Origin of the sequence: Burkholderia lata (genome assembly GCF_902499025.1) — a bacterium.
Taxonomy (GTDB): Bacteria; Pseudomonadota; Gammaproteobacteria; order Burkholderiales; family Burkholderiaceae; genus Burkholderia; species Burkholderia lata_C.
The window spans coordinates 1-111,737 of the sequence record NZ_CABVPW010000022.1 but is presented as its reverse complement, the minus strand read 5'-3'; the positions used below and the strand labels follow the sequence as shown (position 1 = coordinate 111,737).

Genomic DNA, 111,737 nt, shown 5'->3' with positions numbered 1-111,737 from the left:
GACGCCGCGCTCGATGCGGCGCACCTGCGTGAGGCCGCAGTGCTGCGCGATGTCGGTCGCCTTGCTCGCCCACGGCGAGACCGTGCCGAAACGCGGCAGCACGACGAAGGTCTCGGCCGTGCCCTTCTCGGCCGCCGGCTCGAACGGCGCGCCGTAGTGCATCAGCGCGTCGATGCGCGCGCTGTCGTCGGCCGACAGCGGCTCGACCGCATTGACGAAGTGCAGGAACTGCCCGCGCACCGCGACGATGTTGGCGTCGATTTGCTTGAGCGTGTCGAGCAGACGGGTTTGACGGAAATCGGAGAGGGCCGAAGCGCCGGGAAAACACGAGAAGTGAGCCATGGGCTGGACTGACGTCGATGAGTCGCGCGAGGTGGCGACGTGGGGCGAAAGGAAGGCCGTAATTATACCCGGAAGTCGGTCGCCCCAGACCGGCCAATCGGCAGCCTGCATGCACCGCAACGGTGCCGCGGCGTGCGCCGTGCCCGGCCCGCCCGCCGGGCCGCCCCGCGCGGGTACGGCAGCCGGCCGCCGTGGCACGGCCGCACGGTCCGTGCTCGCCCGGCGCCGGTTCCCGCGATTTTGGCGCTATCATTCCGGGTTCACCGGGCCGGGGCCCTCAGCGAATTCTCACCGGGTGGCGCACGCGCGCCGCCCGTCATCGAAGCAATCCATGGATGTCATCGTCATCGGCGGCGGAATCAGCGGCGTCGCCACCGCCTACCAGTTGCGCGCGGCCGGCCATCGCGTATGCGTGGTCGAACGCCACGCGACCGTCGCGCAAGGTGCGACCTACGGCGACGGCGGCGCGCTGCTGCCGAGCCCGCTCGACGTCTGGTTCGGCCCGACCTTCATGCGCCAGCGCCAGCCGCGCGACAGCGGCATCGTCTACAAGCCGGGCTTCAACGGCGGCGTGCGCCGCTTCGTCAAGCAACTCGGCACGCTGCGCGAACCCGACGCGTTCGCCGCGCAGTACGCGCGGCTGCGCCCGCTGATCGACGCGTCGCGCGACACGCTCGCCGATATCGAGACGCGCCTCGAACTCGAATTCGAGCAGAAGCCCGGCATCCTGCACGTGGTGCGCGATCCGCGCGACTGGGACGCGATGCAGCCCGCGCTCGACCTGCTGCGTACGCTCGACCAGCCGTACCGCCTGCTCTCCGCCGACGAATGCGCGGCGCTCGAGCCGTCGGTGCCGGCCGAGCCCGGCTTCGCCGGCGGCGTGCTGCTCGAAACCGAACGCACCGGCAATTGCCCGCTGTTCGCGAAACTGGTCAAGCAGACGCTCGACGAGCATGGCGTGCAGTTCCGCTTCGGCGCGGAAGTCGCCGCGATCCGCGTCGACACCGGCCGCGCCGCGGTCGAGCTCGTCCCGCCGGGCGACCGGCGCGCGTCGAACGCACGCGAGGTCGACGTCATTTCCGCCGATGCGATCGTGGTCGCTGCCGGCGCCGGCAGCCTGCCGCTGCTCGACCGGCTCGGCTGGCGCCTGCCGCTGCACCCGGTGCGCGTCCATACGCTCACCGCGCCGGTCGCCTACGAAGAACACGCACCGCACCTGAACGTCATCGATTCGATCAAGCGGATCTCGATCACGCGCACGCACCAGCGACTGCGCGTCGGCGGCGGCGCCGTGCTGCAGAGCCTGCCCGACACCGCGAAGCCGCTCGCCGAGCCGCTGTCCGAGGCCGCGCTCGCGCTGCTCGGCCAGGCCGTCCACGACTGGGTGCCCGGCGCCGCCAGGATCTCGGCCGCGTTGTCATGGCAAGGCACGCAGCTGCTGTCGCCGGACGGCCTGCCGGTCGTCGGTCCGACCCCGCATCCGCGCGTGTTCGTCAATTTCGGGCACGGCCCGGCCGGGTGGGGGCTCGCATGCGGGTCTGCTAAAGTGGTGACCGACTACCTGGGCGGCGACGTGCAGCACTGGCCCGCCGACACGCTCGCCGCGCTGCGCGCCGGGCGCTTCACGACCTGACCGCCGCGGGCTCGCCCCGGCGGCCTCCTTGCCAGCCGCCACGACCCCGCGATGACCATTCATACCCGCCCGCTCCCCGATTCCGATCCGATCGCGCTGCTGCGCGTCGCCGACCTGCGCACGGCCGAAGCCGACGCCGCGGCGGCGCTGCCGCCGCACACGCTGATGGGCCGCGCCGGCACCGCCGCCGCGCACTGGTTGTCCGAGCGCATGGCCGGCGACGACCGCCCCGTCTGGTTCGCGGTCGGCCCCGGCAACAACGGTGGCGACGCGCTGGTTGCCGCCGCGCACCTCCAGCAGCTCGGCGTCGCGACCCAGGCGTGGATGCCGGTGCCCGTCAAGCCGGACGACGCGCAATGGGCGCTCGGCCTCGCGCGCGCAGCCGGCGTGCCGCTGTCGGCCACGTCGCCCGCTTCGCTGGACGACTACGCGTGGGTCGTCGACGGGCTGTTCGGCATCGGTCTCGGCCGCGCACTCGACGGTGCGTTCGCCGAGCAGGCCGCGCGCATCGCCGCACATGCGCGCAGCGGCGGCCACGTACTCGCGCTCGACGTGCCGAGCGGGCTCGACAGCGATACGGGCCAGATCGTCGGCGCGGGCGTCGCTGTCGCCGCCACCCATACGCTCACCTTCATCAGTGCGAAGCCGGGCCTCTACACCGGCGAGGGCCGCGATCTCGCCGGTGAAATCGACATCGCCTCGCTCGACGTCGCGCCGCCCGCGGCGCCTGCCATCGTGCTGAACGCGCCCGCGCGATTCGCCGCCGCCCTGCCCGCGCGCGCATTCGCGTCCCACAAGGGTACGTTCGGCAGCCTGGCGGTGCTCGGCGGCGACACGGGCATGTGCGGCGCGCCGATCCTGGCCGCACGCGCCGCGCTGTTCGCGGGCGCCGGCAAGGTGCATGTCGGCTTCCTTGGCGCCGGCGCGCCGCCGTACGACCCGCCGTTCCCCGAACTGATGCTGCATCCGGCTGACGGCCTCGATCTCGGCGCAATGACCGCGATCGCGGCCGGCTGCGGGCTCGGCACGCGCGAGGCGGCGGCGACGCTCGTGCGCGACGTGCTCGCGCACGATGCCGCGACGCTGCTCGATGCCGACGCGCTGAACCTCGTCGCGACACATGCGGATCTCGCAGGCGCCGTTGCCCAGCGTGGTTCGCGCGGCAACCCCTGCGTGCTGACGCCGCATCCGCTCGAAGCCGCGCGGCTGCTCGGCGGCGACACGGCGACAATCCAGCGCGACCGCGTCGCGGCCGCGCAGGCGCTTGCGACTCGTTATGCGGCGCACGTCGTGCTGAAAGGCTCCGGCACGGTGATTGCGGCACCCGACGGCCGCGTGACGATCAATCCGAGCGGCAACGCGGCGCTCGCCACGGGCGGCACCGGCGACGTGCTCGGCGGCCTGATCGGTGCGTTGCTCGCGCAGCGCGTCGCCCCGTACGAAGCGGCGCTCGCCGGCGTCTACCTGCACGGCCTCGCGGCCGACACGCTGACCGCACACGGCACGGGCCCGGCCGGACTCACGGCCGGCGAACTCGCGCCGATGGTGCGCACGCTGATCAATCGCCTTTTTTATGCGTCGCCGCGCGCCGGCACATAAGGCCGCTATACTGACTGCCCCGCCGCACGGCGGGCCTTCTCGTCCGCCGGCCTTCCGATCCCGATGAGCCGGCGCGGCATTCCTCCCGATTCACGCCTCACTCGAACCGCCATGACGCTGAATTCGCTCCCCGCCTGGACTGCCCTTCAATCCCACTTCGAACAGATCCGCCACGCCCGGCTGCGCGACTGGTTCGCACCGGAAAACGATCGCACGCCGACCCGTGCCGAACGCTTCACGATCGCTGGCGGCGGCCTCGCGGCCGATTTCTCGAAGAACCGCATCAACGACGACACGCTGCGCCTGCTCGTGGAGCTCGCACGCGACGCGGGTGTCGAAGCACGCCGCGACGCAATGTTCGCGGGCGAGATCGTCAACCCGACCGAAGGCCGTGCCGCGCTGCACACCGCACTGCGCGCGACCGACCCGCAAGCACCGTTCCACGCACAGATCAGCGCAGAGCGCGCGAAGATGGCGACCTTCGCGCGCGCCGTGCGCAGCGGCACGTGGACGGGCTACACCGGCAAGCGCATCCGCCATGTGATCAACATCGGCATCGGCGGCTCCGATCTCGGGCCGAAGATGGTCGTGCATGCGCTGCATCACGTCGCGACGCCCGACATTTCCACGCACTTCGTGTCGAACGTCGACGGCGCCGATCTCGCGCGCGTGCTCGAACAGGTCGACCCGGAGGAAACGCTCGCGATCATCGTGTCGAAGACCTTCACGACGCTCGAGACGATGACGAACGCACGCTCGCTGCGCGACTGGTTCGTCGCGCGCGGCTGCCCCGAGGACGCGCTCGCGAAGCACTTCGTCGGCGTGTCGGCGAACCCGGCCGAAGTCGTGAAGTTCGGCATCGCCGCGGACAACGTGTTCGAAATGTGGGACTGGGTTGGCGGCCGCTATTCGCTGTGGTCGGCAGTCGGCCTGTCGATCATGATCGCGATCGGCCCCGAGCAATTCGACGAACTGCTGGCCGGCGCAAACGACATGGACCGCCATTTCCGCGAAGCGCCACTCGAGCGTAACCTGCCCGTGCTGCTCGGCCTGATCGGCATCTGGTACCGGAATTTCTTCGGTTCGCAGAGCTATCTCGTCGCGCCGTATTCGGAAGCGCTGCACTATCTGCCGTCGTACCTGCAGCAGCTCGAAATGGAGAGCAACGGCAAATCCGCGCGCCTGGACGGCACCTTCGTCGACTACCCGACCTCCGCCGTCACGTGGGGCGAGCCGGGCACCAACGGCCAGCACGCGTTCTTCCAGATGCTGCACCAGGGGCCGACGATCGTGCCGATCGACTTCATCGCGGTGCTGACGCCCGAGCATCCGCTCGCGAGCCATCATCCGAAGCTGCTGGCGAACTGCTTCGCGCAGAGCGAGGCACTGATGCTCGGCCGCACGCTCGAGGAAGCGCGCAAGGTTGCGGGGCCGGGCAAGGAAGCACTCGCGCCGCACCTGACGTTCCCGGGCAACCGCCCGACGACGACGCTGCTGGTCGATGCGCTGACGCCGCGCACGCTCGGCGCGCTGATCGCGCTGTACGAACACAAGGTGCTCGTGCAGGCAACGGTGTGGGACATCAATCCGTTCGACCAGTGGGGCGTCGAGCTCGGCAAGATTCTCGGCAAGGTGGTGGAAGCCGACCTGTCGGCCGAATCGGTCGATCCGGCGAAACACGACTCGTCGACCACTGCACTGATCGAGCGCGCCCGCGCCGCGCTGAAACGCTGAAGCGCTGACGCAACGGCGTCATGCCGATGCCGGCTGCGCAGCCCTGCCTGCGCGGCCGGCCGCTCGATTCAGGTGCCGCGTTGCTCCGCGTGCGGCTCGACGATGCGGCCGGCGTCGAGCGTCACCGTCGTCGCGCAGCGACGTGCGAGTTCGACATCGTGGGTGACGAGCACGAGCGTGGCACCGTGCGTGCGGTTCAGTTCGAACATCAGGTCGATGACCGCGTGCCCCGTGGCCGCATCGAGGCTGCCGGTCGGCTCGTCGGCGAACAGGACCGCCGGGCGCGTGACGAATGCGCGCGCAAGCGCGACGCGCTGCTGCTCGCCCCCGGACAACAGCTTCGGATAATGCGCGGTGCGTTCGCCGAGACCGACCTGCACGAGCAGCGACCGGGCACGATCGGCTGCTTCGCGCGCACTGATGCCACCTTGCAATTCGAGCGGCAGCATCACGTTCTCGAGCGCCGTCAGGTGCGGCATCAACTGGAACGACTGGAACACGAACCCGACTGCGCCGTTGCGCAGCGCCGCGCGCGCATCCTCGTCGAGCTGGTCGAGCGCGCGACCGAGCAGGCGAACCGTGCCGCTCGTCGCACTGTCCAACCCTGCAAGCAGGCCGAGCAGCGTTGACTTGCCCGACCCCGACGCGCCAACGATCGCGAGGCTGCTGCCCGGCGTCACGGCGAGCGTGATGCCGTCGAGGATCGTCAGCTCGCCCGTTGCGTCGGCGACCCGCTTGCACACGTCATGGACTTCGATGATCGGATCGGTAATCTTGAACATGGACACGACATTCCGCTGGAAAAGACGCGCGGCGTTCGCCGCGCTGCTGGGCACACTGCTGGCCGCCACCGTGCCGGCACGCGCTGCGACGACGCCGGCCGCGACATCGGGCCAGCCCGTGATCGTCGTGCTCGGCGACAGTCTGTCGGCCGAATACGGGCTGCCGCGCGACACCGGCTGGGTGGCCTTGCTGCGGCAACGGCTCACGACCGAGCGAATCGATTATAGCGTCGCGAACGCCAGCGTCAGCGGCGACACCACGAGCGGCGGCCGCGCGCGGCTGCCCGCGGTGCTGCAGCGGTTCAAGCCGTCGGTCGTCGTCGTCGAGCTCGGTTCGAACGATGCGCTGCGCGGCGTGCCGCTCGCAACGACCGAGCAGAACCTGCGCGACATCATCGCCGGCGCACGACAGGCGCGGGCGAAGGTCGTGCTGGTCGGCATGTATGTGCCACCCAATTACGGCCCCGACTACACGCAGAAGTTCCACGCCGTCTATACGCGGCTGTCGAAGGATCTCGGCGTGCCGCTCGTGCCGTTCCTCCTGGCCGGCATCGAGAACAAGCCGGAGTTGTTCCAGGCCGACCAGATGCATCCCGCGCAGCAGGCGCAAGGCATTCTGCTCGACAACGTCTGGCCGACACTGAAACCGCTGCTCGGCAAGCCGCACGGCTGACGATATCGCCCCGTCGGAAAACAAAAAGCCCCGCATGAAGCGGGGCTTTTTGTTGCGTGCGAAACGACGCTCAGTTGTCGCCGTCCTGCGACTGGCCGGCCGTCGAGCCGTACAGCTTGACCTTCGAGCGATCGCGCAGCGCGGCGAGATACGCTTCGCCTTCGCTCTGCGCGTCGACCTGCGCCATCTGCTGCTGCGCAGCCGCCAGTTGCTGCGGATCGACCGCCGAACCCGGGATCACCGCGTTCACGCGGTAGATCGCATAGCCGTCCGCGCCGAGATCGACACCGACATACGACGGCAGCGTCTTCGCGTCGACCTTGTAGACGGCGCTCAGCGCAGCGGGCGTCAGGCCCTGCGACTGCGTGCGCGATACCTTCTGCGCGACCGCGAACCCGTCGGTCGACTTCGACTTCTGCAGTTCGGCGAGCTTCGCCGCGCCGTCCTTCTTCGCGAGTTCAGCCGCCTGCTCGGCGACGACCTTCTGGCGCACGACGTCCTTGATCGCGTCGAGCGCGGGTACGGCAGCCGGCTTGTAGTCGGTCACGCGCGCCGAGATCAGCGTGTTGTTGCCGATGTCGATCGCCTGCGTGTTGTTCTGGTTCTTCACCGAGTCGTTCGCGAATACGGCGGCCAGGAACTTCGGATTGTTCAGCGGGCTCGTCGGCGGCAGTTGCGGATTCGGCGTCGGCGTGACGGTGGCCGTCTGGATCGTCAGCTTGTACTTGTCCGCGGCCGGCTGCAGCGTCTTGGCCTTCTCGTAGACGGTGGACGTGAAGCCTTCCGCGTTGTCCGTGAACGCCTTCGATGCGTACTGTTGCTTCAGCTCCGCTGCGATCTGGTCCTTCACGTCGGCGAACGGCTTGACGGCCGCCGGCTTCACTTCCGTTGCCTTCAGGATGTGGAAGCCCAGGTCCGACTGCACGACACCGCTCACGTCGCCCTGCTTGAGCGCGAACGCGGCATCGTCGAACGCCTTGCCGCCCGCCGTCGAGCCGCGCGTGATGAAGCCGAGGTCACCGCCCTTCGCGGCCGACGGTGCGTCCTGCGAGCTCTTCTGCGCGATCTGCGCAAACTGGTCCGGATGCGCCTTCACGTCGGCGAGCAGTTGCTCGGCCTTCGTCTTCGCCGCAGCCTTGTCGGCCGCGCTTGCGCTGCCCGGCGCAGCAATGAAGATGTGGCTCACGCGAACCTGCGCTTCGGTGCGGAAGTGCGTCGGGTTGTCGTCGTAGAACTTCTTGACGTCCGCATCGGTCGGCTGCGCGCTCGCGGCCGCTGCGGCCGGCGAATAGACGAGGTACTGGATCGTCGCGGTCTCCGGCGTCGCGAAGGTCTGCTTGTGCGCGTCATAGTACGCGGCGAGCTGCGCGTCGGTCGGCTGGACCTTCGCTGCGAAGTCGCTCGTCTTCAGCACGAGCGCCTGCACTTCGCGCTGCTGCGCGGCGAGTTCGGACAGGCGTTGCGCGAGGCTCTTCGGCGTGAATGCGCTCGACACGATGCTGGCCGGAATCTGCTGCAGCGAGAGGCTGTAGCGCACGCGCTCCTGATACTGCTCGGGCGTCATCCCCTGGAACGACAACAGCTGCGCATAGCGCTCGACGTCGATCGAACCGTCGGGCTTCTTCAGCGACGCGATCATCGGGTCGCTCATCAGCGCGTCGCGCACGGCGTTGTCGGAGGCGGTCAGGTGCAGACGTTGGGTCTCGTCGGCCAGCACGCGTTGCTGGATCAGGCCGTCGAGCACCTGCTTGCGGTGCTCGGGCGTATCGAACATCTTGATGTCGAACTGCCCGCCGAGCGCCTGACGCGCCTGGTCGATCTGCTGGCGGAACGCGCCGTCGAATTCGACCCGCGTGATCTTGTGCCCGTTGACTGCCGCGACGTTCGCACTGTCGTCGAAGAAGCCGCGGAAGCCTTGGATCCCGACGAAACCCAGCCCCGGCAACACGATCAGGAGCAGGAGCGCCATCATCAGGCGCTGGTGATTACGGAAGAAATCGAGCATGCGTGACGGGAAAATTGGACAAAACGACCGATATTACAACATACGGGGTGGGACGGGAGAAAAGCAGACGTGCTGCGGGCGAGTACGACGCGACAAGCAGGCGCACAAAATGAAAAAGCCCGCACAAGGCGGGCATCTTCATTTTTTGGCGGAGCGGACGGGACTCGAACCCGCGACCCCCGGCGTGACAGGCCGGTATTCTAACCGACTGAACTACCGCTCCTTGGTCTGGCTGAATCAGGAAACTGGTGGGTGCTGAGGGGTTCGAACCCCCGACCTACGCCTTGTAAGGGCGCCGCTCTACCAGCTGAGCTAAGCACCCGTTTCCGATTCGTTCTGGCTGCGATCTGCGTTTCGGCATCAACAACCAGCGAGCCCGCAAGTTTAATTCATCCCCGATCATTTTGCAAAGCCCTGACGCGAATTTTTTAAACGTTCGCGCACACGATTCGGCTACGCATAAAAAAACCCGCGGCCACGCCGCGGGTTTCGTGAACAACCGTCAGGAACGACGGCGTCGCAATGCTTAGTGCTTGACGAATTCCGTCGAGCCGGCATCCTTCGCCGCATCAGCGACCGGTGCCGCCGCCTTCGCCTCTTCTTCCGGCGGCAGCGGGGTCGGCGAACGCTCGAGCGCGAGTTCCAGCACCTTGTCGATCCAGCGGACCGGCACGATCTCGATCGCGTTCTTCACGTTGTCCGGAATCTCGGCGAGATCCTTCACGTTCTCTTCCGGGATCAGCACGAGCTTGATGCCACCGCGATGCGCCGCGAGCAGCTTCTCCTTCAGGCCACCGATCGGCAGGACTTCACCACGCAGCGTGATTTCGCCCGTCATCGCGACATCGGCACGCACGGGAATACCCGTCAGCACCGACACCAGCGCGGTCGTCATCGCACCGCCGGCGGACGGACCGTCCTTCGGCGTCGCACCTTCCGGCACGTGGATGTGGATATCCTGCTTCTCGAACGCTTCGTCCTTGATGCCGAGACGACGCGAACGCGAGCGCACGACCGAACGTGCCGCCTCGACCGACTCCTTCATCACGTCGCCGAGCGAACCCGTGCGGATCACGTTGCCCTTGCCCGGCATCACCGCGGCTTCGATCGTCAGCAGATCGCCACCGACCTCCGTCCACGCGAGGCCCGTCACCTGACCGACCTGGTTTTCCTTCGCCGCGAGGCCGAAGTCGTACTTGCGCACGCCAAGGAACGTATCGAGGTTTTCGCCGTCGACCTTGATCGCGCCCGATGCCTTCTTCAGCAGCAGCATCTTCACGACCTTGCGGCAGATCTTCGACACTTCCCGCTCGAGCGAACGCACACCGGCTTCGCGCGTGTAGTAGCGGATGATGTCGCGGATCGCCTGCTCGGTGACCTCGATCTCGCCTTCCTTCAGCCCGTTGTTCTTCTTCTGCTTCGGCAGCAGGTAACGCTGGGCGATGCTGACCTTCTCGTCTTCCGTGTAACCCGACAGACGGATCACTTCCATCCGGTCGAGCAGCGGCGGCGGGATGTTCAGCGAGTTCGACGTCGCGACGAACATCACGTCCGACAGGTCGAAGTCGACTTCGATGTAGTGATCGGCGAACGTGTGGTTCTGTTCCGGATCGAGCACTTCGAGCAGCGCCGACGACGGATCGCCGCGGAAATCCATGCCCATCTTGTCGACTTCGTCGAGCAGGAAAAGCGGATTGCGCACGCCGACCTTCGTGAGGCTCTGCAGGATCTTGCCCGGCATCGAACCGATGTACGTACGACGGTGGCCACGGATCTCGGCTTCGTCACGCACGCCGCCGAGCGCCATCCGGACGAACTTGCGGTTCGTCGCACGGGCGATCGACTGGCCGAGCGAGGTCTTGCCGACGCCCGGAGGCCCGACGAGGCACAGGATCGGAGCCTTCACCTTGTCGACGCGCTGTTGGACCGCGAGATACTCGAGGATACGTTCCTTCACCTTCTCGAGGCCGAAGTGATCCTCGTCGAGCACCTGCTCGGCGTTCGACAGGTCGTTGTTGACCTTGCTCTTCTTGCGCCACGGCAGGCCGATCAGCGTGTCGATGTAGTTGCGCACGACGGTCGCTTCCGCCGACATCGGCGACATCAGCTTCAGCTTCTTCAGCTCGGCGTCGGCCTTCTTCTTCGCTTCCTTCGGCATGCGCGCGGCGTTGATGCGCTTCTCGAGTTCTTCGAGATCGGCACCCTCTTCGCCTTCGCCCAGTTCCTTCTGGATCGCCTTGACCTGTTCGTTCAGGTAGTACTCGCGCTGGCTCTTTTCCATCTGGCGCTTCACGCGCCCGCGGATGCGCTTTTCGACCTGCAGGATGTCGATCTCGGCTTCGAGTTGCGCGAGCAGGTGCTCGAGACGCTCGATGACCGGGAACATCTCGAGGATGTGCTGCTTCTGGTCGAGCTTCAGCGGCAGGCGCTCGGCGATCATGTCGGCGAGACGGCCCGCTTCGTCGATACCCGACAGCGACGTGAGGATCTCCGGCGGGATCTTCTTGTTCAGCTTCACGTACTGGTCGAACTGCGACACGATCGCGCGGCGCAGCGCTTCGGTTTCAGCGCTGTCGGCGTGATCGGGCTCGAGCGGCATCACTTCGCAGGAGAATTGCGTTTCCTGCTCTTCGATCGACAACGCCTTCGCGCGCTGCAGGCCCTCGACGAGCACCTTCACGGTGCCGTCCGGCAGCTTCAGCATCTGCAGGATGTTGGCGATACAACCGACCTCGTACATGTCCTTTTCGGTCGGTTCGTCCTTGGCCGCGGTTTTCTGGGCGACGAGCATGATGTGCTTGCCGCCTTCCATCGCTGCTTCGAGGGCCTTGATCGATTTCGGCCGGCCCACGAAGAGCGGAATCACCATGTGCGGGAAAACGACGACATCCCGCAGCGGCAGCAGCGGGAGCGTGATGCGTTCCGGCGGGAGAAGTTGGGTGCCTGACATTTCATTTCCCCATGAGTGGAATCAATTGTTCGGTAATTGAGGCCGCCACAACGAATTGCAAGCCTTCAAGTGCGGGAAATATTCGGTAAGAAAGTAACCACCGCGAGTCGAGTCAGAGTTACCCACAAGATAAACGAAAAAAAGCCGCCCACGGTCTCATGAACGGCCTTTTTCGCAGAACATCGTCGGCAAGCCGGTCAGTTCGAACCCGCCACCTTCGGCGTGTCCTCGTAGATCAGCAAAGGCTTGCCGTCGCCATCGATGACGTTCTCGTCGATGATGACTTTGCTGACCCCTTTCATCGTCGGCAGCTCGTACATCACGTCGAGCAATGCCTGTTCGATGATCGAACGCAAACCGCGCGCGCCGGTCTTGCGGCGGATCGCCTTGCGGGCGACTGCCTGCAGTGCGCCCGGCCGGATCTCCAGCTCGACGCGCTCCATCGCGAACAGCTTGTGATACTGCTTGACGAGCGCGTTCTTCGGCTCGACCAGGATCTTCATCAGTGCCGCTTCATCGAGCTTGCCGAGCGTCGCGACCACCGGCAGGCGGCCGATCAATTCGGGGATCAGACCGAATTTGATCAGGTCTTCCGGTTCCGTTTCGCGCAGCACTTCGCCCGCGTCGCGTTCCTGCTTGCTCTTGACCGTCGCACCGAAGCCGATACCGGTTTTCTCGGTACGATCGGTGATCACCTTTTCGAGGCCGTCGAATGCACCACCGCAGATGAACAGGATGTTGGTCGTATCGACCTGGATGAAATCCTGGTTCGGGTGCTTGCGGCCACCCTGCGGCGGCACCGACGCCATCGTGCCCTCGACGAGCTTCAGCAGTGCCTGCTGGACGCCCTCGCCCGACACGTCGCGCGTGATCGACGGGTTGTCCGACTTGCGGCTGATCTTGTCGATTTCGTCGATGTAGACGATCCCGCGCTGGGCCTTGTCGACCTCGTAGTTGCAGTTCTGCAACAGCTTCTGGATGATGTTCTCGACGTCCTCGCCGACGTAGCCGGCTTCGGTCAGCGTCGTCGCATCCGCGATCACGAACGGCACGTTGAGCAACCGCGCGAGCGTCTGTGCGAGCAGCGTCTTGCCGGAGCCCGTCGGGCCGATCAGCAGGATGTTGCTCTTCGACAGCTCGACGTCGTCCTTCTTGTCGAGATGCTTCAGGCGCTTGTAGTGGTTGTACACGGCCACCGCGAGGATCTTCTTCGCGCGCTCCTGGCCGATCACGTACTGATCGAGGATGTCGCGAATTTCCTGCGGGCTCGGCAGATCCGACCGGGACAGGCTGGCCTCGACGCCGGCGGCAGCCGCCTCGTCGCGAATGATTTCGTTGCAGAGGTCGATGCATTCATCGCAGATGAACACCGACGGGCCCGCGATGAGTTTTTTCACCTCATGCTGGCTCTTCCCGCAAAACGAGCAATACAACAGCTTCTCGCTGTTCGAACCTTTTTTGTCCGCCATGAATGTAGAGCCTCCGGACAGGTAAATGACATGATACGCCGAATGCTCCGAGCGCCGCGCCTAGGGCGCGACCGGAGCCGGCTGGATGCGCTTGCCGCAGATGCTCAGGGCGATCGGGACGTCGCAGGGGCGCCGCACGAATCGGGGCGGCACCCCACTTAAGCTCACGGGCGCTTCAGCAGCACCTGATCGATCAACCCGTATGCCTTCGCATCCTCGCTCGACATGAAGTTATCACGGTCGGTGTCGCGCGCGATGCGCTCGACGTCCTGGCCCGTGTGCTGCGCGAGCAACTGGTTCAGCCGCTCCTTCAGGTAGAGGATTTCGCGTGCCTGGATCTCGATGTCGGATGCCTGGCCGCGCGCGCCGCCGAGCGGCTGGTGAATCATCACGCGCGAGTTCGGCAGCGCGAAACGCTTGCCCTTCGCACCCGACGCGAGCAGGAACGCGCCCATGCTGGCCGCGAGGCCCATGCACAGCGTCGACACGTCCGGCTTGATGAACTGCATCGTGTCGTAGATCGCCATGCCGGCCGATACCGACCCGCCCGGGCTGTTGATGTACAGGCTGATGTCCTTGTCGGGATTCTCGCTCTCGAGGAACAGCAGCTGCGCAACCACGAGGTTGGCGGTCTGGTCGTTCACTTCGCCGACCATGAACACCAGGCGCTCTTTCAGGAGACGCGAGTAGATATCGTACGAACGCTCGCCGCGGCCGCTCGTTTCGACGACGATCGGCACCAGCCCCAGCGCTTGCGCCTCGAAACCCTGCGGCGCGTTCGAAGCAAGCATGTCCAGCAATTCAGCGCGAGTGATCATTCAATGAACCTTGTTCGAATGGAAAATTGAACGGAAGGAAGCCGCCCGCTCAATCGCCATATTAATGGCAACCGTGCGCTTGACGTAAAAACGGCGTGCGGGCCGTCGCTCCGACAGCCGGCACGCCGCTAGAGCAACACTTACGCTTGCGCCGATGCGCTCGCGAGTGCTTCGAAGCTCACTTCCTTGTCCGTCACCTTCGCCTTGCCCAGCACGAAATCGACGACGTTGCTTTCAACGACGAACGCTTCCATCTCGGCGAGGCGCTGCTGGTTCGAATAATACCAGCGGACCACTTCCTTCGGGTCTTCGTAGCTCTTCGCGAACTCGTCGACTTCCGCGCGGATCTGTTCCGGCTTCGCTTCGAGGCCGTTCGACTTCACGAGCTCGGCCAGCACGAGGCCCAGCTTCACGCGACGTTCCGCCTGCTCGGTGAACATTTCTGCCGGGATCGGTGCGTCCTTCGCGTTCGGCACGCCGCGCTGCGCCAGATCCTGGCGAGCCATTTCGACGAGGCGTTGCTGGTCCTGCTCGATCAGCGCCTTCGGCACGTCGAGTTCGGAAATCTTCAGCAGCGCGTCCATCACCTGGTTCTTGACGATCGACTGCGTGCGGCGCTTCGCTTCACGCTCGAGGTTTTCCTTGATCTCGCCGCGCATCTTCGTGAGATCGCCGTCTTCGATGCCGAGCGACTTCGCGAATTCACCGTCGATTTCCGGCAGGTGCGGCCACTCGATCTTCTTCATCGTGACCGTGAATTGCGCCGTCTTACCCGCGACGTCCTTGCCGTGGTAATCCTCCGGGAACGCCAGGTCGAACGTGCGCGACTCGCCGTCCTTCAGGCCCAGCGCTGCCGTTTCGAATTCCGGCAGCATGCGGCCTTCGCCGAGCACGAACGGGAAATCTTCAGCCGTGCCGCCCTGGAACGCGACGTCGTCGATCTTGCCGACGAAGTCGACCGTCACGCGGTCGCCGTTCTTGGCTGCGGTGTCCGCGCCGCCGTCGCCGTGCTCGCCGGCTTCGCCACGTGCGTGGAAGTGCACGCGCTGCTTGCGCAGGATGTCCAGCGTGCGGTCGATTTCAGCGTCGCCGATCGACGTCGTCGAGCGCTCGACTTCAGCCGTCGCCAGATCGCCGATCTTCACTTCCGGGTAGATCTCGAACGTCGCGTCGAACGCGTACGCACCTTCAGCCTGCTCCTGCTTCGGCTCGAAGCTCGGCTGGCCGGCGACGCGCAGGTTTTCCGCGCGGCTGATCGTGAAGAATTCCTGGCCGATCTTGTCGCTCAGCACTTCTGCTTCGACCTGACCCGCATACTGCTGCGCGACCATCTTCACCGGCACCTTGCCCGGGCGGAAACCCGGCATGCGCACGGTCTTCGCGAGTTTCTGGATACGGGCGTCGATTTCCTTCTGCACGGTGTCTTTCGGCAGGGAAATCGTCACGCGGCGTTCAAGCTTGCCGAGGTTCTCAACAACGTTAGCCATGGCTTCAATCGTCCTAAAATTATTCGAGCGAATCGGGTTTTCCTTGCCGTGCCTGCCTGCGGCGTGATGTGTGTCACATCCACTCGCCGCGCCGGAGCGCCACGCCATCCCTGCACGCGCCGGATGGCTAGCGCAAGCGGCTCGGAGCACGGCTTTGGCCGGAAGAATCGACTATTCTAGCAAACAATTTTCCTCACACCGCCAGATCGGCGCGACGCGCATGCGTCTGCGCCGCCTCGACAGCCCTTTGCACGGCAATGCACGCGGATCGCCGCTATGCCGAACGCCGTATCCACCACGGGCCCGCCATCCTGTAAGCTCCGATTGAGGGTATGCCGCCGTCGCGACCCCAATATTCTTCACACCAATCACGCCTTCTGGAGACACCATGCCGCAACACCCGTCCGCGCCTGTCGTCGTCATCGCGCCCGATTCGTTCAAAGGCTCGCTTTCCGCCGAGCAGGTCGCGGACGCGATCGCCACCGGCATTCGCCGCGCCCGGCCCGACGCCGTCGTGCGCTGCTGCCCGATGGCCGACGGCGGTGAAGGCACGCTCGACGCGATGCTGGCTGGCGGCGGCACGCGGCGCGCGCTGCGGGTGGCCGGCGCGTCGCTCGCGGCACGCGACGCGGCAGTCGGCGTGATCGACGCGCGCACCGCGATCGTCGAGACGGCCGAGATCGTCGGCATCACGGATCCGGTCGGCATGAGCGTGCCCGTCGATGCACGCAGCACGCGCGGGATGGGCGAAGCGATCCGCACGCTGCTCGACGAAGGCGTGCGCCGCTTCTTCGTCGCGCTCGGCGGCAGCAGCACCAACGACGCGGGCGCCGGGCTGCTCGCGGGCCTCGGCCTGCAGTGCTTCGACGCCGCCGGCCAGCCGGTCGAGCCCGTGCCGTCGCGGCTCGCCGACGTCGCGCGCATCGACGCGTCGGGGCTCGACCCACGCCTGAAGGAAACGGAATTCATCGGCATGTCCGACGTCGACAACCCGCTGACCGGCGCACATGGCGCCACCGCCGTATTCGGCCCGCAAAAGGGCGTGACGCCCGAGCAGGTTGCAACCCTCGACGCCGCCCTCGCCCGCTTCGCCGATCTCCTCGAAGCCGCGCTCGACCGGCGCAGTCGCGACCTGCCGGGCGCCGGCGCCGCCGGCGGCCTCGGTTTCGCGCTGCACATGCTCGGCGCGCAGTTCGAAGCGGGCGCCGAAGTGGTGGCGCGGCAGGTGGGCCTCGACGCCGCGCTCGCCGGCGCCGACTGGCTGATCACCGGCGAAGGCCGCTCCGACGTACAGACGCTGCACGGCAAGGCGCCGTTCATCGCGTGCCGGCACGCGCAGGCCGCCGGCGTGCCCGCGTCGCTGCTGTCGGGCGCGGTCGACCCGGCCGCGCTGTCGCGCCTGTCCGAACATTTTTCCGGCTGCTTCTCGCCGGCTCCCGGGCCGATCACGCTCGACGTCGCAATCCGCGACGCGGCGAATCTGCTCGCGAACGAAGCGGAGCAATTGACACGCCTGAAGTACGGCGCACACTGACCGTTGACCCGAGCGCGCGATACAGGAACAATCGGGCCCGCCCTTTTTCTTCAGGATTCGACATGAAAGGCCGTCAAGCCGGGCTCGATCAGTTTCTGACCTATCGCCTCCACGCGCTCACGAAGCGATCCGATCGCGGGATCGGCGAGGTGTACCGGCACAAGCTCGACATCTCGCTGCCCGAGGCGCGCGTGATCGCCGCCGTCGGCGCCTTCGGTCCGTTCTCGATCATGGATCTTGCGCGTCACACCAATCTCGACAAGAGCCAGGCGAGCCGGGCGGCCGAGGCGTTGCTGCGCCAGGGGCTGCTCGAACGCAGTGCAAGCGAGGAAGACGGCCGGATCGTACTGATCGCGCTGACCGCCGACGGCCGCGCGCTGCATCGCAAGATCATGCCGATCGTGCGCAAGTGGAACGACGGCTTGCTCGCGTGCCTGTCCGACAGCGAACGCCAGACGTTCGAGCGGCTGCTCGACAAGGTCGTTGCGCACGCGACCGAGCGGGACGACTGAGCCGCAACGCGGGCACAACGCCCGCGGCATTGATCCGACGAATTCGACGGGCCGCCCCGGTCGCCTGACCCGCGACGCGGGCGGCCCGCTTTGCGTCATGCGGCGCGACATGTTGCAATCGGACCGCAGCGCTCCGCGTCGCCGGCGGCGCGCATGCGGCGGCCGCGCCCGCGCTACAGCCCGCTGTTCGTCGCGCGCTGACGCAGCAGCCCGAGCACCGCGTCGCAATACGGGGTCGGCACGCCGAGCTTGCGCCCGAGTTCAGGAAACACGCCGAGGATCGGCCCGATCTCGAGCGCGCGCCCCGCTTCGAAATCCTGCAGCATCGACGTCTTGAACGCGCCGAGCTTGCGCGTGACCGCGATCCGCTCGGGCCCGCTCATCCCCGTCGACAGGCCGAGCTTCGCGCCGATCGCGGCCGCCTCCTCCATCATCCGCAACGCGAGATCCTGCGTGAACGGATCGTCGAGCAGCTGCTCGGCCGTCGACCCCGTCAGCGCGCTCAGGGGATTCATGTTCATGTTGCCCCACAGCTTCGTCCAAATCTCGGTCCGGATCGCGGGCGTCGACTCGACGTCGAAACCGCCCGCCGCGAGCGCCGCGGCGAACCGGGCGGTAGCCGTGTCGAGCCGCGCATCGGGCGCACCGACGATCAGCCGGTTGCCGCGCCCGCGACGCACGATGCCCGGCGCGTCCGTACTCGACGACAGGTGCACGACGCAACCGATCGCCTGCGCGGGCGGCAACGCCGCCGACACCGCGCCGGCCGGATCGACCGCATCGAGCGGCACACCGTCGAGCGCCCCTTCGAGCCCGTGCGTGAACCACCACGGCAGCCCGTTCATCGCCGCGACGATCACGGTGTCCGGCCCGACCAGCGGTGCAATGCGCGCGGCCAGCGCCGGGAGCGCCTGCGCCTTCAGCGCGATCACCACGTAGTCCTGCACGCCGAGCGCGGCCGCATCGTCGCTCGCCCGCACCGGAACCGACGATGTCACGCCCGCCTCGTCGATCACGCGCACGCCGTGCGTGTTCAGTGCGTCGAGCGTCGCGCCGCGCGCGTACGCACTCACGGTCATGCCGGCCCGCGACAATGCGGCCGCGAGCAATCCGCCGATCGCGCCGACCCCAACCACCGCCGCGCGCACCGACCCTGAATTCGTGTCGTTCATGATGGATTTCCGTCTCCTGGGAGCTGACGAGCATAACGCTCAATGGTTGCGGGCACAACCATTCACACGACGGCGTGCATCGTGTGACGTCCGCAGGATTCAGCGCGGCTCGTCACCGGCCTCAACCGGCTCGTCGTCGGCCGCGCCGCCCGTCGCGCCGAGCACGCCGGCGATCTGGCTCTTGTCGTGCATGCCGAGCTTGCGGTACGCGCAACGCAGGTAGTGGCGCACGGTCGTCGGCGAAATCGCCATCTGTTGCGCGACCTCCTTGTGCGAACGCCCGGCGCCGTAATAGCGGATCGCCGCAAGCTCGCGCGGGCTCAGGCGGTCGAGCAGCGAGCGCGGCCGCGCCTCGATCTGGAACAGCCCCGCAACCGGCACGCACTGGATCCGCAGCGCATCGCCGACGAACGGCTGACTCGACTGGCGCCGCAGGTGCGCGACGAGCGGCTCCGGCACGCGCGCACCGGCCCACGCCGGCCATTCGGACCGCAGCACGTCGTCGAAACCGTGATCGGCGTGGTGAAGCACGCCGAAGTTGTCGCACAGCGCACGCGCCGCCGGTGCGGCCGTATCGCCGCGCTCGCGCGTGAGCTGCGCGGCGCGATTGATCGTCAGCGCCGCCGCGAGATGCGGAATCACTTCCTCGAAACGGCGCGCATCGTCGTCGCTGAACGGCCGATTCAGGCCCTGGCGGTAGATCGACATGAACGTCGTCAGGCCGAACCGGCGATCGAGCGTGCACACGCACATCAGTTGCGCGAGCCCGTACTTCACGCACCAGTCGCGAAACCGAGAATCGAGCCCCGGCTCGACGACCGACAGCCGCACCGCGTGGCCGTGCGCGCCGCGCAACGTGCGGTGCGCGAGCGGGTCGCAATCGCGCACGCGCTTCCAGTCGCTGAAGAATGCGTGCGGCAGGCGGTACAGGAAGCTGTTGTGCATCACCGGGCCGGTCGGTGCGTGGGTCGCGACGCCCGTCCATGCGGCGTCGAACGGAATGAGCGCCTGCAGCAGCGAAAAGAAGCGGTATTCGAATTCGCCGATGCCGGACCGCGCGGCAACCGCGTACAGGTCGAGCAGCATCAGCCCGAGTTCGCGCTGCGAGGCGTCGCCGCGCGTGACGCCGTCGAAATCGGCGCGCCGGGACGGCAGCGGCGGCCAGGCGAAGTCGTCGAGCACGATGGCGGCCGGCACGTCGCGCAGCGCATCGAGATCCTGCCCGATATCCGTCGTGATCCTCACCTTCCGCTCCCCTGCCCGATCGGGCTGCTGATGTGCGCAACGACACCGGCCGATTATAGCGATCGGTTTTTTGACGGGCCACGGTGCCGGAACGGGCGCCAGCCCCATCCATTTGAACGGTGCATGGCCCGTTGCTGCTCCGCAGCACGCCACGCCACGGCACGGCACCGCACGCATGCCGCGCACCGCGGGTTTTCCACACCGTTCATCTGTACGACTGTTCGAAGGTTTTCCCGCTGCGGACACTGCGTCGCGACAACACCAACGACAAACCGATGCAGGACGGTATGGAGAACCCCACGTGACGAAACCCCGCTTCATCCGCACGGCCGCGGCCGCCGCGACGCTGGCCGCGTGCAGTGCCGCCGCACATGCTCAGTCGAGTCTTACGCTGTACGGCGCGCTCGACGCGGGCGTGCAATACCTGACGCATGCCGACGGGCGCCACTCGGCCGTGCAGTTGCAGAACTACGGCATCCTGCCTTCGCAGATCGGACTGAAGGGCCACGAAGATCTCGGCGGCGGCTGGCGTGCGCTGTTCAAGCTCGAACAGGGCCTCAACCTCAACGACGGCACCGCGACCGTGCCCGGCTACGCGTTCTTCCGCGGCGCGTACGTCGGCATCGCGGGGCCCGTCGGCACCGTCACGCTCGGGCGGCAGTTCAGCGTGCTGTTCGACAAGACGCTGTTCTACGACCCGCTCTGGTACGCGTCGTACAGCGGCCAAGGCGTCATCGTGCCGATGAACGCGAACTTCATCGACAACTCGGTCAAGTACCAGTCGCCGACGTTTGCCGGCTTCGACGTGGAGGCGCTCGCCGCGACCTCCGGCGTCGCCGGCAATACGCGCGCCGGACGCGTGCTCGAACTCGGCGGCCAGTACACGAGCAACGGCCTGTCGGTCAGCGCGGTGCTGCATCAGGCGCACGGCGATGTTTCGGCGGCCGGCGACACGTCGGCGCGCCGCCGCGAACTCGGCACGCTCGCCGCGCGCTATGCATTCGCCACACTGCCGCTCACCGTCTACGCGGGCGTCGAACGCCTGACCGGCGACCTCGACGCAGCACGCACGATCGTCTGGGGCGGTGCGCGCTACCAGATGTCGAGCGAGATCGGCCTGAACGCGGGCGTCTATCACACCGACTCGCGCACACCGGCGATCGGCCACCCGACGCTGTTCATCGCGAGCACCACGTACGCGCTGTCGAAACGCACCGTCGCCTACGTGAACCTCGGCTACGCGCGCAACAGCGGCCAGAGTTCGCAGACCGTCTACGAATACGACCCGACACCGCTCGCCGGCGCATCGCAGTTCGGCGCGATGGTCGGCATGTACCACCTGTTCTGATTCCCCACACGAGAGCCCGCCATGAAAACCCTTTCTCCGGATGCCGTACTCCCGCCCGACGGCCGCGCCTCGACCTTCGCGCGCTCGACGCTCGTCGCGCTCGTCGTGTTCGCGGCCATCACGCCGCTGCTGCTGCTCGTGGCACCCGCCGTCGCCGGACAGCTCGCGACGCAGCTCGGGCTGTCCGCGTCGCAGATCGGCACCTACTTCTTCGTCGAACTCGGTGCGTTCAGCCTCGCGACCGTGCCGTCGTACCTGTGGCTCGGCCGGGTCGACGCGCGCCGCGTTGCCGCGTTCGCCATCGCGCTGTTCGGCGCGGGCAACCTGCTGACCGCGCTGTGGATGCCGGGTTTCGTCGCGTTGCTCGCGCTGCGCGCCGTCACCGCGCTCGGCGGCGGCTCGCTGATGGTGCTCTGCATGACGAGTGCCGCGACGAGCGAGAACAGCGACCGCGTGTACGGCCTGTGGGTCGTCGGCCAGTTGATCGCGGGCGCGATCGGCCTGTTCGTGCTGCCGCATGTGTTCGCGGCGTTCGGGCTGCGCGCGCTGTATGTCGCGCTCGCCGGGCTCGCGCTGCTCGCGGCACCGCTGTCGCGCGGCTTTCCATCATCGCTGGGCACGCGATCCGCGCCCGCGCACAACGCGCGCGGCGCGGCGACGCAGACGCCGCAAAGTTTCGTCGTGCTCGCGATCGGCGCGGTGCTGACGTTCTATCTCGCGATCGGCAGCGCATGGACGTTCGCGAGCCGTGCCGCGACCGAAGCCGGACTCGATCCGCAGTCGACCGGCAACGTCCTCGCGATCGCGAGCGTGATGGGCATCGCCGGTGCAGCGCTCGCGTCGTGCGCGGGCGGCCGGCTCGCGCGGCGCGCGATGCTCGCGGCCGGTTACGCGCTGCTTGCTGCCTCGCTCGTCGCGCTCGCCGTGATGCGGCATGCCGGCGGCTACAGCGCGGCGATCTTCGCGTTCAAGTTCGCGTGGACGTTCGTGCTGCCATTCATCCTCGCGACCGTCGCGCAGATCGACACGTCGGGCCGCCTCGTCGCCACGCTCAATTTCGTGATCGGCGCCGGCCTCGCGGCCGGCCCGCTGCTCGCCGGGCTGATGCTCGACGCTGGCGGCACGATGCGCGTGCTGTTCACAGCCGCGACGGCCGTCGCGATCGTGTCCTTCGCCGCGCTGCGCCACATCGATCGCCGCACGCCCCCTTCCGTTTCTTCCCAACCGTGACAGGTCACGCACATCCATGAACCGCACTGCCTTCTTCACCGACGAACGCACTTTCTGGCATACCGGCGGCACGCACGCGCTGTTCTTCCCGGTCGGCGGCTGGGTCCAGCCGCCGTCGAGCGCGGGCTACGCCGAATCGCCCGATTCGAAGCGCCGATTCCTGTCGCTCGTGCAGGCCTCGGGCCTGGCCGCGCAGCTCGACCTGCGCGGCGCCGAGCCGGCCTCGACCGCCGACCTGCTGCGCATTCACCCCGCGCACTATCTCGACGCGTTCCACGCGCTCAGCGACGCGAACGGCGGCGACCTCGGCGATCTCGCACCGTTCGGCAAGGGCAGCTACGAGATCGCCGCGCTGTCGGCCGGACTCGCGATCGCGGCCGTCGATACGGTCCTCGGCGAGCGTGCGGCAAATGCGTTCTCGCTGTCGCGGCCGCCCGGCCATCACTGCCTGCGCGATCGCCCGATGGGCTTCTGCCTGCTGGCGAACATCCCGATCGCGATCGAGGCCGCCCGTGCGAAATACGGCATCGAGCGTGTCGCGGTGATCGACTGGGACGTGCATCACGGCAACGGCACGCAGTCGATCTACTACGACGATCCGGACACGCTGACGATCTCGCTGCATCAGGACCGTTGCTTCCCGCCCGGTTACAGCGGCGCGGACGATTGCGGCGAAGGCGCGGGTATCGGCGCGAACCTGAACGTGCCGCTGCTCGCAGGCAGCGGCGACGATGCGTATCGCTACGCGTTCGAACGGATCGTGCTGCCGGCGCTGGAGCGTTTCCGGCCCGAGCTGATCGTGGTCGCCAGCGGCCTCGACGCAAGCGCGGTCGATCCGCTCGCGCGCATGCAGCTGCATACCGACAGCTACCGGTTCATGACGCGTGCGGTGAAGGAAGCCGCACAGCGCCATTGCGGCGGGCGGCTCGTGATCGTTCACGAAGGCGGCTATTCGGAAGCGTACGTGCCGTTCTGCGGACTTGCGATCGTCGAGGCGCTGGCCGGCGTTCGCACCGACGTCGCCGATCCGATGCTCGACCTCGCGATCGCGCAACAGCCGGGCGAGCGGTTCGTCGCGTTCCAGCGCGAACTGCTCGACGAACTGGCGGTGTCGTTCGGGTTGTAGCGCGCGCCGGCAGACGCGACGGGGGTCGGCCGGTGCCGGCCCTCTTGCGCGATCGGTGCGGATGGGGTTTCCTGTGCTTTTATCCCCGTTCCGGCCCGAAGCCGCACTCTTCCGATGAAATCGTCTCCGCGCGATCACAATGACGATCCCAAGACGCGCCGCCAGCCTTCGAAACTGGTCCTGAACATCGCGGCCGTGACGGTCGGCCTCATCACGTTCGCGATCGGCGCGGCGTGGGTGATCTATAGCTGGGTGGTCGATCGCGAAGCGCAGTATTTCGCGATCCCGCTGGTGTTCTCGGTGCCGGTGATCGTGGCGGTCGCGATCCGGAGTTTCTGGGAATAAGTAAGTCTGAAATGACGAAGCGCCGCGGGTCGGGCGACGCGCGGCGCTGGGTGTCGAACTTGTTCAGATCAGGCGGGGATCCCCGCGGTTCGCTTGCGGGCCGGTCACAGGCCCGGGCGCGGGCACGGATTGGGGGCTGCGCCCTCATATCCGCCAGTGACAGCGCCCAGCGCGACGCCGGCCAGCGACGTGCCGAGCGCTTTCAGCACGTTTTCCGTAGAGAACGTTTCGCCGCTCGACATCACACGCCCTGAATACGCGGTGCACGCCGACGGCGACGACGATGCAGCCGTCTGCACCGGCTTGGCGCTCCATGCAATGTTCTCGGCAGGCGTATTGGCAAAAGCCGGCGCGGCCAGCATCAGTGCCAGTACGAAACTCGGCATGCGTACGGTGTTTTTCATCGGCGGTCCTCGGCGTAATTGTGTTTCTTATATCGGAAGCGAACACGATATTACACGCGGCACGAATTCTCGTGCGCTGCTTGCACGGGCTCGCGCGCCGGAAAAAGCACCGACATCAACAAAAAAGCGCTGCGGTCAATCGACCGGCAGCGCTTTTTAGTGAACGGCTCCCGACAGGGACACATTCGACTTCTGGTGCGTGAGGCCGGACTCGAACCGGCACACCCTTGCGGGCGTCAGGACCTAAACCTGGTGCGTCTACCAATTTCGCCACTCACGCGCATTTTCTGTCGCCTGACCACGCGGCACGCAAGATGCGTTTCCACGCGCCCGGGACATCGCGCCGGCTTGTAACCGGCACGCCCGATCAGGCGAGCGCGAGATTCTACCCGATCCGGGCGGCGTTGTCTCGCCCCTGCCGGCACCCGCCGTGCAGCGATGCTAGAATGCCGCGCTCGACGTTTCGGCACCGCGCCGCCGCGCGTGCCCCGAACCCGCCCCCACCCGATTCCGCCCGTGAACTTCGACGACTACTGTCAGCAAAAGGCCGCCCCTGCGGGCTCCAGCGTCTACTACGCACTGCGCCAGGCGCCGCTCGCCACGCAGCCTCGCCTGACTGCACTTTTCGCACTGCGCCGCGAACTCGAGGAAACCGTCAAGGAAACCAGCGACCCGACCGTCGGACACACGAAGCTCGCGTGGTGGCACAAGGAACTCGCGGCGCTGGCCGACGGGCAGCCGTCACACCCGGTCACGAAAGCGCTCGCGCAGCATCATCCGGCGATCGCCGCCGAGGCCGACGCATTGCGCACGCTCGTCAACGGTTACGGGATGGATCTCGAACAGGCGCGCTACCTCGATCTGGCGAACCTGCAGCGCTATATCGCACAGGTCGGCGGTACGTTCGCATCGCTGGTCGCGCGCGCCAGCGCCGCGAACCCGGCGGACCCGCAACCGTGGGCCGCGGATGCCGGCCGCGCGCTGATGCTCGCGCAGTTCGTGCAGGACCTCGGCAATGACGCGCGCCACGGCCGCATCTACCTGCCGATCGACGAACTGCAACGCTACAACGTAACCGCAGCCGATCTATTGAACCGCCGCTACAGCCCGGCCTTCACCGAATTGCTGCAATTCCAGACGGCCCGCGCGCGCGAAGCGCTCGTGGCCGCCGAAACGGCGATCCCTGCATCCGAACGCCGCGCCCAGCGCACGCTGCGCGCGCAGATCGCACTGGCCGGCTCACTGCTCGACGAAATCGAGCGCGACGACTACCAGGTGCTGCATCAGCGCATCGCGCTGACGCCGATCCGCAAGCTGTGGATCGCGTGGCGCACCGCGCGCCGGCGCTGACCCGTCCCCCTCACGCCTTCAGCAACGGCAGCGTGTCGAAGCGCTGCTGCAGCACGCGCGTCGAATCGAGCCCCCACCACGGCCCGAGCACCGTCGCGTAGAGCTGGCGGAAATCGACCGCGACCGGCAGGTTGCCGTTGCCGTCGAGCCGCCCGAGCGCCGGCGGCGCACCGTACAGCCCGCCGGCCACGCGGCCGCCCATCACGAAATGCGGCGCGGCCGTGCCGTGATCGGTGCCGTTGCTCTGGTTCTCGCGCACGCGTCGTCCAAATTCCGCATACGTCATCACGAGCGTCTGGTTCCAGCGCCCGAGTTCGATCAACGCGCCGCGCATCGCGCTCATCCCTTCGGCGAACTGCTTGAGCAGCGCGGCCTGCTGCCCCGGCTGGTTCTGGTGCGTATCGAAGCCATTGAGCGTCAGGCGCAGCACCGCGACACCATCCTGCGCGCCGGGCCCGGACGCTTCGCACGCGGCCAGCACCTGCATCGCGGTCTTGACCGACGTGCCGAACGCGCCGGCCGGAAAGGCCGTCCGGAATTCACGCATCCCGCCGCGCGGGCGCAGCCGGTCGGCCGCCTTCACGATGTCGTTCTCGACGTCGATGATGTGGGCGAGCGCGGGGTTCTGTTCGCGCAGCGACGACGGCTCGGCGAGCCGGGCCGCACGGATGAACTGCGCGGGATTGACGAGCGCGATCGCACGCGCGCCGTTCGAGAGCGGCCCCATCTCGGCGCTGCCGAGCACGACGCCGTCGGCCGCGAAACCGGGCGGCACGGGCGCTTGTGCGAACGTGCGCGTCAGCCAGCCTTCGTGCAGGTATTGATCCGAGCGCGACGCGGTATCCCAGATCTCGATCGACCGGAAATGCGACAGGTTCGGCTGCGGATAACCGACGCCCTGCACGACCGCAACCTGCCCGTCGCGCCACAGCGGCATCAGCGGCGCGAGCGACGGATGCAGCCCCGTATGCGCGTCGAGTTGCAGCACCTGCTCGCGCTTGATGCCGATGCTGCGCCGGAACTGGTAGTACAGCGGGTCCGCATACGGCACCACCGTGTTGAGGCCATCGTTGCCGCCCTTCAGCTCGACGAGGATCAGCACGTTCGCATACCCGGCCGCCGGCTGTCGGCCCGTCGCGGCCGCGGCCATCGCAGGCGCCTGCCACATCGATACGCCGGCCGCGGCCGCAGCGCCCGTCAGCGTCAGAAAATCACGTCGGTTCATCGCGCATCCTTTGGTTCGCCGCCCGGCACCTTTGCCGCACCGGCTTCCCGCTTCATCGTCGTTCGAATCATTTCAGTTGATAAGCCGGATCCATCAGCAGTGCCTCGAGATACGCGCTGCCGGTCGAATCCGTGTCGATTGCCGCGACCGGCGACAGCTGCAGCACCGCATGCTGCAACTGAAGCTCGGTCGACAAGCCCGCGATCGCCTGCGGCCGCGCGCGATACTGCGCCAGCCAGCGCTCGAGGTCGAAACGCAGGCCGGCCCGCACGGGCTTGGCGGGCGCACCGCGCATGCCGGGAGCGGATGCCGTATCGACCACCGGCATCGCATGCGCGCGGACATTCGGCGCCGGCGCCATCGCATGCGCCGGCGGGTGCATGCCGGCCGTCTCCGTCGCGCGGAACAGCTGCTCGACGAACTGCTTGCGCGCGAGCAGCGTGGTGCTGTTGATCCACAGCGCGCCGCCCGGCCAGCCCTTCACGTTCGGCGGGTAGAACAGGTTCTGACCGAGCGTGCGCACGGTGTTCGCGAGCATCTGCGGATCGCCGTACGACATGTCGAACAGCCGCACCGACCCGACGACGAATTCCGCAGGCGACTTGACGAGCACGCCGCGGTTGCGCGGATCCCAGAAGGCGTCGGTCGACCACAGCGCGGCGAGCGCGGCACGAATGTCGTAGCCGCTCGAGCGAAACCGTTCGGCCACCGTATCGAGCTCGCGCGGATCGGGCGTATCCGACACGAACTCGCGCCACAGCTTGCCGGCGATGAAGCGCGCCGTGCCGGGCCGCTTCAGCAGGATGTCGAGAAAGCCGTCGCCGTCGAACGGCCCCGTTTCGCCGAGGATCGTCTTGTCGCCCGCATCGTGCAGATCCGGCCGCACCTCGAAGCGATAAGTATCGGGATCGACCGTCCAGCCCGTCATCGCGCGCGCGGCTTCGGTCACGTCGTATTGCGTGTAATGCCCTTCGCCGAGCGTGAACAGCTCCATCACCTCACGCGCAAAATTCTCGTTCGGGCGCCCCTTGCGATTGCTCGCGCCGTCGAGGTACTGAAGCATCGCCGGATCTTTCGCGACCGCGTGCAGCAGCACGCCGAAATTGCCGAGCGCCTCGCGGCGAAACAGCCCGTTCTGCGCGGCCATCGTCTGCGGGTAAGGCACCTTGTCCTGCCCCGACGTGAAGTGCCCGTGCCAGAACAGCGTCATGCGCTCGGTCAGCGGCGACGGCGTCACGACCATCTCGTTGACCCACGCCGCGCGCAGCGCATCGTACCGGACGTTGCGCTCGCGCTGCTCGTCGCGCCGCATGTCGGGCGTCAGTGCCTGGCGCTGCGCACGCGTCGGCGGCAACTCGCCGATCCAGTCGGGCCACGTCGTGACGGGGTCGCGGCGAACGTTGCCGAGCGTGTCGGCGACGACCTGCGCGCGCGTCATGCCGACGACGCGCGCAACATCGGCGGGCGCAGGAGAAAAACCGGTACGACTCAGGAAAAACAATGCATCGTCGGCGTCGAGCGGCGACTGCATGGCGGGCGACGGCGCCGGTGCGGCAGCGTTCGCTTTCATCGTCATGGACTCCCGGAACGCACCGGCGGTGCGGATGCCGGTACAACGGCAATCGGCGGGTGAAAGTTGACGGAAAAAGTGCTACGAATTTTTTCGGCGCGGAAATTTCCGCGCAGAGCGAAAGACGGCGCGCGTCAGCGCTTGTACAACTCGCGAACGGCATCTTCGATATGCTGGCGCAGCAGGTGCCGCTCCTCGGGCGTCATATGGCCGTCGCGGCGGTGCTGCTCGAGATCGGGAGGCACGGCGGAACGAACCGGCATCTCGGCGGCACGATCGGGCTGCGCCTTGCTGCGCGGCAGCTTGCGCGACGGTGCGCCCTGCTCGGGGCGCTGCGCATACGCGAAGTTCGACGCATACGGACCGGCAAGCGCGATCGTCAGCATCAGTGCAATCCGGAAAGATCGCATGACCGTCCTCGCTTCTTTGGTCGATTTGTTCCCTTCGTCACGCGGCAACCGGCTACCTCTGGTACTTGAAAAACCCTGCGGAATTCGGGTGTGCAAAGATGAATGATGGAGTGCAGGGGAGTATCTACCGAATTTCGGCTTCGAGTAAAGGAATCTCTATAGCCTGCCTTTACTCGGCGCGACACTACGGGTAAATTTTGTAACCGACTGTAACGCGCGAAAATACGCGACCGTGCGTCAATTCCCATTCGCGATAAGATGCCGATCATGGAAACGAAAAACCCCTCCAAGATTCTCGTCGTCGACGACGACCCGCGCCTGCGCGATCTGCTGCGCCGCTATCTCGGCGAGCAGGGTTTCAATGTCTACGTCGCCGAAAACGCGACCGCAATGAACAAGCTCTGGGTCCGCGAGCGTTTCGACCTGCTCGTGCTCGACCTGATGCTCCCGGGCGAAGACGGCCTGTCGATCTGCCGCCGCCTGCGCGGCAGCAACGACCGCACGCCGATCATCATGCTCACCGCGAAGGGCGAGGATGTGGATCGCATCGTCGGCCTCGAGATGGGCGCCGACGATTACCTGCCGAAACCGTTCAACCCGCGTGAGCTCGTGGCGCGCATTCACGCGGTGCTGCGCCGCCAGGCGCCGGCCGAACTGCCGGGCGCACCGTCGGAAACCACCGAGGTGTTCGAGTTCGGCGAGTTCTCGCTGAACCTCGCGACGCGCACGCTGACGAAGTCCGGCCAGGAAATTCCGCTGACGACCGGCGAATTCTCGGTGCTGAAGGTGTTCGCGCGTCATCCGCGCCAGCCGCTGTCGCGCGAGAAGCTGATGGAACTCGCGCGCGGCCGTGAATACGAAGTGTTCGACCGCAGCCTCGACGTACAGATCTCGCGCCTGCGCAAGCTGATCGAGCCGGATCCGGGCAGCCCGCGTTTCATCCAGACCGTCTGGGGCCTCGGCTACGTGTTCATCCCGGACGGCGCTGCCTGACCTTTTTCCTTTCCGGTTTCGCCCGCCCACGGCCCGTCCCATGCGTATCGACCGGCGCCTCCTGCAGCTCGCGTTCGGCGGGCTGTTCTGGCGCACCTTCCTGCTGATCGCGCTGCTGATCTCGGTCAGTCTCGCCGCGTGGTTCCAGAGCTTTCGCGTGATCGAGCGCGAGCCGCGTGCGCAGCGCGTCGCGCTGCAGCTCGTCGCGATCGTGAAGCTCACGCGCACCGCCCTGCTCTATTCCGATCCCGATTTGCGGCGTGCGCTGCTGCAGGATCTCGAGAGCAACGAGGGCGTGCGCGTTTACCCGCGCGAGAAGACCGACAAGTTCAAGCTGCAGCCCGACGAATCGCTGAACCGCCTGATCGAACACGACATCCGCAGCCGCCTCGGCGACGATACCGTGATCGCGCAGTCGGTCAACGACATTCCCGGCGTGTGGATCAGCTTCAAGATCGACGACGACGATTACTGGGTCGCGCTCGACCGCGACCAGCTCGACAGCGTCACGGGCCTGCAGTGGGCCGGCTGGGGGCTATTCGCGCTCGCGTTGTCGCTATTCGGCTCCGCGTTCATCACAAGCCTGGTGAACCGGCCGTTCTCGCGGCTCGCGCTCGCCGCGCGGCAGATCGGCTCGGGCCAGACACCCGAGCTGCTGCCTGAGCGCGGGATGGGCGTCGCGGCCGAGACCAATCGCAGCTTCAACCAGATGGTGCGCGACCTCGAACAGCTCGAGGCCGACCGCGCGCTGATGCTCGCGGGCATCTCGCACGACCTGCGCACCCCGCTCGCGCGGCTGCGGCTCGAAACCGAGATGAGCCCGTCCGACCAGGCAACCAAGGATGCAATGGTCGACGACATCGAGCAGATGGATCGCATCATCGCGGCCTTCATCGACTACGCACGCCCGTCGCAACGCAAGCCGGAGCCCGTCGACCTGTCGTCGATCGTGCAGGAAGTCGCCGCGCGCGTGTCGGGCGAGGATGGCGTCGAGATCCGCACGCGGCTCGCGCCGAGCGCGGTGATCGAAGCCGACGAGACCGACATGCGCCGCGTGATCGGCAACCTCGTCGAGAACGCGCGCAAGTACGGCCAGAGCAAGCAGGACGGCGTGTCGCGCATCACGCTCGAGACACGCGTGTCGCACGCGCGCGTCGAGCTGTCGGTGAGCGACGAAGGCCCCGGCATCCCCGAGGATCAACTGCCGCTCGTGATGCGGCCGTTCTACCGCGTCGACACCGCGCGCACCAAGGCGGACGGCACGGGTCTCGGGATGGCGATCGTGCTGCGCCTCGTCGGCCGCTATCGCGGCGCGCTGCGCCTGCGCAACCGCAACCCCGAAGCGGGCCTCGAAGTCACGCTCGAATTCCCCGGCGCCGGCAAGGCACGTGCGACTGCGTGACGCGCTCGCGCCCCCTTCTTGCGCTGCACACTATCGATCCGGTTGAAAAAAGCTATGAGGGTCGTTAGTTAAAATCTATTGAAGTGACTAACTAATAGTGTTATAGTTTTGCCCATGCTGTCACATCATCGTTGCAGCACCGAGGTAGCTTGACTCAGTCTTCTTCCCAACTCATACAGGAGTATCCGCATGAAAACCGTGGGCGATAAACTCGAAGCTTTCACCGTCGTAGCCGCGAAGCCGGGCTTCAATCATCACGAGGAAAACGGCCAGTCGGCATTCGAGACCGTCACCGAAGCGTCGTTCCCGGGCAAGTGGAAGATCATCTACTTCTATCCGAAGGATTTCACGTTCGTGTGCCCGACGGAAATCGTCGAGTTCGCGAAGCTCACGAAGCAGTTCGAAGAGCGCGATGCCATCCTGCTGGGCGGCAGCTCGGACAACGAATTCGTCAAGCTCGCATGGCGCCGTGAGCACAAGGACCTCGACAAGCTGAACCACTACGCGTTCGGCGACGTCAAGGGCGAGCTGATCGACCAGCTCGGCGTGCGCGACAAGGAAGCCGGCGTGGCCCTGCGTGCAACGTTCATCGTCGATCCGGACAACACGATCCAGCACGTTTCGGTGAACAACCTGAACGTCGGTCGCAGCCCGGCAGAAGTCCTGCGGATTCTGGACGGCCTGCAAACGGACGAACTGTGCCCGTGCAACCGTGCAGTCGGCGGCGCAACGCTGTAAGCGCATCGATGCACGAAGCCCGCGGCGCACGTCCTGCCTGCGGGCTTTTTTAACGGCCAACCCATAGGAGATATCAATGGAATTCATCGACTCGATTAAGGCGCGTATTCCCGACTACGCGAAGGACATCCGCCTGAACCTCGACGGCACGATCTCGCGCTCGTCGCTCGAAGGCACCGACGCGGTCGGCGTCGCGCTGGCGGCGGCGATCGCGGCGAAGAGCACGGTGCTCATCAAGACGATCCGCGAAGCCGGCGTCCTGTCGCCCGAAGAGACGAACGCCGTGCTGACGGCAGCCGCGCTGATGGGGATGAACAACACCTGGTATCCGTATGTCGAGATGGCCGACGATGCCGACCTGAAGACGCAACGCGCCGAGCTGCGGATGGGCGCGTATGCGACGCACGGCGGCGTCGACAAGCGCAAGTTCGAGATGTACGCGCTCGCCGCGTCGATCGTCGGCAAGTGCCACTTCTGCGTGAAGTCGCACTACGCGCTGCTGAAGAACGAGCAAGGGATGACCGTCACGCAGCTGCGCGACGTCGGCCGTATCGCGTCGGTAATCAATGCCGCCGCGCAAGTGATCGCCGCCGAAGGCGAATAAGCGGCTGCACCACCCGGCCGGCAGACGCGCCGGCCCGGTAGACGCTTCAAACGAAAATGCCACGCATCCGCGTGGCATTTTTCATTTCCGCAGCGCGGCGCGCCGGGCGAACCGCGCACCGCGACCGGACGTCAGCCGCCCTGCTTCACCAGCAGCGCGGCAGCCTGTGCCTCGATCCCCTCGCCGCGGCCGAGATAGCCGAGCTTCTCGTTGGTCTTCGCCTTCACGTTCACGCGATCGAGCGGCAGCCCGAGATCGGCCGCGATGTTCGCGCGCATCCCGTCGATATGCGGTGCCAGCTTCGGCGCCTGGGCGATCACGGTGCTGTCGACGTTCTGGATCGTGAAACCGGCCGCCTTGATCCGTGCGGCGCACTCGCGCAGCAGCACGCGGCTGTCCGCGCCCTTGAATGCCGCGTCCGTGTCGGAGAAATGGCGACCGATGTCGCCGAGCGCCGCCGCGCCGAACAGCGCGTCGGTAATCGCGTGCAGCAGCACGTCCGCGTCCGAGTGGCCGAGCAGGCCGCGTTCGTAAGGAATCGTCACGCCACCGATGATGAGGGGGCGCCCCTCGACGAGCTGGTGCACGTCGTAGCCTTGTCCGATTCTGAAATCCATGCGTATTCCGATTGTGAGGGGGTGAAAGTCAGGAAGCGTTCGTGGAACGCGCGAGGATCGCTTCCGCGAGCGCGAAATCTTCCGGGTACGTGACCTTGAAATTGCGCAGGCTGCCCTGCACGACGCGCGGCGTGTGGCCGGCCCATTCGATCGCGCTCGCTTCGTCGGTCAGGTCGTGCCCTTCGCGCTGCGCGCGCAGGATCGCCTCGCGCAGCATGCCGATACGGAACATCTGCGGCGTCTGCGCCTGCCAAAGCGCGTCGCGCGACTCGGTGCGCGCGATCGCGTCGCCGCCGGCCGGCACGCGCTTGAGCGTATCGGCCACCGGCAGCGCGACGATGCCGCCGACCGGGTCGTCCTTCAGCGTCGCGACCAGCGTACGGATCAGCTCCGGCGTGATGCCCGGGCGCGCGGCGTCGTGCACCAGCACCCAGTCGTGGTCGGTCGCGCCGAATTCGGCCAGCTCGAGCAGGCCGTTCAGCACCGACGCCTGGCGCGAGCCGCCGCCGCAGCGGCGCACCGCGAAGCGCAGGCCCGCGAAGCGGCGCGCGTCGAAATGGGAATCGTCGGGCGCGAGGACGACGAGCGTCTGCGCGAATTCGCTGCACGCGTCGAACGCGGCGAGCGTGTAGTGCAGCAGCGCGCGGCCGGCCAGCGTGCGATATTGCTTCGGCACGGCCGAACCGGAGCGGCTGCCCGTGCCGGCACAGGGAATCAGGGCGAAAAGTCGGGGAGTCACGAAGGGAAACGCCGAAAAGATGAAATCGAGAAGCGGATTTTATAATAGGTCTTTCGTCTCGACCGGCGCACCGCGATGCGCCCGTGCACGCCACCCCTGTCGTCCCTATGCCAGATAACGCTTCCACCCCGTCCGCCTCGCCCGTTGCCCGCGTCAAGCCCGGCCAGCGCTTCGCCTTCGACGGCGCGCATGGTTCCGCCGACGCGCTCGCCATCGCCCGTTATCTCGCCGACAACCGCCAGGAGGTGCCGCTCCTCGCGGTGATCTGCGCGAACGCGGTCGACGCGCAGCGGCTCTCGCAGGAAATCCGCTACTTCTCGCCCGATGCGCGCGTGCGCCTGCTGCCGGACTGGGAAACGCTGCCCTACGACACGTTCTCGCCGCACCAGGATCTCGTATCCGAGCGTCTCGCGACGCTGCACGATCTCGGCGAGGGCCGCTGCGACATCCTGCTCGTGCCCGCGACCACCGCGCTGTACCGGATGCCGCCCGCGTCGTTCATGGCCGCGTACACGTTCGCATTCGCGCAGGGCGAGCGGCTCGACGAGGCGAAGCTGAAGGCGCAGCTCACGCTGGCCGGCTACGAGCACGTGAGCCAGGTCGTGCGGCCCGGCGAATATTGCGTGCGCGGCTCGCTGATCGACCTGTACCCGATGGGCTCGCCGCTGCCGTACCGGATCGACCTGTTCGACGACCAGGTCGACTCGATCCGCGCGTTCGACCCGGACACGCAGCGCAGCCTCTACCCGGTGCGTGACGTCCGCCTCCTGCCCGGCCGCGAGTTTCCGTTCGACGAAGCCGCACGCACGGCGTTCCGCAGCCGCTGGCGCGAGACCTTCGAAGGCGACCCGAGCCGCGCGCCGATCTACAAGGACATCGGCAACGGCGTGCCGTCGGCCGGCATCGAGTATTACCTGCCGCTGTTCTTCGACGAAACCGCCACGCTGTTCCACTATCTGCCGCAGGACGCGCACCTCGTGTTCACCGGCGATCTCGAAGCGTCGATCCGCCGCTTCACCGCCGACACGAAACAGCGCCATGCATTCCTCGCGCACGATCGCGAGCGGCCGATCCTCGAACCGCAGCGCCTGTTCCTGTCCGACGAGGACTTCTTCGCGTTCGCGAAGCCGTTCGCACGCGTCGTGCTGCCCGCGCAGCCGGCCGGCGGCTGGGCGACGGCGCTGCCCGAGCTCACCGTCGATCGCCATGCCGACGATCCGCTTGCGTCGCTGCGCACGTTCGTCGAATCGTCAGGCAAGCGCGTCCTGCTGACCGTCGAATCGGCCGGCCGCCGCGAAACGATCCTGCAGCTGCTCGCCGAACACCATCTGCGCCCTGCATCGAACGACCATTTCGCGGGCTGGCTCGAGAGCGACGAACGCTTCGCGCTCGGCGTCGCGCCGCTCGCGAACGGCTTCGCGGTGCCGGGCGAAGGCTACGCGGTCATCACCGAAACCGAGCTGTACGGCGCGCTCGGCCGCCGCGCGGGCCGCCGCCGGCAGGAACAGGCCAGCAACGTCGACGCGATGGTGCGCGACCTGTCGGAGCTGAAGGTCGGCGACCCGGTCGTCCATGCACAGCACGGCATCGGCCGCTACATGGGCCTCGTGTCGATGGATCTCGGCGAAGGCGAGACGGAATTCCTGCATCTCGAATATTCGGGCGACAGCAAGCTCTACGTGCCGGTCGCGCAGCTGCACGTGATCTCGCGCTACAGCGGCGCCGATCCCGACAGCGCACCGCTGCACGCGCTCGGCTCCGGCCAGTGGGAGCGCGCGAAGCGCAAGGCCGCGCAGCAGATCCGCGATACCGCTGCCGAGCTGCTGAACCTGTACGCGCGCCGCGCGGCCCGCGAAGGCCATGCGTTCTCGCTCGATCCGCGCGACTACGTGAAGTTCGCCGAAAGCTTCGGCTTCGAGGAAACGCCCGACCAGGCGGCCGCCATCGCGGCCGTGATCGGCGACATGACGAGCGGCAAGCCGATGGACCGCCTCGTGTGCGGCGACGTCGGCTTCGGCAAGACCGAGGTCGCGCTGCGCGCCGCGTTCATCGCGGTGCTGGGCGGCAAGCAGGTCGCGCTGCTGTCGCCGACCACGCTGCTCGCCGAGCAGCACACGCAGACCTTCGCCGACCGCTTCGCGGACTGGCCGGTGCGGATCGTCGAGCTGTCGCGCTTCAAGACCGCGAAGGAAGTCAACGCGGCGATCGCCCAGATCAACGAAGGCAGCGTCGACATCGTGATCGGCACGCACAAGCTGCTGTCGTCGGACGTGCAGTTCAAGCGGCTCGGCCTCGTGATCATCGACGAGGAACACCGTTTCGGCGTGCGCCAGAAGGAAGCGCTGAAGGCGCTGCGCGCGGAGGTCGACGTGCTGACGCTCACCGCGACGCCGATCCCGCGTACGCTCGGGATGGCGCTCGAAGGGCTGCGCGATTTCTCGGTCATCGCAACCGCGCCGCAGAAGCGGCTCGCGATCAAGACCTTCGTGCGCCGCGAGGAAGAAAGCGTGATCCGCGAGGCGATGCTGCGCGAGCTGAAGCGCGGCGGCCAGGTGTACTTCCTGCACAACGAGGTCGAGACGATCGAGAACCGCAAGGCGATGCTCGAGGCGCTCGTGCCCGAAGCACGCATCGTGATCGCGCACGGCCAGATGCATGAACGCGAACTCGAACGGGTGATGCGCGATTTCGTCGCGCAGCGCGCGAACGTGCTGCTGTGCACGACCATCATCGAGACCGGCATCGACGTGCCGAGCGCGAACACGATCATCATGCATCGCTCGGACAAGTTCGGCCTCGCGCAGCTCCACCAGCTGCGCGGCCGCGTCGGCCGCTCGCATCACCAGGCGTATGCGTACCTGCTGGTCCACGATCCGCAGGCGCTGACCAAGCAGGCGCAGCGCCGGCTGGAAGCGATCCAGCAGATGGAGGAACTCGGTTCGGGCTTCTATCTCGCGATGCACGACCTCGAGATCCGCGGCACCGGTGAAGTGCTCGGCGACAAGCAGTCGGGCGAGATCCACGAAATCGGCTTCCAGCTCTATACGGACATGCTGAACGATGCGGTGAAGGCGCTGAAGAACGGCAAGGAGCCCGACCTCACCGCCCCGCTCGCCGCGACGACGGAAATCAACCTGCATGCGCCGGCGATCCTGCCGGCCGACTACTGCGCGGACGTGCAGGAGCGGCTGTCGCTGTACAAGCGTCTCGCGAACTGCGAGCACGGCGACGCGATCGACGGCATCCAGGAAGAGCTGATCGACCGCTTCGGCAAGCTGCCGCCGCAAGCGCACGCGCTCGTCGAGACGCACCGGCTGAGGATCGCCGCGAAGCCGCTCGGCATCGTGAAGATCGACGCGAGCGAGGTGGCGATCGGGCTGCAGTTCGAGCCGAATCCGCCGATCGATCCGATGCGGATCATCGAGATGGTGCAGAAGCACCGGCACATCAAGCTCGCGGGCCAGGACAAGCTGCGCATCGAGACGCGCTCGCCCGATCTCGCGATCCGCGTGTCGACGATCAAGGAAACGCTGCGCGCGCTCGGCCCCAAGCAGGGAGCGGCTGCCGCAGTGCGCTGACGCGATGGTGACGGGTGCGGCGTTGCTGCACCGCACTGCGCCCGATGCGGGCGGGCCGACGCGTTTTTGAGTATGATTTTCCCATTCATCAGACGGAGTTTTGCCATGTCCACTCTCGACGCGACGGCGCCGTCCGCCGCCGACCAAGGCGACGCGTCGCTCGTCAGCCTGCCCTGGATCAAGCAACTGGTGTCGATGGACACGACGAGCCGCGTGCCGAACCTCGGCCTGATCGAAACGGTGCGCGACGCGCTCGCCGCGAAGGGCATCGCATCGACGATCACGCACGATCCGCGCGAAGGCTGGGCCAACCTGTTCGCGACCGTGCCCGCGCACGACGGCTCGACGAACGGCGGCATCGTGCTGTCCGGGCATACCGACGTCGTGCCGGTCGACGGCCAGCAATGGGACAGCAACCCGTTCGCGCCGGAAATCCGCGACGGCCGCCTGTACGGCCGCGGCACCTGCGACATGAAGGGCTTCATCGGCACCGCACTCGCGCTGCTGCCCGAGATGCAGGCGACCAGGCTCGCGAAGCCGATCCATTTCGCGCTGTCCTACGACGAGGAAATCGGCTGCGCCGGCGCACCGCTGATGATCGCCGACCTCGTCAAGCGCGGCGTGCAGCCGTCGGGCTGCATCGTCGGCGAGCCGACCAGCATGCGGCCGATCATCGCGCACAAGGGCATCAATGCGTACCGTTGCTGCGTGCGCGGCCACGCGGCGCATTCGTCGCTGACGCCGAAGGGGCTGAACGCGATCGAGTACGCGGCACGTCTCATCTGCCACATCCGCGACATCGCCGACCGCTTCCGCGCCGAAGGCCCGTTCGACGCGCTGTACGACGTGCCGTTCACGACCGCGCAGACGAGCACGATCCAGGGCGGCAACGCGATCAACACGGTGCCGGCCGAGTGCCGGTTCGACTTCGAGTTCCGCAACCTGCCGACGCTCGATCCCGAGCAGATCTTCACGCGCATCGAAGCGTATGCACGGGAAACGCTGCTGCCGCAGATGCTTCGCGAGCATCCGAATGCCGCGATCGAGTTCTCGAAGATCGCCGCGGCGCCCGGCCTTGACGCCACCGAACAGGCCGCGATCACGCAGCTCGTGCGCGCGCTGACGGCGGACCAGGACAAGCGCAAGGTCGCCTACGGCACCGAGGCCGGCCTGTTCGAACGCGCGGGCATCCCGAGCGTCGTATGCGGGCCCGGCAACATCGAGCAGGCACACAAGCCGAACGAGTATGTCGAGCTCGCGCAGCTCGCCGGCTGCGAGCAGTTCCTGCGCAAGTTCATCCGCAGCATGTCGGTCGACGCGCACTGACTGCCTCCCGCCACGCCGGCTCGCGTGTGCGGGCCGGCCCACTCTGCCATCCGCCACGTCATGTCGACTGAACAACAGGGCACCGCCCATACGACGATCGACGGCGAGCCGATCCCGACGCTCGACGACATCGCCGCGCAGCATTTCGCGCTGTCGCCGTGGGTCGCGCGCACGCCCGTGTTCGAGCGCGCCGACCTGCCGTCCCTCGAGGGCACCCACGTCAACTTCAAGTTCGAGCTGCTGCAGGTCAGCGGCAGCTTCAAGGCGCGCGGCGCATTCACGAACCTGCTCGCGCTCGACGAGGCGCGCAAGAACGCCGGCGTCACCTGCGTGTCGGCCGGCAATCATGCGGCGGCTGTCGCGTATGCGGCGATGCGGCTCGGCAGCAGCGCGAAGGTCGTGATGTTCCATACCGCGAGCCCGTCGCGCATCGCGCAGTGCAAGCAGTACCGCGCGGAAGTCGTGCTCGCGGGCAGCGCGTCGCAGGCGTTCGATCTGGTACGGCGGATCGAGGCCGAGGAAGGCCGTTTCTTCATCCATCCGTTCAACGGCTATCACACGATCCTCGGCACCGCGACGCTCGGCTACGAATGGGCGACGCAAACACCTGACCTCAATGCGGTGATCGTGCCGATCGGCGGTGGCGGGCTCGCGGCCGGCATGGCGACCGCGCTGCGGCTCGCGAATCCGCGTGTGCATGTGTACGGCGTCGAGCCGGAAGGCGCCGACGCGATGAGCCGCAGCTTCGCGGCGAATCACACGATCAAGATGAGCGCGATGCAGACGATCGCCGATTCGCTGATGGCGCCGCATACCGAGGAATACAGCTACCAGCTGTGCCGGCGCCACGTCGACCGGATCGTCACCGTGTCTGACGACGCGTTGCGTGCCGCGATGCTGTTCCTGTTCTCGCACCTGAAACTGTCGGTCGAGCCCGCATGCGCGGCCGCACTGGCCGCCCTGCTCGGCCCGCTGCGCGAAACGCTGCAGGGCAAGCGCGTCGGCGTGCTGCTATCAGGCACCAATACCGACCCCGGCACACTCGGCATGCATCTCGCACACGCGAAACTGCAGCACTGACCCCACATCGGGCACGCGTGGACAAACCTAGGGTTATCCCCAGATTATGTTGACAGCCCTGTTGATAACCCGCCGGACAAGCACGCAAGTGATTGAGCGCGCAGCGTTTTGCGCGCGCGGAGGTCGATCGTCACGAAATGGGCAGATGCGGCCGCTGGCCGCATGCGCGATGGCGATCGCGCTGCTCGCCGGTTGCGCGGCGCCGCCCTTGCCCGTCGTCGGCATGCCGTCAGCCTGCACGCAACCGGGCGAGAACCCCATGCTACAGGCCGACCTGCTGTTCGGGCGCGACATCGCCGGGCGCGGCCCCGTCACCGATGCGGAACGCACGGCGTTCCTCGCCGACACGGTCACGCCGCGGTTCCCCGACGGCCTCACCTACTGGGATACGCACGGCCAGTGGCGCGACCGGGCCAGCGGCGGGATCACGCGCGAAGACAGCTTCGTGCTCCGTATCATCGCCGACGATACGCCCGATACGCGTGCGCGGCTCGCGGCAATCCGGCAAGCGTACATGCAGCGATTCCACCAGCAATCGGTCGGCATGACGGTCGTGCCGGCCTGCGCATCGTTCTGATTTCCCCTTCTCCGTCGGCCGGCCATTCGCGCAAAAAAAACGGGCGCCCGGAGGCGCCCGTTGCATGCCGGAACAGCGGCGTGCCGCTTACTTGTTCTCGAACATGTCCATGATCTGCTGCTTCTCCTGCGGCGTGACGGGCGGCGGCGCAAGCCCCGCCGCACCGGCCGAACCGAGTGCGTCGTTCGCGCTGATCGCGTTCTCGGCCGGGTTGATGTCGACGTTCGCGACGAAGCCGTTGCCCGGCGTGCGATCGGCGTAATACAGCTCGCCGTCGATCGAGGTCAGGCCGTCGGGCATCGGCATCTGCTGCTCGGGCACGCCGTTCAGCGCGGTGCGCATGTAATTCACCCAGATCGGCAAGGCGAGCTGCGCGCCGAACTCACGGCTGCCGAGGCTCTTCGGCTGGTCGAAGCCCATCCACGCGACCGCGACGAGCGACTGCTGGTAGCCGGCGAACCAGCCGTCCTTCGCGTCGTTCGTCGTACCCGTCTTGCCCTGCAGGTCGCTGCGGCCCAGTGCGTTGGTGCCCGCGCCCGTGCCGGCCGTCGCGACCGAATGCAGCAGGCTGTTCATCATGTACGCATTGCGGCCTTCGATCGTGCGCGGCGCCGTGCTGCCCGCGAGCACCGGCTGCGACTTCTGCAGCGGCTGGCCGCGTGCGTCGTCGACCTCGGCGATCAGGTACGGATCGACCTTGTAGCCGCCGTTCGCGAACACCGCATAGCCGGTCGCGAGTTGCAGCGGCGTCACGAGGCCCGCGCCGAGCGCCATCGGCAGGTAAGGCGGCGTCTTCGCGGGATCGAAGCCGAAGCGCTGCGTCACGTACTGCTGCGCATACTGCGTGCCGATCGACGCGAGGATCCGGATCGACACGAGGTTCTTCGAGCGCTGCAGGCCGGTGCGCATCGTCATCGGGCCGTCCGGCTGATCGTCGTCCTTCGGCTCCCATGCGGTGCCGCCCGGCACGCTCGGCGGGAAGTACAGCGGCGCGTCGTTGATCATCGTCGCCGGCCCCATGCCCTTGTCGAGCGATGCCGAGTAGATGAACGGCTTGAACGACGAGCCCGGCTGGCGCCACGCCTGCGTCACGTGGTTGAACTTGCTCTTGTTGAAGTCGAAGCCGCCGACGAGCGAGCGGATCGCGCCATCCTGCGGCGCGATCGCGACGAGCGCGCCTTCGACCTGCGGCAGTTGCACGACCTGCCAGCCCGTCTTGCCGTCCTTCAGCACGCGCACGACCGAGCCCGGCTTGATGCGCAGCGTGTCGTTCGCGCGGGGGCTGAGCGCGCCCGCCACGAAGCGCAGCCCGGCCGGGCCGATCGTCGTGGTCGCGCCGCCGACGAACTGCACCTCGAGCGCATTCGGCGATGCCGACAGCACGACCGCCGACTGCAGGTCGCCGTTGTCCGGGTGATCGGCGAGCGCGTCGTCGATCGCCTCGTCGCGGTCGTCGCCGGCCGCGGGCAGCTGGATCGACGCTTCCGGCCCGCGATAGCCGTGGCGGCGCTCGTAGTCGAGAATGCCGCGACGCACGGCCTGGTACGCGGCTTCCTGGTCGGCCGAGTTGATCGTCGTCGTGACGGTCAGCCCGCGCGTATAGGTTTCGTCCTTGTACTGCTGGTACATCATCTGCCGCACCATCTCGGCGACGTACTCGCCGTGCACCGCGTACTGGTTGCCCGGCGTGCGCACGTGGATCTCTTCCTTCACGGCCTCGTCGTACTGCGGCTGCGTGATGTAGCCGACCTCGAGCATGCGCTTCAGGATGTATTCCTGGCGCACCTTCGCGCGCTTCGGATTGACGACCGGGTTATACGCGGACGGTGCCTTCGGCAGCCCGGCGAGCATCGCCGCTTCCGCGAGCGTGATGTCCTTCAGGTCCTTGCCGAAATACACGCGCGCGGCGGCCGCGAAGCCGTACGAGCGCTGGCCGAGATAGATCTGGTTCATGTACAGCTCGAGGATCTGGTCCTTCGTCAGGGCCCTCTCGATCTTGTACGCGAGCAGCATTTCGTAAATCTTGCGCGTGTAGGTCTTCTCGCTCGACAGGAAGAAGTTGCGCGCGACCTGCATCGTGATCGTGCTCGCGCCCTGGCGCGCACCGCCGTGCATCAGGTCGGCCACGCCCGCGCGCAGGATACCGACGAAGTCGACGCCGCCGTGCTCGTAGAAGCGATAGTCCTCGATCGCGAGCACGGCCTTCTTCATCACGTCCGGAATGTCCTGGAAGCGCACGAGGCTGCGGCGCTCCTCGCCGAATTCGCCGATCAGCACGTGATCGGCCGTGAACACGCGCAGCGGCACCTTCGGCTGGTAGTTGGTCAGTGCATCGAGCGACGGCAGTTGCGGCGCCATCACGACCAGCGCGTAGCCGACGATCAGCGCGCCGACGATCGCCAGCGTCACGAACAGGCCGGCGAACCACAGCATGACGCGCGAGCCGAACGAGCGACCGCGCCCTCCGCCGCCGCTGCGCTGAGTGCGGCGGTCGTCGTCGCGATCGTCGTCATCGGGGTAATAGGCTCCGGACGGCGAACGGCGCAGCGTGTAGTGGGGTTCGTTCCTGTCGGAAGAAGAAGGCGGTCGTTTGATAATTGGCATGTCGGAATGGCGGGCGTACGTGGCGCCCTCGGACGCATGCGGAAATGCAAGCGGATGAATCAGAGCAGGTACAGCGTGATGCGGCTGTCACGTCGACAGACCCCGCCGCGCGGCGATCCGTTCCCGCGACGTGACAGCGCATTTTAATGAAATCGACCGGGTGCCTTCGCGATTTTTTGTAAAAATTCCCGCAATGCCGTGATTTAAGGAACGTATTGTCTGCATCCTCTGCCTATCATGGACACGCAATATGGCGCGCACGGCCGATTTTCTTTCAATCGCGAAAGGTTCGATATCCTGATGCGCAAGCCGCTTGAAGTCGCGCGTTTAAGCCGTATTTAAGTGAACCGGTGGTGTAATATCCGCCGGCTCATGCGGGTCGGAACCGGCTCGCAACGGGCACTGCCGCTCTCACGCGGCGCCTTTCAACCACGGAGGATTTCATGTCGCTTTTCGACTCTGTTTCGCGCACGATCAAAGGCCTGCTGAACGATGCGGCCGATTCGGTACAGGATCCGTCGCGCGACGCACGGCAGATCGTGCGGGAGCTCGACGACAGCATCGGCCGTGCCGAGAATTCGCTGATCGAAATCGAGGCACAGGTCGCGACCCAGCGCAGCAAGCGCGATGCGGCCGACGACAAGGTGAAGAAGTACGAGGACGGCGCGAAGCGCGCGCTGCAATCCGGCGATGAAGCACTCGCACGCGAGGCGCTCGGCGCACAGTCGAACGCGGAAGCCGAACGCGATGCGCTCGCTGCCGAGCTGACGACGCTCGAGCCGTCGGTCGACAAGCTGAAGGGGCAGATCGCCGACATGCGTCAGCGCCGCAACGACCTGAATGCACGCTCGAACATCCTGCAGGCCAAGCAGGAAATCGCGCAGGCGAAGGACGTCGCGGCAAGCGCGCTGGGCGGCATCGGCGGCAAGAACCTGTCCGAAGACTTCCAGAAGCTCGAGGACAAGGTCGCGCTGCAGAACGCCCGCTCGGACGCGCGCCTGAATTCGGCCGACACGTCGAGCGGCAAGGCGCTCGACGACAAGCTCGCCGCGCTGAACAAGGGCCCGTCGGTCGAGGATCGCCTCGCCGCGTTGAAGAAGCAGCTCGACACGCCCGCGCAGTAACGGCCACTGCGGGCAACCGCGCCGCCGCCCGCCCCGGGCGCGGCGCGAACCGATCGTCAGGAGACGGGCGCCTGCGCCCGGTTCGACCATGAAGAAATCTCTCGCCGCACTCGGCCTCTCGCTGATGTTGCTGTCGTCCGCCGCGTTTGCGGTCCCGTCGCTGCAGCAGGTCGAGCAATCGATCGCGCAACGCAACTGGCAGCAAGCCGACACGCAGCTGTCGCAAGTCATCGACGCCCATCCGAACAACGCGCATGCGCGCTACCTGTACGCCCAGGTGCTGGACCGCGAAGGTCGCGCGTCCGACGCACTCGAGCAGCTGCAGCGCGCGAAGTCGCTCGATCCGCAACTGAAGTTCACCGACGCATCGCGCTTCGCGCAGACGGAGTCGCGCATCCGCGCCGACGCCGCGCGCGTGAGCGGCAACGTGCCGTCGGCCACGCAGGCCGGTACGCTGCAATCGTCGCTCGCGCCCGCCGTCGCACCGGCCGAGAAACACGGCCCGTCGACCGGCATGTGGATCGGCCTCGGGCTGATCGTCGCGGTGATCGCGCTGGTGCTGCGCTGGACGCTGCGGCGCGCGCGCACGGCCGACGACAGCCGCGCCGACGACGAACGCCGCACGCAGCTCAAGCGCGCCACCGACGTGCTGAACGACATCCGCCCGCTGAAACTCGACGCAAAGCTGTCGACGGCGCCCGGCGCCGCGGCGCTCACGGGCGAACTCGAAGCGATCGAGACCGACGCGCGCACGCTCGTCGAATCGCTGTCGAACGGCAAGAATCCGGTGCCGCCGTATCGCGTCGATGAACTCGAACAGCGTCATGCAAGCGTGAAGGCACGCGTCGAGGGCCGTCCGGACCCGGCCGCGCAACCCGCGGCACCCGTGAACGGCAGCGGCTCCGTGTACGCGCAGGAAGCCGATCGCATGACGGGCGCGCAAGGCCAGCCGTATCCGCAGCAACCGTACCCGCAACAGCAACCGCCGGTGGTGATCCAGCAAGGCGGCGGCGGTTTCGGCGGCGGCATGGGCGGGTTGCTGACCGGCGTATTGCTCGGCGAGGCGATGTCGGGCGGCCGCGAGCGTGTGGTCGAACGCGACGTGATCGTCGACGGCGAACGCCGCCGGCAGGAAAACGACCCGGGCTTCGACCTCGGCCGCGGCGACAGTTCGAACTGGAGCGACGGCAACAACGGCGGCGGCGGCATGGATCTCGGCAGCAACGACGACGGCTGGACCGACGACAACACCTGAAGTTGCACAGCGCGTCGACGCACCCGCGACGCGCTGCAACGCACGCCACGCTCCCCTGCAGGGCCGGCCGCGCCGACGCGCGGATTTGTCAATCATTTCAAGATGGGCTACCGGCAATGGGGAGCGTTCGCTATCATGCGGCCATCGGCGTGCCACCGACCCTCATTCGACGCTCTGCATCCCTGCGCGTCGCGGCACGCCTCCCCTCGCCCCAACCAGGAGAAAGCCGCTCATGAGCATCATCAAGGAATTCAAGGAGTTCGCCGTCAAGGGCAACGTCATGGATCTCGCCGTCGGCGTGATCATCGGCGGCGCGTTCTCGAAGATCGTCGACTCGGTCGTGAAAGACCTCATCATGCCGGTGATCGGCGTGCTGACCGGCGGTCTGGATTTCTCGAACAAGTTCGTTCTGCTCGGCACCATCCCCCCGACGTTCAAGGGTAATCCCGATTCGTTCAAGGACCTGCAGGCCGCGGGTGTCGCCGCGTTCGGCTACGGCTCGTTCATCACGGTGGCGATCAATTTCGTCATCCTCGCGTTCATCATTTTCCTGATGGTCAAATTCATCAACAAGCTGCGCAAGCCGGACGAAGCCGCGCCGGCCGCGACGCCGGAAGACACCGTGCTGCTGCGCGAGATCCGCGATTCGCTGAAGCAGCGCTGATCGCCGAGCGCCCCGCCAGCCAGGCCCGCCCCGTGCGGGCCTTTTTGTTGCGCGCGGTGCACCGCCGCATGCGGCCTGTCTCACTTTTTTGTGACGGGCGAATGCACGCGCGGGAAAAGCAGGTCTATGATGGAGACTAAACGACAGTACGGGCGCCAAGACGCTGGCTGTGTCGATCAAGGCGAGCAGGTCGACGGGAGACATTGATCGTCGTACTGCACGAAGGCAACATTTTCGTGTGCTATAAAGGATCGACATGCGGCGTACATAGCCGGGAGTGGGTCGCATGAAAGTGCCGCATTTCTTGCAATTGTTTTTGAGGCGAGTGTTTATGTCCTTCCCGAAAAAACGTCGGCGTGCCCAGCAGGATGGCCAGGAGTCATTCCTCGCGGTATTGCGCCACTCGAAACCGTTTGCCCAGCTCGACACCAAGATTGCCCGCGCCCGTGCGCAGGACGAACCCGTCCTGTACGCGCATGTGCTGCCCGGTCTCGACGTGCTCCTGTGCAGCGTGCGCGGCGCCCAGCCGCCTTATCCCGCCATCGCCGAGCTGCGCAAGCGCTGCATCGAATCGATCGCCAACGCGCTCGAGCAGCCGCTGGACGGCCTCGAGAACGGCGGATACTGGTATGAAGCAAACGGCTTTGGCTTCCTCGTGTTCGCCAGCCGTGCGCGTGCGCGCATCCTGCCCGAGTTTGGTGCAGGCACGAAAGCGAGCCTGCGCGGCGGGCTCGGCCGCCAGAACGCCGGCGATACGACACCACGCTCGCTCGGCTGAACCACCTGCCATTCGATGGGCCGCCTCCGGGCGGCCCATCTGCCATTCACGCGCCCCGCTTGTCCGTTACGAGGCCTGCTGACGCCCGTTGCCGGGCCGCACGATGTCGATGAACGCGGCGAAATCGGCGCCGGCGAGTCCTTGCGCGGCACCGAGCCGCAACACCTGCTGCACGGTGGCCGACACGGGCATCACGGCACCCGTGTCGCGCGCCGCGTCGGCGATCGCATCGACATCCTTCTGGAACGTGCTGAGCGCGCCGATCGGAGCGTGACCGCCTGACGTCATGCGCGGCACGAACGTCTGCAGCAGCACCGAGTCGGCCCAGCCGCCGGCCAGCGCTTCGGCCAGTCGCGCGGCATCGATGCCGCTCGCCTGCGCGAGACCAACGGCCTCGGCGATCGCGGTCACCGTCGCGGTGACGATCGCCTGGTTGCACAGCTTCGCCGTCTGCCCCGCGCCCGCGTCGCCCATGTGCGTGATGCGCGACGCGTACGTGTCGATCAGCGGCCGCACCGCGTCGAGATCGGCGGCACGGCCGCCGGCCATCACCGCGAGCGTGCCGGCCTGCGCGCCGGGCACGCCGCCCGACACCGGCGCATCGACCCAGCCGACGCCGAGCGCGGCCGCGCGCGCCGCGTAATCGCGCGTGGCGGCGGGCGGGATGCTCGAATGATCGACGATGCGCAGCAGGCGGCGCGCAGCAGCATCGCCGGAGAGCAGCCCATGCTCGCCGAACACGACGTCGCCCACCGCGCGGCCGTCGAGCACGCACACGAATACCGTCTCGACGCGCTCCGCCAGTTCGCGCGGCGTGCCGACCACCTGTGCGCCGTCCTTCACGAGCGCCTCGGCCTTCTCGCGCGAGCGATTCCACACGCTGACCCGATGCCCGGCCGCCAGCAAATGCCGAATCATCGGCGCACCCATCAATCCCGGTCCGCAAAATCCGACTTCCACGATGTTCCTCGTCTCCGATATGGGTTGAACTTGCCGCCCATCATACCTATCACTCAAGAAGCCGGACACGCGCGGCGCCGCTTCGGGACCACGGCTTGCACCGGCCATCCATACCGATATCCCAGGGAGCGCATCATGAGCGACCACGTGTACAAGATGATCGAGCTGACCGGTTCGTCGAAGCAATCGAGCGACGACGCCATCCGCAACGCGATCTCGAAAGCCGGCAAGACGCTGCACAACCTGCACTGGTTCCAGGTGACCGAAACGCGCGGCCACATCGAAGGCGACCAGGTCGTGCACTGGCAGGTCACGCTGAAGGTCGGCATGCGCATCGACGACTGACGCGCACCCTGCATCACACGCCGCGCCGCGAACCGGATCCGTGCAACGCGCATCCGCGCGGCGCCGCGCGCACCGCCATCCGTCCCGTTCAGGCCCCTTGTCGCGGCCCGGCCGGCGGGTACCTGCGGGTATCCATCTCTTGACGCTGGCCCAGCTTCATATTAAAAACGATATACCCCCCCTGCCCGCTCGATCAGCCCAGACATATAAAATGGAGATATCATGAGTCAGCAACGCGAGGCGATCGACACGTACCTCTTGCGCGTCTTGCACACCTTGTTGATGGAGCGCAGCGTCACGCGCGCGGCCGTCAAACTGAACCAGTCGCAACCGGCGATCAGCGCCGCGCTGCGGCGCCTGCGCGACATCACCGGCGATCCGCTGCTGGTGCGCGGCAAATCCGGCATGGTGCCGACGGAATACGGGCTGCGCCTGCTCGAGCCCGTGCAGAACGCGCTGCGTGAAATCGAGCGCATCAAGTTCCAGCAGCACAACTTCGACCCGGCCACGTCGATCCGCTGCTACCGGATCGGCTGCCCCGACTACCTGAACGTGCTGTTCGTGCCGACCGTGGTCGAGCGCTTCCGCCAGGCCGCGCCGAACGCAACGCTCGAGTTCCATTCGCTCGGCCCCGCGTTCGACTACGAGCTCGCGCTGGAAGACGGCAAGCTCGACATCGTCGTCGGCAACTGGCCCGAACCGCCCGAGCAGCTGCACCTGTCGAACCTGTTCGTCGACGAAATCGTCTGCCTGATGAGCAACACGCACCCGTTCGCGAAGCGCGGCGGGCTCACGCTCGACCAGTACCTGAACGCACCGCATCTCGCTCCGACGCCGTACTCGGTCGGCCAGCGCGGCGCGATCGACGTGCATCTCGCGCGCGAACGGCTCAAGCGCCACGTGGTCGTCACGCTGCCGTACTTCAACCTCGCACCGTACGTGCTCGTGAAGTCCGACCTGATCTTCACGACGACGCGCCTGTTCGCCGATCACTACGCGAAGTTCCTGCCGCTGTCGGTCGTGCCGGCACCGCTCGACTTCCCGCCGATGCAGTACTACCAGCTGTGGCACGAGCGCTGCCACTACTCCGACGAAGTGCGCTGGCTGCGCGGCCTCGTCGCCGAAGCCACCCGCACGCTGATCGAGCCGTAACGGCACGCGCCGCCCGCGCCGCGCCGGCGCGGCGTGGCGACGGCTGGCGGCATGCCCGGCGGCAACGCGGCCGCCGGATGGCGTCAGCCTTCGTTCAGCGCGACGCCTCGACCAGTGCCTGCGCGAGCGCGTTGTGACGCGCGATGACGGGCGGCAGGTCGAGCGTCGCCAGACGCCCTTCCCGCACCACCACCTTCCCGTTCACCACCGTGTACGCCGTCTGCGACGGTGCGCAGAACACGAGCGCCGCGACCGGGTCGTGCAGTGCGCCCGCGAACAGCGGCTGGCGCAGGTCGAACGCGGCGAAGTCGGCGGCCATGCCGGGCTTCAGCGCGCCGATATCGTCGCGGTTCAGCACCTTCGCGCCGCCGAGCGTCGCGATCTCGAGCGCTTCACGCGCGGTCATCGCATCGGGCCCGAAACCGACCCGCTGCAGCAGCAGCGCCTGCCGCACTTCCGCGACCATCTGCGCGCCGTCGTTCGATGCGGAGCCGTCGACGCCGAGGCCGACCGGCACGCCCGCGAGACGCATCTTCTTCACCGGCGCGATACCCGACGCGAGCCGCATGTTCGAGCACGGACAGTGCGCGACGCCCGTGCCGGTGCGCGCGAACAGGCCGATGCCCGCATCGTCGAGCTGCACGCAGTGCGCATGCCACACGTCGTGGCCGACCCAACCCAGATCTTCCGCATATTCGGCTGGCGTCATCCCGAACTTCTCGCGGCTGTACGCGATGTCGTTGACGTTCTCCGCAAGGTGCGTGTGCAGCGACACGCCGTATTCGCGCGCAAGCACGGCCGCGTCGCGCATCAGGTCGCGGCTCACCGAGAACGGCGAGCATGGCGCGACCACCACGCGCAGCATCGCGTAACGGCCTTCGTCGTGATAGGTCTCGATCAGGCGCTGCGTGTCGCGCAGGATGTCGGGTTCGCGCTCGACAACGGAATCGGGCGGCAGCCCGCCGTCGCGCTGGCCGACGCTCATCGCGCCGCGGCTCGCGTGAAAGCGCATGCCGATCCGCTGCGCGGCGCCGATGCTGTCGTCGAGGCGGCTGCCGTTCGGATAGATGTACAGATGATCGCTCGACGTCGTGCAGCCCGACTGCAGCAGCTCGGCCATTGCGGTCAGCGTCGACACCTCGATCATCTCGGGCGTCAGGTGCGCCCAGATCTTGTACAGGTTCGTGAGCCAGCCGAACAGCTCGGCGTTCTGCGCCGCAGGCACCGCGCGCGTCAGGCTCTGGTACATGTGGTGATGCGTGTTCACGAGCCCCGGGATCACGAGGTGGCCGCGCAGGTCGAGCACTTCGTCGGCCGTGTCGGGCAGCTCGGCGGTCGGGCCGACCGCGACGATCCGGTTGTCTTCGATGTAGAGCCCCGCGTCGCGCAGCTCGCGGCGCGTGTCGTCCATGGTCACGAGCACGTCGGCGTGCTTGACCAGCAGGGTTTTCGGGCGGGATGAGGAGGTGTTCGGCGCGCGTGCGCCAGCGTGCTGCTCGAGGTTCATGCGTTCTCCGCGTCGGTCTGCCCCCAGGGGCGGATCCTGGGGACGGTCACACAGCCGTTCGAACGCTGAGTCGCGGCACGCTCCGGTGCCTGCGTCCGTTCGAACGCCCTGGCCCGGTTACCCGGCGTGCTCGCCGTCTTCGGGGTACGCGCAGGCCATCAGGCCAACGCGCACGGCGGGAGGATCGCCCAAGCACGCGCCGCACACAATGCGCGATCCGGAATACCGCGTTTCACGGTTTCGATATGGTACGCCGCGCAACGCCCCGCCGGAGGCCCGAAACGCCCACCCGAAGCCGTATCCGGCGGGCCGTCGACAGCCGCTCATGCGCGGCGCATTATCTTTGATATCGCGCCCGTATTTGCGCGGGGAACCTTTTTACAATGCCTGCACGGCGCTCGCTTCAATCTCGCCGACGGGTATGTAGCCACGTGACGTGGAGCCTCGATCCGCCGCACAGTCAATGGATCGAGTCGCCGCCGAACCTCGCATTCACACAAGGACAATTGCGAATGGGAAAGCTCACTACCCACGTACTCGATACGGCGCACGGCCGTCCCGGCGCTGCAATCAAGGTGGACCTCTACGCGCTGGACGGCGAATCGCGCCGCGCGATCAAGACCGTGCTGACCAATAGCGACGGCCGCTGCGACGAACCCCTGCTCGAAGGCGCCGCGCTCGCCGCCGGCGAATACGAACTCGTGTTCCATGCCGGCGACTACTTCGCGTCGCTCGGCGTGAAGGTGCCCGAACCCCGTTTCGTCGATCGCGTCGTGCTCCGCTTCGGCATCGCCGACACCGGCTCGCACTACCACGTGCCGCTGCTCGTGTCGCCGTGGTCGTACAGCACCTATCGCGGCAGCTGACATTCGAATCAGCGCCCACATCAAGACAAAATCTGAGTCTGGAGGAGTTTCATGGAAGGCCTCATCACCGACTGGCTGAACCTCGCGCTGCGATGGCTGCACGTCATCGTCGCCATTGCGTGGATCGGCGAGTCGTTCTATTTCGTCGCGCTCGACAACAGCCTGAAACCGCCAACCGACCCGAACCAGCGCAAGCGCGGTGTGTTCGGCGAGCTGTGGCACGTCCACGGTGGCGGCTTCTACAACATGCAGAAGTACACGGTCGCCCCGCCGGAAATGCCGGATGACCTGCACTGGTCGAAGTGGCCGTCGTACACGACCTGGCTGTCGGGCTTCTCGCTGTTCTTCGTGCTGTACCTGCTCGCACCGAACACGTACCTGATCGACAAGAGCGTGCTCGACATGGGCCCGGTGGTTGCCGTCGCATCCGCACTCGGCTTCCTCGCAGCCGGCTGGATCGTCTACGACTCGCTGTGCCGCGTCCTCGGCACCAACGATCGCGTGCTCGGCATCTGCGTCGGCATCTACGTGGTCGCTGCCGCGTACCTCGCATGCCACATCTTCGCGGGTCGTGCCGCGTACCTGATCGTCGGCGCGATGCTCGCAACGATCATGTCGGCGAACGTGTTCTTCGTGATCATCCCCGGCCAGCGCAAGATGGTCGACAAGATGCTCAAGGGCGAAGAGCCGAATCCGATCTACGGCAAGCGCGGCAAGCAGCGCTCGGTGCACAACACGTATTTCACGCTGCCGGTCGTGTTCGCGATGCTGTCGAACCACTATGCAATGACCTACACGAACAAGTTCAACTGGGTCGTGCTCGTGATGATCATGCTGGCCGGTGCACTGATCCGCCAGTTCTTCGTGATGCGTCACCGCGGCAAGCAGCTGTGGTACCTGCCGATCGGCGGCGTCGCCCTGCTGTCGGGTGCGCTGGTGTGGACGATGCCGAAGCCGGTCGCACCGGAAGCACAAGCCGCAAACGCGCCGAAGGTCGTGATCGCCGACATCATGCCGGTCCTGCAGCAACGCTGCGTCGAGTGCCACTCGGCGAAGCCGACGCTGATGGGCAGCGCGCCCGCCGGCGTGATGTTCGACACGCCGGACGAAGTGTCGAAGAACGCGCAGCGTATCTACGAACAGGCCGTGCGCCTGAAGGCGATGCCGATCGGCAACGTCACGCACATGACCGACGACGAGCGGACGAAGCTCGCCGCCTGGTTCGAGGGTGGCGCGAACAAGTAAGCCGCCGTGCGCCGGGGTCGTTTTCCGGCGCAATCCTCTCCGTTCTCGGGCCCGATAATGGGCCCGTTTTTTTTGCGCGTTGAAAATGCGTTGCTAGCGCTCGCCGCGCATCGCGTCGCGCTGGAGCGCGACAAGTGCATCGAGCGCGCGCGGGCCGTCGTCGAACGGCACGAAGATGTGATCGTGGCAGGCGGCCGCCATCACGTTGCAGCTGATGCCGGCCGCGCCGAGTGCCCGTGCAAAGGCCGCCGTAAGGCCCACGGCCGCAAGGTCGGAATGCACGGTCAGCGTGATCCAGGCGGCGCGGAACAGCACGGGCCAGCCGCGACGCGCGGCCGTCTCCTCGCCGACGACGACCGTCAGCCCTTCCGCTTCGCGGAATGTCGCGATCGCGTCGGATAACGACACGTCTGCGTCGGTCGGCAGCGATACGAATGCGAACGCGCCCGGATGCAGTTCGGGCTGCATCGTGCTCAGCAGGATCGCGAGGTTGCTTTCAGGTTGGCTCATCGGAGGAACACACCCGGAAAGGGTGTCGTGCAGTGGCGATGCGGGCACGATAGCACGCGCCGCTACCACCGCTACGCGCGCATCGTGGCGACTTCGTCCGCGAGCCAGTCGCGCAAGGCGACGATGCGCGGATCGTCCTGCGTGCGCTCCGGATACACGACGTGATACGCAAGGCCGGGCGCCACCTCGACATTCACGTCGAACAACTGCACGATGCACCCTTCCGCAAGATCGCGTGCAATCATGCGCGGCTCTGCCAGACCGACCGCGGTGCCGTCCGTCACGGCCTGCACGACGTGGCTCGAATCCGGAAACGACACGCACCGGCTGTCGTCGAACCCGTCGACGCCCGCCGCGGCCATCCACGCCGACCAGCGCGGCCAGGTCACGCCGTCGACTTCGCAGTCGACGTGGCACAGCGTATGGCGCAACAGGTCGCGCGGCTTGCGCAACGGCGGCCCGGCCGACAGCAGCGCCGGGCTGCAGACCGCGACGACCGACGTGTCGAACAGGCGCTGTGCGCACGCATCGCGATAGCGCCCGGTGCCGAAGCGGATCGCGACATCGACGTCGTCGTCATCGAAATCGCGCAACCGGTCGGTGATGTCGAACGTCAGATCGAACGCAGGATGCGCGGCCCGGAAACGCGGCAGGCGCGGCAACAGCCAGTGCGTCGCGAAGCGCGCGCCGACCGACACGCGCAGCTCCGTCTGCTCTCGCGCGATACGCCGTGCCCGAGCCGTCGCGCGCTGCAGGCCCGCCAGCGCATCGGCGGCCGCAGCCGCCAGCACGACACCGGCCGGCGTCAGCCGGATGCTGCGGCTCGTGCGGACGAACAGCGCCATGTCGAGCTGCGCCTCGATTTCCTTGACCTGGTGACTGACGGCCGCCGGCGTCAGCCCGACTTCGTCGGCCGCCCGCGAGAAATTCAGGTGCCGCGCCGCCGCATCGAACGTCCTCAGCGCGCGCGTACCGGGCCACATGCGTTCCATCGATCTTCAAACCGGATTTGATGACCGTTCCAAAACTACTCGTTTTTCAAGACGCTATCAATCGGCAAACAATAGGTCTTCTTGAAGATACCGCAAGCCGCCCCGCGCTCGCGACCGAACCCGGAGATCCGCCGATGACCGTTGCCCCGTTCCCGTCCGTCGTCCAGCTCAATGGCGTCGCCGCCCCCACGGACGCGCTCGCCGCGCTCGCGTTCGCGGGCCATGCGCATTTCACCGCGATGCAGGTGCGCGACGGCCACGTGCGCGGCCTCGACCTGCATCTCGCGCGGCTGCGCGATGCGTCGAACGCGCTGTTCGGCCAGGCACTGCCCGACGACCGGATTCGCGCGCTCCTGCGCGTCGCGCTCGATCGCGCGCCGCCGGCGCTGTCGCTGACGGCGACCGTGCATGCGACGACGGGTGAATTCGTCGCGCCGCGCAACGATGAAACGCTCGACGTGCTGGTCCGCACGGCCGCGCCGTCGTCGGGGCCGGCGGGCCCGCTCGATCTCGCACTGTTCGAACACGAGCGCATGCTGCCGGAAATCAAGCACGTCGGCGAAGTCGCAAAGACACACTTCCTGCGCCGCGCGATCGCGCAGGGTTTCGACGATGCGGCCTTCGTCGATCGCCACGGGCGCATCAGCGAGGGCTCGATCTGGAATCTGGCATTCTGGACCGGCGATGCGGTCGTGTGGCCCGTGGCCGGCATGCTCGGCGGCGTCACGATGCGCATCGTGCGCCGGCAACTGTCGCGCCTGGGCATCGCGCAGCACGATCGCGAACTGACGCCGGCCGACCTGCCGTCGATGGCCGGCGCCGTCGTGATGAATTCGTGGACGCCCGGGATCGCCGTGCGCCGGTTCGGCACGGCGACGTTGCCCGATTCGTCATCGTTCGTCGCGCTGCTGCATCGCGCGTATGAACAGGAGACGCCCGTCGCACCCTGACGCACGGGCCCCGTGTCGGGCACGGCTCACCCGTCGACCGTCTCCGGCAGCCGAGCGATCACCTTGATCTCGAACTGGAAGCCATACAGCCAGGTCACGCCGACGGCGGTCAGCGTCGGATGCGGCGCATCACCCCAGTATTCGGGGACGATCTCCCAGATCCGCTCGAACGTCGCTTCGGGATCGACGAGGAACACCGTCACGTCGACGACGTCGTCGAACGTGCAGCCAGCCGCGCGCAGCACCGCGTTCAGGTTGTCGAACGCGCGGCGGACCTGCGCGCCAAGTTCCGGCTCGGGTGAGCCGTCCTCGCGGCTGCCGACCTGCCCGGACACGAACAGGAAGCCGTTCGCGCGCACGGCCGGCGAATAGCGGTTGCGGTCGTACAGCGCCTGGCGACCGGGCGGAAAAACCACGCTACGCTTTACCATCCCATACCTCCTTCGGTTTGTGGGGCGAAGCCGCCCCTGCATCAACGATGAAGGCACTTTAAGGACCGTTGCGCGGCGGATAAACCGGCAACCTTGTCCAACACTGTTTGCACGCACCAAACAATTTCCGACCGACGCGGAGCCCTGACCCGATGGATCGATTCGACGCAATGCAGGCGTTCGCCCGCGTGGTGGAAGCCGGCAGTTTCACGAAGGCGGCCGAGACGCTGCACATGAGCCGCACCACCGTCACGCAACTCGTGCAGCAGCTCGAAGCACGGCTGCGCGTGAAGCTGTTCAACCGCACGACGCGCAAGGTCGTCGTGACCGCCGACGGCGCCGCGTACTACGATCGCGTCGTGCGGCTGCTGGCCGACATGGACGATGCCGAAACGAGCCTGTCCGCGGCGTCCGCGTCACCCCGGGGGCGGCTGCGCGTGGACGTGCCGAGCCCGTTCGCGCGCCTGATCCTGATCCCCGCGCTGCCCGCGTTCCATGCGCGCTATCCGGACATCCAGCTCGACATGGGCGTGAGCGACCGCGTGGTGGATGTGATCGGCGAAAACGTCGACTGCGTCGTGCGCGGTGGCGAGCCGACCGACCGTGCGCTGGTCGCGCGGCGCGTCGGCGACCTGCGGCTCGGCGTGTACGCGTCACCGGCCTATCTCGCCCGCGCCGGCACGCCGACGCATCCGGACGAGCTGGAGGATACCCATCACCGGATCGTCGGTTTTCTGTGGGCGCGCACCGGCAAGGCGTTGCCGTTTGCGATGGCATGCGACGGCGAGCAGGTCACCGTGCGCGGACGCTACGTGCTCGCGGTCGACGACGGCAATGCGTACCTCGAGGCCGGCCTCGCCGGGCTGGGCATTCTGTGGCTGCCCGACTACATGGCCGGCGCGCATCGCGCCCGCGGCGAACTGGTGCCGCTGTTCGAGCAATGGCAGCTCGAACCGATGCCGATGTACGTCGCGTTTCCGCCGAACCGGCACGTCAGTGCGAAGCTGCGCGTGTTCGTCGACTGGGTCGCCGAGCTGATGGCACAGCATGCGCCGGTCGCGAACCGGCGTCGCGGCGGCGGTGGTTCACGCGACACGCGCAAAGCCGTAGCGACCTGAGTCGCGAGAGCGCGACCGTCCATAAAAAAAACCCGCGCACATTGCGCGGGTTTCGACAGGCAGTCGATCGCGAATACGCTGGCGACTCAGGCCGTCAGCGCGTGCAGCGCTTCGTCAGTGAGCCACAGCGATTCCTGCAGGTCCTGTTCGTTCAGGTTCAGGCCCTCGCCACCGCGATCGACGACGATGAAGTCGCTGACGCCGCCGAGCGCGATCAGCGGGTGATGCCACACGCCCTTCGCATAGTTGACGCCCTGCCACCCGCTCGTCACGAATGCGCGGATCTTCGCCGGATCGAGATCGCCCGCGGGCGCCACGACGACGAGATACGGCTGGTCGTTCAGCGGCACGAAGGCCTGGCTGCCGAGCGGGTGCCGCTCGAGCATCTTCACTTCGAACGGCAGCGTGCGCGGCTGGCCGCGGAACAAGTTGACGAGCGTGCGACCGTCTTCATCGGTCACGTCGACTTTCGCGAGATCGTGAAAGCGGATCGTCGTGCCGAGGTTGATCGGGATCTGCTTCGCGCCTTCCGTTTCGATCACGTCGCCGAACGGCGCGAATGCTTCCTTGGTCAGCGGTTCGATGGCAAGCGTCTTCATTTGTCGAGCGTCCCCCACAGACGCAGGCGCGACACGCCGCCGTCCGGAATGATGTTCAGTCGCACGTGCGTGACGGGGCCGAGCGACGCGATGTCCTTTTCGAAGTAGTGCTGCTTGTCCATCTGCAGCTTCTGTTCGCCGAGCAGCACCGGCCAGAACATCGACTGCGTGATCAGCGAGCTGTCGGTGCCGCCCGACACGTATGCGGCCTGGATCGAGCAGCGGTCCGGGAAGTTGCCCTTGAAGAACGCGGTATCGACTTCGATCTTGCGGATCACGCCCGGCTGCGCGAGCGCGATGATCGCCCAGTCGTTGCCCGGTTCGCGGCGGCGGCGGGTTTCCCAGCCGTCACCCATGTTCACGCCGCGGCCCGGCAGCAGCAGGTTCGACGCGACGCCGAAGTGCTGGTTGTTCGCGGCCACCACGTAACCGCCGTTTTCCATCGCGGCGAGATCGAACTGCTCGGTCGCGCTCGCGCCGGCCCAGTCGAGTTGCGGCTGGCCGTACACGCGCAGGCGCGCAATGCCGCCATCCGGGTAGATGTTCACGCGCAGGTGCGTGAAGGCGCGCGCATCGCTCGCTTCGACGTAGTGATGGCTGTTGCCCTGCAGCGTCGTCGACGGCACGATCTCGACCCACTCGGTCGCATGCGTCGGCGCGCCTTCGGCCACGAACGCAGCCTCGATCGACGCGGCCGGCGGGAAGTTGCCGGTGAAGTGGCTCGTGTCGATGTCGAAGCCCTTGATCACGCCCGGGCGCGCGAGCTTGACGATGCACCAGTCGTAGCCCGTCGTACGCTTGCGGCGCGTTTCCCAGCCGTCCATCCACTTGCCGTGGTCATCGTACTTGCCGGGGATGAAGACGGCCGGCTCGGGGTTCAGCATCCGGTCCTTCGGCGCGAAGAAATCGTCGCTGGCTTCGAGCGCCTGCGCACCGAGACGCGGGTCGGCCAGGTTCACGTAGCGCCGCGTGAAGTCGGGTGCGTTGGGATCGAGAAGCGGAACAGCCATGATGTTTCCTTGTTTCAGTGATGCGATCAGGCCGCTGCGACGCAGCAGGCCGTATTGCGGTGTCAGGCGTCGATCAGGTCGTCGAGGCGGAAGCGCGCGATCCGGTAGATCTGGTCGAGGCTCGCGCGCAGTTCCTCGGTGCGCGAGTGATTCACGCGCGACTCGAAGTTCGCGATGATGCCGTGGCGGTCATAGCCGCGCACCGCGAGGATGAACGGGAAGCCGAACTTCTCGCGATACGTGCGGTTCAGCGTCAGCAGCTTGTCGAACTCTTCCTGCGTGCACTGGTCGAGGCCCGCGCCGCTCTGCTCGCGCGTCGACTCGGCGGTCAGCTCGCCGCGCACGGCGGCCTTGCCGGCCAGCTCCGGGTGAGCGTTGATCAGCGCGAGCTGGCGCACTTCGCCGCCGGTTTCCACCGCGCCCGACATCGTCTTGTGCAGCGCGTCGATGCTCGCGAACGGCCGCTCGCCCGCGGCGACTTCGGCCACCCACGGCGAATGTTCGAAAATCCCCGACAATGCCGCGACAAATGCGCTCGGCGCCATCGTGTTCAGTTGTTCCAACGTGTAGCGCATCGCCTTCATGCTTTCCCTTCGTTTCGATGATTGGGCTGATACGGATGATGTTCACGCCAGTGACGCGCGATATCGACACGGCGCGTCACCCATACGCGATCGTGCTTCTCGATGTGGTCGAGGAAACGCTGCAGCCCGCGGAACCGGCCCGGCCGGCCGAGCAACCGGCAGTGCATGCCGATCGACAGCATCTTCGGCGCTTCGTCGCCCTCCGCGTACAGCACGTCGAATGCGTCACGCAGGTAGTCGAAGAAGTGATCGCCGGTGTTGAAGCCCTGCGGCGTCGCGAAGCGCATGTCGTTCGTGTCGAGCGTGTACGGCACGATCAGCTGCGGCGACTTCTTGCCGCCCGACACGTCGACGTCCATCCAGAACGGCAGGTCGTCGCCGTAGTTGTCGGAGTCGTACAGGAAGCCGCCGTACTCCGCGACCAGGCGGTGCGTATTGGGGCTGTCGCGGCCGGTGTACCAGCCGAGCGGACGCTCGCCCGTCACGCGCTCGATCGCTTCCATCCCGAGGCGCATGTGCTCCGCTTCGAGTTCCGGCGTCATGCTCTGGTAGTGGATCCAGCGCCAGCCGTGGCACGCGATTTCATGGCCCAGCTCGACGAATGCACGCGCGAGCTCCGGGTGGCGTTCGATCGCCATGCCGACGCCGAATACCGTCAGCGGCATCCCGCGCTTCTCGAATTCGCGCAGGATGCGCCACACGCCGGCCCGCGAACCGTACTCGTAGATCGACTCCATGCTCATGTGGCGGTCGGGATACGCGGCAGCGCCGACGATTTCCGACAGGAACTGCTCGGAGCCCGGATCGCCGTGCAGCACGCAGTTCTCGCCGCCCTCCTCGTAGTTCAGCACGAATTGCACGGCGACGCGGGCGCGCCCCGGCCAGTTCGCCTGAACGGGATGGCGGCCGTAGCCGATCAGGTCGCGAGGATAGTTGGGATCGAGTGACATGGTTCGAAGTGCGGCGAAAGCTCGCTGAAATAATGGGTTCGCATCGACTGCGCGGGTGCCGGAGGCCGGCTGCGCAAGCCGATGCGATGACGGCCCAGTGTAGCGAAAACGCCCATACGCGCCCATACAGCGGCGCAGATAGTGCGTGTCAGACGGTGTGTATGTGCGGTTGCGGCAAATTCGGGACCGGTCCCGCGTCATCCCCGTCCGGCGGGCTGAAGCGGGCGAACGCGCCGTCGTAGCGCTTCGGCAGCGGCCGCGCGTAGTCGCCGCGCTTCGCGGTCGCGAGGCGCAGCGCGACGAGCGCCTCGGCCCACTTGACGGCCGCCGTGACGCCCTCGACCACCGGTGCGCCGATCTGCTGCTCGATCTCGTGCGCAAACTCGGCCATCCCCGCGCAACCGAGCACGATCGCGTCGGCACCGTCCTCGTCGAGCGCGCGCCGGCATTCGTCGACGATGATCCGGCGCGCGGCCGAGCCCGGCCGGTCAAGCTCGAGCACCGCGACGTCGGTTGCGCGCACATTGCGGCAGAACCGCTTCATCCCGTAGCGCTCCGCGAGATGCCACGCCATCCCGCAGGTGCGCGCGAGCGTCGTCACGACCGAGAAGCCCGGCGCGAGCACGCTCGCCGCATGCATCGCGGCCTCGGCGATGCCGATCACCGGCCCGCGCGCGAGCTCGCGTGCCGCATAGAGGCCCGGATCGCCGAAGCATGCGATCACGTACGCGTCGCAGCCGTCGCGCTCGCCCTGCGCGATCTCGGCGAGCAGCCCCGGCGTCGCCAGCGCCTCGTCGTAATACCCTTCGATCGACGGCGGCCCCATCGGCGGGCTCACCGCCACGATCTCCGTGCCGGCGGCCGCGACCTCGCGCGCGCAGCGGCCCATCGCATCGGTCATCCGCTGGGTCGTATTCGGATTGATCAGTCGGATCTTCATCGCACGCTCCTCAGGCCTTCGCGCTCACGAGCAGCCGGTAGAACACGAAGCCGAGCCCCGCGCCGATGAACCACGAGAAGTTCGCGACGCCCTGCCAGCCCGGCACCATCACGCAGACGATCGCGATCACCGCGGCCGGCAGGAGCGCTGCGAGCGCGCGGCGGTTCACGCCGCCCGTGTACCAGTACGTGCCGCTTTCCGACATCGTGTACAGGTCGTCGCGCACGAGCCGGCCGCGCTTGACGAGGTAGAAGTCGGCGATCAGCACGCCGTACAGCGGGCCGATGAACGCGCCGAGCACGTCGAGCGTGTAGTGGATCACGGCCGGGTTGTTGAACAGGTTCCACGGCGTGATGAAGATCGACGCGACGGCCGCGAGCATCCCGCCCGCGCGCCAGCTGATCAGGCGCGGCGCGACGTTCGAGAAGTCGAACGCGGGCGACACGAAGTTCGCGACGATGTTGATGCCGATCGTCGCGATCGTGAACGTCAGCGCGCCGAGGATCACCGCGGTCGGATGGTCGATGCGGCCGACCGTCTCGACGGGATCGGTGATGAGTTCGCCGAACACCGGCAGCGTCGCGGCCGTCGTGATCACCGTGACGAGCGAGAACGCGAGGAAGTTGACCGGCAGCCCCCAGAAATTGCCGCGCTTCACTTCACCGAACGAGCGGCAATAGCGCGAGAAATCGCCGAAATTCAGCATCGGCCCGGAGAAGTACGACACGACGAGCGACACGGCCGTGATCATCACCGGAATCACTTCCGCACCGTGGTACTTCACACCACCGAGGTTGATGCCGATGTTGCGCCAGCCCGCACGCCACACCATGTAGCCGGCGAGGATGAACATCACGACGTAGACGGCCGGGCCCGCGAAGTCGATGAACTTCTTGATCGTCTCCATTCCGTTCCAGAACACCAATGCCTGGAGCACCCACAGCAGCATGAAGCCGGCCCAGCCGACCGCCGACAGCCCGAGGAAGCCGTAGCGATGCACGTCCGCGTAAGGCAGCCATTGCGGGAAGAATTTCAGCACGACGATCACGAGCGCGCTCGATGCGAGATAGGTCTGGATGCCGTACCACGCGATCGCGATCAGCCCGCGAATCACGGCCGGCACGTTCGCGCCGAGCACGCCGAACGTCGCGCGGCACGCGACCGGATACGGCACGCCGACCTGCTGGCTCGGGCGCGCGATCAGGTTGCACAGCAGGTTCACGAAGCCGATCCCGACGATCAGCGCGATCAGCACCTGCCAGCTCGTCAGCCCGAGCGCGAACAGGCTGCCGGCGAACACGTAGCCGCCGACGCTGTGCACGTCCGACATCCAGAATGCGAAGATATTGTATGAACCCCATGTCTGATTCTTCAGGGGTGCCAAATCTTCGTTGTACAGACGTTCGCTGTAACCATTCGGCAGTGGCGGGTCGCCGCCCTCGCCGCCTTCTTCCGCCGGATAGGCGCTGTCGTGCGCCACACTGAACTGAGCCATGACTTCTCCTTGACGCGGCCGTTTGGCCGCTCCACCGTCATCGATATCGCTCCGGATCGTCGCCCGGAGTCGGACCAGCAGCCCGCGGCAAACACCGCGGGCCTGCATTTCGCTCGTTCTTGTGGCGCGTGGCCGGGTTCGCGTCGCCGCTCAGGCGCCGCCGAACACTTCGCGCAAATCGACCTGCCCTTGTGCGGGCCGGTCCAGCATCTTCAGTTCGACATGCTGCAGGTGGTGCGCCATCAGCGTCACCGCCCGCTTCGGATCGCCCGCCTCCAGCGCTCCGAGGATCTCGTCGTGGTCGTCGCACGAGCACGGGCTGCGGCCGTGCGATTCGTACAGCGCCGACATCAGCGTCGAGCGTGCGACCAGCCCTTCGAGGCACGCGCTGAGCGTCGCATTGCCCATCAGCGTGGCAAGCGTCGTATGGAATTCGCCCGACAGGCGGATCCAGGCGGCGAAGTCGTGCCGCTCGAACGCCTTGCGCTCCTTTTCGATCAGCGCGGCGACTCCCTTCAGCCGCTTCGCGCCCGGCCCGGTCGCCAGCCGCTCGACCACGGCGAGCTCGATGATCCGGCGCATCTCGAACACCTCGTGCACGTCCTGCAGCGTCGGGCTCGCGACGAACGCGCCGCGGTTCGGCTCGAGGTCCACCAGCTTGTCGGTCGCGAGCTGCGCGAGCGCCTGGCGGATCGCCCCGCGCTTCACGCCGAACACGTCGCAAAGCTGCGCCTCCGTCAGCTTCGCACCGGGCGCGAGCCGATGCTCGAGGATTGCCGTGCGGATCCGCTCGGCGATCGCTTCGGGACTGGCTGCACCGGACGGGTGGGATTCGGGCTCGTTCATGATCGGCATCGTGTGATGATCCTCATCCTAGGGCGGACATAAAGATTGTCAACAATTCTTTTCCGGCATTGCGCACAATCGGCGTGCATCGATGCGACCTCGCTCGGTGCACGATGCACGGAATCCATGCGCGACAAGGCCTTGACGTACGACAGAGGCGCTTCTCGTCGTATACCCTTCCGGCCATTTTGTTGACAAAACTGGTGCAAGAGCCGGCACGGACCTGGCTGATGTCGACGAAAATTCTTGACCGTTAGTTGCACACTTACATAAAGAAAAAGGCGGGAAACCCGCCTTTCGATCGACTGCGCGCCCCTCAACCGAGGTGCGGATAGTCCGACAGCGTGAGCCGGAAACCGTGCGCATTCGCGACCAGTTGCGCCTGCGCGCCGAACGGCAGCGTCAGCAGGTCGGGCACGTGGCCGAACTGGAGCCCCGTGACGACCGGGATCCCGACCACCTCACGCACCTGGTCGATCATCGCCTGCATGTCGTAGCCGTTGTCGTACTCGAACGGCCGCGCGCCGGTGAACTGGCCGAGCACGAGCGCCTGCTGACGTGCGAGCAGCCCCGACAGGTGCAGTTGATAGATCATCCGTTCGATCCGGAACGGCTGCTCGTTGACGTCCTCGATGAACAGGATGCCGCCTTCGATGTCGGGCATGTACGGCGTGCCGACGAGCGACGTGAGGATCGCGAGGTTGCCGCCCCACAGCGTGCCCGTCACGTTCACGGTCTGCACCTGCGGCGCTTCCGCGATGATCGTCGTGCTCGGCTGCGTCAGCGTCTGCCAGAAGTGCTGCATCGTGAAGTCGCTCGGCGTTTCCGCGCCGAAATCGGCGGACAGCATCGGGCCGCCGAACGTCTTGATGCGCGCCTTCGCGTACAGCGCGAGCTGGAGCGCCGTGAAATCGCTGTGGCCGACGAGCGCGACCGGCTGGTCGCGCAGCCTGCGCTCGAGCCCGCGATAGTCGAGCCCGTGCAGGATGCGTGCGGCGCCGTAGCCGCCGCGTACCGCGAGCGCGATGTCCGGCAGCGGCCGCTCGGGATCGGCAAGACGGTTCAGGTCGCCTGCCCGCTCGCCGTCGGTGCCGCCGAACCGCTGGAAGCGCCGTTGCGTCGCTTCGATGTTCTCGATGCGGTGCTGCGCGGTGCTGAGGCGTTCGAGCGCGCGATTGATCGCGTCCGGGTCGTGCGGATAGCCGGACGGCGCAAGCAGGCGGATGGTGTAGGACGCGGCGGGCTGGAAGGACATGGCGAAGAAAGGTGTCGGGTCGTCAAACCTGCTTAGAGGGTCCGAACCGTCTCCGGTTCTCGGAACCGTGTGCGCCCCGCTCGCGCCGGGCGGCGGGTGCGGCGGCGCGCCTATGACGCGCCGGATTCGGCGTCACGGGCGAGCCGTGCTTCGCGCAGCGCGCGACGGCGCTCGGCGAAGAACGACTTCAGCGCGGCACCGCACTCGTCGGCGAGCACGCCGCCGGTCACTTCGGTATGGTGGTTCAACTGCGGATTCGCGAACGCGTCGATCACGCTGCCGCACGCGCCCGTCTTCGGATCGGCGGCGCCGTAGACGACCCGCGCGATGCGCGCATGCATGATCGCGCCCGCGCACATCAGGCACGGCTCGAGCGTCACGTACAGTTCGCAGCCGGGCATCCGGTAGTTCTGCAGATGCTGCGCGGCCATGCGCAGCGCGGCCATTTCCGCATGGGCCGACGGGTCGTGCCCGCCGATCGGATGGTTGAAGCCGCGTGCGATCACTTCGTCGCCGCGCACGAGCACCGCGCCGACCGGCACTTCGCCGGCCGCGCGCGCCTCTTCGGCGGCAGCCTGTGCGAGACGCATGAAATGCAGGTCGCGCGCCGATACGGGCGCGGCTTCGGGAACGGGAGATTCGGCAGCAGGTTCGGCCGCCGACCGGGCTGCGTCGTGCAGCGCGTCGGACGTCACATCGGCCCCGCTTCGACGGCCGCTTCGTCGAGCCCGCGCTCGCACAGGCGCTCCGCGATGCGCCGGCAGTAGTCGCGCGGCATCACCATCGGGCCGCCGCGCAGCGATTCGAGCGCCATGTCGAGTGCGAGGATCTTCGCCTGCAGCCGGCACCGTGCGGCACGGTCGCTGACCGCCTGCACTTCGTCATGCAGATTGCGCAGCGCGCGCAATTGCTCGACGGCCGGCGGCACGAAGCCCGCATTCTTCAGGATACGGTTGGCCACCCGCACCTCCTCGGGTACGAGCAGGTCGTCATCCAGCGCCTGCGGCGCGCCGGTACCCGGCAATTCGTCGAACTCGCCCCGCGCGGCGGCGGCGGCGATACGTTGTTCGACCAGGGCGTCAAGCAATCTCATCAGTCAATCGGAACAATGCGGCAGGCCGAATTCTAGCAGGGTGACGCGGGTATGACAGGCCCTTCGAATATATGCTCGATATTGCGTTTTTTAGGGGCCGAATCGCGACGCATGCGCGCCGATCGGCCTCATTTCCCGCTCTGCTGCGCCGCAGCGGGCCGCGAGCCATCCGGACACCGGCAAATGCGACCGGTGTCGGGCCCTGTTTTTATTTGCGACGACGCCGGCCGGGCCACGTCGTCCCGGAAAAACGGACACGACCCCGCCTCCATTTCTCCCGGTTCAGGTAGCCGCAGTTTCCTGCCGCGCGCTCGCGAACGGGCGGAACATCATCGCGATCAGGAACGCGCCGAGACCGATCGCAAACGAGCCGAGATACAGCCAGCCGTAGCTGCCGAACGTATCGACGATCAGGCCGCCCGCCACGGGGCCTGCGGCCATCCCGAGGCTCCCGGCCATCGCACAGCCGCCGATCACGGTGCCCATCATCCGCAGCGGAAAGTTCTCGCGCGCAAGCACCGAATACAGCGGCATCACGCCCGCATAGATGAAGCCGAACACGATCGCGACCGCGTAGAACCCGTCCAGCGTGCGCACGAAGTAGTAGCCGAGCGCGCCGAGCGCCTGCGCGAGCAGCCCGGCCACCAGCATGCGCTTCGCGCCGATGCGGTCGCCCAGGATCCCGAACGCGATCCGGCCGCCCATGCCGGCGAGCCCTTCGACGCTGTAGATCGACACCGCGACGATCAGCGGGATCCCGCACGTCACCGCGTAGCTGACCGTATGGAAGATCGGGCCCGAGTGCGTCGCGCAGCAAAAGAAGTTGGTCAGCAGCAGCACGATGAACTGCGGCGAGCGCAGCGCATCCGCGACCGACATCGCCGCAGGCTCGCCGGCTTGCGCAGGGGCCGCATGGGCGCCGTCGAGTGCGGGCGCCCGGCGCACCAGCAGCGACACCGGAATCATCACGACGGCCGCCAGCACCGCAATCAGCAGCATCGACGTGCGCCAGTCGCGCACCGACACGAGCCACGCGGCCAGCGGGGCCATCGTCATCGGCGCCATCCCCATCCCGGCCGACACGAGCGACACCGCCAGGCTGCGGTGCGTGTCGAACCAGCCGGTCACGCACGCCATCATCGGCGCGAATATCGCGGCCGTCGCGCCGCCGACGGCGAGGCCGAAAGTCAGCTGGAACGCAAGCAGCGACGGCGCGCGGCTCGCCAGCGCCAGGCTTGCCGACAGCAGGACGGCGCCCGTGATGACGACCGGGCGCGTGCCGATGCGGTCCGACAGGCTGCCCCACCCCATGCTCGCGAAGGCCATCGCGATGAAGCCGAGCGTCATCGCGCCGGAGATGCCGGTCATCGACCAGCCCGTGTCGCGTGCGATCGCGCGCAGGAACACCGGCAGCGAAAACATCGCGCCAACCGCGATGCAGCCCATCAGGCCGCCCGCGGCGACGATGACCCAGCGGTATCGGGAGTCCGGCATGGGGTGCCTCCTGTTCGTTACGGCGGTCCTCGGGAACCGGGCGCCACCTGCGTGGCGCAATGGCCGGTCGACATGGATACGACGGGCGACGCATCGGGAAATCGACATGCGCGGCACACGCGCCGGCGAATTTTTTGATTGTCCGCCGATCCGATCCGCCTGCAACGGGCGGATCGGGCCGACACCGCATGCCGGATCGTCCGGTTGGTCCGTCCCCTGCCGCAGCGCTTTTCCGGAATCGGAAAGTCGAAATCAGAAATAGTTGGTTTGGGCGCGCGATCGCGCTGACTACACTCGAGTGATCTTGTCATAACAAGTTGACCGATGACCTCCCCCAACGTCGTGCCGCTATCGGCGGCCCCGCTCTACGTGCAGATCAAGGACACGCTGCGCGCGCGCATTCTCGACGGCACCTATGCGCCGCACAGCCGGATGCCTTCCGAACACGAGCTCTGCGCGACGTTCGACGTCAGCCGCATCACGGTGCGCCAGGCGCTCGGCGACCTGCAGAAGGAAGGACTGCTGTTCAAGCTGCACGGCAAGGGCACCTTCGTGTCGAAGCCGAAGGCGTTCCAGAACGTGACATCGCTGCAGGGCTTCGCCGAGGCGATGTCGTCGATGGGCTACGAGATCGTCAACCAGGTGCGCAGTGTCCGCACCGTCAAGGCCGACCGCCATCTCGCGACGAAGCTGAACGTGCCCGAAGGCGCGCCGCTCGTCGAAATCCACCGCGTGCGACTGCTGAACCGCGAGCCCGTGTCGCTCGAACAGACGTGGGTGCCCGAAGCACTCGGCAAGCGCCTCGCGGGCGCCGATCTCGCGACCCGCGACATCTTCCTCGTCCTGGAAAACGACTGCGACATCCCGCTCGGCCATGCGGACGTGTCGATCGACGCGATCCTTGCCGACGACGAGATCGTCGATGCGCTGCAGGTCGAGGAAAGCAGCCCCGTGCTGCGCATCGAGCGCCTCACGCATGATGCGTCGGGCGCACCGATCGACTACGAATACCTCTACTTCCGCGGCGACGCCTTCCAGTACCGGCTGCGCGTCGATCGGCAGAAACCGCGCAAACCTGCAAGGAAACAACGATGACTACCCATGTGCTCGAATACGACATCGTCGTGGTCGGCGGCGGCACGGCCGGCCCGATGGCGGCGATCAAGGCGAAGGAGCGCGACCCGTCGCTGCGCGTGCTGCTGCTCGAGAAAGCCAACGTGAAGCGCAGCGGCGCGATCTCGATGGGGATGGACGGCCTGAACAATGCAGTGATTCCCGGCCATGCAACGCCCGAGCAGTACACGCGCGAGATCACGATCGCCAACGACGGGATCGTCGACCAGGAAGCCGTGTATGCGTATGCGACGCACAGCTTCGCGACGATCGAGCAGCTCGACCGCTGGGGCGTGAAGTTCGAGAAGGACGGCACCGGCGACTATGCGGTGAAGAAGGTTCATCACATGGGCTCGTACGTGCTGCCGATGCCGGAAGGACACGACATCAAGAAGGTGTTGTACCGGCAGTTGAAGCGCGCGCGCATCGCGATCACGAACCGGATCGTCGCGACGCGCGTGCTGACCGACGCGCAGGGCCGCGCGAGCGGCGTGCTCGGCTTCGACTGCCGCACCGCCGAGTTCCACGTGATCCGCGCGAAGGCCGTGATTCTCTGCTGCGGCGCCGCCGGCCGCCTGGGCCTGCCGGCCTCGGGCTACCTGATGGGCACCTACGAGAACCCGACCAACGCGGGCGACGGCTATGCAATGGCCTATCACGCCGGTGCCGCGCTCGCGAATCTCGAATGCTTCCAGATCAATCCGCTGATCAAGGACTACAACGGCCCCGCATGCGCATACGTGACGGGCCCGCTCGGCGGTTTCACCGCGAACGGCAAGGGCGAGCGCTTCATCGAATGCGACTACTGGAGCGGCCAGATGATGTGGGAGTTCTACCAGGAACTGCAAAGCGGCAACGGCCCCGTGTTCCTGAAGCTCGACCATCTCGCGGAAGAAACGATCCAGACCATCGAGCAGATCCTGCATACGAACGAGCGGCCGAGCCGCGGCCGCTTCCATGCGGGGCGCGGCACCGATTACCGCAGCCAGATGGTCGAGATGCACATCTCCGAGATCGGTTTCTGCAGCGGCCACAGCGCGTCCGGCGTGTACGTCGACGCACGCGCGGAGACGACCGTGCCCGGGCTCTACGCGGCCGGCGACATGGCGGCCGTCCCGCACAACTACATGCTCGGCGCGTTCACGTACGGCTGGTTTGCCGGGCAGAACGCGGCCGACTACGTGGCCGGCCGCGAGCATGCGCCGGTGGACGACGAACAGGTCGCCGCCGAACGCACGCGCGTGCTTGCCCCGCTGCTGCGCGAGCGCGGCCTGGCGCCGGCGCAGGTCGAATACAAGCTGCGCCGCATGGTGAACGACTATCTGCAACCGCCGAAGGTGACGCGCAAGATGGAAATCGGGCTGCAACGCTTTGACGCCGTTACTGAGGATATCGAACAGATAAAAGCGAACCATCCGCACGAACTGATGCGCGCCGCCGAGGTGCGCGCGATCCGCGACTGCGCGGAAATGGCCGCGCGCGCGTCGCTGTTCCGCACCGAGAGCCGCTGGGGGCTGTACCACCACCGCGTCGACTTTCCGCATCGCAACGACGCCGAATGGTTCTGCCACACCTGGCTGCGCAAGGACGCCGACGGTGCGATGCGCAGCGAGAAGCGGCCGGTCGAACCGTACGTCGTGCCGCTTGCCGACGACGATCGCGGCGCCTACACGAATCTGCGCATCCGCGAACCGGCCGCGCTCGCGGCTGCCCTTTGAGGAACCTGCCATGCCCCATACCCCGCACGACATCTTCCAGCGCAGCAGCGCACCCGTGACGATCGACGAGGCCCTGTGCATCGCCGACAAGGGCTGCACCGTCTGCGTCGACGTGTGCCCGCTCGACCTGCTCGCGATCGACGTCACCAAGGGCAAGGCCTATATGCAGTTCGACGAATGCTGGTACTGCATGCCGTGCGAGCGCGACTGCCCGACCGGCGCGGTCAAGGTCGACATCCCTTACTTGTTGCGCTGACCGTGTCCCTCAACGCTGATTTTCGTCGCCCATGACCGACTCCTCCTCCGCTGCCGCGTTGCCCCGTGCACACGTCCCCGACGAAGCTGCACTCGTCGCCCGCCTCGCCGCGCCCGATGCCTCCGTGCGCCGCGTCGCACTGTTCGAACTCGCCGATCTCGAGGACGCCGGGTTCGTGCCCGCGTTCGTCGCCGCGCTGCGCGACGATCCGTCGGCCGACGTGCGCGCCGAAGCCGCCCGCGTGCTCGGCGCGTGGGAACAGCCCGACGTCGTCGACGCGCTGTGCGGTGCATTGCTCGATCCGGACGACAACGTGCGCGCCGCCGCCGCGCAAAGCCTGTCCGAACTGAAGGACGCAGCGTCGGGCGTCGTGCTGCGTCGATGGGCCGACCGGCCCGAGCCGTTCGTGCGCCATGCCGTGCTGCGCGGATTGCGCGAGTTGCGCGACCCCGACGCGTTCGCGCCCGCGCTGCACGCGCTCGAGGCCGAACACGCCGCCGTGCGCGCCGAAGCCGTGGCGGTGCTCGGCTGGCTCAAGGATCCGCGTGCGCTGCAGCCGCTCGCAGGCATCGCGACGATCGATGCCGCCGCGGACGTGCGACGCGTCGCGGTCGGCGCGATCGGATTCGCCGCACCCGATGATGCGGCTGTCATCCACGCGCTGTTCGCTGCGCTGCGCGACCGCGAATGGCAGGTACGCGAGGAAGCGGCCACGACACTCGGCAAGCTGCGCGTCGCGGCCGCGCGCGAACCGCTCGTCGCCGCGCTCGACGATGACTACTGGCAAGTGCGATTGCGTGCCGCGCGTGCGCTCGGGCAACTGCGCGATGCGGCCGCGGCGCCGGCCGTCGTCGTGCTGCTGTCGCATGCGATCAGCAACCTGCGCAAGGAAGCTGCACTTGCGCTCGGTGAATTGCGCAACCGCGCGACGTTGCCCGCGCTGACCCACGCACTGGAGGATCACGATCCGGAAGTACGCAAGGCCGTGCGGATCGCGATCCGGCAAATCGACGAGGCGCCGTGATGATCTCTCCGACCGAAATCGCACTCGACCATCCGGCGCGCACGCTGACGCTCCACTGGCCGGACGGTCACACGCAACGCATCGGCTATGCACGGCTGCGCGGCGATTGTCCGTGTGCGGAATGCCGAAGGATCCGGCGCGACGGCGGTCGTGTCGATGCGGGGCCCGATGTGATGCTGAACAACGTCGAATCCGCCGGCTACGGCATCCGTGCAGTGTTCGACGACGGCCATGCGCGCGGCATCTATCCTTGGCCGTATCTGGCGGAGATGACGGCGCGGCCGTGACTTGGCTTCCGCGAGTGCGCGGACGACATGGCAGGCGTGCGGAAACGCTGCGATACTGACGCCCACGATCGTCTCCACCCACCGTGGGAGCCAGAACATGCACACCGCAGTCGGATTCATCGGCCTTGGCGTGATGGGTACGCCGATGGCGCTCAATCTTGCGCGGGCCGGCACGCCGCTCGTCGTGTGGAGCCGGTCGCACGGCAGCGACGACGCGCTGCGCGACGCCGGCGCGCGCGTGGCCGAGCATGCAGACGACGTGTTCGCGGCTTGCCGCACCGTGATCCTGATGCTCGCGAACGACGCGGCGACCGACGCCGTCCTCGGACGCGGCACGACCGATTTCAGCCGCCGCGTCGCCGGGCATACGATCGTGAACATGGGCACGCATCCGCCCGAATACTCGCGCGCGCTGACCGATGAAATCGCTGCCGCGTCGGGCCGTTACGTCGAAGCGCCCGTGTCGGGGTCGCGCAAGCCGGCCGAAGCCGGTCAACTCGTCGTGATGCTCGCCGGCACGCCGGACGACGTCGACGCCGTCCGCGCGCTCGTGAAGCCACTGTGCCGCGACAGCTTCGTGTGCGGCGACGTACCGTCGGCGCTGACGATGAAGCTCGCCGTGAACCTGTTCCTGATCACGATGGTCACCGGCCTGACCGAAGCCACGCATTTCGCGCAACGTCACGGCATCGATCTCGCCCGCTTCGCCGACGTGCTGAATGCGGGGCCGATGGCGAGCGACGTGTCGCGCGTGAAGCTCGGCAAGCTCGTCGCGGCGGATTTCTCGGTGCAGGCCGCGATCACCGACGTGCTGAAGAATGCGCGCCTCGTCGCCGATTCCGCGCGCGGCATCGGCATCGCGTCGCCGCTGCTCGACATCTGCCATACGCTGTACGGCGAAACCGAGCGGGCCGGACATGGCGCGGACGACATGGTCGCCGTGATCCGCGCGATCGAGCAGCGCACCGACGACGCACGATGAATCGTCGCCGGCCGCCCCACCCACTCGAACGCTTCCGCGCGTAGAAACTCATGTCCGATTCATCCCGCTCCCCGATCGGCGTCACCGCTTCCGTCCGCCCGGTTCCCGCCGTGATCGGCATCGTCCTGCGGGGGCGTGATGTGCTGCTGGTACGCCGCGCCAATCCGCCGGACGCGGGCTGCTGGGGCTTTCCCGGCGGCAAGATCGAAGCGGGAGAATCGATTGCGAACGCGGTCGTGCGCGAGATCGCCGAAGAGACGACCGTCGACGTCGAGGCGCTCGACGCCTTTACCGCGCTGGATGCGTTCGATTACGATGCCGGCGGCGACGTGCGCCAGCACTTCGTCATGGTCGCGGTGCTGTGCCGATGGTTGCGCGGCACGCCTGCTGCCGGCGACGATGCGCTCGATGCGCGCTGGTTCGATCTCGCCGAGCTCGACCGCGATGATTTGCCGATGAGCGCTGGCGTTCGCGACGTCGCGCGACGCGCGATCGAGCGCGCGGCGGCGCTTGGCGACGCGCAGCGTCCGGCCAATACCTGAATCGGCAACCCCTTGCGAGCAGCCCGATTGGGGCCATGACGGTGCCGGCTACCCGCCGAACTTCAAATGACAAATCAAAAATGGGCCAAACCATGATCAGCATTCGCAAGTCCACCCCGACCGACGGCGCACGCGTGCTGGATATCTGGCGCGATGCGGTCGACGCCACGCATCACTTCCTGAGCGACGACGACCGCCGCACGCTCGAATCCGAAGTCATCGCGTTCCTGCCCGGTGCCCCGCTCGATCTCGCCGTCGACGATGCCGACCGCGCGATCGGCTTCATGCTGCTCGACGGCAGTCACATGGAAGCACTGTTCGTCGATCCCGCTCACCATGGCGCGGGTGTCGGGCGCCTGCTCGTCGAAGATGCACTCAAGCGTCATCCCGACCTGTCGACCGACGTCAATGAGCAGAACGAATCGGCCGCGGGATTCTATGAACGGCTCGGCTTCGAGCGCATCGGGCGATCAGCGCTCGATGGACAAGGGCGCGCCTATCCGCTGATCCACCTGCGCTATCGCGCGACACTGCCGTCCTCGCCGCAGCACGCATAACCGTAGCCGGTGCGGGATATCGCGCCACCCGCCACGTCATGCGCACCGGGCACGCGAACGCGGCGACCTGATATCGAGTCCGCTCCACGTATGCAGCACGCGGCCACATGACGCGTCATGCACGACGCATCGGCAGCACGCGTTCGACCATTGCAACCGCGCGCTGCATGAAACCGTTGAACCGGTCGGCGTCGCGCCGCAGCCCGGCCTGCTGTCCGCCGATCAAGCACAAGTGCACGGCCTGCCCGACGATCTCGGCCTCGCCCGACGTGCGCACCAGCCGGCGCGACGTCTCGATCGCAAACGCGAGCCGCGCCGCGTCGACGCGCTGCTGGAATTCCGCGACCAGCGGATCGTGCAGCGCCCATGCGCGGATCGCGATTTCACGCCCGGACCGCTTCTCGGCGGCAATGCGCAGGTAGCGCGCCAACGTGTCGCCGGCACCGCGGCCGCCCGCCGCATAAGCAAGCATCCGCGCGGTGTAGTCGTCCTCCCACGCGGTCAGCAAGGTCGTGACGAAGTCCTCGCGATTGCGGAAGTGGTGATAGAACGATCCGCGGGTCACGTTCAGCCGGCGCGCGAGGCTCTCGGCCGAAATGCCCGCATACCCTTCCCCGTCGAGGGCGTCGAAGCCCGCGGCAATCCAGTCGTTTCGCGTCAGTGTGCTCATCGTCATCGCCATACAGGCTGTGTATGGTGCGGCATGGACAGATAGGCTGCGAACTCTATCACGGCCGTCGCCGCTTCCGGCAGCACGCCACTACGCATGGAGTCCACCTTGAAAGACATCGCTCTCGTCGCATTCGACCGCTTCACTGACGTCGACCTGTTCCTGATGTGGGACATTCTCGGCCGCAACAGCCGCGACTGGCGCGTCCGGATTCTGGGTGCGCAGCCGGTGCTGCATTCCGCACATGGCCTGGCCATCCCGACGCACGGCCCGCTTGCCGACGCCAATCACGCGGACGCGGTCCTCTTTTCGAGCGGCAAGGAAGGCGTACCGGCCGCGCTCGCTCATCCCGATTTCCTGCCGTCGTTCGATCTCGATCCCGAGCGCCAGTTTGTCGGGTCGATCTGCGGCGGGGCCTTCATTCTCGAGCGGCTCGGGCTGCTGCCGGAGCGCCGCGCCACGACGCATCCCGACGCGCGGAAGGGTTTGCAGGCACTCGGGCTGGACGTGCCGAACCAGCCGCTGGTGTGCCATCGCAACGTCGCGACCGCGGGCGGGTGCCTGGCGTCGGTCTATCTGACGGGATGGCTGGTCGAATCGATGTTCGATGCGGGCAAGCGCCGCGAGACGCTGCTGCCGGTGCTGCCTGCCGGGCAACGGGAGATTTACGAAGATCTGATCGAGTTCAGCATCAGGCAAGGTGCGGGACAACCCATGGGCGCGATTCGGGTGGTTGAAGACGAAAACGGGCTGGCGGCATGACGTGCGGATCAATGTGCTGCGGATAGTCGGCGGCCGCCACCCTGTTGCATCGTCGCGCGTCCTGCCGAGCCAATGGTGAATCGGGACGAACTCGCGGGCGGCCCTGGTCATCGATCGGGTCGGCGTTCGCCGCAAGGATGGTCGTTTCTCGGGCAGAACGAGCCTGTCGCGGGCCTGGAGATGCTAACCTCTCGGCCACTCAAACGACACCGCGTGAAGCAACAGGATTCGACCATGCAAACCGTTGCGGTACTGGACTTCGAAACAACCGGACTTTCGCCGAATATGGGCGACCGTGCGACCGAAATCGCCGTCATCCTGCTCCGGGACGGACAAGTCGTCGATCGTTTCCAGAGTCTGATGAATGCAGGCAGACGGATACCGTCGGATGTCGTCGCGCTGACCGGCATCACGAACGAGATGATTGCAACGGCTCCGCCGGCGTCGGAAGTCATGAAGGAAGCCGCGGCGTTCGTCGGCAAGCATGCGGTCGTCGCCCACAACGCCGGTTTCGACAAACGGTTCTGGCAGTCGGAACTCGGGCTACTCGGCATGTCGGCCGAGCATGCGTTTGCGTGCACGATGCTCGTGGCGAGACGTATCTACCCGGATGCCCAGAGTCACCGCCTGTCGAGCCTGGTGGATATGCTGCGGTTGCCCAAATCGGGCCGTGCGCACCGGGCGATGGTCGATGCCGAGATGGCCGGTCACCTGTGGTGCCGGCTGCAGCAGGACATTGCGCGGACTTACGGGCTGGGTCGCATCGATCACGCGCTCATGACGCGCGTCCAGGCAACGGCGAAGGCGAAAGTGCCGATGTACCTGCGGTCGCTCGTGGGTTCGCACGCGTGATGCATGCACGCACGCAGCGCGTTAACGTAAAACGGCTTGGCAATCGCCAAGCCGTTTCTTGTCCGGGCCTGAGCCCGGGCAGCATGCAAACTGAATCGGCCGTCCGCTTGCGAACGCCGGTTCAGTAACCAATACTTATTCCCACTCGATCGTCGCCGGCGGCTTCCCCGAGATGTCATAAACGACACGGTTGATCCCGCGCACCTCGTTGATGATCCGGTTCGACGCGCGGCCGAGCAGCGCGTACGGCAGGTGCGCCCAGTGTGCGGTCATGAAATCGGTCGTCTGCACTGCGCGCAGCGACGTCACGTAGTCGTACGTGCGGCCATCGCCCATCACGCCCACCGACTTGACCGGCAGGAACACCGCGAATGCCTGGCTCGTCAGGTCGTACCAGCTCTTGCCGACATCGGCTTCGCCGCACAGGCCGGCAGCCGCATCTTGCGCGGTCGCGGTCGTGTTGCGCAGTTCCTCGATGAAGATCGCGTCCGCACGGCGCAGCAGGTCCGCGAACTCGCGCTTCACTTCGCCGAGAATCCGCACGCCGAGGCCCGGGCCCGGGAACGGATGGCGGTACACCATCTCCGGCGGCAGGCCGAGCGCGACGCCCAGCTCGCGCACTTCGTCCTTGAACAGGTCGCGCAGCGGCTCGAGCAGCTTCAGGCCGAGCGTTTCCGGCAGGCCGCCGACGTTGTGGTGGCTCTTGATCGTCGTCGCCTTCTTCGTCTTGGTGCCGCCCGATTCGACCACGTCCGGGTAGATCGTGCCCTGCGCGAGCCACTTCGCCTTCGACAGCTTCTGCGCCTCGGCCTGGAACACCTCGACGAACTCGCGGCCGATGATCTTGCGCTTCGCTTCCGGATCGGTCACGCCGGCCAGGTGGCCAAGGAACTGCTCGGATGCGTCGACGTGCACGACCTTCGCATGCAGGCGGCCCTCGAACATGTCGAGCACCATCTTGCCTTCGTTCAGGCGCAGCAGGCCGTGGTCGACGAACACGCAGGTGAGCTGGTCGCCGATCGCGCGATGGATCAGCGCAGCGGCAACGCTCGAATCGACACCACCCGACAGGCCGAGAATCACTTCCTCGTCACCGACCTGCTCGCGGATCTTCGCGACGGCTTCCTCGATGTGGTTTTTCATGATCCAGTCGGGCTTCGCGCCGGCGATCTGCAGCACGAAGCGTTCGATGATCTGGCGGCCCTTCACCGTGTGCGTGACTTCCGGGTGGAACTGCACCGCGTAGTAGCCGCGCGCCTCGTCGGCCATGCCGGCGATCGGGCAGCTCGGCGTCGACGCCATCAGCGCGAAACCCGGCGGCAGCTCAGCGACCTTGTCGCCGTGGCTCATCCAGACCTTCAGCATCCCGTGGCCTTCGTCCGTCTTGAAATCCTCGATGCCGTCGAGCAGGCGCGTATGGCCGTGCGCACGCATTTCCGCGTAACCGAATTCGCGGTGGTCGCTCCACTCGACCTTGCCGCCGAGCTGCACGGCCATCGTCTGCATGCCGTAGCAGATGCCGAGCACCGGCACGCCGAGATCCCACACAGCCTGCGGCGCGCGCAGCTGATGGTCTTCGTACGTGCTCGCGTGGCTGCCCGACAGGATCACCGCCTTCGGCGCGAACTCGCGGACGAAGTCGTCGGACACATCGTTCGGATGGATTTCGCAGTAGACGTGCGCTTCGCGCACGCGTCGCGCAATCAGTTGGGTGACTTGCGAACCGAAGTCGAGAATCAGGATTTTGTCGTGCATGGCTGCGGACGGGATGAAGAGAATAAGAAAAGCAGCGCATCATTTGCATCATGCGCTGCGTCAATAGCATGGACAACGGCGTCGGGCGGAAGGCAGCACGCTCGACGCATGACCGGTCAATCCTGCATCGGCGGGCGCTCGTCGAGTGCGACGGTGCCAGACGACGATTGGCCGGATGCGGCCGGTGACGACGATGCAGCGGGCGCTGCGGGACGGCTGACGACGGGTTCGACACGCTGCGGTGCGGACGACGACGCGGGCGCCATCGCCGGCTCGGACGGACGCTGCGCCGGCGCGCGCGCCTCGAGCGCCTGCGCTTTTTCGCGACGGCGTACCGCCGATGCGAGCCGCACGCCGCCGAGGCCGAGCACGATCAGCGCGACGCCGGCCACGGCCGACAGCACCCTGCCGGCGGCCGCGAGCGCGGGACCGCTGCCGGTGCCGATCGACCAGACGATCGTCAGCGCGCCGGTCAGCCAGACCACATGGCCGACCGATCGCGCGACCGGCGCCGTGAGATCCCCGTTGAACGCTGCATGAAACGCGAGCCACGCGAGCCCGAGCAACGCGATGCCGAACGCCTGGCCGAGCATCGCCGGCTGGACGTTCGCAAGCTGCAGCGCGTTGAAGAGCGACTGCCAGGGCGTCAGCACGAACAGCACGCCGAACGCCAGCAGCAGTACGGCATCGATGATCAGCACAGCTCGCAGTAGCGGTTTCATCGGCGATCAGTCCACGTGGTAGTTCGGCGCTTCCTTCGTGATCTGCACGTCGTGCACGTGCGACTCGCGCATGCCCGCCGCGGTGATCTGGACGAATTCGGCCTTGTCGTGCAGCTCGTCGATCGTCTTGCAGCCGCAGTAGCCCATGCTCGCGCGCACGCCACCGACCAGCTGGAACAGGATCGCGTTGACCGAGCCCTTGTACGCGACACGGCCTTCGATGCCTTCCGGCACGAGCTTGTCGATGTTCGCCGAGTTGTCCTGGAAGTAGCGGTCTGCCGCGCCGTCCTTCATCGCACCGACGGAACCCATGCCGCGATACGACTTGTACTGGCGGCCCTGGTACAGGAACACGTCGCCCGGCGCCTCTTCGGTGCCCGCGAACATGCTGCCCATCATCACCGCGTTCGCGCCGGCCGCGAGGGCCTTCGACACGTCGCCCGAGAAGCGCACGCCGCCGTCGGCGATGCACGGCACGCCCGTGCCCTTCAGCGCTTCCGCGACGTTCGCGATCGCGCTGATCTGCGGCACGCCGACACCGGCAACGATCCGCGTCGTGCAGATCGAGCCCGGGCCGATACCGACCTTGACGGCATCCGCGCCGTATTCGACGAGCGCCTTCGCGGCGGCAGCCGTCGCGATGTTGCCGCCGATCACTTCGACGTGCGGGAAGTTCTGCTTGACCCAGCGAACGCGCTCGAGCACGCCCTTGCTGTGGCCGTGCGCGGTATCGACGACGATCACGTCGACGCCGGCCTGCACCAGCAGCTCGACGCGCTCTTCGTTGTCGGGACCGACACCGACCGCCGCACCTGCGCGCAGCTTGCCGTGTTCGTCCTTGCACGCGTCCGGGTGCTCGGTCTGCTTCGTGATGTCCTTGACGGTCATCAGGCCGCGCAGTTCGAACGCGTCGTTGACGACCAGCACGCGCTCGAGGCGGTGGCTGTGCATCAGCGCCTTCGCTTCGGCGAGCGGGGTGCCTTCCTTGACCGTGACGAGGCGCTCGCGCGGCGTCATGATCGACTTGACCGGCTCATCGAGGCGGGTTTCGAAACGCAGGTCGCGGTTCGTGACGATGCCGACGAGCTGCGGGCCTTCGACGACCGGGAAGCCCGAGATGCCATGCTGGCGCGACAGCGCGATCACGTCGCGCACCTTCATTTGCGGCGGCACCGTGATCGGATCGCGGACGACGCCCGATTCGAAACGCTTGACCTTCGCGACCTCGCGGGCCTGTTCGGCCGGCGTCAGGTTCTTGTGGACGATACCGACGCCACCCTGCTGCGCCATCGCGATCGCAAGGCGACCTTCGGTGACCGTGTCCATCGCGGCGGACACGAGCGGCATGTTCAGGGAGATGTTGCGGGTCAGCTTGGTCTTGAGGCTGGTGTCGCGCGGGAGAACGTCGGAGAAGGCGGGAACGAGGAGCACGTCATCGAAAGTGAGTGCTTTTTGGATCAGACGCATGGCAAATCCTATGGGCGCAAAAGCGAATTATACGCGAAGCGCCGCGAATTTTCACAACACGAACAACGGCTTAGCCGGTTTCGGCCGTTCGGGGGCCGAATCGTTCGGATCGCCGTTCGGTTCGTTTTCGATCGCCTTTCGTTTCACCGCCGCATCGAGCCATTCGCGCAGCCGGTGGCCAAGCGGTCGATCCGCCTGTTGCGAACGGGTCGCGCGACGGTGGTGACCACGGTGAAGCAAGGCCCGGCAACGTGGCGAATCGGCTCGCCTACCCTGTGTTATAGCAGCCCGGCCGCGCGCGCGATCATCGCCATGCCGCCGCCGATCGCGACGCAGCCGACGATCCGTGCAACCCGCCCGCCAGCCGGCACAAGGCGCTCGGCGGCGATCGCCACCGTCACGACCGCCATCACGCGCAGATCCATCATGCCGGCCGCCAGCGCGACCGCCATCAGGTTCCCGCAACACGCCCCGCATCGCATGGCGGCTCGCACGCCGTACCGCCATGCCGTACCGGCACGCACGCGCGGCGCGTGCACACAGGTCGCCGCGTGCCGGCAGCACGCCAGCCGGCGCGCCTTCCATCCGGAGAATTGCAGGACGCCTGCAGCCAATACGACCGTGCCGGCCACGAGCGGCATCGCATGGGCGAGCGCCGGCAGCCGTGCTGCGGCGCTCATCAGTGCGGCGCCGGCCGGAAACACGAGCGCCCCGAGCACCATCCACACCGCGAAATACCCGGCACCCGCGACGACGACAAGCGAGGCCGAACGCGCCGCCGCCTGCGGACCGATGCTCTGGCGGTATCGCCAGAGCACCGGCGCGAGGACGGGCAGCATCATCGTCGCCGTCATCGCGCCCCACATCCCGGCGAATGCCGCGAACGTGCGGCCGGCGCCCCATCCACACGGCCGCTGCCATGCCGCCGACGTCATCCAGCCACCGGGCATCGGTTCGCCGCCCATCGCGGCCATCGACGCGTGCTGCGCGAGGGTCGCGATCGCAGCGAGCGCGAACGCGGCCACGACCGCCACGCCGAATACCCGCGGATCGGGGCCCCTATCGCCAGCATCCGGCCGTGTCATCGCCCGCCCCCATCCGTCGCCGGCGCGCTCAGCCGCGTGCGTACTCGTCATGACGGTGCCACCACGGGCCGGTCTCGTTGCGCCCGCGCGGCGCGCGATCGAGCCACTGGTACATCCCCCACAGCCCGTCGAGCCCCCGCGCATAGGTCGAGTACGTGTGATAAACCGCGCCGTCCTCCCGCACGAACGCGCTCATCCCCGGCCGGTCGAGCGAATACGTGACCGCGTCGGTGCCGCACGTCGCCGCGAACTGCACGACGGGTGCCGGAGGCGGATCCATGTCCATCGCGTGGCCCGCCCGCGCGTAGTTGTATTCGACGTCGCCCGCGCGCTGCTGCGTTTCGGTGAACGACACATTGAAGTCGAAGTTGAAATCGCTGCCGACCGACGACGCCCACGGGAAGCTCCACCCCATCCGCTGCCGGTAAGCGAGCAGTTTCGCGAGCGGCGCGCGCGACACGGCGGCGAGCGTCACATCGTGGTTCGCCAGGTGCACGGCGAAGCCGTCGAAACCGTCGGCGAGCGCCGAGCACGACGGGCAGCCGGCCTTGTAATCGGGGCCGAACATGAAGTGATAGACGAGCAGTTGCGAACGGCCGCGAAACAGGTCGTCGAGCGTTGCCTGCCCGTCTTCGGTGTCGAACCGGTAGGTCTTGTCGACGCGCACCCAGGGCAGTGCCTGGCGCCGCCGCGCGAGTTCGTCGCTTTGCCGCGTCAGCGCCTTTTCCGCGTCGAGCAGCGCGCGGCGCTCGGCCAGCCATTCGTCGCGCGTTCCGGTGAGATGAGTCGTCATGGCGGGTTCCTCCTTCCGTTGGGTATCCGGGCACGGCGTCCGGTGCCGTGTGCGTGGTGCTAGATTAGTGGCGGGCATCGGACCGGAGGGAGTGACAAGTGTGTCGGGATTCGGATGGATTCGCTGATCACGGCGGCCGCGCGCGCGCTCGCGGCCGGTGACGCGCTCGGCGCGCTGAACCGCGTCGCGCTGCGCGACGATGCGCCGGCGCTCGCGCTGCGCGGGATCGCGATGGCACAGCTCGGCGATTTCGAACGCGCGCGCGCCCTCGTGCGCGGTGCCGCCCGTGCGTTCGGCGCCAGGGAGGCCGTGGCGCGTGCGCGCTGCGTCGTCACGGAAGCGGAGATCGCGCTCGCATCGCGCGACCTGCGCTGGCCGACGCGCGCGCTCGATACCGCCTGCGCGACGCTCGACGCGCACGGCGACCGCGCGAACGCCGCGCATGCGCGCTATCTCGGCGTGCGCCGGCTGCTGCTGATCGGTCAGCTCGACGATGCCGAACGGATGCTCGCCAATCTCGATCCCGCACCGCTGCCGGCCGCGTCGCGCGCCGCCCATGAGCTGATCGCGGCCGGCATCGCAATGCGCCGCATCCGCACGCACGCGGCCCGCGCAGCGCTCGCGCGTGCGCGCGCAGCGGCCCGTGACGCCGGCATTGCGGCACTGACGGCCGAGGTCGACACCGCCGCTCGCGTGCTCGACGCACCGGCCGCGCGCCTCATCGCGCGGGGCACCTCGCGGCTCGTGCCGCTCGACGAAGTCGAGACGCTGTTCGCATCGAACGCGCTCGTCGTCGACGCTTGCCGCCACACGGTGCGCGACGCGCGCACGACCGTGTCGCTCGCGCGGCGGCCCGTGCTGTTCGTGCTCGCCCGCGCGCTTGGCGAGGCGTGGCCGGCCGACGTGTCGCGCAACGCGCTCGTCGCGGCCGCATTCCGCGCGAAGCACGCGGACGAATCGCATCGCGCGCGCCTGCGCGTCGAGATCGGCCGGCTGCGCGCGGTGCTGCGACCGCTCGCGAACGTCATCGCCACGCCGCGCGGCTTTGCGCTCGAACCGCTCGGCGTACGCGAGACCGTCGTCCTCGCGCGCCCGGTCGACGATCGACACGCGGCCGTACTTGCGCTCCTCGCCGATGGCGAGGCATGGTCGAGCTCGGCGCTGGCGCTGGCCCTTGGCGCGAGCCAGCGCACCGTGCAGCGTGCGCTCGACGCGCTCGCCGAAACGGACAAGGTCCAGGCGCTCGGCCGCGGTCGCGCGCGCCGCTGGATGACCCCGCCGCTGCCCGGTTTCGCGACGACCTTGTTACTCCCTGCCCCGCTGCCGGGCGATTAGGATGACTTCACCAAAGGACGAGGGGACGAACATGAAACGCTCAAGTGCAGACATCCTTCGCGAATACGGCCCGTTTCCGGGCGTCGACGGCGTACACGGCGTCACGTACGACGGGCAGTACGTGTGGTACGCGTCCGGTGACAAGCTGAATGCGCTCGACCCGGAACGCGGCACGACCGTCCGCTCGATCGACGTCGCCGCGCATGCGGGCACGGCGTTCGACGGCCACCACCTGTACCAGATCGTCGAGGACCGCATCGAGAAGATCGATCCCGAATCGGGCCGCGTACTCGCAACGATTCCCGCCCCCGGCGGCGGCGGCGATTCGGGGCTGGCATGGGCCGAAGGCACGCTGTGGGTCGGCCAGTACCGCGAACGCAAGATTCACCAGGTGGATCCGCAATCGGGCGCCGTGCTGCGCACGATCGAGTCGAACCGCTTCGTCACCGGCGTGACGTGGGTCGACGACGAGCTGTGGCACGGCACCTGGGAAGCCGACCAGGCCGACCTGCGGCACATCGATCCGCGCACGGGCCGGGTGCTCGAGCAGATCGACATGCCGGCCGGCGTCGGCGTATCGGGGCTCGAATCGGACGGCCACGACCGCTTCTACTGCGGCGGCGGCAACAGCGGCACGCTGCGCACCGTGCGTCGGCCCGCACGGGCGCGGGCACCGGGCAACAGCGCAGGCGCAATGGCCGATTCGACTGACGAATGATCCGCAGCCTGCTGCGTTCGATCCCGGGCGCAGCACACCTGCGCCCCGCCGTGCGCCGAGTGCAGGAATGAACAAGACGACGCCGCGACCGCGTCGCTAAGATGCGCGCTCGTCAGTCATGTGTTCGGAGCGGTCGATGCAGCGCGGTGTGGTCTATGGTGTCCTGGCAGGTGCCCTGTGGGGCATGGTGTTTCTCGTTCCGCGGCTGCTGACCGATTTCTCGCCGCTGCTGCTGAGCGCCGGCCGCTACGCGATGTACGGCCTCGTGTCGCTCGCGGCCGCACTGCCGGCCGCCCGCTCGCTGCTGGCCCGGCTGACCCGCGAGGATCTTGTCGCGCTGGTCAGGCTCGCCATCGTCGGCAACGTCGCGTACTACATGCTGCTGTCCGGCGCCGTGCACCTGATCGGCATCGCACCGAGCTCGCTGATCGTCGGCGTGCTGCCCGTCACGGTCACGCTCGCGGGCCTCGGCGACCACGGCGCAGTACCGCTGCGGCGGCTCGCTGCCCCGCTCGCGCTGGTGATCGCGGGCATCGTCTGCATCAACATCGACCTGTTCACGTCTGAGGCCGCGCATGCGACGACGCTCGGCCAGAAGCTCGCCGGCATTGCCTGCGCGGCCGGCGCGCTCGCGAGCTGGACCTGGTACGCGGTCGCGAACGCACGCTACCTGCAGCGCCATCATCATTTCGGCGGCAACGAGTGGTCGGTGCTGTGGGGTGTCGTGACGGGCCTGATCGGCGGGCTCTGCTGGCTCGCGATCCTCGCGCTGCCGGCCGGCACGGTGCAGGCAGCCGTCCCGGCGTCGCGCTGGCAATTGTTCTGGCTGCTGAACCTCGTGCTCGCGATCGGCGCGTCGTGGCTGGGCAACGGGCTGTGGAATGCCGCGTCGAAGCGGCTGCCGCTCACGCTGTCGGGCCAGCTGATCGTGTTCGAAACCGTGTTCGCGATGCTCTACGCGTTCGTGTACGACCGGCGGATGCCGCATGCGCTCGAGATCGCCGCGCTGGTGCTGCTGCTCGCGGGCGTCTACGGCTCGGTGCGCCAGCACGGCAACACGCCAGCCAACGGCGATACGTCGGGAGGCACGCCCGCAAACGCGAACGCCGCGGCCCACTGAGCGCCGCGGCGTTTGGTCAGACGAATCGAGGCGAAAAGCGCGGATCGGACCGCGTCAGCGCGCGTCCTTGTGCATCCACTTGCGGCCCTCGATGGAGCCGTCGCGGCGCGACTTGTCGACGCGCCGCTGGCGCGCAAGCTTCGGATCGACGATCAACGGGCGGTAGATCTCGACGCGGTCGTGATCGGCGAGCGGCGCGTCGAGCGGCGCAAGCTTGCCGTACACGCCCGTCTTCGCGGTTGCGAGATCGATTTCCGGGTGCAGCGCGAGCACGCCGCTCGCATCGATCGCCGAGCGAACGGTCGCCCCGTCGGGCAGCGACAGCGGAATCAGCGTCTGGCGATCCGGCAGCGCGTAGCAGACTTCGATCGACAGCATCGCGTCACCCCTTCCCGTAGCGCTGGTCGGCGCGCTTCACGAACGAATCGACGAACGTGTTCGCGATGTGGCTGAACACGGGCCCGATGATCTTCTCGAGCAGGATGCTCGAGAACTCGTAGTGCAGCGCGAATTCGATCTTGCACGCATCGGCACGCAGTGCCGTGAAGCGCCACGAGCCCGTGAACTTCTTGAACGGGCCGTCCGTGAACTCCATGTCGATCCGCGTCGGGCGCTGCTGCGTGTTGCGCGTCGCGAAATGCTGCTTGATGCCCTTGAAGTTGATGTCGATGCGCGCTTCCATCCCGCTCTCGTCCTGACGGCGAATCTCGACGCCGCCGCACCAGGGCAGGAAATTGGGGTAGTCGGCCACGTCGGTGACGAGGTCGAACATCTGTTCCGCCGAATGACGGATCAATACGGTTTTCTGGACATCTGCCATAAATCGCGCGGCATCGCTTAAGGTGAGAACGCAAGCCGGGCGATTCCCGCCCCGCTTTGCTAAAATCGTGATTTTAAACGAGTTGGCTCGATCCTTTCATGAGCATCATCGACAACAGGAAAGCGCACTTCGATTATCACATCGAGGAACGCTACGAGGCGGGGCTCGTGCTCGAGGGCTGGGAAGTCAAGGCGCTGCGCGCCGGGCGCGGCCAGATCAGGGAAGGTTACGTCGTGATCAAGCACGCCGAGATCTTCCTGATCGGCACCCATATCAGCCCGCTGCCCGAGGCTTCGACCCACATCACGCCCGACCCGGTTCGCACGCGCAAGCTGCTGCTGCACCGCGACGAAATCAAGAAACTGATCGGCAAGGTCGAGCAGCGCGGCTACACGCTCGTGCCGCTGAACTTCCACTATAAGGGCGGTCGCGTGAAGTGCGACATCGCGCTCGCGAAGGGTAAGAAGCTGCACGACAAGCGCGAAACCGAGAAGAAGCGAGACTGGGAACGCGAAAAGGCACGCATCATGCGCGCCGGCACCTGACGCACGCAACACGCATTGCAAACGACACGGCCCGCTCGATGCGGGCCGTGTCGCTTTGTGCGAGATGAATCGGGCGCGCCGGCTACAAGGGCGATACTCGGCTCGCCGCGCCGCCCGTTTCGGCTGAAGAAAGGGTCCGCCGGCGGCGCCGCACGGGCGTCATCCGCGCCCCGACTGCGCGACGATTCGCCGCACGCCGATCGCACGCGGCGGCCACCAGCGCACCGCGCAAATCCGGGCTCAGGCCTTCCCGCCCGAAGCCGCCCCCGCGCTCTTGACGATCGTCAGCGCCGACGAGATCGCGGTGCCGAGATCCGAGAGGTTCGACGGCACGATCAGCGTGTTGCCCTGCTTTGCGAGATTCGAGAACGCGCTGACATACTGCTCGGCCACCTTCAGGTTCACCGCGTCCATCCCGCCCTGCGATTGCATCGCGTTCGCAATCTTTTGGATCGCCTGCGCGTTCGCTTCAGCCACCGCCAGAATCGCGGCGGCCTCGCCCTGCGCCTGGTTGATCGCGGCCTGCCGCTCGCCTTCGGATTTCTGGATCGCCGCTTCGCGCGCGCCGGACGCGAGGTTGATCTGCTCCTGCTTGCGGCCTTCGGAGGCGGCGATCAGCGCGCGCTTTTCGCGCTCGGCGGTGATCTGTGCCTGCATTGCGTGCAGGATTTCCTTCGGCGGCGTCAGGTCCTTGATCTCGTAGCGCAACACCTTCACGCCCCAGTTCGCCGCGGCCTGATCGAGCGCCGACACGATGTTGTGGTTGATGAAGTCGCGCTCCTCGAACGTCTTGTCGAGTTCGAGCTTGCCGACTACCGAACGCAATGTCGTTTGTGCGAGCTGCGTGATCGCGAGCACGAAGTTGCTCGACCCGTACGACGCCTTCATCGGATCGGTCACCTGGAAGTACAGCACGCCGTCGACCTGCAGCTGCGTGTTGTCGCGCGTGATACAGACCTGGCTCGGCACGTCGAGCGGAATTTCCTTCAGCATGTGCCGGTACGCGATGCGATCGACGAACGGCAGCACGATATTGAGACCGGGCGACAGCGTCGCGTGATAGCGCCCGAAGCGTTCGAGCACCCACGCATGCTGCTGCGGCACGATCTTCACCGTCTTCGACACGATCACGATCGCAATGACGAGCAGGACAACCCAGATGATCAGCGAATCCATGAAGTATTCCCTCCTTGTTGTATCAGCGGACGATCAGCCCGCAGGTTTCGCCACGACCACGAGGCAATTGCCGCGCACGGCGCTTACCTGGTACACGTGCGCATCGTCGCGCTCGCCGTTCGCGAGTTCGACGTCCCAGTCGGCGCCGCGATACTGCACGCGTGCGCGGCCGTCACGCCACGCGTCGACCGTGACGGTCGAGCCGATATCGAGATTGACGTCGGGATTCGTGGACGTATCGCGCTTCTGCTTGCGGCCGAACCCCGAACGGCGCAGCACGATCATCGCAACGATCGCGACCAGGGCCGCCGCGCCGAACTGCACGTGCGGCGCGAAACCGGCCAGTTGCAGCAGCCCGCCTGCGAGAAAGCCGAGCGCGATCATCAGCAGGTAGAACGTGCCCGTCAGCAACTCGGCCACGACCAGCACGCCCACCGCGCCCCACCAGAACAGATGCCCCGACATCATTGTGGTCTCCAGAAAAACATCCCCCGCGCTCACCTGCGTCGCATGCAACCAGAATACGCGTTGAAGCGCTGTTCCGGATCGATATATTCGCGGCCCCCGAGCGAGCGATCGACACGCGTGGGGCGGCCCGGTTCGTACCCACAAACAAAAACACCCCGGTGTCTACCGGGGTGTTTATAGCATGAACCTTGCATTTTGCCTTCATTGAAAGAGCGGCGGTGCCGCTCCTTCGCCGAGGGCAAGTTACCGACCGTTACTTCCGGTTGGCCAGCGCCTGCCACGTCTCGATGATCGTGTCGGGGTTCAGCGAAATCGACACGATGCCTTCGTCGGTCAGCCATTGCGCGAAGTCCGGGTGATCGGACGGGCCCTGGCCGCAGATACCGACGTACTTGCCCATCCGGCGGCAGGTGTCGATCGCGCGCTTCAGCAGGAACTTGACGGCCGGGTCGCGTTCGTCGAAGTCGACTGCCAGCAGTTCCATGCCCGAGTCGCGGTCGAGGCCCAGCGTGAGCTGCGTGAGGTCGTTCGAGCCGATCGAGAAACCGTCGAAGTGCTCCAGGAACTCTTCGGCGAGAATCGCGTTGGTCGGGACTTCGCACATCATCACGAGGCGCAGGCCGTTTTCGCCGCGCTTCAGGCCGAACTTCTCGAGCAGGCCGACGACGCGCTCCGCCTGCTTCACGGTACGCACGAACGGCACCATGATCTCGACGTTGGTCAGGCCCATCTCGTCGCGCACGCGCTTCAGTGCACGGCACTCCATCTCGAACGCCTGCGCGAAGTCTTCAGCGATGTAACGCGACGCGCCGCGGAAGCCCAGCATCGGGTTTTCCTCGTCCGGCTCGTAACGCGAGCCGCCGATCAGCTTCTTGTACTCGTTCGACTTGAAGTCGGACAGACGCACGATCACGGGCTTCGGATAGAACGCCGCCGCGATCGTCGCGACACCTTCCGTCAGCTTGTCGACGTAGAACTGACGCGGCGATGCGTGACCGCGCGCGACGCTCTCGACGGCCTTCTTCAGGTCCTGGTCGATGTTCGGGTACTCGAGGATCGCCTTCGGGTGAACGCCGATGTTGTTGTTGATGATGAACTCGAGACGCGCGAGACCCACGCCGCCGTTCGGCAGTTGCGAGAAGTCGAACGCGAGCTGCGGGTTGCCGACGTTCATCATGATCTTGACCGGGATTTCCGGCAGTTCGCCGCGCTGCACTTCCGTGACTTCCGTCTCGAGCAGGCCGTCGTAGATCTTGCCTTCGTCGCCTTCCGCGCACGACACGGTAACGAGCGCGCCGTCCTTCAGGATGTCGGTCGCATCGCCGCAGCCGACGACTGCCGGCACGCCGAGCTCACGCGCGATGATCGCCGCGTGGCAGGTCCGGCCGCCACGGTTCGTGACGATCGCGGCTGCACGCTTCATCACCGGCTCCCAGTTCGGGTCGGTCATGTCGGCCACCAGCACGTCGCCCGGCTGTACGCGTTCCATTTCCGACGGATCCTGGATCACGCGCACGGGGCCCGCACCGATCTTCTGGCCGATCGCACGGCCCGTCGCCAGCACCTGCGACTGGCCCTTCAGCTTGAAGCGCTGCTCGGCCTTGCCGGTCGCCTGGCTCTTCACGGTTTCCGGACGTGCCTGCAGGATGAAGATCTTGCCGTCGCGGCCGTCCTTGCCCCACTCGATGTCCATCGGACGCTGGTAGTGCTTCTCGATGATGACCGCGTACTTCGCCAGCTCGATCACGTCTTCGTCGGTGATCGAGTAGCGGTTGCGCTGCTCGTGCGGCACGTCGACCGTCTTCACGCGGCCCGGCTCGCCCGGCTGCGTGAATTCCATCTTGATCAGCTTCGAGCCGATCGAGCGGCGGATGATCGGGTACTTGTCCTGTGCGAGCGTCGTCTTGAACACATAGAACTCGTCCGGGTTCACTGCGCCCTGCACGACGGTTTCGCCCAGGCCGTAGCTCGACGTGATGAACACGGCGTCCTTGAAGCCCGATTCGGTGTCGATCGTGAACATCACGCCGGCCGCGCCGACGTCCGAGCGGACCATGCGCTGCACGCCGGCCGACAGGGCGACTTCAGCGTGCGTGAAGCCCTTGTGCACGCGGTACGAGATCGCGCGGTCGTTGTACAGCGACGCGAACACGTGCTTCATGCGGTCGAGCACGTCTTCGATGCCGACGACGTTCAGGTACGACTCCTGCTGGCCGGCGAACGATGCGTCGGGCAGGTCTTCCGCGGTCGCGGACGAACGCACGGCGAACGACAGCTCGCCCGGCGAGCTGTTCTTCAGGATTTCGAACTGCTCGCGGATTTCCTGCTCGAGACGTGCCTGCATCGGCGCATCGACGATCCACTTGCGGATTTCGGCACCGGCTTCGGCGAGCGCCTTCACGTCGTCGATGTCGAGCGACTCGAGACGTTTGGCGATGCGGTCGGTAAGGTCGTTGTGCGTGAGGAAATCGCGGAACGCGAGCGCGGTCGTGGCGAAACCGGTGGGTACGCGAACGCCTGCTTCGGAAAGCTGGCTGATCATTTCGCCAAGCGACGCATTCTTGCCGCCGACGATCTCCACATCGGTCATCCGCAACTGCTCGAACGGAATTACATACGCCTGGTCCTTTGCGACGTTTGCTGCGTTAGTCATACAAGCCCCTAAGTGTGAAAAAAATGCTCGATTGCGCAAGTGGGCTTGGACGCGGGCGCTTGCAAAAAGGCGCGGCGCGTCTTGCGCAACCTGTTGGAGAAACAATCGCAGCGACGGATAATCTTCCGACCCGATTTGCAAAAATCCCGGCAGAAGGGCGATATTTGCAGACAAATCGCCAAACTTGCCGGGAATTTTGGAATCGGGCGGCGAAGCCTGGGGCGCCGTTCGCGCCCTGCCCCCGCAATTGCTTATCCAACAGGTTGCCGCTATTCTACCGTGCCGGCTGCCGGATGTGGCGCGACCTTGTCACTGCGTCTGGAGGCGAACCTCCAGCCGCCCCGCGCAACCGCCCTTCACGTTCGACGTCCAGATTCATGCTGCCTACCGTATTCATCGTCTCCGACGGCACCGGGATCACTGCCGAAACCTTCGCGCATTCGATCCTCTCCCAGTTCGACCAGAAATTCCGTCTCGTGCGCGTGCCGTTCGTCGACTCGCTCGACAAGGCCTACGCGACCGTCGAGAAGATCAACGAGGCCGCCGTGCACGACGGCCGCCGCGCAATCGTGTTCACGACGCTCGTCGACAGCGAGTCGAACGACATCGTCAAGCGCTCGAACGCACTCGTGCTCGACATGTTCCAGCGCTTCGTCGAACCGCTCGAGCAGGAACTGGAGCTCAAGTCGAGCCACGCGATGGGCCGCGGCCACCAGAACGCGGACACCGAGGAATACAAGACCCGGATCGAGGCGATCAACTTCTCGCTCGCACACGACGACGGCCAGTCGAACCGCAACCTGTCGGAAGCCGACGTGATCCTCGTCGGCGTATCGCGCAGCGGCAAGACGCCGACGAGCCTGTATCTCGCGATGCAGTACGGCGTGAAGGCAGCCAACTATCCGCTGATTCCGGAAGATTTCGAGCGCGGCAAGCTGCCGTCGGCGCTCGCCGCGTACAGCGAGAAGCTGTTCGGGCTGTCGATCGACCCGCAGCGCCTGTCGGAGATCCGCAACGAGCGCCGGCCGGGCAGCAAGTACGCGGCGCCCGAAAACTGCCGCTACGAGATCAACGAGGCCGAAGCGATGATGCGCCGCGAGGGGATCAAGTGGCTGTCGTCGACGCACAAGTCGATCGAGGAAATCGCGACGACGATCCTGCAGGAAATCCGCCTCGACCGGCAGTCGTACTGAAACCGAGTGCCTGCGGCCGCCCGGCCGCCGCCGGAAACAAAAAAGGCCGCGTCGAACGCGGCCTTTTTAAATGGTGCGGAGCAAGCCCGCGCGTGGCGTCACGCACGCCGCTGCTGACGTACCTGCTCGAACAGGCAGACCGCTGCCGCAGCCGCCACGTTCAGCGATTCCATTCCACCCGGCTGCGGGATCGTCACACGATGCGTTGCCGCGTCGCGCCAGAACGCCGATACACCGGCACCCTCGTTGCCGAACACCCATGCAACAGGCCCCGACAGGTCGCAGTCATAGACCGCCTGCGCGCCGTGCGAATCGGTCAGCGCAACCGGTACATCGAGGCGTTCGGCGAGCGCACCGGCGTCGACGTCCTCGTGGATCGACAGCAGGAAATGCGCGCCCATGCCCGAGCGCAGCACCTTCGACGACCATGCGTACGCGGTACCCGGCGCACAGAACACGTGGCGCACACCGGCGGCCGCCGCACTGCGCAGGATCGAGCCGACGTTGCCGGCGTCCTGCACGCCGTCGAGCACGACCGACGACTGCGTCACGCGCTCGGGCAGCGGCTGTGCCGGCCGGTCGACGAGCAGCAGGAAGCCGACGCCGTTGACGACGCTCGACAATTGCCCGAACAGCGCGTCGGGCAGCGTGACGATCCGTTGCGCATCGATGCGCGCGACGATCGCCTGCGCCTCGGCGTGGCCGAGTGCGCCTTCGGTCGCCACGCACAGCTCGGGCGTCGCGCCCGTATCGAGGTACGCGCTCGCGAGATGGAATCCTTCGAGCAGTGCCTGGCCGCCGCGGCGTTGATGGGACGTCGAGCCCGCGAGCGCCTTCAGGCGCTTGTACAGCGGGTTGTCGCGGGAAGTAATGCTTTTCATCGAATCAGGTCAAATGCGGCGCGAACCGGTGCGAACGAGCGCCGATGCGCTTCGCACGGGCCGTGCTCGCGCAGCGCGGCGAGGTGTTTCGCGGTGCCGTAGCCCGCATGCACGTTGAAGCCGTACACCGGGAAGCGTTCGTGCAAGTCGACGAGCATGCGGTCACGGGTGACCTTCGCAAGGATCGACGCGGCCGAGATGCTCGGCACGAGCGCATCGCCGCTGACGATCGCCTCGGCGCGCACCGTCAGTGTCGGGCAGCGGTTGCCGTCGATCTGCGCGAGCGTCGGCAGGACCGACAGGCCCTCGACGGCCCGCTTCATCGCGAGCATCGTTGCGTGCAGGATGTTCAGCGTGTCGATCTCGTCGACACTCGCCGATGCGACACAATACGACAGCGAGCGCGCGACGATCAGCTCGTACAGCGCGTCGCGCTTCTTCGCGGACAGCGCCTTCGAATCGTCGAGCCCGTCGATCGGCTGCGCCGGATCGAGGATCACCGCGGCGGCCACCACCGGCCCCGCGAGCGGGCCGCGGCCCGCTTCGTCGACGCCGCAGACGATTTCGTCGGGACGGCTGAAATCGAAACCGCCCTGCACGTCGCTCGACGCGCGGCGGCGTGGTGCACGTACTGCGGTCATGCGCGCCCCTTGCGTTGTTCGAGCACGCGCACGACCGCTTCGGCCGCCTTCGCGGCCGTGTTCTGCCGCAGCGAAAGATGCATTTCGGTAAATACTTCGGTCAGCGTGCGGCGGTTCGCGTCGTCGCGCAGCTGCGTGATCGTCGCATCGGCGAGCGCCTCGGGCGTCGCGAAATGCTGCAGCAGCTCGGGCACGACGAAGCGCCCCGCCAAAATGTTCGGCAAGCCGACGTAAGGCAGGTAACCCTGCCGGCGCATGATCTGCCCGGTCAGCCAGGGCACCTTGTACGAGATCACCATCGGCTTCTTCAGCAGCGCGGCTTCCAGCGTGACCGTGCCGCTCTTCACGAGAATCGCATCGGCAGCCGTCATCGCGACCTGCGATCGGCCGTCGGTGATCGTCAGCGCGAGCTGAGGATGCGCATCGACGAGCGGCTGCAGCAGCGCGCGCAGCGCGGGCGTGGCCGCCGGCATCACGAAACGCACGCCGGGCTCGCGCTGCTGCATCAGCGCCATCGCCGCGAAGAACGTCGGGCCGATCAGCGCGATTTCCGAGCGCCGGCTGCCCGGCAGCACCGCGATCACCGGGCCGTCGGCCGGCAGACCGAGCGCGATGCGCGCACCGTGCGTATCGGGTTCGAGCGGGATCTCGTCGGCGAGCGGATGGCCGACGTAGGTCGACGCGACGCCTGCCTTGTCGAGAATCGCCGGTTCGAACGGGAACAGGCACAGCATGTGATCGACGGACTTCGCGATCTTCTTGATCCGGCCGCCGCGCCATGCCCAGATCGACGGGCACACGAAGTGGATCGACGGGATGCCCGCGTCGCGCGCGGCCTGTTCGACGTTGAAGTTGAAGTCGGGCGCGTCGACGCCGATGAACGCGTCCGGCCGCTCGGCGAGCAACTGGCGCTTCAGCTCGCCGCGAATCCGCAGGATCTCGGGAATCTGGCCCAGCGCCTCGACATAGCCGCGCACGGTCAGCTTGTCCATCTGCCAGTGCGAGTCGAAGCCGTGCGCGATCATCCGCTGCCCGCCGATCCCGTAGTACTGGGTCGATTCGGGCAGCCGCTCGTGCAGCCCGCCGAGCAGCGACGCCGCGAGCAGGTCGCCCGACGGCTCGCCGGCCACCATCGCGAGCCGGAGCTGATTGGTCGGAAGCGTCATCGCTTAGCGGATGATGCCGCGTTGCGACGCGTCGATGAACTCGACGAGCGCCTTCACCGGTGCATCGCCGTCGCCGCCCGCCTCCGCCAGCTCGCGCAACTGCACCTTCGCTTCCTCGAACGACAGGCCGTTCTTGTACAGCAGGCGGTACGCGCTGCGCAGCGCCGAGATCGCGTCGGGCGAGAAACCGCGCCGGCGCAGCCCTTCGACGTTGATCCCGTGCGGCTCGGCCTTGTTGCCCGCCGCGATCACGAACGGCGGAATGTCCTGCACGAGCGCCGACGCGCCGCCCAGCATCGAGTGCGCACCGATGCGCACGAACTGGTGGACGCCCGACATCCCGCCGATGATCGCCCAGTCGCCGATCTCGACGTGGCCCGCCATCTGCGCGTTGCTCGACAGGATCACGTGGTTGCCGACGGTGCAGTCATGACCGATGTGCACATAGGCCATGATCCAGTTGTCATCGCCGAGCGTCGTCACGCCGACGTCCTGCACGGTGCCCGTGTGGATCGTCGTGAATTCGCGGATCGTGTTGCGGTTGCCGATCACCAGCTTGGTCGGCTCGTCCTTGTACTTCATGTCCTGCGGACGACCGCCGACCGACGCGTAATGGCCGATACGGTTGTCCTCGCCGAGCGTCGTATGGCCTTCGATCACGCTGTGCGAGCCGATCGTCGTACGCGCGCCGATCGTGACGTGCGGACCGACGATCGCGTACGGGCCGATCTCGACCGATTCGTCGATCTGCGCGCCCGGTTCGACAATCGCGGTGGGATGAATCCTGGTCATGCGCCGTTGCCTCTCGATGTGATGTGTCGCGTTGCGTTGCCTGTCCGTGCCGCGTCGCTCAGGGCGCCACGTCGGTCGTCTTGACCGTGCACATCAGCTCGGCTTCCGCCGCCACCTTGCCGTCCACTTCAGCCACCGCCTTGAACTTCCAGATGCCGCGGATGTAGCGTTCGAACGTCACGTTCAGAATCAGTTGGTCGCCCGGCTCGACCGGACGCTTGAAGCGCGCGCCGTCGATCCCGACGAAGTAGTACAGCGTGTTCTCCGGATCCTTCGGCTGCTCTTCCGAGAAGGTCAGCAGCGCCGCGGCCTGCGCGAGCGCCTCGAGGATCAGCACGCCCGGCATCACGGGCCGCTTCGGGAAATGCCCCTGGAAGTACGGCTCGTTGATCGACACGTTCTTCAGCGCTTTGATTCCCTTGTGCGGTTCGAGTTCGAGCACGCGATCGACGAGCAGAATCGGGTAGCGATGCGGCAGCAGCGTGAGGATCTTGTGGATGTCGAGATTGATTTTTTCAGTGCTCATGATGGTTCGTCTCACGCAGAGGCTGCGCGGTGGTGATGCAAAGGCTGAAGCGGGCCGCCGTGCGGCCCAGTCTGGCAAACCGGGCCGGTTGCGCTGGCCGTACCCGGTTCGAGATCTCGCATGATGCGCTCAGGCGTCCGTGCCGCCCTGGGCGGCGAGCGCGGCTTCGAGCGCCTTGATGCGCTCGCGCAGCTTGTCGAGGTTGCGCACGAGCGCGGCGCTCTTGTTCCATTCGCCGTGGTCGACGGCCGGGAACGCGCTGGTATAGATGCCGGCCTTCGGCAGCGACTTCGATACGCCCGACTTCGCGGTGATGATGACATAGTCGCCGAGCGTCACGTGGCCGGCGATCCCGGCTGCGCCGCCGATCATGCAGTGGCGGCCGATCGTCGTGCTGCCTGCGATACCCGCGCTGCCGGCGATCACCGTATAGGCGCCGATCCGGCAGTTGTGGCCGATCTGGACCTGGTTGTCGATCTTCACGCATTCCTCGATGACGGTATCCGCCATCGCACCGCGATCGATCGTCGTGTTCGCGCCGATCTCGACGTCCGGGCCGATCGTTACGCCGCCGACCTGCGGGATCTTGACCCAGCTGCCGGTGCGCGCGTCGCCGTCGCCGACGAAATCCGGCGCGAAGCCGAAGCCGTCGGAGCCGATCACGGCGCCCGCATGGATGATCGCGCGCGGGCCGACCTTGCAGCCGTGGTACACCGACGCGTTCGGATACAGGTGCGAACCCGCGCCGATCGTCGTGCCGCGGCCGATGAAGACATTTGCGTCCAGCTGCACGCCGTCTTCGATCACCGCGCCGGCCTCGACCGTCACGTGCGGGCCGATCACCGCGCTCGCGGCGACCTGCGCGGCCGGATCGATCGTCGCGCTCGGATGCACGCCCGCGGCACGCTGCGGCGTGGCCAGGTCGATGAACATCTGCGCGACGCGCGCGAAGTACGCGTACGGATTCGGCGTGACGATGAAATTGCGACCGCTCGCGGCCGCGCCCAGCTTTTCGAGATCCTTCGGCGCGATCAGCACCGCGCCGGCGCGGGTCGACTCGACCTGCGACAGGTACTTCGGATTCGCGAGGAACGCGAGTTGCTGCGGGCCTGCCTGGTCGAGCGGTGCGAGCCCGCCCACCTTGCACTGTGCGTCGCCGGCGATCTCGCCGCCGAACCGCGTTACGAGTTCCTCAAGCGTCAATGCCATTCGTCGTCTGCTCCGTTCAGTTCGTCGAGCCGGACGCGAGCGCCTTGAGCACCTTGTCGGTGATGTCGATGCGCGGGCTGACGTACACGGCTTCCTGCACGATCAGGTCGTAATTCTGCTGCTCGGCGATCTGCTTGATGACCTTGTTGGCCCGTTCGAGCACGGCCGCCAGTTCCTCGTTGCGGCGCTGGTTCAGGTCTTCGCGGAACTCGCGCTGCTTGCGCTGGAAGTCGGTATCGAGCTGGGCGAGATCGCGCTGCTTCTGCGCGCGGTCGGCCGCCGACAGCGACGCGCCGTTCTTGTCCAGCGAATCGGACATCGATTTCAGACGCGCCCCGAGGTCCTGCAGATCCTTGTCACGCTTCGCGAACTCGGCTTCGAGCTTCGTCTGCGCCGCTTTCGCGGGCGCCGACTCGCGCAGGATCCGATCCGAATTGACCGCCGCGATGCGGGCGACGTCCTGTGCGTGCACCGTTGCCGCGCCCAAGGCCAGCGCAACGGTCAGCGCGCACATCACTCGTTTCGAAAACTTACCGGTTAGCAAAATTACCCTCTCGTTGCTGTTGTCATGCGTTCGGTTAGAACGCCGTCCCGATCTGGAACTGGAATTTCTGGTACTGGTCGCCTTCATGCTTCTGCAGCGGGAAGCCGAGGCTCAGCTTAAGCGGGCCGATCGGCGAGATCCACGCGAGACCCACACCGTAGCCGTAACGCAGGCCGTTGGCGCCCGTACTCGTGCCGCCCGGCGCGTTGCCCCACACGTTACCGCCGTCGAGGAACGTGAACACGCGCAGCGTGCGGTCGTAGCCCGTGCCCGGCAGCGGGAACGTCAGCTCGATGTTGCCGACGAGCATCTTCGAACCGCCGATCGGGTCGTTCGTCTTCGTGTCGCGCGGGCCCAGCGAGCTCGGCTCGTAGCCACGCACGGAGCCGATACCGCCCGCGTAGTAGTTCTTGAAGATCGGGTACGGGTTGCCGATACCGTTACCGTAGCCGCCTTGCAGGTTCATGCCCAGGATGAAGCCGCGCGAGAACGAATAGTAGTACTGGGCCTGCAGGTCGGCCTTGTAGTACTGGATCTTGCCGACCGGCACACCGTACTCCATGTTCGCCTGCGTGAAGTAGCCGCGGCTCGGAATCAGCGCGCTGTCACGCGCGTCGCGCGACCACGCAACCGTCAGCGGCACCGTGTTCGACACGCGGCCGAACTGGTTCACGTAATCCTGGTAGCTCTGCGGCGTGTTCGAATCGACGTCGAGACGGTTCTGCTCGAAGCCCGCGCCGAAGTAGACGGTGTCGACTTCCGAGAACGGAATGCCGAACTTCAGGTTGCCGCCCGCGCTGATGATCCGGAAGCTCGAGCTCGTCGAATAGTAGAGCGGCTGGTACGTACGGTAGAAGACGTCCGTGATCCGCTTGATGCCGTCGACCGTGAAGTACGGGTCGACCTGCGTGACGGTCAGCGTGCGGTAGCTCTTCGCGGTGTTGACGTTCACCGACAGGCTGGTACCCGAACCGAACACGTTGTCCTGCGACACGCCGGCCGACAGCACGACCTTGTCCGTCGACGAGAAGCCGGCACCCAGCGTGATCGCGCCGGTCGGCTTTTCGTCGACCTTCACGTTCACGTCGACCTGGTCGTTCGTGCCTTCGACCGGCACCGTGGTCACGTCGACGTTGGTGAAGTAGCCGAGACGGTTCACGCGATCCTTCGACAGCGCGAGGCGGTTCGAATCGAACCACGAGCTTTCGAGCTGGCGCATTTCGCGGCGCACCACTTCGTCGCGCGTACGCGTGTTGCCGACGACGTTGATGCGGCGCACGTACACGCGGCGGCTCGGATCGACGACGAGGTTCAGGTTCACCTTGTGGTTCGCCTGGTCGATGTCCGGCTGCGCGTTGACGGTCGCGAATGCGTAGCCGTATTCACCGAGCTTGTCGACGATCGACTTGGTGGTCTGCTGCAGCTTTTCGGCCGAGAAGCGGTCGCCCGCCTTGATCTTGATCAGCTTGTTGAGTTCGGCCTCGCGATCGAGCAGGTTGCCCGACAGCTTGATGCCCGACACCGTGTACGGCTCGCCTTCGTGCAGCGTGACCGTCAGGTACATGTCCTTCTTGTCGGGCGAGATCGACACCTGGGTCGACTCGATGTTGAACTCGAGATAACCGCGGTTCAGGTAGTACGAGCGCACGGCTTCGAGGTCGCCCGTGAGCTTTTCCTTCGAGTACAGGTCGTTCTTCGTGTACCAGGAGAACCAGTTCGGCGTCGACAGCTGCATCTCGTCGCGCAGCGTGCTGGTGCTGAAGGCCTTGTTGCCGATGAAGTTGATCTGGCGGATCTTCGCGCTCGGGCCTTCGGCCACCGCGAACAGGATCGACACGCGGTTCGCGTCGACCGGCGTGATCGTGGTCTTGACCTCAGCCGCGTAGAAGCCGCGCGTGAGGTACTGGCGCTTGAGCTCCTGCTCCGCCTTGTCGACGAGCGCCTTGTCGTAGTAGCGGCCATCTGCCAGGCCGACTGCGCGCAGCGCCTTCGTCAGGTTGTCCTTGTCGAATTCCTTCGTGCCGGTGAAGTCGATCGACGCGATGGCCGGACGCTCCTGCACCTGCACGATCACGACGTTGCCCTGCGTGGCGATGCGTACGTCGTTGAAGAAGCCCGTCGCGTACAGTGCGCGGATTGCTTCGGATGCCTTGTCGTCCGTGAAGGTATCGCCCTGCTTGATCGGCAGGTAGGCGAACACCGAACCCGCTTCGACGCGCTGCAGCCCCTCGATCTTGATGTCTTGCACCACGAACGGTGCCGCTGCATGCGCCGCGAGGCCGTGCGCGGCGAGCGCGGCCGCTGCAACTGTCTTAGGTACAAAGCGATGAGGTTTGAACAACATGCATCCCCAATATTTAGCTGCATCAAATCGGGCGACTGCCGAGCGGCGGCCGCCTGACGCTTCAGAAATGGATTAACCGAGCCAGATCGTTGAACAGCGCGATCGCCGACAATGCGACGATGCAGATCAACCCGGCTCTTTGCAGAATCAGCTGCCAGCGCTCCGAGACGGCTTTCCCGGTCGCGGCTTCAACCGCATAATATAACAGATGCCCCCCGTCCAAAACGGGAATCGGCAACAAGTTCAGGACGCCAAGGCTAATGCTGACAAGGGCGAGGAACGACAGGAACGCCGACGGACCGAGCCGCGCGCTCTTGCCCGCGTAGTCGGCGATCGTCACCGGGCCGGACAGGTTCTTCAGCGACGCGTTGCCCGTGATCATGCGCCCGAACATCCGCAGCGAATACACGGAGATGTCCCACGTGCGGTGCGCGCCGAGCTGCAGGCTCTCGATCGGCCCGTAACGCACGTCGACGGACGGCGCATGCATCGACAACGCCGCGCCGATACGGCCGACCTGCTGCCCCGATTCGTCGTCGCGCTGCATCTGCGGCACGATCGACACCGTCTGCGCGGCGCCGTCGCGCTCGATCTGCAGATCGAGCGGCTTGCCCGCATGGTGTTTCACGAAATCGATGAAGCGCGACGCACCGCCGATCGCCTTGCCGTCGAGCGCGACCAGCTTGTCGCCGGACTTCAGGCCCGCCTGCTCCGCCGCGCTGCCCGGCTGCACCGACGCGACCGACAGCGTGCCGCCGCCGGCCTCGAAGCCCAGATGGGCCATGAAATCGTCGTCGAGCTGACTTTCGGGAACATTGCGGAGGTCAACGCGGAAATCGAACGTCGTATTGCCGTCGCGTGCGCCGAGCACGATCTCGCGGTGATCGAACGCAGCCGCCAGCAGCTTCCAGCGCAGGTCCGACCACGACCGCACCGACTCGGACTCGCCGCCCTGCGCGTTGCGGATCGACACGATCTTCTCGCTGCCGTCGAAGCCCGCGCGCGCCGCCACCGTACCGGCGGCCGGCGGTGCGACGATCGCGGCCGGCTCGGTCACGCCGGTGGCAAATACGATGGAAAACAGCGCGATTGCCAACAGGAAGTTGGCAATGGGCCCGGCCGCGACAATCGCGATGCGCTTGTAGACCGACTGCCGGTTGAACGCCTGGCCCAGCTCCTCGGGCGGGATGCCGGGGCCGGGATCGCGTTCGTCGAGCATCTTCACGTAGCCGCCGAGCGGCAGCGCGGACAGCGTCCACTCGGTGCCCGTCCTGCGGCTGACCCAGCGCGCGACGGGCTGGCCGAAGCCGATCGAGAAACGCAGCACCTTCACGCCGCACCAGCGCGCGACACGATAGTGTCCGTACTCATGCACGACGACCAGCACCCCGATCGCCACCGCAAACGCGATCAGTTCGACCAGCACGTTCATGAGCACCCCATTCAGACAGTACGCTCCACGCGTGGCGCAGGCGCTTTCGCAATGATCTCGGCGGCGAGGCGGCGAGCCTCGGCATCCGCAGCAAGGACGTCCTCGAGCCCGTCGGGCGTACGGTTCGGCAGCGTGTTGAGCACGGCGTCGACCGTCGCCGCAATCGCCATGAAGCCGATGCGGCGCTCGAGAAACGCTTCGACCGCCACTTCGTTCGCCGCGTTCAATGCGGCGCTCGCGATGCCGCCTTCCTCGAGCGCCTTCAGCGCAAGCGCGAGGCACGGGAAGCGCGCGTAATCGGGCTTCTCGAACGACAGCTGGGCGATCTGCGCGAGGTCGAGCTGATCGACGCCTGCGTCGACACGCTCGGGGAACGCGAGCGCATGCGCGATCGGCGTGCGCATGTCGGGGTTGCCGAGCTGTGCGAGCACCGAACCGTCGCGATACGACACGAGCGAATGGATCACGCTCTGCGGATGGATCAGCACGTCGATCCGGTCGCCCGGCAGCCCGAAGATCCAGTGCGCCTCGATCACCTCGAGGCCCTTGTTCATCATCGTCGCGGAATCCACCGAGATCTTGCGGCCCATCACCCAGTTCGGGTGCTTGCACGCCTCGTCCGGCGTCACGTCGACGAGCGTGGCCGGTTCGCGCGTGCGGAACGGGCCGCCCGACGCGGTCAGGATGATCTTCGAGATCCCGCCGTGCTCGGCCGCGTCGCGCGGCATGCACTGGAAGATCGCGTTGTGTTCGCTGTCGACCGGCAGCAGGATCGCGCCATGGTCGCGCACGGCGTCCATGAAGATCGCGCCCGACATCACCAGCGCTTCCTTGTTCGCGAGCAGGATGCGCTTGCCGGCGCGTGCCGCCGCGAGGCTCGGCGCCATGCCGGCCGCACCGACGATCGCCGCGACCACCGTGTCGCAGCCGTCGCTCTTCGACACGTCGACGAGCGCCTGCGGCCCGTGCAGCACGGTCGTCTTGCTGCCCGCCGCACGCAGTTTCGCGTCGACCTGCGCAGCCGTCGCGGCATCGCCGACCACCGCCACTTCGGGCGCGAAGCGCAGGCATTGCTCGACCAGCTTGTCGCCGTTGCGGTGTGCGGTCAGCGCATAGACCGAGAAGCGCTCGGGATGGCGCGCGACCACGTCGAGCGTGCTGTCTCCGATCGAGCCCGTGGAACCGAGCAATGTCAGACGTTTTTGCATAACAGAAATAATGGTTTAACCAAGCAGCAGCATCGCGAGCGGCAGCACCGGCAGCAGCGCGTCGACACGGTCGAGCACGCCGCCATGGCCAGGCAGCAGTCCGCTCGAATCCTTCACGCCCGCCTGCCGCTTCAGCAGCGACTCGAACAGGTCGCCGATCACGCTGTACGCGACCAGCAGCGTCAGTGCGGCCCATGCGCCGGGCATCCCGTAGCGCACGGCGAACGCGGAAAACAGGGTCGGCTCGAACGCATGCGCGGCCATCGCGACACCGGCGACGACCATCACGGCGAGCCAGCCACCGATCGCCCCTTCCCAGCTCTTGCCGGGACTGATCGTGATGGCCAGTTTACGCTTTCCGAAGGCCTTGCCCGCGAAGTATGCGCCGATATCGGCGAGCCAGACGACCAGAAGCAACGACAGCACGAACGGCACGCCCTGCGCGCGCGCCGCGACGAGCGCATGCCAGCAGGCCGCGAAGACCACGAGGCCGGCCGCCAGCAGGAACGGCCGCCATACGCCGCCGGCGAGTTCGGGCTTGCGCCGCAGCGTGAACGGGCCGACCAGCAGCCAGAACACGCCGGCCGCCATGAAAAGGGGACGGGACGAAGCCGCATCGACGCCGAGCGGCGCCGTTGCCGCGAGCGCCAGCGCCGCGACGACTGCATAGACGACCGGGCCGGCGCCGCCGAGCTTGAGCAGGCGAGCCCATTCCCACGCGGCAAACACGAGCACGACGCCGATCAGCGCGCCGAACGCGGTGAGCGGCGCGAACAGCGTCACCGGCAGCAGCACCGCCAGCATCACGATCGCCGTGATCACACGGGTTTTCAGCATGAAAGGGAGTCGGCGTTCTGCGATTGCGGTTCGAGCTGTGCGCTCGTGCGGCCGAAACGACGCTCGCGCTCCGTATACGACGCCATGGCGTCGGCCAGTGCCGCGCCGTCGAAATCCGGCCAGTATTTATCGGTGAAATAGAATTCGGCGTACGCGAGTTGCCACAGCAGGAAGTTGCTGACGCGCTGCTCGCCGCCGGTACGGATGAAGAGATCGGGCTCCGGCGCATAGGCCATCGCCAGGTGCGGCGCGAACGCGTCCTCGGTCACTTCGACCTCGCGACCCTCGCGCACGGCCTGCTCGACGAGCTTCTTCGTCGCTTGCAGGATGTCCCACCGGCCGCCGTAGTTGGCCGCGATGGTGAGCGTAAGACGGGTGTTGCGCGCCGTCTTGGTTTCGGCGCGGCGAATCAGTTCGCGGATGCGCGGCTCGAAACGGTCGAGATCGCCGACGACACGCAGGCGGATCCCGTTCGCGTGAAGCTTGCCGACCTCGCGCTCGAGCGCGGTGATGAAGAGGCGCATCAGGAACGACACTTCGTCGTTCGGACGGCGCCAGTTCTCCGAACTGAACGCGAACAGCGTCAGGTATTCGACGCCGGCGCGCGCGCAGCCTTCGACCACCGCCCGCACGGCATCGACGCCGCGGGTGTGCCCCGCGACGCGCGGCAAGCGGCGTTCGGTCGCCCAACGGCCGTTGCCGTCCATGATGATCGCGATGTGACGCGGCACGACGCCGACGTCAGGCACGCGAACGGTAGAGCTGGTATAGGTCATGGCCGTTGAGACAGTAATGCGGGAAGAAGGCGGCGCGCGAGGACGGTCGTCAGACCGTCATGATCTCGGCTTCCTTGCTCTGCACGAGCTTGTCGATTTCGGCAACGTGCTTGTCGGTCAGCTTCTGCACGTCGTCGCTTGCACGACGCTCGTCGTCTTCCGAGATTTCCTTGTCCTTCACGAGCTTCTTGAGCGCTTCGTTCGCATCGCGGCGCAGGTTGCGGATCGCGACCTTGGCCGTTTCGCCTTCGCTCTTGACGACCTTGGTCAGCTCGCGGCGGCGCTCTTCCGTCAGCGCGGGCATCGGCACGCGGATCAGGTCGCCGGACGTGGCCGGATTCAGGCCGAGATCGGCTTCGCGAATGGCCTTCTCGACCTTCGCAACCATCGGCTTTTCCCACGGCTGCACACCGATCGTGCGCGCGTCGACGAGCGTCATGTTGGCAACCTGCGAAATCGGCACCATCGACCCGTAGTAGTCAACCTGCACGTGATCGAGCATGCCGGTGTGCGCACGGCCCGTACGGATCTTCGCCAGATCGCTCTTGAATGCATCGATCGAGCGCTGCATCTTCTGCTCGACGCCCTTCTTGGTATCAGCGACACTCATTTCAACCTCCGAACCTTCAAACCTTCAAAGAACGCGGACCCCACCCGGCGCATCTGGCGCGCCGCGGCCGATGGCCCGCATCCGCGGGAGTTTACACGTGGACGAGCGTACCTTCGTCCTCGCCCAGCACGATGCGCTTGAGCGCGCCCGGCTTGTTGATCGAAAACACGCGAATCGGCAGCTTCTGGTCGCGGCACAGCGCAAAGGCCGTCGCGTCCATCACCTGCAGGTTGCGGCTGATCGCCTCGTCGAAAGTGATCGTCGTGTAACGCGTGGCCGACGGATCCTTCTTCGGATCGGCAGAATATACGCCATCGACCTTGGTCGCCTTCAGCACGACCTCGGCGCCCACTTCCGAACCGCGCAGCGCGGCGGCCGTGTCCGTCGTGAAGAACGGGTTGCCCGTACCGGCCGCGAAGATCACGACGCGGCCTTCCTCGAGCTGACGGATCGCGCGGGGCCGGATGTACGGCTCGACGACCTGGTCCATCCGCAGCGCGGACTGCACGCGCGCCTCGATGCCGGCGTGGCGCATCGCGTCCTGCAGCGCCAGCGCGTTCATCATCGTGGCGAGCATCCCCATGTAGTCTGCCGTCGCGCGATCCATGCCGGCCGCGCCACCCGCGACACCGCGGAAAATATTACCGCCGCCGATCACGACCGCGAGCTGCGTACCGAGACGCACGACTTCGGCGATATCGGCCACCATCCGTTCGATCGTCGCGCGATTGATGCCGAAGGCATCGTCGCCCATCAGCGCTTCGCCGGAGAGTTTGAGGAGGACGCGTTTATAGGCATTGGACATAGGGGCTTCCGAGCGACGAGAGGATGACAACCACGAACTGTAGGGGCGAAATACTGATTCGGGCAAGCGCCGACGGTCGGACCGGGTTTCCCGGCCGGCCGGCGGCGGCGCCGACCGCGGCGGAGCGGACGCCCGCCGCGGATACTGCCTGACTGCTTACGGCTTACTGCTGCTTTGCTGCTGCGACTTGCGCGGCCACTTCGGCGGCGAAGTCGTCCTGGCGCTTCTCGATGCCTTCGCCGACGACGAACAGTGCGAACTTCTGCACTGCGGCATCCGCTGCCTTCAGCATCTGCTCGATCGTCTGCTTGTCGTTCTTCACGAACGTCTGGTTCAGCAGCGACACTTCCTTCAGGTACTTCTGGACGCTACCGTCGACCATCTTCGCGACGATTTCAGCCGGCTTGCCCGATTCCGCAGCCTTCTGCTCGGCCACGCGGCGTTCCGTCTCGATCAGTTCCGCCGGCACGTCAGCCGACGACAGCGCGACCGGCTTCATTGCCGCGATGTGCATCGCGACGTCCTTGCCGACCTGCTCTTCCGCGCCCGTGTACTCGACGATCACGCCGATACGCGCGCCGTGCAGGTACGTTGCGATCTTGTTCGCGGTTTCGAAACGGACGAAACGGCGGATCGAGACGTTCTCGCCGATCTTGCCGACCAGTGCCAGGCGCACTGCGTCGACCGTCGAGCCTTCGAGCGGCAGTGCCGACAGCGCAGCCACGTCGGCCGGGTTTTGCGTCGCGACGAGTTCTGCAACCGTCTTCGAGAATGCGAGGAAGTCGTCGTTCTTCGCGACGAAGTCGGTTTCGCAGTTCAGTTCGACCAGCGAGCCTGCGTTGCCGCCGACGAACGATGCGACGACGCCTTCTGCCGTCACGCGCGATGCCGCCTTGCTCGCCTTGTTGCCGAGCTTGACGCGCAGCAGCTCTTCAGCCTTGGCCAGATCGCCGTCGGCTTCCGTCAGCGCCTTCTTGCACTCCATCATCGGTGCGTCGGTCTTTGCGCGCAGTTCTGCCACCATGCTTGCGGTAATTGCCGCCATCATTCGCTCCTTGAGTCTGTATTCACAACGCCGCCCGCTTGGACGCGAACGGCCGAGATTCGGTTCCGGACCCGCGCCGATTCGGCGCGATCAGGTCCGGCGCACAAGCTTAAAAAAAGGGGGCCTGTTGAGAGCCCCCTTTTTGCGCCGGCTCGGGGCCAGTTACGCGTTTTCCTCGACGTACTCGTCGTCGCCGCGTGCGGCCTGGACCACTTCGTTGACCGCGTTAGCACGGCCTTCGAGGATCGCGTCGGCCACGCCTTCGGCGTACAGCGCGACTGCCTTGCTCGAGTCGTCGTTACCCGGGATCACGTAATCCACACCTTCCGGCGAGTGGTTCGTATCGACCACGGCGATGACCGGCACGCCCAGCTTGTTCGCTTCCGTGACGGCGATCTTGTGGTAGCCGACGTCGACGACGAAGATTGCGTCCGGAATGCCGCCCATGTCCTTCACGCCGCCGATCGACTTCTGCAGCTTGGCGATTTCGCGTTCGAACAGCAGCGCTTCCTTCTTGCTCATCTTCTCGAGCTCGCCTGCCTCGACTGCCGCTTCCATGTCCTTCAGGCGCTTGATCGATACCTTCAGCGTCTTGAAGTTGGTCATCATGCCGCCGAGCCAGCGTGCGTTGACGAACGGCATGCCTGCGCGTTGCGCTTCCTGGGCGATCGTGTCACGCGACTGACGCTTCGTGCCGACGAACAGGATCGTGCCGCGGTTCGCTGCCAGCTGACGCACGTACTTCTGTGCGTCCGTGAACATCGGCAGCGTCTTTTCGAGGTTGATGATGTGAATCTTGTTGCGGTGACCGAAAATGAACGGAGCCATCTTCGGGTTCCAGAAGCGCGTCTGGTGACCGAAGTGGACACCCGCTTCCAGCATTTGGCGCATCGTAACTGCCATGTAAATTCTCCACGAGGGTTGGGTCTTAAGCCGGCCGCCGTACCGCCGCGCGATCCCACCCCGAAGGGCGCGAATTTCGCGCGGCCGGCACCCTGGTTGCGCCGGCTTGCGATTCGACACGTGCAAAACGCCCGTGCCGTAAGCCTTCTACCGCGATGCCTCCCCAACATGGGGCAAATCGGCATTTGGATATCGACTTAGCCAAAGAGTATAGCACGCCGATTTGTCCGCTCTCAAGTCGCTCACCACTTTCGCTTGCCGCGCGGCAGCCGGCCGGACAATCCGCGAAAACCCGCACCCGCACCGCCGGCGGGGGCTGCGACGCCTGCCAGAAGGTGCGATAATCCGTCAATTCACCGCATTCCAGGCATACCTCGATGGCTATTACGCTCAAAAACGAACACGATATCGCCGAGATGCGCGTCGCCTGCCGTCTCGCGAGCGAAGTGCTCGACTTCATCACGCCGCACGTCGTCGCGGGCGTCACGACCGCCGAACTCGATCGCCTCTGCCATGAGTTCATGCTCAACGAGCAGGGCACGATCCCGGCACCGCTGAACTACCAGCCGCCCGGCTACCCGCCGTACCCGAAGGCCACCTGCATTTCGGTCAACGACGTGATCTGCCACGGCATTCCCGGCGAGAAGGTGATCAAGAACGGCGACGCGCTGAACATCGACATCACCGTGATCAAGAACGGTTACTTCGGCGACACGAGCCGCATGTTCATCGTCGGCGAGGGTTCGATCCTCGCGAAGCGCCTCGTGCAGACCACCTACGAATGCATGTGGCTCGGCATCGACCAGGTCAAGCCCGGCGCGCACCTCGGCGACATCGGCTACGCGATCCAGAAGCACGCGGAAGCGCAGGGCTACAGCGTCGTGCGCGAATACTGCGGCCACGGCATCGGCACGGTGTTCCACGAGGATCCGCAGGTCGTCCACTACGGCCGGCCGGGCACGGGCATCGAACTGAAGGCCGGGATGATCTTCACGATCGAGCCGATGATCAACGCCGGCAAGCGCGACATCCGCACGATGCCCGACCAGTGGACGGTCAAGACGCGCGACCGCAGCCTGTCGGCTCAGTGGGAGCACACGGTGCTCGTCACCGAAACCGGCTACGACGTGCTGACCGTATCGGCCGGCACGCCGGCGCGCCCGGTGTTCGCGCAACCGGCCGCCGCAGTCTGAGCGCCGTCGCGCCAGCCCGCCCCACTCGCACCTGAACGGCCGCCCATGAGCGCTCACGCAGCCCCCTCGCCCGAAGCGCTGTCGCGGCGCGCCGAATTCAAGGCCGCCAAGACGGAGATGCTCGAGCGCTTTCGCCGCGCGGCGAACGTCGCGTCGCTGATGCACGCGCTGTCGAAACTCACCGACGAAGCGCTGAAGCGCGTGTGGGACGACTGCGGGCTGCCCGCGACGCTCGCGCTCGTCGCCGTCGGCGGCTATGGGCGCGGCGAGCTCGCGCCCTATTCCGACGTCGACATCCTCGTGCTGCTGCCCGATGCGCACGACCCGGCGCTCGACGCGCGCATCGAGCGCTTCATCGGGATGGCGTGGGATCTCGGTCTCGAAATCGGCAGCAGCGTGCGCACGGTCGCGCAGTGCATCGAGGAGGCGTCGCAGGACGTCACGGTGCAGACTTCTCTGCTGGAAGCGCGCCGCATCGTCGGCAGCACCACGCTGTTCGAGCGCTTCACGGTGCATTACAACGAAGCGCTCGACGCCCGCGCATTCTTCACCGCGAAGGTGCTCGAGATGCGCCAGCGCCACGCGAAGTTCCAGGACACGCCGTACAGCCTCGAGCCGAACGTGAAGGAAAGCCCCGGCGGGCTGCGCGACCTGCAGACGATCCTGTGGATCGCGCGCGCGGCCGGTTTCGGCAGCAGCTGGCGCGAACTCGACACGCGCGGGCTCATCACCGATCGCGAAGCACGCGAGCTGCGCCGCAACGAAGGTTTCCTGAAGACGCTGCGCGCGCGGCTGCACGTGATCGCCGGCCGCCGCCAGGACATGCTCGTGTTCGACCTGCAGACGCAGGCCGCCGAGAGCTTCGGCTACCAGCCGACCCAGGCCAAGCGCGCGAGCGAGCAGTTGATGCGCCGCTACTACTGGGCCGCGAAAGCCGTCACGCAGCTCGCGACGATCCTGATCCAGAACATCGAGGCGCAGCTGTTCCCCGCGACGAGCGGCATCACGCGCGTGCTGTCGCCCGACCGCTTCGTCGAGAAGCAGGGCATGCTCGAGATCGTCGACGACGGCGTGTTCGAGCGCCATCCCGACGCGATCCTCGAAGCGTTCCTGCTGTACGAGACGACCCGCGGCGTGAAGGGCCTGTCCGCCCGCACGCTGCGCGCGCTGTACAACTCGCGCGAGATCATGAACAACACGTGGCGCCGCGATCCGCAGAATCGCGACACGTTCATGCGGATCCTTCAGCAACCCGAAGGGATCACGCACGCGTTCCGGTTGATGAACCAGACGAGCGTGCTCGGTCGCTACCTGCTGAACTTCCGCCGCATCGTCGGCCAGATGCAGCACGACCTGTATCACGTGTATACGGTCGATCAGCACATCCTGATGGTGTTGCGCAACATCCGCCGCTTCGCGGTGGCCGAGCACGCGCACGAATATCCGTTCTGCAGCCAGCTGATCGGCAACTTCGAGCGCCCGTGGGTGTTGTATGTCGCGGCGCTGTTCCACGACATCGCGAAGGGGCGCGGCGGCGACCACTCGACGCTCGGGATGGCCGACGCACGGCGCTTCTGCCGCGAGCACGGCATCGCCAGCGACGACGCGGCGCTGATCGTGTGGCTCGTCCAGCATCACCTGACGATGAGCCAGGTCGCGCAGAAGCAGGACACGAGCGACCCCGAAGTCATCAAGCGCTTCGCCGAAGTCGTCGGCAACGAACGGTACCTCACCGCGCTGTACCTGCTGACCGTCGCCGATATCCGCGGCACGAGCCCGAAGGTATGGAACACGTGGAAGGGCAAGCTGCTCGAGGATCTGTACCGCATCACGCTCGCGGTGCTCGGCGGCGCCAACCCCGACGCGCATTCGGAGCTGAAGTCGCGCCAGGAGCAGGCGCTCGCGCTGCTGCGCCTCGAAACCGTGCCCGACGACGCGCATCGCGCGCTGTGGGATCAGCTCGACGTCGGCTTCTTCCTGCGTCACGACGCGGCCGACATCGCGTGGCAGACACGCGTGCTGTACCGGCACGTGAACGCCGAAACCGCGATCGTCCGCGCGCGGCCGTCGCCGATCGGCGACGCGCTGCAGGTGCTCGTGTACGTGAAGGATCGCCCCGACCTGTTCGCGGGCATCTGCGCGTATTTCGACCGCAACGGGCTGTCGGTGCTTGACGCACGCGTCAGCACGACGCGGCACGGCTATGCGCTCGACAACTTCATCGTCACGCAGACCGAACGTGACGTGCGGTACCGCGACATCGCGAATCTCGTCGAGCAGCAACTCGCGTCGCGGCTCACCGAAACCGCGCCGTTGCCGGAGCCGTCCAAGGGCCGCCTGTCGAGGCTGTCCCGGACGTTTCCGATCACGCCGCGCGTCGACCTGCGGGCCGACGAGCGCGGCCAGTACTACATCCTTTCCGTGTCGGCCAACGACCGGCCGGGCCTTCTCTATTCGATCGCGCGCGTACTCGCCGAGCATCGGATCGGCGTCCACGCGGCGCGGATCAATACGCTCGGCGAACGCGTCGAGGACATCTTCCTGCTCGCGGGTGCCGGCCTGTCCGACAACCGCCTGCAGATCCAGCTCGAAACCGAATTGCTGCGTGCGATCGCAGTCTGAATTGAATTCCAGCGTTTATGCGCACCAAATTAACCGTCAAGAATCCGAAGCCGGCATCGCCGACCCGCGCCCCTGTCCGCTCCGGCAGCCTCGTCGCCCGCAAGGCGGTACGCCCCGCTGCGCCGCCCGCAGGGGACAAGCCGGCCCGCCCGAAGAAGGCCGCCCCGGCCGCCGCCGGCGAACGCTCGTTCAAGCCGCGCGCTGCC

Annotated in this window: 105 protein-coding genes, 3 tRNA genes and 1 pseudogene (1 of these 109 running past the window's edge); 47 read left to right on the top strand and 62 right to left on the bottom strand. The window is 66.7% G+C overall.

Annotation, left to right across the window (positions count from 1 at the left end; translation table 11 throughout):
• Positions 1–342: the start of a phosphoribosylformylglycinamidine synthase gene (gene purL, locus BDI24065_RS22365; RefSeq protein ID WP_175033107.1), read on the bottom strand. 3,723 nt of this gene lie to the left of the window's left edge; only the first 342 of its 4,065 coding nucleotides appear in the window; it begins with the start codon at positions 340–342; its stop codon lies beyond the left edge, outside the window.
• Between the two features lie 331 nt (positions 343–673).
• On the opposite strand from purL, the gene BDI24065_RS22360 reads away from it, so the two are divergent.
• From BDI24065_RS22360 to pgi, 3 genes are all read left to right on the top strand, one after another.
• The gene (locus tag BDI24065_RS22360) at positions 674–1,975 is read left to right on the top strand and encodes an FAD-dependent oxidoreductase (protein WP_175033106.1); all 1,302 of its coding nucleotides are present in this window, start codon (positions 674–676) and stop codon (positions 1,973–1,975) included.
• 51 nt (positions 1,976–2,026) lie between these two features.
• A complete protein-coding gene (locus tag BDI24065_RS22355) occupies positions 2,027–3,574 on the top strand; it encodes an NAD(P)H-hydrate dehydratase (RefSeq protein WP_175033105.1) in 1,548 nt (515 codons plus the stop codon).
• A gap of 111 nt (positions 3,575–3,685) precedes the next feature.
• A complete protein-coding gene (gene pgi, locus BDI24065_RS22350) occupies positions 3,686–5,308 on the top strand; it encodes a glucose-6-phosphate isomerase (RefSeq protein ID WP_175033104.1) in 1,623 nt (540 codons plus the stop codon).
• 68 nt (positions 5,309–5,376) lie between these two features.
• On the opposite strand, the gene BDI24065_RS22345 is transcribed toward pgi, so the two are convergent.
• Positions 5,377–6,090, bottom strand: a complete 714-nt coding sequence (locus BDI24065_RS22345; RefSeq protein WP_175033103.1) for an ABC transporter ATP-binding protein — start codon at positions 6,088–6,090, stop codon at positions 5,377–5,379.
• Here BDI24065_RS22345 and BDI24065_RS22340 point away from each other — a divergent pair.
• Positions 6,089–6,763, top strand: coding sequence for an arylesterase (locus BDI24065_RS22340; RefSeq protein ID WP_175033102.1), 675 nt, complete (start codon positions 6,089–6,091; stop codon positions 6,761–6,763). The two genes, BDI24065_RS22345 and BDI24065_RS22340, sit on opposite strands and share 2 nt — an antisense overlap.
• A gap of 70 nt (positions 6,764–6,833) precedes the next feature.
• Here BDI24065_RS22340 and BDI24065_RS22335 read toward each other — a convergent pair whose 3' ends face one another.
• From BDI24065_RS22335 to tig, 7 genes are all read right to left on the bottom strand, one after another.
• The gene (locus tag BDI24065_RS22335; protein ID WP_175033101.1) at positions 6,834–8,768 is read right to left on the bottom strand and encodes a SurA N-terminal domain-containing protein; all 1,935 of its coding nucleotides are present in this window, start codon (positions 8,766–8,768) and stop codon (positions 6,834–6,836) included.
• A 146-nt stretch (positions 8,769–8,914) separates the two neighbouring features.
• Positions 8,915–8,991: transfer RNA gene (locus BDI24065_RS22330), tRNA-Asp, on the bottom strand.
• 23 nt (positions 8,992–9,014) lie between these two features.
• Positions 9,015–9,090, bottom strand: a tRNA-Val gene (locus BDI24065_RS22325).
• 204 nt (positions 9,091–9,294) lie between these two features.
• On the bottom strand, positions 9,295–11,718 hold the full coding sequence (gene lon / locus BDI24065_RS22320; protein WP_011352361.1) for an endopeptidase La: 2,424 nt from the start codon (positions 11,716–11,718) through the stop codon (positions 9,295–9,297).
• Between the two features lie 197 nt (positions 11,719–11,915).
• Positions 11,916–13,187 carry an ATP-dependent Clp protease ATP-binding subunit ClpX gene (gene clpX, locus BDI24065_RS22315; RefSeq protein WP_006489345.1) on the bottom strand — a complete coding sequence of 424 codons (1,272 nt, stop codon included), beginning with the start codon at positions 13,185–13,187 and terminating at the stop codon, positions 11,916–11,918.
• Positions 13,188–13,351: 164 nt separating this feature from the next.
• A complete protein-coding gene (clpP, locus tag BDI24065_RS22310; protein WP_010092137.1) occupies positions 13,352–14,005 on the bottom strand; it encodes an ATP-dependent Clp endopeptidase proteolytic subunit ClpP in 654 nt (217 codons plus the stop codon).
• Between the two features lie 140 nt (positions 14,006–14,145).
• Positions 14,146–15,492: a trigger factor gene (tig, locus tag BDI24065_RS22305; protein ID WP_175033100.1), complete on the bottom strand. Its 1,347-nt coding sequence runs from the start codon at positions 15,490–15,492 to the stop codon at positions 14,146–14,148.
• A 388-nt stretch (positions 15,493–15,880) separates the two neighbouring features.
• On the opposite strand from tig, the gene BDI24065_RS22300 reads away from it, so the two are divergent.
• Together BDI24065_RS22300 and BDI24065_RS22295 are read left to right on the top strand one after the other, a co-directional pair.
• The gene (locus BDI24065_RS22300) at positions 15,881–17,026 is read left to right on the top strand and encodes a glycerate kinase (RefSeq protein WP_175033099.1); all 1,146 of its coding nucleotides are present in this window, start codon (positions 15,881–15,883) and stop codon (positions 17,024–17,026) included.
• A 62-nt stretch (positions 17,027–17,088) separates the two neighbouring features.
• Entirely contained in the window at positions 17,089–17,538 is a 450-nt protein-coding gene (locus BDI24065_RS22295) for a MarR family winged helix-turn-helix transcriptional regulator (protein ID WP_039367176.1), read from the top strand.
• Between the two features lie 173 nt (positions 17,539–17,711).
• On the opposite strand, the gene BDI24065_RS22290 is transcribed toward BDI24065_RS22295, so the two are convergent.
• Both BDI24065_RS22290 and BDI24065_RS22285 read right to left on the bottom strand, forming a co-directional pair.
• On the bottom strand, positions 17,712–18,710 hold the full coding sequence (locus BDI24065_RS22290) for a 2-dehydropantoate 2-reductase (protein WP_175033098.1): 999 nt from the start codon (positions 18,708–18,710) through the stop codon (positions 17,712–17,714).
• Positions 18,711–18,809: 99 nt separating this feature from the next.
• Positions 18,810–19,955: a helix-turn-helix transcriptional regulator gene (locus BDI24065_RS22285; RefSeq protein WP_175033097.1), complete on the bottom strand. Its 1,146-nt coding sequence runs from the start codon at positions 19,953–19,955 to the stop codon at positions 18,810–18,812.
• Positions 19,956–20,256: 301 nt separating this feature from the next.
• Here BDI24065_RS22285 and BDI24065_RS22280 point away from each other — a divergent pair, with 301 nt between their 5' ends.
• From BDI24065_RS22280 to BDI24065_RS22265, 4 genes are all read left to right on the top strand, one after another.
• Positions 20,257–21,303 (top strand): porin, encoded by a 1,047-nt coding sequence (locus tag BDI24065_RS22280; RefSeq protein ID WP_175033096.1) that lies wholly within the window; start codon positions 20,257–20,259, stop codon positions 21,301–21,303.
• Between the two features lie 21 nt (positions 21,304–21,324).
• Positions 21,325–22,533 (top strand): MFS transporter, encoded by a 1,209-nt coding sequence (locus tag BDI24065_RS22275; protein WP_175033095.1) that lies wholly within the window; start codon positions 21,325–21,327, stop codon positions 22,531–22,533.
• 16 nt (positions 22,534–22,549) lie between these two features.
• On the top strand, positions 22,550–23,659 hold the full coding sequence (locus tag BDI24065_RS22270) for a class II histone deacetylase (RefSeq protein ID WP_175033094.1): 1,110 nt from the start codon (positions 22,550–22,552) through the stop codon (positions 23,657–23,659).
• A 114-nt stretch (positions 23,660–23,773) separates the two neighbouring features.
• Positions 23,774–24,004 carry a hypothetical protein gene (locus BDI24065_RS22265; protein WP_175033093.1) on the top strand — a complete coding sequence of 77 codons (231 nt, stop codon included), beginning with the start codon at positions 23,774–23,776 and terminating at the stop codon, positions 24,002–24,004.
• Between the two features lie 104 nt (positions 24,005–24,108).
• Here the strand turns inward: BDI24065_RS22265 and BDI24065_RS22260 are convergent, their stop codons facing one another.
• On the bottom strand, positions 24,109–24,408 hold the full coding sequence (locus BDI24065_RS22260; RefSeq protein ID WP_175033092.1) for a hypothetical protein: 300 nt from the start codon (positions 24,406–24,408) through the stop codon (positions 24,109–24,111).
• Positions 24,409–24,601: 193 nt separating this feature from the next.
• Positions 24,602–24,688: transfer RNA gene (locus BDI24065_RS22255), tRNA-Leu, on the bottom strand.
• Positions 24,689–24,924: 236 nt separating this feature from the next.
• Here BDI24065_RS22255 and hpnD point away from each other — a divergent pair.
• Positions 24,925–25,758 carry a presqualene diphosphate synthase HpnD gene (hpnD, locus tag BDI24065_RS22250; protein ID WP_175033091.1) on the top strand — a complete coding sequence of 278 codons (834 nt, stop codon included), beginning with the start codon at positions 24,925–24,927 and terminating at the stop codon, positions 25,756–25,758.
• 10 nt (positions 25,759–25,768) lie between these two features.
• On the opposite strand, the gene BDI24065_RS22245 is transcribed toward hpnD, so the two are convergent.
• From BDI24065_RS22245 to BDI24065_RS22235, 3 genes are all read right to left on the bottom strand, one after another.
• Positions 25,769–26,983, bottom strand: a complete 1,215-nt coding sequence (locus tag BDI24065_RS22245) for a DUF1501 domain-containing protein (protein WP_175033090.1) — start codon at positions 26,981–26,983, stop codon at positions 25,769–25,771.
• A 67-nt stretch (positions 26,984–27,050) separates the two neighbouring features.
• Positions 27,051–28,553, bottom strand: a complete 1,503-nt coding sequence (locus tag BDI24065_RS22240) for a DUF1800 domain-containing protein (RefSeq protein ID WP_175033089.1) — start codon at positions 28,551–28,553, stop codon at positions 27,051–27,053.
• A gap of 134 nt (positions 28,554–28,687) precedes the next feature.
• Complete coding sequence (locus BDI24065_RS22235) at positions 28,688–28,963, bottom strand: hypothetical protein (RefSeq protein ID WP_174997965.1); 276 nt, start codon at positions 28,961–28,963, stop codon at positions 28,688–28,690.
• Between the two features lie 258 nt (positions 28,964–29,221).
• On the opposite strand from BDI24065_RS22235, the gene ompR reads away from it, so the two are divergent.
• The 4 genes from ompR to BDI24065_RS22215 all read left to right on the top strand — a co-directional run bounded on the left by ompR (position 29,222) and on the right by BDI24065_RS22215 (position 32,700).
• Positions 29,222–29,956 (top strand): osmolarity response regulator transcription factor OmpR, encoded by a 735-nt coding sequence (ompR, locus tag BDI24065_RS22230; RefSeq protein ID WP_006478565.1) that lies wholly within the window; start codon positions 29,222–29,224, stop codon positions 29,954–29,956.
• Between the two features lie 40 nt (positions 29,957–29,996).
• A complete protein-coding gene (locus tag BDI24065_RS22225) occupies positions 29,997–31,358 on the top strand; it encodes an ATP-binding protein (protein ID WP_174960955.1) in 1,362 nt (453 codons plus the stop codon).
• A 189-nt stretch (positions 31,359–31,547) separates the two neighbouring features.
• The gene (locus tag BDI24065_RS22220; RefSeq protein WP_047900946.1) at positions 31,548–32,096 is read left to right on the top strand and encodes a peroxiredoxin; all 549 of its coding nucleotides are present in this window, start codon (positions 31,548–31,550) and stop codon (positions 32,094–32,096) included.
• A 76-nt stretch (positions 32,097–32,172) separates the two neighbouring features.
• Positions 32,173–32,700, top strand: a complete 528-nt coding sequence (locus tag BDI24065_RS22215) for a carboxymuconolactone decarboxylase family protein (RefSeq protein ID WP_011352388.1) — start codon at positions 32,173–32,175, stop codon at positions 32,698–32,700.
• A 131-nt stretch (positions 32,701–32,831) separates the two neighbouring features.
• On the opposite strand, the gene ispF is transcribed toward BDI24065_RS22215, so the two are convergent.
• Together ispF and ispD are read right to left on the bottom strand one after the other, a co-directional pair.
• Positions 32,832–33,317 carry a 2-C-methyl-D-erythritol 2,4-cyclodiphosphate synthase gene (gene ispF / locus BDI24065_RS22210; protein WP_021160386.1) on the bottom strand — a complete coding sequence of 162 codons (486 nt, stop codon included), beginning with the start codon at positions 33,315–33,317 and terminating at the stop codon, positions 32,832–32,834.
• Positions 33,318–33,345: 28 nt separating this feature from the next.
• A complete protein-coding gene (gene ispD / locus BDI24065_RS22205) occupies positions 33,346–34,056 on the bottom strand; it encodes a 2-C-methyl-D-erythritol 4-phosphate cytidylyltransferase (RefSeq protein ID WP_011352390.1) in 711 nt (236 codons plus the stop codon).
• A gap of 107 nt (positions 34,057–34,163) precedes the next feature.
• Here ispD and mfd point away from each other — a divergent pair, with 107 nt between their 5' ends.
• The 4 genes from mfd to BDI24065_RS22185 all read left to right on the top strand — a co-directional run bounded on the left by mfd (position 34,164) and on the right by BDI24065_RS22185 (position 40,617).
• On the top strand, positions 34,164–37,634 hold the full coding sequence (gene mfd, locus BDI24065_RS22200; RefSeq protein ID WP_175033088.1) for a transcription-repair coupling factor: 3,471 nt from the start codon (positions 34,164–34,166) through the stop codon (positions 37,632–37,634).
• Between the two features lie 105 nt (positions 37,635–37,739).
• Complete coding sequence (argE, locus tag BDI24065_RS22195) at positions 37,740–38,960, top strand: acetylornithine deacetylase (protein WP_175033087.1); 1,221 nt, start codon at positions 37,740–37,742, stop codon at positions 38,958–38,960.
• Between the two features lie 60 nt (positions 38,961–39,020).
• Positions 39,021–40,040 (top strand): threonine/serine dehydratase, encoded by a 1,020-nt coding sequence (locus BDI24065_RS22190; protein WP_175033086.1) that lies wholly within the window; start codon positions 39,021–39,023, stop codon positions 40,038–40,040.
• A 145-nt stretch (positions 40,041–40,185) separates the two neighbouring features.
• The gene (locus BDI24065_RS22185; RefSeq protein ID WP_175033085.1) at positions 40,186–40,617 is read left to right on the top strand and encodes a DUF3574 domain-containing protein; all 432 of its coding nucleotides are present in this window, start codon (positions 40,186–40,188) and stop codon (positions 40,615–40,617) included.
• An 87-nt stretch (positions 40,618–40,704) separates the two neighbouring features.
• Here the strand turns inward: BDI24065_RS22185 and BDI24065_RS22180 are convergent, their stop codons facing one another.
• Positions 40,705–43,221 carry a penicillin-binding protein 1A gene (locus tag BDI24065_RS22180; protein ID WP_175033084.1) on the bottom strand — a complete coding sequence of 839 codons (2,517 nt, stop codon included), beginning with the start codon at positions 43,219–43,221 and terminating at the stop codon, positions 40,705–40,707.
• A gap of 443 nt (positions 43,222–43,664) precedes the next feature.
• Between BDI24065_RS22180 and BDI24065_RS22175 the strand changes: the two genes are divergently transcribed.
• The 4 genes from BDI24065_RS22175 (at position 43,665) to BDI24065_RS22160 (ending at position 47,042) form a co-directional block, all read left to right on the top strand.
• Complete coding sequence (locus tag BDI24065_RS22175; protein ID WP_175033083.1) at positions 43,665–44,345, top strand: PspA/IM30 family protein; 681 nt, start codon at positions 43,665–43,667, stop codon at positions 44,343–44,345.
• Between the two features lie 88 nt (positions 44,346–44,433).
• Positions 44,434–45,600 carry a tetratricopeptide repeat protein gene (locus BDI24065_RS22170; RefSeq protein WP_175033082.1) on the top strand — a complete coding sequence of 389 codons (1,167 nt, stop codon included), beginning with the start codon at positions 44,434–44,436 and terminating at the stop codon, positions 45,598–45,600.
• A 232-nt stretch (positions 45,601–45,832) separates the two neighbouring features.
• The gene (gene mscL / locus BDI24065_RS22165; RefSeq protein WP_059233903.1) at positions 45,833–46,264 is read left to right on the top strand and encodes a large conductance mechanosensitive channel protein MscL; all 432 of its coding nucleotides are present in this window, start codon (positions 45,833–45,835) and stop codon (positions 46,262–46,264) included.
• A 331-nt stretch (positions 46,265–46,595) separates the two neighbouring features.
• Positions 46,596–47,042 carry a hypothetical protein gene (locus BDI24065_RS22160; protein WP_027784713.1) on the top strand — a complete coding sequence of 149 codons (447 nt, stop codon included), beginning with the start codon at positions 46,596–46,598 and terminating at the stop codon, positions 47,040–47,042.
• Between the two features lie 66 nt (positions 47,043–47,108).
• On the opposite strand, the gene BDI24065_RS22155 is transcribed toward BDI24065_RS22160, so the two are convergent.
• Positions 47,109–48,002: an NAD(P)-dependent oxidoreductase gene (locus BDI24065_RS22155; RefSeq protein ID WP_175033081.1), complete on the bottom strand. Its 894-nt coding sequence runs from the start codon at positions 48,000–48,002 to the stop codon at positions 47,109–47,111.
• Between the two features lie 135 nt (positions 48,003–48,137).
• Between BDI24065_RS22155 and BDI24065_RS22150 the strand changes: the two genes are divergently transcribed.
• Positions 48,138–48,347, top strand: coding sequence for a dodecin (locus tag BDI24065_RS22150; RefSeq protein WP_011352399.1), 210 nt, complete (start codon positions 48,138–48,140; stop codon positions 48,345–48,347).
• 222 nt (positions 48,348–48,569) lie between these two features.
• Positions 48,570–49,499 (top strand): LysR substrate-binding domain-containing protein, encoded by a 930-nt coding sequence (locus BDI24065_RS22145; protein ID WP_006402708.1) that lies wholly within the window; start codon positions 48,570–48,572, stop codon positions 49,497–49,499.
• A 94-nt stretch (positions 49,500–49,593) separates the two neighbouring features.
• Here BDI24065_RS22145 and BDI24065_RS22140 read toward each other — a convergent pair whose 3' ends face one another.
• Positions 49,594–51,006 carry an 8-oxoguanine deaminase gene (locus BDI24065_RS22140; protein ID WP_175033080.1) on the bottom strand — a complete coding sequence of 471 codons (1,413 nt, stop codon included), beginning with the start codon at positions 51,004–51,006 and terminating at the stop codon, positions 49,594–49,596.
• Positions 51,007–51,518: 512 nt separating this feature from the next.
• On the opposite strand from BDI24065_RS22140, the gene uraH reads away from it, so the two are divergent.
• Together uraH and BDI24065_RS22130 are read left to right on the top strand one after the other, a co-directional pair.
• Positions 51,519–51,872, top strand: coding sequence for a hydroxyisourate hydrolase (gene uraH / locus BDI24065_RS22135; RefSeq protein WP_011352401.1), 354 nt, complete (start codon positions 51,519–51,521; stop codon positions 51,870–51,872).
• 51 nt (positions 51,873–51,923) lie between these two features.
• Positions 51,924–53,117 carry a urate hydroxylase PuuD gene (locus BDI24065_RS22130; protein WP_175033079.1) on the top strand — a complete coding sequence of 398 codons (1,194 nt, stop codon included), beginning with the start codon at positions 51,924–51,926 and terminating at the stop codon, positions 53,115–53,117.
• 93 nt (positions 53,118–53,210) lie between these two features.
• On the opposite strand, the gene BDI24065_RS22125 is transcribed toward BDI24065_RS22130, so the two are convergent.
• On the bottom strand, positions 53,211–53,627 hold the full coding sequence (locus tag BDI24065_RS22125; RefSeq protein WP_175033078.1) for an ACT domain-containing protein: 417 nt from the start codon (positions 53,625–53,627) through the stop codon (positions 53,211–53,213).
• Between the two features lie 71 nt (positions 53,628–53,698).
• A complete protein-coding gene (locus BDI24065_RS22120; protein ID WP_175033077.1) occupies positions 53,699–54,619 on the bottom strand; it encodes a LysR substrate-binding domain-containing protein in 921 nt (306 codons plus the stop codon).
• A 134-nt stretch (positions 54,620–54,753) separates the two neighbouring features.
• Between BDI24065_RS22120 and BDI24065_RS22115 the strand changes: the two genes are divergently transcribed.
• Positions 54,754–55,569 (top strand): aminotransferase class IV family protein, encoded by an 816-nt coding sequence (locus BDI24065_RS22115; protein ID WP_175033076.1) that lies wholly within the window; start codon positions 54,754–54,756, stop codon positions 55,567–55,569.
• A gap of 26 nt (positions 55,570–55,595) precedes the next feature.
• Here BDI24065_RS22115 and BDI24065_RS22110 read toward each other — a convergent pair whose 3' ends face one another.
• Positions 55,596–56,000: a RidA family protein gene (locus BDI24065_RS22110; protein ID WP_175033075.1), complete on the bottom strand. Its 405-nt coding sequence runs from the start codon at positions 55,998–56,000 to the stop codon at positions 55,596–55,598.
• Positions 56,001–56,152: 152 nt separating this feature from the next.
• Between BDI24065_RS22110 and BDI24065_RS22105 the strand changes: the two genes are divergently transcribed.
• Positions 56,153–57,118 (top strand): LysR family transcriptional regulator, encoded by a 966-nt coding sequence (locus BDI24065_RS22105; protein WP_175033074.1) that lies wholly within the window; start codon positions 56,153–56,155, stop codon positions 57,116–57,118.
• An 86-nt stretch (positions 57,119–57,204) separates the two neighbouring features.
• Here BDI24065_RS22105 and BDI24065_RS22100 read toward each other — a convergent pair whose 3' ends face one another.
• The 11 genes from BDI24065_RS22100 to BDI24065_RS22050 form a co-directional block, all read right to left on the bottom strand.
• Positions 57,205–57,717 carry an ureidoglycolate lyase gene (locus BDI24065_RS22100; RefSeq protein WP_175033073.1) on the bottom strand — a complete coding sequence of 171 codons (513 nt, stop codon included), beginning with the start codon at positions 57,715–57,717 and terminating at the stop codon, positions 57,205–57,207.
• Positions 57,714–58,727, bottom strand: coding sequence for an allantoicase (alc, locus tag BDI24065_RS22095; RefSeq protein WP_174979693.1), 1,014 nt, complete (start codon positions 58,725–58,727; stop codon positions 57,714–57,716). The genes BDI24065_RS22100 and alc overlap by 4 nt, the downstream gene beginning before the upstream one ends.
• 62 nt (positions 58,728–58,789) lie before the next feature.
• Entirely contained in the window at positions 58,790–59,311 is a 522-nt protein-coding gene (gene uraD / locus BDI24065_RS22090; protein WP_011352410.1) for a 2-oxo-4-hydroxy-4-carboxy-5-ureidoimidazoline decarboxylase, read from the bottom strand.
• Complete coding sequence (puuE, locus tag BDI24065_RS22085) at positions 59,308–60,261, bottom strand: allantoinase PuuE (RefSeq protein ID WP_043187981.1); 954 nt, start codon at positions 60,259–60,261, stop codon at positions 59,308–59,310. The genes uraD and puuE overlap by 4 nt, the downstream gene beginning before the upstream one ends.
• 148 nt (positions 60,262–60,409) lie before the next feature.
• On the bottom strand, positions 60,410–61,201 hold the full coding sequence (locus BDI24065_RS22080; protein ID WP_175033072.1) for an aspartate/glutamate racemase family protein: 792 nt from the start codon (positions 61,199–61,201) through the stop codon (positions 60,410–60,412).
• 10 nt (positions 61,202–61,211) lie between these two features.
• A complete protein-coding gene (locus BDI24065_RS22075) occupies positions 61,212–62,696 on the bottom strand; it encodes an NCS1 family nucleobase:cation symporter-1 (protein ID WP_175033071.1) in 1,485 nt (494 codons plus the stop codon).
• Between the two features lie 150 nt (positions 62,697–62,846).
• Positions 62,847–63,551, bottom strand: coding sequence for a GntR family transcriptional regulator (locus BDI24065_RS22070; protein WP_175033070.1), 705 nt, complete (start codon positions 63,549–63,551; stop codon positions 62,847–62,849).
• Between the two features lie 307 nt (positions 63,552–63,858).
• A complete protein-coding gene (ldcA, locus tag BDI24065_RS22065) occupies positions 63,859–64,797 on the bottom strand; it encodes a muramoyltetrapeptide carboxypeptidase (protein ID WP_175033069.1) in 939 nt (312 codons plus the stop codon).
• Between the two features lie 110 nt (positions 64,798–64,907).
• The gene (tadA, locus tag BDI24065_RS22060; protein ID WP_175033068.1) at positions 64,908–65,492 is read right to left on the bottom strand and encodes a tRNA adenosine(34) deaminase TadA; all 585 of its coding nucleotides are present in this window, start codon (positions 65,490–65,492) and stop codon (positions 64,908–64,910) included.
• Positions 65,489–65,890 carry a DnaJ family domain-containing protein gene (locus BDI24065_RS22055; RefSeq protein ID WP_175033067.1) on the bottom strand — a complete coding sequence of 134 codons (402 nt, stop codon included), beginning with the start codon at positions 65,888–65,890 and terminating at the stop codon, positions 65,489–65,491. Before BDI24065_RS22055 ends, tadA begins: the two co-directional genes overlap by 4 nt.
• 282 nt (positions 65,891–66,172) lie before the next feature.
• On the bottom strand, positions 66,173–67,384 hold the full coding sequence (locus BDI24065_RS22050) for an MFS transporter (protein WP_175033066.1): 1,212 nt from the start codon (positions 67,382–67,384) through the stop codon (positions 66,173–66,175).
• A 324-nt stretch (positions 67,385–67,708) separates the two neighbouring features.
• Here BDI24065_RS22050 and BDI24065_RS22045 point away from each other — a divergent pair, with 324 nt between their 5' ends.
• The 8 genes from BDI24065_RS22045 (at position 67,709) to BDI24065_RS22010 (ending at position 73,863) form a co-directional block, all read left to right on the top strand.
• On the top strand, positions 67,709–68,479 hold the full coding sequence (locus BDI24065_RS22045) for a GntR family transcriptional regulator (protein WP_175033065.1): 771 nt from the start codon (positions 67,709–67,711) through the stop codon (positions 68,477–68,479).
• Positions 68,476–70,215: a fumarate reductase/succinate dehydrogenase flavoprotein subunit gene (locus tag BDI24065_RS22040; protein ID WP_175033064.1), complete on the top strand. Its 1,740-nt coding sequence runs from the start codon at positions 68,476–68,478 to the stop codon at positions 70,213–70,215. Before BDI24065_RS22045 ends, BDI24065_RS22040 begins: the two co-directional genes overlap by 4 nt.
• 10 nt (positions 70,216–70,225) lie before the next feature.
• Entirely contained in the window at positions 70,226–70,471 is a 246-nt protein-coding gene (locus BDI24065_RS22035) for a 4Fe-4S dicluster domain-containing protein (protein ID WP_047900978.1), read from the top strand.
• 31 nt (positions 70,472–70,502) lie between these two features.
• Positions 70,503–71,495 carry a HEAT repeat domain-containing protein gene (locus BDI24065_RS22030; RefSeq protein ID WP_175033063.1) on the top strand — a complete coding sequence of 331 codons (993 nt, stop codon included), beginning with the start codon at positions 70,503–70,505 and terminating at the stop codon, positions 71,493–71,495.
• The gene (locus BDI24065_RS22025; RefSeq protein ID WP_175033062.1) at positions 71,495–71,782 is read left to right on the top strand and encodes a gamma-butyrobetaine hydroxylase-like domain-containing protein; all 288 of its coding nucleotides are present in this window, start codon (positions 71,495–71,497) and stop codon (positions 71,780–71,782) included. The genes BDI24065_RS22030 and BDI24065_RS22025 overlap by 1 nt, the downstream gene beginning before the upstream one ends.
• A 67-nt stretch (positions 71,783–71,849) precedes the next feature.
• Positions 71,850–72,764, top strand: coding sequence for an NAD(P)-dependent oxidoreductase (locus BDI24065_RS22020; protein WP_302479470.1), 915 nt, complete (start codon positions 71,850–71,852; stop codon positions 72,762–72,764).
• Between the two features lie 50 nt (positions 72,765–72,814).
• On the top strand, positions 72,815–73,306 hold the full coding sequence (locus BDI24065_RS22015; protein WP_175033060.1) for an NUDIX hydrolase: 492 nt from the start codon (positions 72,815–72,817) through the stop codon (positions 73,304–73,306).
• 92 nt (positions 73,307–73,398) lie between these two features.
• Positions 73,399–73,863, top strand: coding sequence for an acetyltransferase (locus BDI24065_RS22010; protein ID WP_175033127.1), 465 nt, complete (start codon positions 73,399–73,401; stop codon positions 73,861–73,863).
• Between the two features lie 115 nt (positions 73,864–73,978).
• Here BDI24065_RS22010 and BDI24065_RS22005 read toward each other — a convergent pair whose 3' ends face one another.
• The gene (locus tag BDI24065_RS22005; RefSeq protein ID WP_175033059.1) at positions 73,979–74,533 is read right to left on the bottom strand and encodes a TetR/AcrR family transcriptional regulator; all 555 of its coding nucleotides are present in this window, start codon (positions 74,531–74,533) and stop codon (positions 73,979–73,981) included.
• A 96-nt stretch (positions 74,534–74,629) separates the two neighbouring features.
• Here BDI24065_RS22005 and BDI24065_RS22000 point away from each other — a divergent pair, with 96 nt between their 5' ends.
• A complete protein-coding gene (locus BDI24065_RS22000; RefSeq protein WP_175033058.1) occupies positions 74,630–75,295 on the top strand; it encodes a DJ-1/PfpI family protein in 666 nt (221 codons plus the stop codon).
• A 234-nt stretch (positions 75,296–75,529) separates the two neighbouring features.
• Positions 75,530–76,147 carry a 3'-5' exonuclease gene (locus BDI24065_RS21995; protein WP_175033057.1) on the top strand — a complete coding sequence of 206 codons (618 nt, stop codon included), beginning with the start codon at positions 75,530–75,532 and terminating at the stop codon, positions 76,145–76,147.
• 135 nt (positions 76,148–76,282) lie between these two features.
• Here BDI24065_RS21995 and guaA read toward each other — a convergent pair whose 3' ends face one another.
• From guaA to BDI24065_RS21970, 5 genes are all read right to left on the bottom strand, one after another.
• Entirely contained in the window at positions 76,283–77,902 is a 1,620-nt protein-coding gene (gene guaA, locus BDI24065_RS21990) for a glutamine-hydrolyzing GMP synthase (protein WP_175033056.1), read from the bottom strand.
• Between the two features lie 116 nt (positions 77,903–78,018).
• On the bottom strand, positions 78,019–78,624 hold the full coding sequence (locus BDI24065_RS21985; RefSeq protein ID WP_175033055.1) for a hypothetical protein: 606 nt from the start codon (positions 78,622–78,624) through the stop codon (positions 78,019–78,021).
• Between the two features lie 6 nt (positions 78,625–78,630).
• A complete protein-coding gene (guaB, locus tag BDI24065_RS21980) occupies positions 78,631–80,091 on the bottom strand; it encodes an IMP dehydrogenase (RefSeq protein WP_011352433.1) in 1,461 nt (486 codons plus the stop codon).
• Positions 80,092–80,369: 278 nt separating this feature from the next.
• Positions 80,370–81,227, bottom strand: coding sequence for a DUF2182 domain-containing protein (locus BDI24065_RS21975; protein WP_438820026.1), 858 nt, complete (start codon positions 81,225–81,227; stop codon positions 80,370–80,372).
• Positions 81,205–81,969 carry a DUF899 domain-containing protein gene (locus tag BDI24065_RS21970; RefSeq protein ID WP_175033054.1) on the bottom strand — a complete coding sequence of 255 codons (765 nt, stop codon included), beginning with the start codon at positions 81,967–81,969 and terminating at the stop codon, positions 81,205–81,207. Before BDI24065_RS21970 ends, BDI24065_RS21975 begins: the two co-directional genes overlap by 23 nt.
• A gap of 114 nt (positions 81,970–82,083) precedes the next feature.
• Here BDI24065_RS21970 and BDI24065_RS21965 point away from each other — a divergent pair, with 114 nt between their 5' ends.
• The 3 genes from BDI24065_RS21965 to BDI24065_RS21955 all read left to right on the top strand — a co-directional run bounded on the left by BDI24065_RS21965 (position 82,084) and on the right by BDI24065_RS21955 (position 85,142).
• Positions 82,084–83,304, top strand: coding sequence for a helix-turn-helix domain-containing protein (locus tag BDI24065_RS21965; protein ID WP_175033053.1), 1,221 nt, complete (start codon positions 82,084–82,086; stop codon positions 83,302–83,304).
• 31 nt (positions 83,305–83,335) lie between these two features.
• Positions 83,336–84,022, top strand: coding sequence for a Vgb family protein (locus tag BDI24065_RS21960; protein ID WP_175033052.1), 687 nt, complete (start codon positions 83,336–83,338; stop codon positions 84,020–84,022).
• 136 nt (positions 84,023–84,158) lie between these two features.
• Positions 84,159–85,142: a DMT family transporter gene (locus tag BDI24065_RS21955; protein WP_175033051.1), complete on the top strand. Its 984-nt coding sequence runs from the start codon at positions 84,159–84,161 to the stop codon at positions 85,140–85,142.
• 54 nt (positions 85,143–85,196) lie between these two features.
• Here the strand turns inward: BDI24065_RS21955 and BDI24065_RS21950 are convergent, their stop codons facing one another.
• The gene (locus tag BDI24065_RS21950) at positions 85,197–85,520 is read right to left on the bottom strand and encodes an RnfH family protein (RefSeq protein ID WP_175033050.1); all 324 of its coding nucleotides are present in this window, start codon (positions 85,518–85,520) and stop codon (positions 85,197–85,199) included.
• A gap of 4 nt (positions 85,521–85,524) precedes the next feature.
• Positions 85,525–85,962, bottom strand: coding sequence for a type II toxin-antitoxin system RatA family toxin (locus BDI24065_RS21945; protein WP_034188832.1), 438 nt, complete (start codon positions 85,960–85,962; stop codon positions 85,525–85,527).
• Between the two features lie 98 nt (positions 85,963–86,060).
• On the opposite strand from BDI24065_RS21945, the gene smpB reads away from it, so the two are divergent.
• Positions 86,061–86,507 carry an SsrA-binding protein SmpB gene (smpB, locus tag BDI24065_RS21940; protein WP_174941338.1) on the top strand — a complete coding sequence of 149 codons (447 nt, stop codon included), beginning with the start codon at positions 86,061–86,063 and terminating at the stop codon, positions 86,505–86,507.
• A 240-nt stretch (positions 86,508–86,747) separates the two neighbouring features.
• Here smpB and BDI24065_RS21935 read toward each other — a convergent pair whose 3' ends face one another.
• The 3 genes from BDI24065_RS21935 to ppsA all read right to left on the bottom strand — a co-directional run bounded on the left by BDI24065_RS21935 (position 86,748) and on the right by ppsA (position 90,804).
• Positions 86,748–87,683, bottom strand: coding sequence for an SPFH domain-containing protein (locus BDI24065_RS21935; RefSeq protein ID WP_174988882.1), 936 nt, complete (start codon positions 87,681–87,683; stop codon positions 86,748–86,750).
• Between the two features lie 33 nt (positions 87,684–87,716).
• Positions 87,717–88,151 carry an NfeD family protein gene (locus BDI24065_RS21930; RefSeq protein ID WP_175033049.1) on the bottom strand — a complete coding sequence of 145 codons (435 nt, stop codon included), beginning with the start codon at positions 88,149–88,151 and terminating at the stop codon, positions 87,717–87,719.
• A gap of 253 nt (positions 88,152–88,404) precedes the next feature.
• Positions 88,405–90,804, bottom strand: coding sequence for a phosphoenolpyruvate synthase (gene ppsA, locus BDI24065_RS21925; protein WP_175033048.1), 2,400 nt, complete (start codon positions 90,802–90,804; stop codon positions 88,405–88,407).
• Positions 90,805–91,181: 377 nt separating this feature from the next.
• Between ppsA and ppsR the strand changes: the two genes are divergently transcribed.
• Positions 91,182–91,997, top strand: coding sequence for a posphoenolpyruvate synthetase regulatory kinase/phosphorylase PpsR (gene ppsR, locus BDI24065_RS21920; RefSeq protein WP_011352445.1), 816 nt, complete (start codon positions 91,182–91,184; stop codon positions 91,995–91,997).
• A gap of 98 nt (positions 91,998–92,095) precedes the next feature.
• Here ppsR and BDI24065_RS21915 read toward each other — a convergent pair whose 3' ends face one another.
• From BDI24065_RS21915 to rpsB, 16 genes are all read right to left on the bottom strand, one after another.
• Entirely contained in the window at positions 92,096–92,878 is a 783-nt protein-coding gene (locus BDI24065_RS21915) for a TrmH family RNA methyltransferase (protein WP_175033047.1), read from the bottom strand.
• The gene (gene rnhB / locus BDI24065_RS21910) at positions 92,875–93,519 is read right to left on the bottom strand and encodes a ribonuclease HII (protein ID WP_175033046.1); all 645 of its coding nucleotides are present in this window, start codon (positions 93,517–93,519) and stop codon (positions 92,875–92,877) included. The genes BDI24065_RS21915 and rnhB overlap by 4 nt, the downstream gene beginning before the upstream one ends.
• The gene (gene lpxB / locus BDI24065_RS21905) at positions 93,516–94,685 is read right to left on the bottom strand and encodes a lipid-A-disaccharide synthase (RefSeq protein WP_175033045.1); all 1,170 of its coding nucleotides are present in this window, start codon (positions 94,683–94,685) and stop codon (positions 93,516–93,518) included. Before lpxB ends, rnhB begins: the two co-directional genes overlap by 4 nt.
• 3 nt (positions 94,686–94,688) lie before the next feature.
• Complete coding sequence (gene lpxA / locus BDI24065_RS21900; RefSeq protein ID WP_175033044.1) at positions 94,689–95,477, bottom strand: acyl-ACP--UDP-N-acetylglucosamine O-acyltransferase; 789 nt, start codon at positions 95,475–95,477, stop codon at positions 94,689–94,691.
• Positions 95,478–95,535: 58 nt separating this feature from the next.
• Positions 95,536–96,003, bottom strand: a complete 468-nt coding sequence (fabZ, locus tag BDI24065_RS21895) for a 3-hydroxyacyl-ACP dehydratase FabZ (protein ID WP_011352450.1) — start codon at positions 96,001–96,003, stop codon at positions 95,536–95,538.
• A gap of 129 nt (positions 96,004–96,132) precedes the next feature.
• On the bottom strand, positions 96,133–97,212 hold the full coding sequence (gene lpxD / locus BDI24065_RS21890) for a UDP-3-O-(3-hydroxymyristoyl)glucosamine N-acyltransferase (protein ID WP_175033043.1): 1,080 nt from the start codon (positions 97,210–97,212) through the stop codon (positions 96,133–96,135).
• 16 nt (positions 97,213–97,228) lie between these two features.
• The gene (locus BDI24065_RS21885; protein ID WP_174953350.1) at positions 97,229–97,726 is read right to left on the bottom strand and encodes an OmpH family outer membrane protein; all 498 of its coding nucleotides are present in this window, start codon (positions 97,724–97,726) and stop codon (positions 97,229–97,231) included.
• A 64-nt stretch (positions 97,727–97,790) separates the two neighbouring features.
• Positions 97,791–100,100, bottom strand: coding sequence for an outer membrane protein assembly factor BamA (gene bamA / locus BDI24065_RS21880; RefSeq protein ID WP_175033042.1), 2,310 nt, complete (start codon positions 100,098–100,100; stop codon positions 97,791–97,793).
• A 61-nt stretch (positions 100,101–100,161) separates the two neighbouring features.
• Positions 100,162–101,532, bottom strand: a complete 1,371-nt coding sequence (gene rseP, locus BDI24065_RS21875) for an RIP metalloprotease RseP (RefSeq protein ID WP_175033041.1) — start codon at positions 101,530–101,532, stop codon at positions 100,162–100,164.
• Between the two features lie 11 nt (positions 101,533–101,543).
• Positions 101,544–102,740: a 1-deoxy-D-xylulose-5-phosphate reductoisomerase gene (locus BDI24065_RS21870; protein ID WP_175033040.1), complete on the bottom strand. Its 1,197-nt coding sequence runs from the start codon at positions 102,738–102,740 to the stop codon at positions 101,544–101,546.
• Positions 102,741–102,755: 15 nt separating this feature from the next.
• A complete protein-coding gene (locus tag BDI24065_RS21865; protein WP_043190825.1) occupies positions 102,756–103,577 on the bottom strand; it encodes a phosphatidate cytidylyltransferase in 822 nt (273 codons plus the stop codon).
• Positions 103,571–104,353, bottom strand: coding sequence for a polyprenyl diphosphate synthase (gene uppS, locus BDI24065_RS21860; protein WP_006478494.1), 783 nt, complete (start codon positions 104,351–104,353; stop codon positions 103,571–103,573). The genes BDI24065_RS21865 and uppS overlap by 7 nt, the downstream gene beginning before the upstream one ends.
• Before the next feature lie 49 nt (positions 104,354–104,402).
• A complete protein-coding gene (gene frr / locus BDI24065_RS21855; RefSeq protein ID WP_048248629.1) occupies positions 104,403–104,963 on the bottom strand; it encodes a ribosome recycling factor in 561 nt (186 codons plus the stop codon).
• A 91-nt stretch (positions 104,964–105,054) separates the two neighbouring features.
• The gene (gene pyrH / locus BDI24065_RS21850; protein ID WP_011352459.1) at positions 105,055–105,768 is read right to left on the bottom strand and encodes a UMP kinase; all 714 of its coding nucleotides are present in this window, start codon (positions 105,766–105,768) and stop codon (positions 105,055–105,057) included.
• 163 nt (positions 105,769–105,931) lie between these two features.
• Positions 105,932–106,813: a translation elongation factor Ts gene (tsf, locus tag BDI24065_RS21845; RefSeq protein ID WP_089495101.1), complete on the bottom strand. Its 882-nt coding sequence runs from the start codon at positions 106,811–106,813 to the stop codon at positions 105,932–105,934.
• A gap of 162 nt (positions 106,814–106,975) precedes the next feature.
• A complete protein-coding gene (gene rpsB, locus BDI24065_RS21840) occupies positions 106,976–107,716 on the bottom strand; it encodes a 30S ribosomal protein S2 (RefSeq protein WP_006752149.1) in 741 nt (246 codons plus the stop codon).
• A 377-nt stretch (positions 107,717–108,093) separates the two neighbouring features.
• Here rpsB and map point away from each other — a divergent pair, with 377 nt between their 5' ends.
• The 3 genes and pseudogenes from map to BDI24065_RS21825 all read left to right on the top strand — a co-directional run.
• Entirely contained in the window at positions 108,094–108,909 is an 816-nt protein-coding gene (gene map / locus BDI24065_RS21835; protein ID WP_046545985.1) for a type I methionyl aminopeptidase, read from the top strand.
• A gap of 45 nt (positions 108,910–108,954) precedes the next feature.
• Positions 108,955–111,531: a [protein-PII] uridylyltransferase gene (locus BDI24065_RS21830; RefSeq protein WP_175033039.1), complete on the top strand. Its 2,577-nt coding sequence runs from the start codon at positions 108,955–108,957 to the stop codon at positions 111,529–111,531.
• Positions 111,532–111,548: 17 nt separating this feature from the next.
• Positions 111,549–111,737 (top strand): annotated as a pseudogene (locus tag BDI24065_RS21825) (pseudouridine synthase); the annotation flags it as partial.

What these genes read in the sequence shown, in the direction of transcription:
- BDI24065_RS22360 (WP_175033106.1), top strand. Translation starts at nt 674, where the DNA reads ATGGATGTCATCGTCATCGGCGGCGGAATCAGCGGCGTCGCCACCGCC.
- BDI24065_RS22355 (WP_175033105.1), top strand. Translation starts at nt 2,027, where the DNA reads ATGACCATTCATACCCGCCCGCTCCCCGATTCCGATCCGATCGCGCTG.
- pgi (WP_175033104.1), top strand. Translation starts at nt 3,686, where the DNA reads ATGACGCTGAATTCGCTCCCCGCCTGGACTGCCCTTCAATCCCACTTC.
- BDI24065_RS22340 (WP_175033102.1), top strand. Translation starts at nt 6,089, where the DNA reads ATGGACACGACATTCCGCTGGAAAAGACGCGCGGCGTTCGCCGCGCTG.
- BDI24065_RS22345 (WP_175033103.1), bottom strand. Translation starts at nt 6,090, where the DNA reads ATGTTCAAGATTACCGATCCGATCATCGAAGTCCATGACGTGTGCAAG.
- BDI24065_RS22335 (WP_175033101.1), bottom strand. Translation starts at nt 8,768, where the DNA reads ATGCTCGATTTCTTCCGTAATCACCAGCGCCTGATGATGGCGCTCCTG.
- lon (WP_011352361.1), bottom strand. Translation starts at nt 11,718, where the DNA reads ATGTCAGGCACCCAACTTCTCCCGCCGGAACGCATCACGCTCCCGCTG.
- clpX (WP_006489345.1), bottom strand. Translation starts at nt 13,187, where the DNA reads ATGGCGGACAAAAAAGGTTCGAACAGCGAGAAGCTGTTGTATTGCTCG.
- clpP (WP_010092137.1), bottom strand. Translation starts at nt 14,005, where the DNA reads ATGATCACTCGCGCTGAATTGCTGGACATGCTTGCTTCGAACGCGCCG.
- tig (WP_175033100.1), bottom strand. Translation starts at nt 15,492, where the DNA reads ATGGCTAACGTTGTTGAGAACCTCGGCAAGCTTGAACGCCGCGTGACG.
- BDI24065_RS22300 (WP_175033099.1), top strand. Translation starts at nt 15,881, where the DNA reads ATGCCGCAACACCCGTCCGCGCCTGTCGTCGTCATCGCGCCCGATTCG.
- BDI24065_RS22295 (WP_039367176.1), top strand. Translation starts at nt 17,089, where the DNA reads ATGAAAGGCCGTCAAGCCGGGCTCGATCAGTTTCTGACCTATCGCCTC.
- BDI24065_RS22290 (WP_175033098.1), bottom strand. Translation starts at nt 18,710, where the DNA reads ATGAACGACACGAATTCAGGGTCGGTGCGCGCGGCGGTGGTTGGGGTC.
- BDI24065_RS22275 (WP_175033095.1), top strand. Translation starts at nt 21,325, where the DNA reads ATGAAAACCCTTTCTCCGGATGCCGTACTCCCGCCCGACGGCCGCGCC.
- BDI24065_RS22270 (WP_175033094.1), top strand. Translation starts at nt 22,550, where the DNA reads ATGAACCGCACTGCCTTCTTCACCGACGAACGCACTTTCTGGCATACC.
- BDI24065_RS22265 (WP_175033093.1), top strand. Translation starts at nt 23,774, where the DNA reads ATGAAATCGTCTCCGCGCGATCACAATGACGATCCCAAGACGCGCCGC.
- BDI24065_RS22260 (WP_175033092.1), bottom strand. Translation starts at nt 24,408, where the DNA reads ATGAAAAACACCGTACGCATGCCGAGTTTCGTACTGGCACTGATGCTG.
- BDI24065_RS22245 (WP_175033090.1), bottom strand. Translation starts at nt 26,983, where the DNA reads ATGAACCGACGTGATTTTCTGACGCTGACGGGCGCTGCGGCCGCGGCC.
- BDI24065_RS22240 (WP_175033089.1), bottom strand. Translation starts at nt 28,553, where the DNA reads ATGAAAGCGAACGCTGCCGCACCGGCGCCGTCGCCCGCCATGCAGTCG.
- BDI24065_RS22235 (WP_174997965.1), bottom strand. Translation starts at nt 28,963, where the DNA reads ATGCGATCTTTCCGGATTGCACTGATGCTGACGATCGCGCTTGCCGGT.
- ompR (WP_006478565.1), top strand. Translation starts at nt 29,222, where the DNA reads ATGCCGATCATGGAAACGAAAAACCCCTCCAAGATTCTCGTCGTCGAC.
- BDI24065_RS22225 (WP_174960955.1), top strand. Translation starts at nt 29,997, where the DNA reads ATGCGTATCGACCGGCGCCTCCTGCAGCTCGCGTTCGGCGGGCTGTTC.
- BDI24065_RS22220 (WP_047900946.1), top strand. Translation starts at nt 31,548, where the DNA reads ATGAAAACCGTGGGCGATAAACTCGAAGCTTTCACCGTCGTAGCCGCG.
- BDI24065_RS22215 (WP_011352388.1), top strand. Translation starts at nt 32,173, where the DNA reads ATGGAATTCATCGACTCGATTAAGGCGCGTATTCCCGACTACGCGAAG.
- ispF (WP_021160386.1), bottom strand. Translation starts at nt 33,317, where the DNA reads ATGGATTTCAGAATCGGACAAGGCTACGACGTGCACCAGCTCGTCGAG.
- mfd (WP_175033088.1), top strand. Translation starts at nt 34,164, where the DNA reads ATGCCAGATAACGCTTCCACCCCGTCCGCCTCGCCCGTTGCCCGCGTC.
- argE (WP_175033087.1), top strand. Translation starts at nt 37,740, where the DNA reads ATGTCCACTCTCGACGCGACGGCGCCGTCCGCCGCCGACCAAGGCGAC.
- BDI24065_RS22190 (WP_175033086.1), top strand. Translation starts at nt 39,021, where the DNA reads ATGTCGACTGAACAACAGGGCACCGCCCATACGACGATCGACGGCGAG.
- BDI24065_RS22185 (WP_175033085.1), top strand. Translation starts at nt 40,186, where the DNA reads ATGCGGCCGCTGGCCGCATGCGCGATGGCGATCGCGCTGCTCGCCGGT.
- BDI24065_RS22180 (WP_175033084.1), bottom strand. Translation starts at nt 43,221, where the DNA reads ATGCCAATTATCAAACGACCGCCTTCTTCTTCCGACAGGAACGAACCC.
- BDI24065_RS22175 (WP_175033083.1), top strand. Translation starts at nt 43,665, where the DNA reads ATGTCGCTTTTCGACTCTGTTTCGCGCACGATCAAAGGCCTGCTGAAC.
- BDI24065_RS22170 (WP_175033082.1), top strand. Translation starts at nt 44,434, where the DNA reads ATGAAGAAATCTCTCGCCGCACTCGGCCTCTCGCTGATGTTGCTGTCG.
- mscL (WP_059233903.1), top strand. Translation starts at nt 45,833, where the DNA reads ATGAGCATCATCAAGGAATTCAAGGAGTTCGCCGTCAAGGGCAACGTC.
- BDI24065_RS22160 (WP_027784713.1), top strand. Translation starts at nt 46,596, where the DNA reads ATGTCCTTCCCGAAAAAACGTCGGCGTGCCCAGCAGGATGGCCAGGAG.
- BDI24065_RS22150 (WP_011352399.1), top strand. Translation starts at nt 48,138, where the DNA reads ATGAGCGACCACGTGTACAAGATGATCGAGCTGACCGGTTCGTCGAAG.
- BDI24065_RS22145 (WP_006402708.1), top strand. Translation starts at nt 48,570, where the DNA reads ATGAGTCAGCAACGCGAGGCGATCGACACGTACCTCTTGCGCGTCTTG.
- BDI24065_RS22140 (WP_175033080.1), bottom strand. Translation starts at nt 51,006, where the DNA reads ATGAACCTCGAGCAGCACGCTGGCGCACGCGCGCCGAACACCTCCTCA.
- uraH (WP_011352401.1), top strand. Translation starts at nt 51,519, where the DNA reads ATGGGAAAGCTCACTACCCACGTACTCGATACGGCGCACGGCCGTCCC.
- BDI24065_RS22130 (WP_175033079.1), top strand. Translation starts at nt 51,924, where the DNA reads ATGGAAGGCCTCATCACCGACTGGCTGAACCTCGCGCTGCGATGGCTG.
- BDI24065_RS22125 (WP_175033078.1), bottom strand. Translation starts at nt 53,627, where the DNA reads ATGAGCCAACCTGAAAGCAACCTCGCGATCCTGCTGAGCACGATGCAG.
- BDI24065_RS22120 (WP_175033077.1), bottom strand. Translation starts at nt 54,619, where the DNA reads ATGGAACGCATGTGGCCCGGTACGCGCGCGCTGAGGACGTTCGATGCG.
- BDI24065_RS22115 (WP_175033076.1), top strand. Translation starts at nt 54,754, where the DNA reads ATGACCGTTGCCCCGTTCCCGTCCGTCGTCCAGCTCAATGGCGTCGCC.
- BDI24065_RS22110 (WP_175033075.1), bottom strand. Translation starts at nt 56,000, where the DNA reads ATGGTAAAGCGTAGCGTGGTTTTTCCGCCCGGTCGCCAGGCGCTGTAC.
- BDI24065_RS22105 (WP_175033074.1), top strand. Translation starts at nt 56,153, where the DNA reads ATGGATCGATTCGACGCAATGCAGGCGTTCGCCCGCGTGGTGGAAGCC.
- BDI24065_RS22100 (WP_175033073.1), bottom strand. Translation starts at nt 57,717, where the DNA reads ATGAAGACGCTTGCCATCGAACCGCTGACCAAGGAAGCATTCGCGCCG.
- alc (WP_174979693.1), bottom strand. Translation starts at nt 58,727, where the DNA reads ATGGCTGTTCCGCTTCTCGATCCCAACGCACCCGACTTCACGCGGCGC.
- uraD (WP_011352410.1), bottom strand. Translation starts at nt 59,311, where the DNA reads ATGAAGGCGATGCGCTACACGTTGGAACAACTGAACACGATGGCGCCG.
- puuE (WP_043187981.1), bottom strand. Translation starts at nt 60,261, where the DNA reads ATGTCACTCGATCCCAACTATCCTCGCGACCTGATCGGCTACGGCCGC.
- BDI24065_RS22080 (WP_175033072.1), bottom strand. Translation starts at nt 61,201, where the DNA reads ATGAAGATCCGACTGATCAATCCGAATACGACCCAGCGGATGACCGAT.
- BDI24065_RS22075 (WP_175033071.1), bottom strand. Translation starts at nt 62,696, where the DNA reads ATGGCTCAGTTCAGTGTGGCGCACGACAGCGCCTATCCGGCGGAAGAA.
- BDI24065_RS22070 (WP_175033070.1), bottom strand. Translation starts at nt 63,551, where the DNA reads ATGCCGATCATGAACGAGCCCGAATCCCACCCGTCCGGTGCAGCCAGT.
- ldcA (WP_175033069.1), bottom strand. Translation starts at nt 64,797, where the DNA reads ATGTCCTTCCAGCCCGCCGCGTCCTACACCATCCGCCTGCTTGCGCCG.
- BDI24065_RS22055 (WP_175033067.1), bottom strand. Translation starts at nt 65,890, where the DNA reads ATGAGATTGCTTGACGCCCTGGTCGAACAACGTATCGCCGCCGCCGCC.
- BDI24065_RS22050 (WP_175033066.1), bottom strand. Translation starts at nt 67,384, where the DNA reads ATGCCGGACTCCCGATACCGCTGGGTCATCGTCGCCGCGGGCGGCCTG.
- BDI24065_RS22045 (WP_175033065.1), top strand. Translation starts at nt 67,709, where the DNA reads ATGACCTCCCCCAACGTCGTGCCGCTATCGGCGGCCCCGCTCTACGTG.
- BDI24065_RS22040 (WP_175033064.1), top strand. Translation starts at nt 68,476, where the DNA reads ATGACTACCCATGTGCTCGAATACGACATCGTCGTGGTCGGCGGCGGC.
- BDI24065_RS22035 (WP_047900978.1), top strand. Translation starts at nt 70,226, where the DNA reads ATGCCCCATACCCCGCACGACATCTTCCAGCGCAGCAGCGCACCCGTG.
- BDI24065_RS22030 (WP_175033063.1), top strand. Translation starts at nt 70,503, where the DNA reads ATGACCGACTCCTCCTCCGCTGCCGCGTTGCCCCGTGCACACGTCCCC.
- BDI24065_RS22025 (WP_175033062.1), top strand. Translation starts at nt 71,495, where the DNA reads ATGATCTCTCCGACCGAAATCGCACTCGACCATCCGGCGCGCACGCTG.
- BDI24065_RS22015 (WP_175033060.1), top strand. Translation starts at nt 72,815, where the DNA reads ATGTCCGATTCATCCCGCTCCCCGATCGGCGTCACCGCTTCCGTCCGC.
- BDI24065_RS22010 (WP_175033127.1), top strand. Translation starts at nt 73,399, where the DNA reads ATGATCAGCATTCGCAAGTCCACCCCGACCGACGGCGCACGCGTGCTG.
- BDI24065_RS22005 (WP_175033059.1), bottom strand. Translation starts at nt 74,533, where the DNA reads ATGAGCACACTGACGCGAAACGACTGGATTGCCGCGGGCTTCGACGCC.
- BDI24065_RS22000 (WP_175033058.1), top strand. Translation starts at nt 74,630, where the DNA reads ATGGAGTCCACCTTGAAAGACATCGCTCTCGTCGCATTCGACCGCTTC.
- BDI24065_RS21995 (WP_175033057.1), top strand. Translation starts at nt 75,530, where the DNA reads ATGCAAACCGTTGCGGTACTGGACTTCGAAACAACCGGACTTTCGCCG.
- guaA (WP_175033056.1), bottom strand. Translation starts at nt 77,902, where the DNA reads ATGCACGACAAAATCCTGATTCTCGACTTCGGTTCGCAAGTCACCCAA.
- BDI24065_RS21985 (WP_175033055.1), bottom strand. Translation starts at nt 78,624, where the DNA reads ATGAAACCGCTACTGCGAGCTGTGCTGATCATCGATGCCGTACTGCTG.
- guaB (WP_011352433.1), bottom strand. Translation starts at nt 80,091, where the DNA reads ATGCGTCTGATCCAAAAAGCACTCACTTTCGATGACGTGCTCCTCGTT.
- BDI24065_RS21975 (WP_438820026.1), bottom strand. Translation starts at nt 81,227, where the DNA reads ATGACGAGTACGCACGCGGCTGAGCGCGCCGGCGACGGATGGGGGCGG.
- BDI24065_RS21970 (WP_175033054.1), bottom strand. Translation starts at nt 81,969, where the DNA reads ATGACGACTCATCTCACCGGAACGCGCGACGAATGGCTGGCCGAGCGC.
- BDI24065_RS21965 (WP_175033053.1), top strand. Translation starts at nt 82,084, where the DNA reads ATGGATTCGCTGATCACGGCGGCCGCGCGCGCGCTCGCGGCCGGTGAC.
- BDI24065_RS21960 (WP_175033052.1), top strand. Translation starts at nt 83,336, where the DNA reads ATGAAACGCTCAAGTGCAGACATCCTTCGCGAATACGGCCCGTTTCCG.
- BDI24065_RS21955 (WP_175033051.1), top strand. Translation starts at nt 84,159, where the DNA reads ATGCAGCGCGGTGTGGTCTATGGTGTCCTGGCAGGTGCCCTGTGGGGC.
- BDI24065_RS21950 (WP_175033050.1), bottom strand. Translation starts at nt 85,520, where the DNA reads ATGCTGTCGATCGAAGTCTGCTACGCGCTGCCGGATCGCCAGACGCTG.
- BDI24065_RS21945 (WP_034188832.1), bottom strand. Translation starts at nt 85,962, where the DNA reads ATGGCAGATGTCCAGAAAACCGTATTGATCCGTCATTCGGCGGAACAG.
- smpB (WP_174941338.1), top strand. Translation starts at nt 86,061, where the DNA reads ATGAGCATCATCGACAACAGGAAAGCGCACTTCGATTATCACATCGAG.
- BDI24065_RS21935 (WP_174988882.1), bottom strand. Translation starts at nt 87,683, where the DNA reads ATGGATTCGCTGATCATCTGGGTTGTCCTGCTCGTCATTGCGATCGTG.
- BDI24065_RS21930 (WP_175033049.1), bottom strand. Translation starts at nt 88,151, where the DNA reads ATGATGTCGGGGCATCTGTTCTGGTGGGGCGCGGTGGGCGTGCTGGTC.
- ppsA (WP_175033048.1), bottom strand. Translation starts at nt 90,804, where the DNA reads ATGACTAACGCAGCAAACGTCGCAAAGGACCAGGCGTATGTAATTCCG.
- ppsR (WP_011352445.1), top strand. Translation starts at nt 91,182, where the DNA reads ATGCTGCCTACCGTATTCATCGTCTCCGACGGCACCGGGATCACTGCC.
- BDI24065_RS21915 (WP_175033047.1), bottom strand. Translation starts at nt 92,878, where the DNA reads ATGAAAAGCATTACTTCCCGCGACAACCCGCTGTACAAGCGCCTGAAG.
- rnhB (WP_175033046.1), bottom strand. Translation starts at nt 93,519, where the DNA reads ATGACCGCAGTACGTGCACCACGCCGCCGCGCGTCGAGCGACGTGCAG.
- lpxB (WP_175033045.1), bottom strand. Translation starts at nt 94,685, where the DNA reads ATGACGCTTCCGACCAATCAGCTCCGGCTCGCGATGGTGGCCGGCGAG.
- lpxA (WP_175033044.1), bottom strand. Translation starts at nt 95,477, where the DNA reads ATGACCAGGATTCATCCCACCGCGATTGTCGAACCGGGCGCGCAGATC.
- fabZ (WP_011352450.1), bottom strand. Translation starts at nt 96,003, where the DNA reads ATGAGCACTGAAAAAATCAATCTCGACATCCACAAGATCCTCACGCTG.
- lpxD (WP_175033043.1), bottom strand. Translation starts at nt 97,212, where the DNA reads ATGGCATTGACGCTTGAGGAACTCGTAACGCGGTTCGGCGGCGAGATC.
- BDI24065_RS21885 (WP_174953350.1), bottom strand. Translation starts at nt 97,726, where the DNA reads ATGTGCGCGCTGACCGTTGCGCTGGCCTTGGGCGCGGCAACGGTGCAC.
- bamA (WP_175033042.1), bottom strand. Translation starts at nt 100,100, where the DNA reads ATGTTGTTCAAACCTCATCGCTTTGTACCTAAGACAGTTGCAGCGGCC.
- rseP (WP_175033041.1), bottom strand. Translation starts at nt 101,532, where the DNA reads ATGAACGTGCTGGTCGAACTGATCGCGTTTGCGGTGGCGATCGGGGTG.
- BDI24065_RS21870 (WP_175033040.1), bottom strand. Translation starts at nt 102,740, where the DNA reads ATGCAAAAACGTCTGACATTGCTCGGTTCCACGGGCTCGATCGGAGAC.
- BDI24065_RS21865 (WP_043190825.1), bottom strand. Translation starts at nt 103,577, where the DNA reads ATGCTGAAAACCCGTGTGATCACGGCGATCGTGATGCTGGCGGTGCTG.
- uppS (WP_006478494.1), bottom strand. Translation starts at nt 104,353, where the DNA reads ATGACCTATACCAGCTCTACCGTTCGCGTGCCTGACGTCGGCGTCGTG.
- frr (WP_048248629.1), bottom strand. Translation starts at nt 104,963, where the DNA reads ATGAGTGTCGCTGATACCAAGAAGGGCGTCGAGCAGAAGATGCAGCGC.
- pyrH (WP_011352459.1), bottom strand. Translation starts at nt 105,768, where the DNA reads ATGTCCAATGCCTATAAACGCGTCCTCCTCAAACTCTCCGGCGAAGCG.
- tsf (WP_089495101.1), bottom strand. Translation starts at nt 106,813, where the DNA reads ATGGCGGCAATTACCGCAAGCATGGTGGCAGAACTGCGCGCAAAGACC.
- rpsB (WP_006752149.1), bottom strand. Translation starts at nt 107,716, where the DNA reads ATGGCAGTTACGATGCGCCAAATGCTGGAAGCGGGTGTCCACTTCGGT.
- map (WP_046545985.1), top strand. Translation starts at nt 108,094, where the DNA reads ATGGCTATTACGCTCAAAAACGAACACGATATCGCCGAGATGCGCGTC.
- BDI24065_RS21830 (WP_175033039.1), top strand. Translation starts at nt 108,955, where the DNA reads ATGAGCGCTCACGCAGCCCCCTCGCCCGAAGCGCTGTCGCGGCGCGCC.